Annotated in this window: 102 protein-coding genes, 2 tRNA genes, 1 pseudogene and 1 riboswitch (2 of these 106 cut by a window edge); of the genes and pseudogenes, 52 read left to right on the top strand and 53 right to left on the bottom strand. The window is 62.1% G+C overall.

The features are described from left to right. From QN224_RS02620 to QN224_RS02610, 3 genes are all read left to right on the top strand, one after another. Nucleotides 1–544, top strand: partial view of an SDR family oxidoreductase gene (locus QN224_RS02620; RefSeq protein ID WP_283975436.1) — the 3' portion only. It extends 260 nt beyond the left edge of the window; 544 of the gene's 804 nt are visible here — the last part of the coding sequence; the start codon falls outside the window, past its left edge; the stop codon is at nt 542–544. A 104-nt stretch (nt 545–648) separates the two neighbouring features. Next, nucleotides 649–2,241, top strand: coding sequence for an LTA synthase family protein (locus QN224_RS02615; RefSeq protein ID WP_283975435.1), 1,593 nt, complete (start codon nt 649–651; stop codon nt 2,239–2,241). A gap of 15 nt (nt 2,242–2,256) precedes the next feature. Continuing rightward, on the top strand, nt 2,257–3,570 hold the full coding sequence (locus tag QN224_RS02610) for a capsule biosynthesis protein (RefSeq protein ID WP_283975434.1): 1,314 nt from the start codon (nt 2,257–2,259) through the stop codon (nt 3,568–3,570). A 155-nt stretch (nt 3,571–3,725) separates the two neighbouring features. Here QN224_RS02610 and QN224_RS02605 read toward each other — a convergent pair whose 3' ends face one another. The 8 genes from QN224_RS02605 to QN224_RS02570 form a co-directional block, all read right to left on the bottom strand. Further along, nucleotides 3,726–4,736, bottom strand: coding sequence for an SIS domain-containing protein (locus tag QN224_RS02605; protein WP_269278445.1), 1,011 nt, complete (start codon nt 4,734–4,736; stop codon nt 3,726–3,728). 146 nt (nt 4,737–4,882) lie between these two features. Continuing rightward, nucleotides 4,883–5,338 carry an Rrf2 family transcriptional regulator gene (locus QN224_RS02600; RefSeq protein ID WP_173510957.1) on the bottom strand — a complete coding sequence of 152 codons (456 nt, stop codon included), beginning with the start codon at nt 5,336–5,338 and terminating at the stop codon, nt 4,883–4,885. Nucleotides 5,339–5,509: 171 nt separating this feature from the next. Continuing rightward, complete coding sequence (locus QN224_RS02595; protein WP_173510958.1) at nt 5,510–5,719, bottom strand: hypothetical protein; 210 nt, start codon at nt 5,717–5,719, stop codon at nt 5,510–5,512. Between the two features lie 507 nt (nt 5,720–6,226). Continuing rightward, complete coding sequence (gene secD, locus QN224_RS02590; protein WP_283975433.1) at nt 6,227–8,761, bottom strand: protein translocase subunit SecD; 2,535 nt, start codon at nt 8,759–8,761, stop codon at nt 6,227–6,229. A gap of 111 nt (nt 8,762–8,872) precedes the next feature. Next, nucleotides 8,873–9,286 carry a hypothetical protein gene (locus QN224_RS02585; protein WP_283975432.1) on the bottom strand — a complete coding sequence of 138 codons (414 nt, stop codon included), beginning with the start codon at nt 9,284–9,286 and terminating at the stop codon, nt 8,873–8,875. Between the two features lie 154 nt (nt 9,287–9,440). After that, nucleotides 9,441–11,051 carry a 5-guanidino-2-oxopentanoate decarboxylase gene (locus QN224_RS02580; RefSeq protein ID WP_283975431.1) on the bottom strand — a complete coding sequence of 537 codons (1,611 nt, stop codon included), beginning with the start codon at nt 11,049–11,051 and terminating at the stop codon, nt 9,441–9,443. Then, nucleotides 11,048–12,238 (bottom strand): pyridoxal phosphate-dependent aminotransferase, encoded by a 1,191-nt coding sequence (locus QN224_RS02575; protein ID WP_283975430.1) that lies wholly within the window; start codon nt 12,236–12,238, stop codon nt 11,048–11,050. The genes QN224_RS02580 and QN224_RS02575 overlap by 4 nt, the downstream gene beginning before the upstream one ends. Nucleotides 12,239–12,315: 77 nt before the next feature. Next, entirely contained in the window at nt 12,316–12,930 is a 615-nt protein-coding gene (locus QN224_RS02570) for a TetR family transcriptional regulator C-terminal domain-containing protein (RefSeq protein WP_283975429.1), read from the bottom strand. A gap of 272 nt (nt 12,931–13,202) precedes the next feature. Between QN224_RS02570 and QN224_RS02565 the strand changes: the two genes are divergently transcribed. From QN224_RS02565 to QN224_RS02530, 8 genes are all read left to right on the top strand, one after another. Continuing rightward, nucleotides 13,203–13,976 carry an ABC transporter ATP-binding protein gene (locus QN224_RS02565; RefSeq protein ID WP_269278467.1) on the top strand — a complete coding sequence of 258 codons (774 nt, stop codon included), beginning with the start codon at nt 13,203–13,205 and terminating at the stop codon, nt 13,974–13,976. Nucleotides 13,977–14,013: 37 nt separating this feature from the next. After that, on the top strand, nt 14,014–14,796 hold the full coding sequence (locus tag QN224_RS02560) for a transporter substrate-binding domain-containing protein (RefSeq protein ID WP_283975428.1): 783 nt from the start codon (nt 14,014–14,016) through the stop codon (nt 14,794–14,796). 136 nt (nt 14,797–14,932) lie between these two features. Further along, complete coding sequence (locus QN224_RS02555; protein ID WP_283975427.1) at nt 14,933–15,658, top strand: ABC transporter permease; 726 nt, start codon at nt 14,933–14,935, stop codon at nt 15,656–15,658. After that, the gene (locus QN224_RS02550) at nt 15,655–16,479 is read left to right on the top strand and encodes an ABC transporter permease (protein WP_283975426.1); all 825 of its coding nucleotides are present in this window, start codon (nt 15,655–15,657) and stop codon (nt 16,477–16,479) included. The genes QN224_RS02555 and QN224_RS02550 overlap by 4 nt, the downstream gene beginning before the upstream one ends. Nucleotide 16,480: 1 nt before the next feature. Further along, nucleotides 16,481–17,650 carry a M20 aminoacylase family protein gene (locus QN224_RS02545; protein ID WP_283975425.1) on the top strand — a complete coding sequence of 390 codons (1,170 nt, stop codon included), beginning with the start codon at nt 16,481–16,483 and terminating at the stop codon, nt 17,648–17,650. A gap of 276 nt (nt 17,651–17,926) precedes the next feature. Next, entirely contained in the window at nt 17,927–19,342 is a 1,416-nt protein-coding gene (locus tag QN224_RS02540) for a cytochrome ubiquinol oxidase subunit I (protein WP_283975424.1), read from the top strand. Then, nucleotides 19,332–20,336: a cytochrome d ubiquinol oxidase subunit II gene (gene cydB / locus QN224_RS02535; RefSeq protein WP_283975423.1), complete on the top strand. Its 1,005-nt coding sequence runs from the start codon at nt 19,332–19,334 to the stop codon at nt 20,334–20,336. The genes QN224_RS02540 and cydB overlap by 11 nt, the downstream gene beginning before the upstream one ends. A gap of 480 nt (nt 20,337–20,816) precedes the next feature. Continuing rightward, nucleotides 20,817–21,119 carry a chorismate mutase family protein gene (locus QN224_RS02530; protein ID WP_173510971.1) on the top strand — a complete coding sequence of 101 codons (303 nt, stop codon included), beginning with the start codon at nt 20,817–20,819 and terminating at the stop codon, nt 21,117–21,119. Between the two features lie 26 nt (nt 21,120–21,145). Here QN224_RS02530 and galE read toward each other — a convergent pair whose 3' ends face one another. Continuing rightward, nucleotides 21,146–22,150: a UDP-glucose 4-epimerase GalE gene (gene galE, locus QN224_RS02525; RefSeq protein WP_283975422.1), complete on the bottom strand. Its 1,005-nt coding sequence runs from the start codon at nt 22,148–22,150 to the stop codon at nt 21,146–21,148. 337 nt (nt 22,151–22,487) lie between these two features. Between galE and QN224_RS02520 the strand changes: the two genes are divergently transcribed. Beyond that, nucleotides 22,488–23,828, top strand: a complete 1,341-nt coding sequence (locus QN224_RS02520) for a pilus assembly protein TadG-related protein (protein WP_283975421.1) — start codon at nt 22,488–22,490, stop codon at nt 23,826–23,828. A gap of 46 nt (nt 23,829–23,874) precedes the next feature. Here QN224_RS02520 and QN224_RS02515 read toward each other — a convergent pair whose 3' ends face one another. Continuing rightward, a complete protein-coding gene (locus tag QN224_RS02515; RefSeq protein WP_283975420.1) occupies nt 23,875–25,041 on the bottom strand; it encodes a pyridoxal phosphate-dependent aminotransferase in 1,167 nt (388 codons plus the stop codon). Nucleotides 25,042–25,393: 352 nt separating this feature from the next. Next, on the bottom strand, nt 25,394–25,822 hold the full coding sequence (gene mscL, locus QN224_RS02510) for a large conductance mechanosensitive channel protein MscL (RefSeq protein ID WP_173510975.1): 429 nt from the start codon (nt 25,820–25,822) through the stop codon (nt 25,394–25,396). Between the two features lie 285 nt (nt 25,823–26,107). Between mscL and QN224_RS02505 the strand changes: the two genes are divergently transcribed. Continuing rightward, complete coding sequence (locus tag QN224_RS02505) at nt 26,108–29,614, top strand: PAS domain-containing hybrid sensor histidine kinase/response regulator (RefSeq protein ID WP_283975419.1); 3,507 nt, start codon at nt 26,108–26,110, stop codon at nt 29,612–29,614. Nucleotides 29,615–29,635: 21 nt separating this feature from the next. On the opposite strand, the gene QN224_RS02500 is transcribed toward QN224_RS02505, so the two are convergent. Together QN224_RS02500 and QN224_RS02495 are read right to left on the bottom strand one after the other, a co-directional pair. Beyond that, on the bottom strand, nt 29,636–30,283 hold the full coding sequence (locus QN224_RS02500) for a response regulator transcription factor (protein WP_173510977.1): 648 nt from the start codon (nt 30,281–30,283) through the stop codon (nt 29,636–29,638). Between the two features lie 89 nt (nt 30,284–30,372). Further along, entirely contained in the window at nt 30,373–30,807 is a 435-nt protein-coding gene (locus QN224_RS02495) for a hypothetical protein (protein ID WP_283975418.1), read from the bottom strand. Nucleotides 30,808–30,912: 105 nt separating this feature from the next. Between QN224_RS02495 and QN224_RS02490 the strand changes: the two genes are divergently transcribed. Continuing rightward, nucleotides 30,913–31,260 (top strand): DUF952 domain-containing protein, encoded by a 348-nt coding sequence (locus QN224_RS02490; protein WP_283975417.1) that lies wholly within the window; start codon nt 30,913–30,915, stop codon nt 31,258–31,260. Beyond that, on the top strand, nt 31,257–32,345 hold the full coding sequence (locus tag QN224_RS02485; protein ID WP_283975416.1) for a quinone-dependent dihydroorotate dehydrogenase: 1,089 nt from the start codon (nt 31,257–31,259) through the stop codon (nt 32,343–32,345). Before QN224_RS02490 ends, QN224_RS02485 begins: the two co-directional genes overlap by 4 nt. Here QN224_RS02485 and QN224_RS02480 read toward each other — a convergent pair. The 3 genes from QN224_RS02480 to QN224_RS02470 all read right to left on the bottom strand — a co-directional run bounded on the left by QN224_RS02480 (nt 32,321) and on the right by QN224_RS02470 (nt 34,612). Continuing rightward, complete coding sequence (locus QN224_RS02480; RefSeq protein ID WP_283975415.1) at nt 32,321–33,688, bottom strand: MATE family efflux transporter; 1,368 nt, start codon at nt 33,686–33,688, stop codon at nt 32,321–32,323. The genes QN224_RS02485 and QN224_RS02480 overlap by 25 nt on opposite strands. Nucleotides 33,689–33,839: 151 nt before the next feature. Then, on the bottom strand, nt 33,840–34,343 hold the full coding sequence (locus tag QN224_RS02475; protein ID WP_283975414.1) for a CAP domain-containing protein: 504 nt from the start codon (nt 34,341–34,343) through the stop codon (nt 33,840–33,842). A 2-nt stretch (nt 34,344–34,345) separates the two neighbouring features. After that, complete coding sequence (locus QN224_RS02470) at nt 34,346–34,612, bottom strand: DUF6460 domain-containing protein (RefSeq protein WP_173510983.1); 267 nt, start codon at nt 34,610–34,612, stop codon at nt 34,346–34,348. Nucleotides 34,613–34,764: 152 nt separating this feature from the next. On the opposite strand from QN224_RS02470, the gene QN224_RS02465 reads away from it, so the two are divergent. Together QN224_RS02465 and QN224_RS02460 are read left to right on the top strand one after the other, a co-directional pair. After that, nucleotides 34,765–35,703 (top strand): class I SAM-dependent methyltransferase, encoded by a 939-nt coding sequence (locus tag QN224_RS02465; RefSeq protein ID WP_283976082.1) that lies wholly within the window; start codon nt 34,765–34,767, stop codon nt 35,701–35,703. Between the two features lie 180 nt (nt 35,704–35,883). Beyond that, nucleotides 35,884–36,519: a YitT family protein gene (locus tag QN224_RS02460; RefSeq protein WP_283975413.1), complete on the top strand. Its 636-nt coding sequence runs from the start codon at nt 35,884–35,886 to the stop codon at nt 36,517–36,519. A 6-nt stretch (nt 36,520–36,525) separates the two neighbouring features. On the opposite strand, the gene QN224_RS02455 is transcribed toward QN224_RS02460, so the two are convergent. Continuing rightward, on the bottom strand, nt 36,526–36,987 hold the full coding sequence (locus QN224_RS02455; protein ID WP_283975412.1) for a carboxymuconolactone decarboxylase family protein: 462 nt from the start codon (nt 36,985–36,987) through the stop codon (nt 36,526–36,528). A 31-nt stretch (nt 36,988–37,018) separates the two neighbouring features. Continuing rightward, nucleotides 37,019–37,525, bottom strand: a complete 507-nt coding sequence (locus QN224_RS02450; protein ID WP_283975411.1) for an Rrf2 family transcriptional regulator — start codon at nt 37,523–37,525, stop codon at nt 37,019–37,021. Nucleotides 37,526–37,630: 105 nt separating this feature from the next. Between QN224_RS02450 and QN224_RS02445 the strand changes: the two genes are divergently transcribed. Beyond that, entirely contained in the window at nt 37,631–40,186 is a 2,556-nt protein-coding gene (locus QN224_RS02445; protein ID WP_283975410.1) for a ligase-associated DNA damage response DEXH box helicase, read from the top strand. A gap of 15 nt (nt 40,187–40,201) precedes the next feature. Continuing rightward, the gene (pdeM, locus tag QN224_RS02440; protein ID WP_283975409.1) at nt 40,202–40,927 is read left to right on the top strand and encodes a ligase-associated DNA damage response endonuclease PdeM; all 726 of its coding nucleotides are present in this window, start codon (nt 40,202–40,204) and stop codon (nt 40,925–40,927) included. Between the two features lie 142 nt (nt 40,928–41,069). Here pdeM and QN224_RS02435 read toward each other — a convergent pair whose 3' ends face one another. The 5 genes from QN224_RS02435 to QN224_RS02415 form a co-directional block, all read right to left on the bottom strand. Beyond that, nucleotides 41,070–41,627 (bottom strand): dihydrofolate reductase family protein, encoded by a 558-nt coding sequence (locus QN224_RS02435; RefSeq protein ID WP_283975408.1) that lies wholly within the window; start codon nt 41,625–41,627, stop codon nt 41,070–41,072. 158 nt (nt 41,628–41,785) lie between these two features. Next, entirely contained in the window at nt 41,786–42,022 is a 237-nt protein-coding gene (locus QN224_RS02430) for an Lrp/AsnC ligand binding domain-containing protein (RefSeq protein ID WP_173510990.1), read from the bottom strand. A 228-nt stretch (nt 42,023–42,250) separates the two neighbouring features. Further along, nucleotides 42,251–43,054, bottom strand: coding sequence for a TIGR02186 family protein (locus QN224_RS02425; RefSeq protein WP_269278539.1), 804 nt, complete (start codon nt 43,052–43,054; stop codon nt 42,251–42,253). Beyond that, complete coding sequence (locus QN224_RS02420; protein ID WP_173510992.1) at nt 43,054–43,980, bottom strand: sulfite exporter TauE/SafE family protein; 927 nt, start codon at nt 43,978–43,980, stop codon at nt 43,054–43,056. The genes QN224_RS02425 and QN224_RS02420 overlap by 1 nt, the downstream gene beginning before the upstream one ends. Nucleotides 43,981–44,501: 521 nt before the next feature. Next, nucleotides 44,502–48,176, bottom strand: a complete 3,675-nt coding sequence (locus tag QN224_RS02415) for a peptidoglycan-binding protein (RefSeq protein ID WP_283975407.1) — start codon at nt 48,174–48,176, stop codon at nt 44,502–44,504. A gap of 432 nt (nt 48,177–48,608) precedes the next feature. Between QN224_RS02415 and QN224_RS02410 the strand changes: the two genes are divergently transcribed. From QN224_RS02410 to QN224_RS02390, 5 genes are all read left to right on the top strand, one after another. After that, complete coding sequence (locus QN224_RS02410) at nt 48,609–50,405, top strand: acyl-CoA dehydrogenase C-terminal domain-containing protein (RefSeq protein ID WP_283975406.1); 1,797 nt, start codon at nt 48,609–48,611, stop codon at nt 50,403–50,405. Between the two features lie 153 nt (nt 50,406–50,558). Beyond that, entirely contained in the window at nt 50,559–51,767 is a 1,209-nt protein-coding gene (locus QN224_RS02405; RefSeq protein ID WP_283975405.1) for an acetyl-CoA C-acetyltransferase, read from the top strand. A 21-nt stretch (nt 51,768–51,788) separates the two neighbouring features. Then, a complete protein-coding gene (locus QN224_RS02400; protein ID WP_283975404.1) occupies nt 51,789–54,002 on the top strand; it encodes an FAD-dependent oxidoreductase in 2,214 nt (737 codons plus the stop codon). Between the two features lie 190 nt (nt 54,003–54,192). Next, the gene (locus QN224_RS02395; protein ID WP_283975403.1) at nt 54,193–54,489 is read left to right on the top strand and encodes a hypothetical protein; all 297 of its coding nucleotides are present in this window, start codon (nt 54,193–54,195) and stop codon (nt 54,487–54,489) included. 230 nt (nt 54,490–54,719) lie between these two features. Beyond that, nucleotides 54,720–55,205 (top strand): threonine transporter RhtB, encoded by a 486-nt coding sequence (locus QN224_RS02390; RefSeq protein ID WP_283975402.1) that lies wholly within the window; start codon nt 54,720–54,722, stop codon nt 55,203–55,205. Between the two features lie 24 nt (nt 55,206–55,229). On the opposite strand, the gene QN224_RS02385 is transcribed toward QN224_RS02390, so the two are convergent. Next, the gene (locus QN224_RS02385; RefSeq protein WP_283975401.1) at nt 55,230–55,703 is read right to left on the bottom strand and encodes an SRPBCC family protein; all 474 of its coding nucleotides are present in this window, start codon (nt 55,701–55,703) and stop codon (nt 55,230–55,232) included. 288 nt (nt 55,704–55,991) lie between these two features. On the opposite strand from QN224_RS02385, the gene QN224_RS02380 reads away from it, so the two are divergent. The 5 genes from QN224_RS02380 to QN224_RS02360 all read left to right on the top strand — a co-directional run bounded on the left by QN224_RS02380 (nt 55,992) and on the right by QN224_RS02360 (nt 59,615). Further along, entirely contained in the window at nt 55,992–56,507 is a 516-nt protein-coding gene (locus tag QN224_RS02380; protein WP_283975400.1) for a helix-turn-helix domain-containing protein, read from the top strand. A 117-nt stretch (nt 56,508–56,624) separates the two neighbouring features. Then, a complete protein-coding gene (locus tag QN224_RS02375) occupies nt 56,625–57,287 on the top strand; it encodes a helix-turn-helix transcriptional regulator (RefSeq protein ID WP_173511001.1) in 663 nt (220 codons plus the stop codon). A gap of 13 nt (nt 57,288–57,300) precedes the next feature. Further along, nucleotides 57,301–58,107, top strand: coding sequence for a thermonuclease family protein (locus QN224_RS02370; RefSeq protein WP_283975399.1), 807 nt, complete (start codon nt 57,301–57,303; stop codon nt 58,105–58,107). A 152-nt stretch (nt 58,108–58,259) separates the two neighbouring features. Beyond that, nucleotides 58,260–58,670 (top strand): tellurite resistance TerB family protein, encoded by a 411-nt coding sequence (locus QN224_RS02365; protein ID WP_173511003.1) that lies wholly within the window; start codon nt 58,260–58,262, stop codon nt 58,668–58,670. 132 nt (nt 58,671–58,802) lie between these two features. Then, nucleotides 58,803–59,615: a sterol desaturase family protein gene (locus QN224_RS02360; RefSeq protein ID WP_283975398.1), complete on the top strand. Its 813-nt coding sequence runs from the start codon at nt 58,803–58,805 to the stop codon at nt 59,613–59,615. A 20-nt stretch (nt 59,616–59,635) separates the two neighbouring features. Here the strand turns inward: QN224_RS02360 and QN224_RS02355 are convergent, their stop codons facing one another. The 3 genes from QN224_RS02355 to QN224_RS02345 form a co-directional block, all read right to left on the bottom strand. Continuing rightward, nucleotides 59,636–60,487 (bottom strand): transporter substrate-binding domain-containing protein, encoded by an 852-nt coding sequence (locus QN224_RS02355; protein WP_283975397.1) that lies wholly within the window; start codon nt 60,485–60,487, stop codon nt 59,636–59,638. A 163-nt stretch (nt 60,488–60,650) separates the two neighbouring features. Continuing rightward, nucleotides 60,651–60,725 (bottom strand) — tRNA-Gly (locus QN224_RS02350). Nucleotides 60,726–60,852: 127 nt separating this feature from the next. Further along, nucleotides 60,853–61,950, bottom strand: a complete 1,098-nt coding sequence (locus QN224_RS02345; RefSeq protein WP_283975396.1) for a 2'-deoxycytidine 5'-triphosphate deaminase — start codon at nt 61,948–61,950, stop codon at nt 60,853–60,855. 74 nt (nt 61,951–62,024) lie between these two features. Beyond that, nucleotides 62,025–62,103: riboswitch (SAM riboswitch) on the top strand. Between the two features lie 44 nt (nt 62,104–62,147). On the opposite strand from QN224_RS02345, the gene QN224_RS02340 reads away from it, so the two are divergent. After that, nucleotides 62,148–63,332: an O-succinylhomoserine sulfhydrylase gene (locus QN224_RS02340; protein WP_283975395.1), complete on the top strand. Its 1,185-nt coding sequence runs from the start codon at nt 62,148–62,150 to the stop codon at nt 63,330–63,332. A gap of 105 nt (nt 63,333–63,437) precedes the next feature. Here the strand turns inward: QN224_RS02340 and QN224_RS02335 are convergent, their stop codons facing one another. Continuing rightward, nucleotides 63,438–64,052, bottom strand: coding sequence for a CDP-alcohol phosphatidyltransferase family protein (locus tag QN224_RS02335; protein WP_283975394.1), 615 nt, complete (start codon nt 64,050–64,052; stop codon nt 63,438–63,440). 109 nt (nt 64,053–64,161) lie between these two features. Here QN224_RS02335 and apaG point away from each other — a divergent pair, with 109 nt between their 5' ends. Then, the gene (gene apaG, locus QN224_RS02330; RefSeq protein ID WP_173511009.1) at nt 64,162–64,554 is read left to right on the top strand and encodes a Co2+/Mg2+ efflux protein ApaG; all 393 of its coding nucleotides are present in this window, start codon (nt 64,162–64,164) and stop codon (nt 64,552–64,554) included. Between the two features lie 41 nt (nt 64,555–64,595). Here the strand turns inward: apaG and QN224_RS02325 are convergent, their stop codons facing one another. The 3 genes from QN224_RS02325 to QN224_RS02315 all read right to left on the bottom strand — a co-directional run bounded on the left by QN224_RS02325 (nt 64,596) and on the right by QN224_RS02315 (nt 68,104). Then, complete coding sequence (locus tag QN224_RS02325; RefSeq protein ID WP_173511010.1) at nt 64,596–65,594, bottom strand: Hsp33 family molecular chaperone; 999 nt, start codon at nt 65,592–65,594, stop codon at nt 64,596–64,598. A 359-nt stretch (nt 65,595–65,953) separates the two neighbouring features. After that, nucleotides 65,954–66,871 carry an ornithine carbamoyltransferase gene (argF, locus tag QN224_RS02320; protein WP_173511011.1) on the bottom strand — a complete coding sequence of 306 codons (918 nt, stop codon included), beginning with the start codon at nt 66,869–66,871 and terminating at the stop codon, nt 65,954–65,956. A 33-nt stretch (nt 66,872–66,904) separates the two neighbouring features. Then, nucleotides 66,905–68,104 (bottom strand): aspartate aminotransferase family protein, encoded by a 1,200-nt coding sequence (locus QN224_RS02315; protein ID WP_283975393.1) that lies wholly within the window; start codon nt 68,102–68,104, stop codon nt 66,905–66,907. A 415-nt stretch (nt 68,105–68,519) separates the two neighbouring features. Between QN224_RS02315 and QN224_RS02310 the strand changes: the two genes are divergently transcribed. Then, nucleotides 68,520–69,038 carry a GcrA family cell cycle regulator gene (locus tag QN224_RS02310; RefSeq protein ID WP_283975392.1) on the top strand — a complete coding sequence of 173 codons (519 nt, stop codon included), beginning with the start codon at nt 68,520–68,522 and terminating at the stop codon, nt 69,036–69,038. A gap of 77 nt (nt 69,039–69,115) precedes the next feature. Here the strand turns inward: QN224_RS02310 and phoB are convergent, their stop codons facing one another. The 7 genes from phoB to phoR form a co-directional block, all read right to left on the bottom strand. Further along, a complete protein-coding gene (gene phoB / locus QN224_RS02305) occupies nt 69,116–69,799 on the bottom strand; it encodes a phosphate regulon transcriptional regulator PhoB (protein WP_034797168.1) in 684 nt (227 codons plus the stop codon). 205 nt (nt 69,800–70,004) lie between these two features. Further along, nucleotides 70,005–70,718: a phosphate signaling complex protein PhoU gene (phoU, locus tag QN224_RS02300; RefSeq protein WP_173511014.1), complete on the bottom strand. Its 714-nt coding sequence runs from the start codon at nt 70,716–70,718 to the stop codon at nt 70,005–70,007. 67 nt (nt 70,719–70,785) lie between these two features. Continuing rightward, entirely contained in the window at nt 70,786–71,601 is an 816-nt protein-coding gene (pstB, locus tag QN224_RS02295; RefSeq protein ID WP_173511015.1) for a phosphate ABC transporter ATP-binding protein PstB, read from the bottom strand. Nucleotides 71,602–71,614: 13 nt separating this feature from the next. Beyond that, on the bottom strand, nt 71,615–72,919 hold the full coding sequence (gene pstA, locus QN224_RS02290; RefSeq protein WP_283975391.1) for a phosphate ABC transporter permease PstA: 1,305 nt from the start codon (nt 72,917–72,919) through the stop codon (nt 71,615–71,617). Next, the gene (gene pstC / locus QN224_RS02285) at nt 72,916–74,400 is read right to left on the bottom strand and encodes a phosphate ABC transporter permease subunit PstC (protein ID WP_173511017.1); all 1,485 of its coding nucleotides are present in this window, start codon (nt 74,398–74,400) and stop codon (nt 72,916–72,918) included. The genes pstA and pstC overlap by 4 nt, the downstream gene beginning before the upstream one ends. Nucleotides 74,401–74,498: 98 nt before the next feature. Next, entirely contained in the window at nt 74,499–75,533 is a 1,035-nt protein-coding gene (locus QN224_RS02280; RefSeq protein WP_269278614.1) for a substrate-binding domain-containing protein, read from the bottom strand. Nucleotides 75,534–75,727: 194 nt separating this feature from the next. Continuing rightward, complete coding sequence (gene phoR / locus QN224_RS02275) at nt 75,728–76,987, bottom strand: phosphate regulon sensor histidine kinase PhoR (protein WP_173511019.1); 1,260 nt, start codon at nt 76,985–76,987, stop codon at nt 75,728–75,730. A gap of 137 nt (nt 76,988–77,124) precedes the next feature. Between phoR and ppk2 the strand changes: the two genes are divergently transcribed. Beyond that, nucleotides 77,125–78,027: a polyphosphate kinase 2 gene (gene ppk2, locus QN224_RS02270; protein ID WP_283975390.1), complete on the top strand. Its 903-nt coding sequence runs from the start codon at nt 77,125–77,127 to the stop codon at nt 78,025–78,027. A gap of 21 nt (nt 78,028–78,048) precedes the next feature. Here ppk2 and QN224_RS02265 read toward each other — a convergent pair whose 3' ends face one another. After that, nucleotides 78,049–79,206: a biotin transporter BioY gene (locus QN224_RS02265; protein ID WP_283975389.1), complete on the bottom strand. Its 1,158-nt coding sequence runs from the start codon at nt 79,204–79,206 to the stop codon at nt 78,049–78,051. Nucleotides 79,207–79,596: 390 nt separating this feature from the next. On the opposite strand from QN224_RS02265, the gene QN224_RS02260 reads away from it, so the two are divergent. Both QN224_RS02260 and QN224_RS02255 read left to right on the top strand, forming a co-directional pair. Next, nucleotides 79,597–80,607: a nitronate monooxygenase family protein gene (locus tag QN224_RS02260; protein ID WP_283975388.1), complete on the top strand. Its 1,011-nt coding sequence runs from the start codon at nt 79,597–79,599 to the stop codon at nt 80,605–80,607. A 75-nt stretch (nt 80,608–80,682) separates the two neighbouring features. Further along, nucleotides 80,683–80,758 (top strand) — tRNA-Thr (locus QN224_RS02255). 131 nt (nt 80,759–80,889) lie between these two features. Here QN224_RS02255 and QN224_RS02250 read toward each other — a convergent pair. Together QN224_RS02250 and QN224_RS02245 are read right to left on the bottom strand one after the other, a co-directional pair. After that, on the bottom strand, nt 80,890–81,657 hold the full coding sequence (locus QN224_RS02250; RefSeq protein WP_283975387.1) for a hypothetical protein: 768 nt from the start codon (nt 81,655–81,657) through the stop codon (nt 80,890–80,892). Nucleotides 81,658–81,704: 47 nt separating this feature from the next. Next, a complete protein-coding gene (locus tag QN224_RS02245; protein WP_283975386.1) occupies nt 81,705–82,508 on the bottom strand; it encodes an aldo/keto reductase in 804 nt (267 codons plus the stop codon). A gap of 417 nt (nt 82,509–82,925) precedes the next feature. Here QN224_RS02245 and QN224_RS02240 point away from each other — a divergent pair, with 417 nt between their 5' ends. After that, a complete protein-coding gene (locus QN224_RS02240) occupies nt 82,926–83,585 on the top strand; it encodes a dienelactone hydrolase family protein (RefSeq protein WP_283975385.1) in 660 nt (219 codons plus the stop codon). A gap of 4 nt (nt 83,586–83,589) precedes the next feature. Beyond that, on the top strand, nt 83,590–84,255 hold the full coding sequence (locus tag QN224_RS02235) for a phosphoribosyltransferase (protein ID WP_283975384.1): 666 nt from the start codon (nt 83,590–83,592) through the stop codon (nt 84,253–84,255). Between the two features lie 176 nt (nt 84,256–84,431). Here QN224_RS02235 and QN224_RS02230 read toward each other — a convergent pair whose 3' ends face one another. Both QN224_RS02230 and QN224_RS02225 read right to left on the bottom strand, forming a co-directional pair. After that, nucleotides 84,432–85,610, bottom strand: coding sequence for an AI-2E family transporter (locus QN224_RS02230; RefSeq protein ID WP_283975383.1), 1,179 nt, complete (start codon nt 85,608–85,610; stop codon nt 84,432–84,434). A gap of 181 nt (nt 85,611–85,791) precedes the next feature. After that, nucleotides 85,792–86,994 carry an MFS transporter gene (locus QN224_RS02225; RefSeq protein ID WP_283975382.1) on the bottom strand — a complete coding sequence of 401 codons (1,203 nt, stop codon included), beginning with the start codon at nt 86,992–86,994 and terminating at the stop codon, nt 85,792–85,794. Nucleotides 86,995–87,343: 349 nt separating this feature from the next. Here QN224_RS02225 and QN224_RS02220 point away from each other — a divergent pair, with 349 nt between their 5' ends. Both QN224_RS02220 and pgi read left to right on the top strand, forming a co-directional pair. After that, nucleotides 87,344–89,044 carry a long-chain fatty acid--CoA ligase gene (locus QN224_RS02220; RefSeq protein ID WP_173511028.1) on the top strand — a complete coding sequence of 567 codons (1,701 nt, stop codon included), beginning with the start codon at nt 87,344–87,346 and terminating at the stop codon, nt 89,042–89,044. A gap of 301 nt (nt 89,045–89,345) precedes the next feature. After that, nucleotides 89,346–90,971: a glucose-6-phosphate isomerase gene (pgi, locus tag QN224_RS02215; protein WP_283975381.1), complete on the top strand. Its 1,626-nt coding sequence runs from the start codon at nt 89,346–89,348 to the stop codon at nt 90,969–90,971. Nucleotides 90,972–91,052: 81 nt separating this feature from the next. On the opposite strand, the gene QN224_RS02210 is transcribed toward pgi, so the two are convergent. The 7 genes from QN224_RS02210 to QN224_RS02180 form a co-directional block, all read right to left on the bottom strand. Further along, the gene (locus QN224_RS02210; RefSeq protein WP_283975380.1) at nt 91,053–91,979 is read right to left on the bottom strand and encodes a carbohydrate kinase; all 927 of its coding nucleotides are present in this window, start codon (nt 91,977–91,979) and stop codon (nt 91,053–91,055) included. An 81-nt stretch (nt 91,980–92,060) separates the two neighbouring features. Continuing rightward, a complete protein-coding gene (locus tag QN224_RS02205) occupies nt 92,061–92,759 on the bottom strand; it encodes an orotate phosphoribosyltransferase (protein ID WP_283975379.1) in 699 nt (232 codons plus the stop codon). A 78-nt stretch (nt 92,760–92,837) separates the two neighbouring features. Continuing rightward, nucleotides 92,838–93,875 carry a dihydroorotase gene (pyrC, locus tag QN224_RS02200; protein WP_283975378.1) on the bottom strand — a complete coding sequence of 346 codons (1,038 nt, stop codon included), beginning with the start codon at nt 93,873–93,875 and terminating at the stop codon, nt 92,838–92,840. 208 nt (nt 93,876–94,083) lie between these two features. Continuing rightward, nucleotides 94,084–94,704: a nucleoside triphosphate hydrolase gene (locus QN224_RS02195; protein ID WP_283975377.1), complete on the bottom strand. Its 621-nt coding sequence runs from the start codon at nt 94,702–94,704 to the stop codon at nt 94,084–94,086. Beyond that, complete coding sequence (locus QN224_RS02190) at nt 94,701–95,483, bottom strand: ATP-binding cassette domain-containing protein (protein WP_283975376.1); 783 nt, start codon at nt 95,481–95,483, stop codon at nt 94,701–94,703. Before QN224_RS02190 ends, QN224_RS02195 begins: the two co-directional genes overlap by 4 nt. After that, the gene (locus tag QN224_RS02185; RefSeq protein WP_173511035.1) at nt 95,483–96,565 is read right to left on the bottom strand and encodes an ABC transporter permease; all 1,083 of its coding nucleotides are present in this window, start codon (nt 96,563–96,565) and stop codon (nt 95,483–95,485) included. Before QN224_RS02185 ends, QN224_RS02190 begins: the two co-directional genes overlap by 1 nt. Before the next feature lie 197 nt (nt 96,566–96,762). Then, on the bottom strand, nt 96,763–97,788 hold the full coding sequence (locus QN224_RS02180) for a sugar ABC transporter substrate-binding protein (RefSeq protein ID WP_173511036.1): 1,026 nt from the start codon (nt 97,786–97,788) through the stop codon (nt 96,763–96,765). A 388-nt stretch (nt 97,789–98,176) separates the two neighbouring features. Here QN224_RS02180 and QN224_RS02175 point away from each other — a divergent pair, with 388 nt between their 5' ends. Then, a complete protein-coding gene (locus QN224_RS02175) occupies nt 98,177–99,409 on the top strand; it encodes an ROK family transcriptional regulator (protein WP_283975375.1) in 1,233 nt (410 codons plus the stop codon). Beyond that, a complete protein-coding gene (locus QN224_RS02170; RefSeq protein ID WP_173511038.1) occupies nt 99,409–99,837 on the top strand; it encodes an RbsD/FucU family protein in 429 nt (142 codons plus the stop codon). Before QN224_RS02175 ends, QN224_RS02170 begins: the two co-directional genes overlap by 1 nt. A 154-nt stretch (nt 99,838–99,991) precedes the next feature. Here QN224_RS02170 and QN224_RS02165 read toward each other — a convergent pair whose 3' ends face one another. Further along, complete coding sequence (locus QN224_RS02165) at nt 99,992–100,432, bottom strand: DoxX family protein (RefSeq protein ID WP_283975374.1); 441 nt, start codon at nt 100,430–100,432, stop codon at nt 99,992–99,994. A 262-nt stretch (nt 100,433–100,694) separates the two neighbouring features. Here QN224_RS02165 and QN224_RS02160 point away from each other — a divergent pair, with 262 nt between their 5' ends. After that, nucleotides 100,695–101,399: a Crp/Fnr family transcriptional regulator gene (locus QN224_RS02160; protein ID WP_173511040.1), complete on the top strand. Its 705-nt coding sequence runs from the start codon at nt 100,695–100,697 to the stop codon at nt 101,397–101,399. A gap of 5 nt (nt 101,400–101,404) precedes the next feature. Next, nucleotides 101,405–103,282, top strand: a complete 1,878-nt coding sequence (locus QN224_RS02155; RefSeq protein ID WP_283975373.1) for an adenylate/guanylate cyclase domain-containing protein — start codon at nt 101,405–101,407, stop codon at nt 103,280–103,282. A gap of 92 nt (nt 103,283–103,374) precedes the next feature. Here the strand turns inward: QN224_RS02155 and QN224_RS02150 are convergent, their stop codons facing one another. Further along, nucleotides 103,375–103,992 carry a FecR family protein gene (locus tag QN224_RS02150; RefSeq protein WP_283975372.1) on the bottom strand — a complete coding sequence of 206 codons (618 nt, stop codon included), beginning with the start codon at nt 103,990–103,992 and terminating at the stop codon, nt 103,375–103,377. Nucleotides 103,993–104,210: 218 nt separating this feature from the next. Between QN224_RS02150 and QN224_RS33830 the strand changes: the two are divergent. Beyond that, nucleotides 104,211–104,756: pseudogene (locus QN224_RS33830) on the top strand (sel1 repeat family protein); the annotation flags it as partial. Then, nucleotides 104,733–105,071: a tetratricopeptide repeat protein gene (locus QN224_RS33825; RefSeq protein WP_336621102.1), complete on the top strand. Its 339-nt coding sequence runs from the start codon at nt 104,733–104,735 to the stop codon at nt 105,069–105,071. The pseudogene QN224_RS33830 and the gene QN224_RS33825, both read left to right, overlap by 24 nt. A gap of 42 nt (nt 105,072–105,113) precedes the next feature. On the opposite strand, the gene QN224_RS02140 is transcribed toward QN224_RS33825, so the two are convergent. Then, nucleotides 105,114–106,148, bottom strand: a complete 1,035-nt coding sequence (locus QN224_RS02140) for a proline racemase family protein (RefSeq protein WP_283975370.1) — start codon at nt 106,146–106,148, stop codon at nt 105,114–105,116. A gap of 240 nt (nt 106,149–106,388) precedes the next feature. On the opposite strand from QN224_RS02140, the gene QN224_RS02135 reads away from it, so the two are divergent. From QN224_RS02135 to QN224_RS02105, 7 genes are all read left to right on the top strand, one after another. Continuing rightward, a complete protein-coding gene (locus QN224_RS02135) occupies nt 106,389–107,195 on the top strand; it encodes a phosphodiesterase (RefSeq protein WP_269278685.1) in 807 nt (268 codons plus the stop codon). A 40-nt stretch (nt 107,196–107,235) separates the two neighbouring features. Beyond that, nucleotides 107,236–107,550 carry a YkgJ family cysteine cluster protein gene (locus tag QN224_RS02130; RefSeq protein ID WP_269278687.1) on the top strand — a complete coding sequence of 105 codons (315 nt, stop codon included), beginning with the start codon at nt 107,236–107,238 and terminating at the stop codon, nt 107,548–107,550. A gap of 288 nt (nt 107,551–107,838) precedes the next feature. Then, a complete protein-coding gene (putA, locus tag QN224_RS02125) occupies nt 107,839–111,546 on the top strand; it encodes a trifunctional transcriptional regulator/proline dehydrogenase/L-glutamate gamma-semialdehyde dehydrogenase (RefSeq protein WP_283975369.1) in 3,708 nt (1,235 codons plus the stop codon). Between the two features lie 262 nt (nt 111,547–111,808). Continuing rightward, nucleotides 111,809–112,393 carry a YigZ family protein gene (locus QN224_RS02120; protein ID WP_283975368.1) on the top strand — a complete coding sequence of 195 codons (585 nt, stop codon included), beginning with the start codon at nt 111,809–111,811 and terminating at the stop codon, nt 112,391–112,393. Between the two features lie 66 nt (nt 112,394–112,459). After that, complete coding sequence (locus QN224_RS02115; protein ID WP_283975367.1) at nt 112,460–113,446, top strand: aldo/keto reductase; 987 nt, start codon at nt 112,460–112,462, stop codon at nt 113,444–113,446. 48 nt (nt 113,447–113,494) lie between these two features. Next, the gene (locus tag QN224_RS02110) at nt 113,495–113,923 is read left to right on the top strand and encodes a DUF1810 domain-containing protein (RefSeq protein ID WP_283975366.1); all 429 of its coding nucleotides are present in this window, start codon (nt 113,495–113,497) and stop codon (nt 113,921–113,923) included. 398 nt (nt 113,924–114,321) lie between these two features. Further along, nucleotides 114,322–114,650: the 5' end (the start) of an isoprenylcysteine carboxylmethyltransferase family protein gene (locus tag QN224_RS02105; protein ID WP_269278694.1), read on the top strand. 349 nt of this gene lie beyond the right edge of the window; 329 of the gene's 678 nt are visible here — the first part of the coding sequence; its start codon is at nt 114,322–114,324; its stop codon lies beyond the right edge, outside the window.

The raw sequence follows: 114,650 nt of genomic DNA, 5'->3' as shown, positions 1-114,650 counted from the left end.
GACCTCGGCCGGCATCGTCGAACCGGCTCCTTTCGAGGAACAGCAAAGCGCGGCCTTCCGCCGCCAGATGGAAACGAATTTTTCGGGCACGGTCCACACGGTGCGCGCCGTCTATGCGGACATGAAGCGACGGCGCAGGGGAAAGATCATGATGATCTCATCGGGCGCCGGCCTTATCGGCATTTATGGCTATTCCGCCTATTGCGCGTCGAAATTCGCGCTCCACGGTTTTGCCCAGGCGCTGCGCAGCGAGGCGCGAAGACACGATGTGCAGATATCGGTAAGCTTCCCGCCGGATACGGAAACGCCGCAGTTCGAGCGCGAGCTCTCCCTGCGTCCGCGCGAGGCGAATGTCATAATGGGGACCGTCCGGCCGTGGCCGGCCGATGCCGTCGCCCGCAAAATCGCCGCAGGCATCGACCAGCGGCGCTTCGAGGTTTACTTCGGCACAACCCTGTTTCTGCTCGGCCGGTTCGCCCCTGCCGTAAGGCCGCTTGTCAACTGGTGGCTCGATCGGGCGATCGCACGCGGTAGTGGACGGTGACGCCCCATATGCCGGACCGCGCTTGTGCCGGCCCGAGATAGGATTTAAGTGTCAGGCGATCGCCGTGCTGCCGAGGCGCGACCGAATGGCCTGAAGGTAACCGTTTGCCGCAACTTTCCTTTCATCTCCATGATTATCCGGCAGCGCTGACCCTCTTTTGCTACCTCCTGTCCTGCGGGGTAATTTTCTTCACGGATCGCTTCGCCCTGCCGGCGCGCGAGCGCAGGAGGAACAGGCCTCGCTATGGGCGTAATCAGGATATTATCGACGTCTTCGCGCGGCTGCCGGTCATAGCGCTCGTCTTTGCCGGCTTCTTCGCAATCTCCTGGCGCCCCCTCTATGCGGCTGCCGGGGTCATGAGCTTCTTCATCATTTTCACCGGCATTTCCCGCGCCAAGTTCAAGTTCATCCGTGAACCCTTGGTGTTCTCGGACATCGCCCTCGTTGCCGACGTCTTCAAATACAAGACGATCTTCTACGCGACTTCACTGAATATCCTGTTCTGGATCGTCGCTTTCCTCTACGTATTCGGCGTTTCCGCGCTCTACATGTATTTCGAGCCGACCATCTTGCCCGAGCAAGGCAAGTTGTTCTGGGTTCTGCTGATGATCCTCGTTGCCGCCGCGCCCTGGGGCTTGCTTTTCTACGGTCCGGTGAACCGGCCGACTGCAGCCCTCGTCCAGAAGCTCGTCAGAGCCATCAACGTCAAGATGAATACGGTGCGCTTCGGGACCTTCGCCTCGGTCGTCTTCCACTTCATCATATGGCTGGGCGTGAAGCGTGAAAAAATCGTCGCCGAACTCTCGGAGCGGCTTCGCGCCGCCGTGCAGGACCTTATCGGCCACGAGGAAGCCCCGCTGATCGTCGTCTGGCAATCAGAGTCCTTTATCGACATGCGCCACTTCGGCGTCGACACGATCAAGCTGCCGACGATCGACCGGCTGCGCAAACAGGCGGTGCAGTGGGGCCGCCTCAGCAACGTGTTCGAGGGCGGTTATACACTGCGTACCGAGTTCGCCGTGCTGAGCGGCCTCTTGCCGGACGATATCCACGTGGATGCCAGCTACCCCTATCTTCGCGCCTCGCATTACGCCGACGTCGTGTGGCCGGGGAAATTGAAACGCGCTGGCTGGCATACGCACTTCATTCATCCCTATGACCGGACGTTCTTCCTTCGGCACAAGGCGATGCCGCAGCTCGGCTTCGACAAGCTCACCATGCTGGACGCCTTCGATCACAAACCCGAGCGCGACGGGCTCTATGTTTCCGACGCGGCGCTGACGTCGCGGGTAATTGCCGAAGTGGAGAAGCTGCCGGAAGACGAAAGCGGCTTCTTCTTCGTCGCTTCCATGGCCAATCATGGCCCGTGGGAGCCCGGCCGCGTGGGCACGCTCACGAACCCGGTCGACATCTACATGGCAATTCTGCAGCAATCGGATGCCGCGCTCAAAGAACTGATCGACAAGCTCAACAAGCTCGAGCGTCCTGTCTGGCTGGTCTTCTACGGCGACCATGCGCCTCTTCTGAAGTCCTTCGCAGACCCGTTCCCGGACCCCCGCACGGACTACTTCATCGTGCCGCTCGCCAAGGCGCGCCCAGCTCAGCCCGGTGCGAAAGGTCCTCAGGACGAGGACCCGTGGAACCTGATACGGTCCCTGCTCCGATACGCAAACCTGCAAAAGGATGCGCTGCAATAGCGGCGGCGACTGGCAATGACAGCGGGCACGACAATCAATCGCTTAGCACCACGGACGTTCCTGTTTCTGCAAGGTCCCTCGTCGCCGATCTTTGCCAAGATCGCAGCCGGGCTCGAAGAATTGGGCCATACCTGCCTTCGCATCAATCTCAACGTCGGCGACCAGATCTTCTGGCGACGTCGCGGCGCCGATAATTATCGCGGCTCCATGTCCGCATGGCCGGCCTATGTCGAGGCCTTTATCCGTCGCCACGCCGTCAGCGACCTGGTGCTGCTTGGCGAAGAGCGCCCCTATCATAAAGCCGCGATCGCGGCTGCCCGCGAGAGAGGCGTTGCCGTCTTCATCGTCGAGATGGGCTATCTCAGGCCCGACTGGCTGACGCTGGAGCGTGGCGGCATGTCGTCCAACTCGCATTTCCCGGCTGAAGCAGACCGGATCCTGCGGGCGGCGGCCGACCTGCCGGAACCGGACTGGCGGCGGCTTTACGAACAGTCTTTCCTCGCCGAAGCGGTCTACGACCTGCTGTACAATCTTCCGAACGTCTTCCTCTGGTTTCTTTTCCCGGGTTACCGCCGGCACGCGATCTTTCATCCGCTAGCGGAATATGCGGGGTGGCTGTTGCGCTTGATCACGCAAGGGCGGCGGCAACGCGCGGCCGATGCCCTTATCGGCTCGCTGACCTCGGAAGGGACCGGTTATTTCGTCTATCCGCTGCAGTTGGAGACCGATTACCAACTGCGTGCGCACTCGCCGTTCAACAGCCAGAAGGAAGCGATCCGCGCGATCCTTGCCTCCTTCGCGCGCCACGCCCCCGCGGACAGCACACTGGCGATCAAGACCCACCCCCTCGACAACGGCCTCATCCGCTGGCGCAAGATCATCTTCGAAGAAGCAGCCAAGGCTGGAGTTGCAGACCGCGTCGCCTATCTCGACGGCGGCAACCTGGATGTTCTGGTACAGGGGAGCGCCGGTGTCGTTACGGTCAACTCGACCGCCGGGCTGCATGCCTTGAAACAGGGCAAGCCGGTAAAAGTACTCGGCAGCGCCGTATTCGACATTGCAGGCCTCACCGACCAGCAGCCGTTGGACTTGTTCTGGCAAGGGCCGCAAGCGCCGGATCCGGCCTTAAGCGTGGCCTTGTTCAGGTTGATGGCTGCCGCCATCCAGGTTCGTGGAAATTTCTATTCAAGCGCGGGCACGAGCGCCGGCGCGAAGGCGATCGTGGAGCGTTTGCATCAGGGCGTCGTCAATGAACCCGGGGCTTTCGTAAACCCTCCGCCTCGTCGAAAGCCGGCGAAGATCACACCGGCTGGCGCTGACCTTGCGTAACTGCGCGGATCCGGCGGAAACACACGTTTCCTGGGCGACGCGTCCTTTGCGTGTCTTATAGACACGCGCGCCGTAGCAATCCTGAACTTCCACAGCGCCGTGCGTCTTTTCAGAAGCAAAAAGGACGCCATGGCACTTTGAATTGCTGCGATCGATCACGCCACGCCGGCGCGCAAAAGGTCGTGGATGTGCAGGATGCCGACCGGAAGTCCGGCGTCGTCTATGAGGAACAGGACCGTAACCTTGTGTTCCTGCATGAACTCCATGGCGGCACTGGCAAGCACATCACCTTTGATGACCCTCGGATTGTGCGACATCACCGCCTCGACCGGCTGAAGGAGCAGGTCGCCCGCCATGTGGCGGCGCAGGTCGCCGTCGGTAATCACGCCGACCAGCGTGCCGCCGTCGTCGACGATACCGACGACGCCAAATCCCTTCGACGACATCTCGATAACGGCTTCGCTCATCGGCCGACCGACGGCGAGCAGCGGCACTTGCTCCGCCACATGCGCCAGCTCATGCACCAGGCGCAGCTGCGCGCCGAGCTTGCCGCCGGGATGGAATGTCTTGAAATCTTCAGCCGAGAAGCCGCGGCGCTCCAGGAGCGCAATCGCCAAGGCGTCTCCGATAGCGAGCTGCAGCATGGCCGACGTCGTGGGGGCGAGTCCATGCGGGCAGGCTTCCTGCACCTTCGGCAGCACCAGGGCAACCTCGGAGTTGCGGGCAAGAATGCTGTCGCGGTTGGCGCAGATCGAGATAATCGGCACCTTGAAGCGCTTGGCGTAGGTGAGCATGTTGCCGAGCTCGGCCGTCTCTCCCGACCAGGACAGCAGAATCAGGACATCCTGCGAGGTAACCATGCCGAGATCGCCGTGGCTCGCCTCCGTCGGATGAACGAAATAGGCTGAGGTGCCGGTGGACGCCATGGTCGCCGCGATCTTGCGGCCGATATGGCCGCTCTTGCCGACGCCGGAAACGACGACCCGGCCCTCGCTGTCGCCGATCAATTCGACCGCATCGACAAGGCTGCGCGCAAAGGCTTCATCCGTCGTCAGGTGATCAGCAAGAGCCTTGATCCCATTGGTTGCCTTCGTCAGCGTTCTGCCGATCGAATCCAGCATGGCGGAACGGGACTGCCCATCCGCTTTTACTTGTCTCAAGCCCATTGTCGATCCTAGTTCCCGCGACGAAATTGCCCGGCACCCCGCCGTTTCAGCGGTTAACGAAGCACGTAGAAGCCAGATAAGCGCTTTTTCTTGGCAAACCAAGTCTATTTGCGCCTGTTTGCACCAAAACAGACTTGTTCGATCCGTCAGCCGGCGCGTTTTTCCTCAAGAGCCTCCTGCGGCAGAACACCATCGCCGGCAAACTCCGCAAGCGTCATCGAATCGAGGATCGATGCCATCGCGTCGCGAACCGTCGTCATCGATATGCGCACACGACAGGTCTCGGGGTCGCTGCAATCTTCGCAGACCTCATAGGCGGTGCGACTGGCGCAACGGATCGGCGCAAGGGGGCCGTCAAGCGTGCGGATGACATGGCCGATGCGAATCTCCGACGCGGGGCGGGAAAGCGAATAGCCGCCACCAGGCCCCTTCTTGGAACGGAGCATGCCGGCGTTGCGCAATTCGAGCAGAATCGTGTCGAGAAATTTTTTGGGGATGTTGTTGCGCAGGGCGATTTCATTGATGAAGGCGGTTTCGCCGGGTTCGAGGCGCGCCAGATCGACGAGGGCCTTGAGGCCGTATTTTCCCTTCTTCGTCAGCATTCCGAGAAATTCTCCTCCCGGTCCCCGGATGCTGGGGACCGTTCGCAACGACACAACCTGTCTTGGCATAGCACAAGAAACGTGTCGCCAATACACAATTATGGTCGACAATCGGGGAGGACGAACTTCGGATTTGATCGATCTGTTGCTGACGTTGCGGCGGACGCGAGGTCACGCCGCCGCAATGCCAATCTGATGGTTTCGGGCGCCTTGGCCGGCGAGCAGGTTGCGGATGGCTGCACGCGCCTCGTCGGCCGAGCGGAAACGCTGAGCGTCCAGATCCCAGACATGATACTTCACGGCCAAAAACTTCAACCGGTCTTCGTCAGGGACAACGACGCCGACGGCTTCGCCGTCATATTCGATAACTTGCTTGCTCATGTAATAACGCTCCTCCACGCCTCGCGGCGCGGATCATTCGATTCTCGGCAAAAGGTGAATTCGGGAAGCTTGGACGGTCACATTCGGCGAAGCGCGCGAAGGTGACGTTTCACAGTTGCACGACAATAGGAACGCGAGCCGCAGAAAGCGGCGGTCGAGACGATTCCGGACATGTCACTCTCCTTTGGCTGGCCCGGCGCATCGCGCGCCGCGGCGGTCATGAACAATACGAGACGGATTCCCTCCGCCTCGCGATTTGCAAACTAGAATAATCTACCAAATTAGTCAATTCCAAAAGCAAACAGGAGAAAAATAATTCTCCATATTTCCGTCTTGAACCGCCCATGGCGACAATTCTGTTTGGTCGTCCCGGTGAGGACTCCCCCACCCATCTAGGTAGCGGCGAATCAACCTGCAAGGGACAGTTCACATAAAGACAGCACTTTCAGACGAAAAAGGGGCAGTCCGCCGGACTGCCCCTTTTGGTTTCCTCACTGGTGGCCCCGATCAGGCCGTTGGGGTGCCTGCCTGCGTTGCGCCGGAACGGCTGGCTTCGCGGTCCTTCCACCAGCGGCTCAGGAACAGAAGGATCGGGCCGCCGATATAGATCGACGAGGTCGTCGCGACGATGACGCCGAAGATCATCGGCCAGGCGAAGCTGCGTACCGCGTCACCACCCCAGATCGCCATCGGCACCAGCGAGAGAGCCGTTGCCATCGAGGTGAAGATGCATCGTGCGATCACCTGGTTGATGCTCATGTCGATCAGATCGGAGAAGGGCATCGACTTGTACTTGCGCAGGTTTTCGCGCATGCGGTCGTAGACCACCACCTTGTCGTTCACCGAGTAGCCGATCATCGTCAGCAACGCGGCGATCGCCGTCAGGTTGAAGTCGATCCCGGTCAAGGCAAAGAAGCCGATCGTCTTGGTGATGTCGAGCAGGAGCACCGCGATCGCGCCGACGGCGAAATGCCATTCGAAGCGGAACCAGATGTAAAGCAGGATCGCCATCATCGCGAGGCCGACGGCCAGGAAGCCCGACCGTGCCAGCTCGCTACTGATGGTCGGCCCGACGACCTCGGTGCGCTCCAGGCTCGCCCCCGGAACAGACGTCGTCACCGCATCCTTGATGCGGTTCAGCGCCGCCGTCTGCTCCTGCTCGCCACCCGGCTGGCGCTGGACGCGGATCAGGACCGATTGCCCGCCACCGAAGTCCTGGATTGCCACCTCACCGAGATTGAGCGATTCGAGCCCGTGGCGCAGCGTCGGCAGGTCTATCCTTTCCTTGGACGCCGCTTCGACCTGGATGCCGCCGACGAAGTCGATGCCGTAGTTCAGGCCCGGCGTGAAGAACAGGATGACCGAGCTTATCGACAGGAAGGCGGACATGCCGATCGCCTGGAAGCGACGCTTCATGAAGGAGAAGGTCGGCAGATGCGGCACGCGGCCGAAGAGCGACGGGATCTCGAGCTTCTTCATCTTGCGGCGAACGACGACTTCGCGCATCAGCAGACGCACGACCGTTACCGAGGTGAACATCGAGATGATGATGCCGAGCATCATGGTGACGGCGAAACCCTTGACCGGGCCGCTGCCGAACCAGAACAGGAGAATCGTCCCGGCGAGCGTCGTGACGTTGGAGTCGATGATGGTCGCGTAGGCCTTGTTGAAGCCGACATCCAGCGCCTTCATCGCGCCGGCGCCCGCCTCCGTTTCTTCGCGGATACGCGCATTGATGAGGATGTTGGCGTCAACGGCCATACCGATGCCGAGAATGATACCGGCAATACCAGGTAGCGTCAGCGTCGAACCGATCATGCCGAGCACACCGATCGTCATGATGGTGTGCAACAGCAGTCCGACGTTGGCGATGATGCCCCAGGCGCCGTAAAGGACGATCATGAGGGCCACGACGAGGCCGAAGCCGGCAAGGCCGGTGTAGAGCCCGATGCGGATCGAGTCGCTGCCGAGGTTGGGGCCAACCGAGCGCTCTTCGATGATCGTCAGCGGTGCCGGCAAGGCGCCGGAGCGCAAGAGAGCCGAGAGGACCGTCGCCTCCTGAGCGGTGAAATTACCGCTGATCTGACCGCGACCACCCAGGATCGGTTCATTGATCACCGGTGCCGTCAGCACCTTGCCGTCGAGAACGATCGCAAACGGGCGGCCGACGTTTTCGCGGGTGATTTCCGCAAACTGGCGGGCACCGAGCGAATCGAAGGTGAAGTCGACGACCGGCTGGTTGGTCCGCTGATCGAAGCCAACCTTCGCATCGTCGAGCCGCTCGCCTGAAATCGCGACCCGACTTTCTACGGGATACCGGTTGCCATCATTGGCGCCCGGAAGAATATCCACGCCGCGCGGCGGTGGCTGAGTCACATCCGCGGTCTGGTCGAGCATATGGAAGCTCATCTGCGCGGTCGAGCCGAGAAGTTCGCGAAGACGCGTCGGGTCCTGGAGACCTGGGAGCTGGACGAGGATGCGGTTCGAGCCGATGCGCTGGATAAGCGGCTCCGCGACGCCGACCTGGTCGACGCGATTGCGGATGATCTCCAGGCTCTGCTCGACCGCCTTTGTCATGCGATCGGCAAGACCCGCCTCGGTCATCGCGAGCGTGACGACATTGCCGTCGCTCGTGACATCGACTTCCGGAGCGGCACCGCCAAAGCCGATCGTGCTGACGGGGGCCGCCAGTTCCTGAAGCTTCGGCAGGACCTTCTCCCGGTCCGCAGCATCCTCGATGTTCACCATCACGGCGTTGCCGCTGATGCGCGCCGAAGAAGCCGAAACGCGTTCGCCGCGCAGAACGCGGCGGGTATCGTCGAGAAGCGTGTTGAGCCGCGCCTTCTGAAGGCCGGCACCGTCGACCTCGAGCACGAGATGCGAGCCGCCCTTGAGGTCAAGGCCGAGCGTGACGGGCTTGAAGGGCAGAACAGCCGCAAACTGTTCGCGCATGGCCGGCGTCAGAACGCTGGGAAGCGCCGCGAGGCATCCGAAGATAATGATCGCGACATAGGCGAGAACCGCCCATTTGGATGTACGCATGTGGAAATTCCATGAACGCCTGAACACGCCTGTCTGGCATCATCCGGGCTAGGTTTCATCAATGGGAACGGCGGGACGTAGAGCGCCGACCACTCGTATTCTCAAAGCCGATCACGCCGTGGGAGGCGCGCGGATTCGTTGGCCTTGTGCTATCGGGCCATGCACATGAGCGAGCCGCGAAATCGCGCCCCATTTACGGCTTCCCAGGTCGAAAAAGCGGACCAGCGCAACGAGAAGAGCCGGTGAAAGGTCTTGCCCACTCGTCGACTTCGCATCCTTGCGCTCGCCGGTAAAGCGGAGGTCGGGGTGTGGAACGGCCCTGGAGATCTGACGGGCGATCGAATGATCGGCAGAGCCGCTGTCGCGCGTCGACGCATCGCCAGCCTGCGTTCCCGCCGACGCACGCGCCGAGACACCTTGCCCGACCGCGACGATCTGCATGGCAAAGGACGCACAGAGCAGCCACACCGCGGCCAAGAGCCGACCGGCCTGTATGCTCTTGCTGCCACCACCCAACAGGTCCATTGAGGACACTATCCCTTTCTCTCGACGCGGGACGCGCCGGCGAGACGAAATTCAGCCCGATTGCCTGAGCCTAGCGAAAGAACATGGCCGGATTCGAGCTTGCGGCGCTCTTAACACCATTCCGAGCCGGAAAAGTCAAATCCGGCCTGCTTTGTCAGGCGGAGACGCCGGCGGTTTTTGCCTGATGGATTTCAATCAGCGAAGGACCAGATCGCCCAGCGGCTTGCGCCAACGCGCCCGGTAGATCCCGCACGTCCGCCAGCCGCTCCGCCGGTACGCCATAGGCTCTGGCGGTCATCGGGAAGTCCGGCGCCGAGGGCTTCACGCCTTCGGGTGTGATGCCGGAATCGACCATATAGGTTTCGATTTCCTGGTAACCGTCGTTGTTCCAGACGAGGAAGATCACCTGGGCCCCGGCATCGGCCGCCGAGCCGATCTCAGCCAACGAAAACTGGAAACCGCCATCACCGACGAGGCAGACGACAGGCTTGCCGCGATCAGCCACGGCGGCGCCAACCGCCGCCGGCGGCGCGTAGCCCAGCGCACCGTAACCGGTCGCGGAATTGAACCAGCTCCGTTGCCGAGGCGCGTCGCAATAGAGATTGCCGGCATAGACGGCCTGCGTAGAGTCTCCGACGATGGTACAATCCGGCAGCGCCTTGTAGATCATGTCGATCACGGCGATTTCGGCCTGCATCTTCGCCGACAGTTCCTTCAGTGCCGCTTTGCGGGCCGCTTCCGCGCGCTCTGCCCCGCCCTTTGCAGCCGCATGGCCGGGCAGGAAAGCCAGCATGCCCGCCGTCGCCGTCTTCGCGCTGGACAGGATCGACAGTGCCGCCTGCGGTCCGCGGGCGAGCTGTGCCGCATCGATGTCGGTGCGGATGAGATTGCGGAGCGCCGGAAAACCACCGTCGGCATAGAGGTCGTAGTCCGTCTGACCCATTTCCGTGCCGAGCGCCAGCACGAGATCCGCGTCGCGCAGCAAGGCGCGCACTGCCTTGAGACTCGGGCTTGCCGGCACTCTGAGAGGGCGGCCCGCGAGCATGCCCCGGGCGTTGACGGTCGTGACGACCGGCGCGCCGATCTGTTCGGCGAGCTGCCGTACTTCCGCCTCCGCCGTCAATGCGCCGCCCCCGCATATGATCACCGGCCGGGCGGCATCGGCGCACAGGATCGCCGCCTTCTGCAAGGTTTCGCTGTCGGAGCGCGGGCGGGTCGCCGCAGCGGGCCTGCCGGGCCGGCTCTCTATCGGCAAAGCCATGACATCGGTTGGAATCTCGATGTGAACCGGTCCGGGTCGGCCGGAAAGCAGGACTGCGAAAGCGCGATCTACCACAAGCGGCAAATCGATGGGGTTGAGCAGCGTCTGGGAATAGAGCGCCAATGTCTTCATCATGCCGTGCTGATCCGGCAGTTCATGCAGCAGACCCCGGCCATGGCCGAGCGAATCGCGGCGGTTGACACCGGAAATGACCAGCATCGGGATCGAATCCTGGCGAGCCTGCGCCATCGCCGTGATCGTATTTGTCAGGCCCGGGCCGGTGATGACGAGCGCAACGCCAGGCTTGCCGCTGACGCGCGCGTACCCGTCGGCCATGAACCCGGCGCCTTGCTCGTGCCGTGGCGTGACATGGCGGATCTTCGATGTCGCCAGCCCGCGATAGAGCTCGACCGTATGCACGCCGGGAATGCCGAACACGACTTCGACACCGTTTGCCTCGAGGAGATCGACGAGGACCTCGCCCACGGTTTTCATTTCGGTCATGCGCGGCGCTCCTTACGGGCGATCAGGCGTTCGGCAAGAGAACTGATGCGGCGGCATGCTTCGTCGATATCTGCGTCGGGGACCGTGAGGCTCACACGCAGGAAATTCTGCGCCTCCTCGCCGAAGGAAGAACCCGGCATCACCGCCACGCCCTCCTCTTCGAGAAGAGCCCAGGCGAAGGCCTCTCCGGAAAGGCCGGTACCGGAGACGTCGATCAGCGTGAACATCCCCGCTTCCGGCGGTAGAACAAGAACACCCGGTGCATAGGCAAGGCGATCGGCGATCCGACCAGCGCGCCGCTTGTAGGTTTCGCGCATCCGTTTCGCCGTCTCGATTTCGTGCGTCAGCGCATAGGCCGTCATGTCGGCGATGAAGGGCTGCACGCCGAAGAGCATGGTTTCGGAGATCGGCAGCAGACGATTCGTGAATTCGACAGGACCGACCGCCCAGCCGCTGCGAAAACCGGGGGCCGCATGCGACTTGGAAATGGACGAGACGACGACCGTGCGCTCTGCGAGATCGGGATTGTCGAAGGGCGACGCGAATTCGGCATCGAAAACGAGTTCTTCATAGACTTCGTCGCAGACGATCCAGAGGTCGTGACGACGGGCAACTTCGCCGATGGCGGCAATCTCCGCGGCGGTCAGCACGGCGCCGGTCGGATTGTGCGGCGTGTTCAAAAGCAGCACGCGGCATTCCGGCGTGATTGCCTTCTCCAAGTCCTCCGCCCGCATGTGAAAGCCGAATTCGGGCTTCAGCGGAACGAGGACCTGGTGGGCGCCGGTGGAACGAATGACGCCTTCGTACGTGGCATAGAGCGGGTCACCGACGAGCACCCCATCGCCGGCCTCTACAAGGCCGAGCATGGCGGCAAAGAGTGCCGTCTGAGTGCCCGGAAAACACAGGACGTTTTCCGCAGTCACATCGACCCGGCGACGCCGGTACTTTTCCGCAAGAGCAGCAACGACGGCCGGTTCGCCGCGACCATTCGAGTAGCGGTACCGCCCGGCATTCATGGCACGCTGGCATTCGTCCAGCAGCGAGCGGTCCGGCGGCAGGTCCGGCTCCCCGATCGTCAGCTCGATGATATCGGCTCCGCTTGCCTTCAATTGGCGCGCGCGGATGTGCAGCGTCCATTTCCCGGAACCGAGATCGGCGAGGCGTGAGGTGATCGACGCGTAGCGCAAATGTTTGCTCCCTTGTGGTTCTTTGTTTTATGCATGTCGTTATCCCAAAACCGCTGCACACTTTTGGGCGACATGCATTAGTTTTCTATCGGCAGGCCGATCAGCGCCTCGACAGAGGCCATGGCGATGCTGACCAACTCGCCGTCGCGAAAGAGGTCGCCGGCAAGGCAGCCTTCGACCCAAAGCCCGTCCACCAAACCGTTGATCGCAATCGCATGCCGGCGACATTCTTCGGCGCTTGCGGTTCTGCCCTTCGCTGCGAGAAATTCGCTCAGCAATTCCTGCAACGTGTTGCGGAAGGCGAGATAGCCTTCGCGGTGAATCTCGGCGAGCACCGGATCGACGCGCACCTGGCTGATGAAGGCCGCCCAGAGCGAGACGCTGCGGCTATCGGCAACAGGTTCGGTGAAGTTGACGGCGATGAATTCCTTGAGCCGTGTCGCAGGATCGCCTTCGACATTCTTCGCCTTCTCCGTAAGCGACGCGATGACGGCGCGGTAGGCTTCGGCGACCATCTGGTCCTTCGAGTCGAAATAGTGGCGGACGAGTCCCGCCGTGACGCCAGCCCGGATCGCTATCTGCCGGACCGTCGCGCCCTTCAGACCGAATTCCGAGATGCAATCGAGCGTGGCCTCGATCAACTCATGGCGGCGCTCCCCCTCGGGAGCGCGGTGAAACGTGCGACGGTTCACGGCAGCCTCCGGCATGCAGGGCGGCGGGACCAGATCGTCAGTGCCAGCGAACCGGATGGGCTCATGCGCTACTCCTGCAGGGATTTCGGTGATGCCACGCGGCCAAAAAACCGCGATGAAGCTATTATACGCTTGAATAATAGCGGCACAAGTGCAACATTCCCCCTCATGAAACAGCGTGACAAGCCGAAGATGCTGCACGAGAGAACGAACAGGGGAACTGTTTTCATGGCTTCAAAGAAAGCTCGTCGAGCCATCGGAGCGGCGCGTCGATGACGGGTACGGCCCAGGCAATCGCGGTCTCTGACCTGCACAAGCGTTTCGGGCCATTGGAAGTGCTGAAAGGTGTGTCGCTTACGGCTCGACAGGGCGACGTGATCGCGATCATCGGCGGCAGCGGCTCCGGCAAGTCCACTCTTCTTCGCTGCATCAACATGCTGGAATTGCCGTCGGCCGGACGCGTCAGCGTTCACGGCGAGGAGATCCGGATGAAGTCCGACGGGCATGGCGGGCTGATGCCTGCCGATCGCAAGCAGGTGCAGCGCATCCGCACCCAGCTCGGCATGGTCTTCCAGAGTTTCAATCTCTGGCAGCACATGACCATTCTTCAAAACGTCATCGAAGTGCCGGTGCATGTGCTCGGCAAATCCAAGGGCGAAGCGATCGAAACGGCCGAGACGCTGCTGCGCCGGGTCGGCCTCTACGAGAAACGCGACGCCTATCCGGCCTTCCTTTCCGGCGGCCAGCAGCAGCGGGCGGCGATCGCCCGGGCGTTGGCGATCCAGCCGCTGGTGATGCTCTTCGACGAACCGACTTCGGCGCTTGATCCGGAACTCGTCGGCGAAGTGCTCTCCGTCATCGGCGATCTTGCGCGCGAGAAGCGCACGATGATCCTCGTCACCCACGAGATGAAATTCGCCCGTGACGTCGCCAACCACATCGTCTTCCTGCACAACGGCGTCATCGAAGAACAGGGGCCGCCTGAGGCAATCTTCGGCGCGCCGAGATCCGAGAGGCTCAAGAAGTTCATCAGCTCCATTCACTGAATTCCGCAATGCTCAACAAACCAAAAAAGGGAACAGCATGAAGAAGACATTGAAAGTCCTGGCCGTCGCGGCCGCTTTGTCGATCACCGGCGCCGTCGCCGCACAGGCCGAGACGGTCAAGGTCGGTTTTGCCGCCGAGCCTTACCCGCCCTTCACCTCGCCTGACGCCAGCGGCAATTGGGAGGGCTGGGAAGTGGAATTCATGAAGGCGATCTGTGCCGAGGCGAAACTCGACTGCGTGATCACCCCGGTCGCCTGGGACGGCATCATCCCGGCGCTGACTTCGAAGAAGATCGACATGATCATCGGCTCGATGTCGATCACGGAAGAGCGCCTGAAGACGATCGATTTTTCCGACAAGTACTACAACACGCCGACCGGTATCATCGGCACCAAGGGCGTGGACATGAAGCCGACGCCGGAAGGCCTCTCCGGCAAGACGCTTGGCGTGCAGGTCTCGACCGTGCACCAGGCCTATGCAACCAAGCACTTCGCCCCGGCGGGTGTGGAGGTCAAGGAGTATCAGACGCAGGACGAGGCGAACCAGGATCTGGCCGCCGGCCGCGTCGACGCGGTGCAGGCGGATGCGATCGCGCTCGATGCCTTCCTGAAGAGCGACCAGGGCAAGGAGTGCTGCGATTACAAGGGCGACGTTGCCCAGGACCTCGCCATCCTCGGCCCGGGCGTCGGTGTCGGCCTGCGTAAGGGCGAAACGGAGCTCAAGGACAAGATCAACGCGGCGATCAAGGCGATCCGCGAGAACGGCACTTACGACACGTTCTCGAAGAAGTATTTCGACTTCGACATCTACGGCGGCTGAAGCGCCTCCGGCCGGCAGTCCTACAGCGCCCCCGCGTCTTACCAGACGCGCAAAGGACGCCGTAGCACTTTGAATTGCTGCATTTCCTCAGCTCGGTTCTGAGCTGGGGAATATGCAGAAGGAGCATGAAGTCGCCATGGCTGCGGATTCCATCATCAACTGGAGCCTGCTCTCGCTTTCGGCGCCCGGCTGGGGCGGCGTATTGCTGCAAGGCTTTCTCAATTCGATCCAGATCGCGGTCGGAGGGTACGCGCTTGGCCTGCTGCTCGGCGTCGGCGGCGCCTTCGGCAAGCTCTATGGCGGGCCGGTAACGCGCGATCTTCTCGAATGCTACACCACCATCGTTCGGGCTGTGCCCGAACTCGTCCTCATCCTTCTCCTCTACTATGCCGGGACCGACCTCTTGAACCAGCTTCTGGGCGCCGTCGGCCTCGGCACTGTCGATATCAGCGGCCTGATAGCAGGCATCTTCGTCATTGGAGTGGTCCAGGGTGCCTATTCGACGGAGGTGTTGCGCGGCGCGATCAAGGCGGTGCCCGCCGGACAGATCGAAGCGGCGCGTGCCTATGGCATGTCGCCGGGGAAAGTGCTGCGACGTGTCACGCTCCCGGCGATGCTGCCCTATGCCATTCCGGGTCTTGCCAATCTCTGGCTGATCGCAACCAAGGATACTGCCCTGCTCGCCGTCGTCGGCTTCAGCGAACTGACCCTGGTGACCCGCCAGGCGGCCGGCGCGACCAAGGCCTATCTGCTTTTCTTCTGTGCGGCCGGCACGCTCTACCTTGCGCTGACGCTCGTTTCCAACATTTTCATCGGCGCCTTGGAAAAGCATGCGAGACGCGGTTTCGTGGAGCAGCGATGACCGACGAAACGACCCATGCTCTCGCGTTCACGCCCGAGGACCTGCCGAATGGCAAGAGTTTCCTCAAGCCTCACCGCATCGCTCTCATCCTCATCGCCGTCGCAGTCATCGTCGCCGTCGCCGTCCTGATGCGTTGGGACTGGCTGCCGCGCTACCTGCCGAGGCTCGGCTGGGGCATCCTTGTCAGCATGGTGATGCTGTTCAGCACCTCGATCCTCGGATTCCTGTTTGCCGTGCCGCTGGGCCTCGTCCAGGTCACCGGCCCCTGGTACCTGAAGGGTCTTGCCCGGATCTTCTGCACGATCATTCGCGGGACGCCGCTGCTCCTGCAGCTCTGGCTGCTCTATTACGGGCTCGGCTCGCTGTTTCCGCAATTTCCGGCAATCCGCCAGTCGTTTCTCTGGCCCTATCTGCGCGAGGCCTGGCCCTATGGCGTGGCGGCGCTCACGATCTCCTTTGCGGCCTACGAGGGCGAGGTGATGCGCGGCGCCTTTGCGGGTGTTCCCGCCGGCGAGTTGGAGGCCGCCCGAGCCTATGGCATGAGCCGCTGGACGATGTTCCGGCGCATCTGGCTGCCGCGCGCGATCCACCGCGCTCTCCCGACGCTCAACGGCGAGACCGTATTGCAGCTCAAGTCGACGCCGCTGGTCGCGACGATCCCCGTCGTCGACGTCTATGCAGTCATTTCGAAGGTGCGGCAGGAAACCTTTCTCACCTACGAACCGCTCCTGCTGCTTGCGCTGATCTACATGTGCCTCACGGGCATTCTGGTCGTCGCTTTCCGCTATTTCGAAAACCGCATACCGACACGTGGTGCCTGACATGAAGCTCTCCGCGGCCATCGACAACGCCACGCCGGAATTGGTGGCTATCCGCCGCGATCTGCATGCACACCCGGAACTCGGTCTCGCGGAAACGCGAACGTCCGCCTTCATCGCGCGCCACCTGGAGGCGCTTGGCTATGCGGTGACAACCGGACTTGCGAAGACCGGTGTTGTCGGCACGCTCAGGGATGGCACCGGTTCGCGCTCGATCGGCATCCGCGCTGATATCGATGCCTTGCCGATCCACGAGGAGACCGGTCTCGACTATGCCAGCAGGACGCCCGGCCTGATGCATGCCTGCGGGCATGACGGCCACACGGCGATGCTGCTCGGTGCCGCCCGCGCACTTGCCGAACGGAGGAACTTCGACGGTACCATCCACCTCATATTCCAGCCGGCGGAAGAGAATTTCGGCGGCGCGAAGATCATGGTGGATGAGGGCCTGTTCGACAGATTTCCATGCGACGCGGTGTTCGCACTCCACAATGAGCCGAACCTCCCCTTCGGCCAGTTCGCCTTGCGCGAAGGCCCGATCATGGCGGCCGTCGACGAAGCACGGATCACCGTCCACGGCCGTGGCGGCCATGGCGCCGAACCGCAGGAGACCGCCGACCCGATCGTCTGTGGCGCCAGCATCGTCATGGCGCTGCAGACGATCGTGTCGCGCAATATCCATCCCATGGACCCGGCCGTCGTCACGGTCGGCGCCTTCCACGCCGGCTCCGCGAGCAACATCATCCCGGAGCGGGCCGAGATCGTCGTCGGCATCCGCTCCTTCGATTCCGCCGTTCGTGACGCGTTGGAGCGCCGCATCCGCATGATCGCGGAAGCGCAGGCAGCAAGCTTCGGCATGCGTGTCACGGTCGACTACGAGCGAAGCTACGACGCGACGATCAACCACCAGGCCGAGACCGATTTCGTGCGCGACCTTGCGATCCGCTTCGCCGGTGCCGACAAGGTCGTCGATCTTGCCCGTCCGTTCATGGGCAGTGAAGATTTTGCCTACATGTTGAAAGAGCGACCCGGCAGCTATTTCTTCCTCGGATCGAGGGCGACAGGCGACGAAAAGCCGCTCCACCATCCGGGCTATAACTTCAACGACGATCTGCTGCCGATCGGCGCTGCCTTCTGGACTGAACTGGCAGAGGCCTATCTCGCGCGAAGCTAGAGCAGCGGACCTGCAAAATGCCGCAGGCGAAACATTGCCGCAGTGTGACAACGTGGCGATCCGCCTGTCATTGACCTTTGCCAATTTTGCGTCAGATTCAATCACACGATGAAATGACGGCTCCGGCTGACAGGCGGGCGCCTGGCTCTCGCTACTGTATGTTTTCCTAAATCGAGGCGATTTGAGGAGAAGGACATGCAGCAACTCAAAGTGTTACTGCGTCCCGTGTGCAGCTGAAACGACGCACGGCGCTGTAGTGCCCAAGAGGATCACGTCGTGTTTGAATCCTTCGACGCAACCATGCTTGCCCGCATGCAGTTTGCCTTTACCGTCTCGTTCCACATCATCTTTCCGGCCTTCTCTATCGGCCTGGCCAGCTACCTCGCCGTCCTCGAAGCCCTCTGGCTCTGGAAGAAGGATGAGGTCTACCTGGAGCTCTTCAACTTCTGGAAGACGATTTTTGCGGTCGCCTTCGGCATGGGCGTCGTTTCCGGGATCGTGATGTCCTATCAGTTCGGCACCAACTGGAGCGTGTTCTCCGACAAGGCCGGGCCGATCATCGGTCCGTTGATGGGCTATGAGGTGCTGACGGCTTTCTTCCTGGAAGCCGGCTTTCTCGGCGTGATGCTTTTCGGCCTGAACCGTGTGGGTCCAAGATTGCATTTTCTCGCAACCGCAATGGTCGCCATCGGCACGCTGATTTCGGCCACCTGGATCCTGTCCGCCAACTCCTGGATGCAGACCCCGGCAGGTTTTGCCGTGAACGAAGCCGGACAGTTCATTCCGGTCGACTGGTGGGCGATCATCTTCAATCCCTCATTCCCCTATCGTCTGGTCCACATGGTGCTTGCCGCCTATCTGACGACGGCGCTCGTCGTCGGCGCCTGCGGCGCCTGGCATCTCTTGCGAAAGACGGCGCCACGCCGCGCCCGCACCATGTTCTCGATGGCGATGTGGATGGCGGCCATCGTCGCCCCGATCCAGATCTTCGCCGGCGATCAGCACGGGCTGAATACACTTGAGCACCAGCCGGCGAAGGTGATGGCGATGGAGGGCCACTTCGAAAGCCATCCCGACGGTGCTCCGCTGGTGCTCTTCGGCATTCCCAATCCGGCCGAGAAGCGCATCGACTACGCGATCGAGGTGCCAAAACTGGGGAGCCTCATCCTGAAGCACCATCTCGATGCGCCGCTTGCCGGCCTCGACACGATCCCGGAGGAACTGCATCCGCCGGTCGCTGTGATCTTCTGGTCGTTCCGCGTCATGGTCGGCATCGGCCTGGCCATGCTCGGCATCGGCCTGTGGTCGCTCTGGTGTCGGTACCGCGGCACGCTCGACAGCGATCCCTGGCTCCACCGCGCCGCCGTGCTGATGGGCCCTGCCGGCTTCGTCGCGGTTCTGGCCGGATGGATAACCACGGAAGTCGGCCGCCAGCCTTACACGGTCTACGGCCACCTGTTGACGGCCGACTCGGTCGCGCCGATCGAAGCTCCCGCCGTTTCCGCCTCGCTTCTGGCATTCATCATCGTCTACTTCTTCGTTTTCGGCGCGGGGACCTTCTACATCCTGCGGCTGATGGCGCGGCTGCCGCGCGATACCATGCCGGAACTCGACGAGGGACCGATCCGGACAGCCGGTGTCGCGCCAGGCCCGGCAAGCCCCAAATCTCATGGAGCGCATCATGGACTTTGATCTGCCACTGATCTGGGCGGCCATCATTGCCTTCGCCGTCCTGGCCTATGTCGTTCTCGACGGCTTCGATCTCGGCGTTGGCATTCTTTTCCCGCTCTTCCCCGAAAAGCACGATCGCGACGTGATGATGAACTCGGTTGCCCCCGTCTGGGACGGCAACGAGACCTGGCTCGTGCTCGGCGGCGGTGGTCTGATGGCCGTCTTTCCGCTTGCCTATGCGACGGTCATGCCGGCGCTCTACGCCCCGATCATCGCAATGCTGATCGGCCTTATCTTCCGGGGCGTCGCGTTCGAATATCGCTGGCGCACGAAGCGCGCCGAATACCTGTGGAACTGGGCATTTGCCGGCGGCTCGATGCTGGCGGCCTTCGCGCAAGGAATCGCGCTTGGCGCGCTGGTCCAGGGGATACCGGTCGAAAACCGCGCCTATGCGGGCAGCTGGTGGGACTGGCTGACGCCCTTTTCCATCGTGACGGGCATTGCGATCGTCGTCGGCTACGCCTTGCTAGGAGCGACCTGGCTCGTCATGAAGACGCATAGCGATCTCGCCGACCGGGCACGCGCAATCGCGCTCAAATGCTGCTTTGCGACCATCGGGTCGATGGCTGTCGTCAGCCTCTGGACGCCGTTTCTCGAGCCGGTCTATCTGCAACGCTGGTTCGGCTGGCCGACGGCGATCTTCAGCGTGATCGTGCCCCTGCTCGTTCTCGGTTGCCTTTATCTGCTCATCAAGGGCATTCGCGACCGGCATGATGTGCAGCCGTTCATTGCGGCGCTCGGCCTTTTCGTCCTCGGCTACATCGGCATCGGCATCAGTTTCTATCCCTACATGGTGCCGCCGTCGCTTACCATCTGGGAAGCGGCGGCACCGGAGGAAAGCCTTGCCTTCCTGCTTGCCGGCGCGCTCGTCCTCGTACCGATCATTCTTGCCTACACCGGCTACGCCTATTGGGTTTTCCGCGGCAAGGTCGATCCGGAGGAGGGCTACCATTGATGAGCGCGGATGGCACGGGCCGGAAGCTCCTCTGGTTTGTCGCGCTCTGGCTCGCAGGGGTTGCCGCCGTCAGCATTGTCGGTCTCGCGATCAAGCTTGTGCTCGGCACGTAGAGCAATTCCGGGAAGAGTACTTAACGGTTTTCCGCCCGGAATTGCGTCATTTCAAAGGGTTAGATCATTACACTGTTTCGATGAAACAGTGTAATGCTCCAGGCACAACGTGACGATAAAGCCTCGCTCAAGTCTTAAGGGCTAACGTCCTCACACACATCGGCAGGCGATCGCCGACGGAGACAGGACCGCACCCTGCTCCCCGGCGATCGCCTGCCGAGGTGACCACTCCGGAAAGCTGCGGCCGAGGTCGCTGCGGCGGTTTTACCCCTTCTCAGCCACGCTCCCGTTTGCTAGCAGTTCGGCCCGACGAACCCCGGGGGCGCGTTCCGCCTCCCCGGAACTGGACAAGCGATCTGGACAAGCGATGCAGAAGACACCCGCAGAATGCACGACAATGTCGGATGTGCGTGCCGAAATCGATCGGCTCGACAACGCCCTGATGAGGTTGCTTGCGGAGCGCTGGGGCTACATTGATCGTGCGGCCGAAATAAAGCGCCCGCTGAAGCTGAAAGCGGATATCCCGGCGCGCGTGGCCGAAGTGCGGGAAAACGCGCGCAGGCAAGCAAGCGAACTCGGCCTCGATCCCGATTTCTACGAGGGCATCTGGGCCCAGCTGATCGATCATGCCATCGCTCACGAGCGCAAGCTGCTCGGAGAGGACGAGTAGGCCGAACACCAGCCCCGGTTTGCTCCTTAACTCGCCTTGTCGTAGCTGTTCTTGCGGCTGAGATAGCCCTCCCAGTCGAAGGCGCTCTGGACGATGTCTTCAAGGCTTGCATGGGTTGGTACCCAGTCGAGCTTCAGCCGTGCAAGCGAGGAGTCCGCGACGACCTGCGCGGCATCGCCGGGACGCCGTGGTGCATAGTCTATGCGGAAATCACGTCCCGAGATCCGCCGCACCGCATCGAGAACCTGCAGCACCGAGAAGCCTTTGCCGTAGCCGCAATTGGTCGTCAGCGGCTCACCGCCGGCCCTCAGATAGCGTAGCGCGTCCTTGTGTGCCGCAACCAGATCGGCAACGTGGATATAGTCCCGAATGCCGGTGCCGTCAGCGGTCGGATAGTCTTTCCCGTAAACGTCGACCTTGCGGCGTCTGCCGAGCGCGGCCTCGCATGCAACCTTGATGAGATGGGTGGCGCCAGCCGTCGATTGCCCGGCACGGCCGAGCGGATCGGCTCCGGCGACGTTGAAATAGCGCAGCACCACATAGCGGAGATCATGAGCGGCGGCAGCATCCTGCAGCATCATTTCAGACATCAGTTTGGAGCGACCATAGGGGCTCTCGGGACGCAACGTGGCCGTTTCCTTGACCGGATCGACGGTATCCTGTGTGCCATAGACCGCCGCCGTCGATGAAAAGACGAGGTGGCGAACACCGGCCTCAATCGTCGCGGCGATCAGCGTGCACGTGCTCGCCGTGTTGTTCTCGTAATAAGCAAGCGGATCGGCGACGGATTCCGGAACGACCGCCGATCCCGCAAAATGGATGACAGAGTCGATCTCGTTTTCGGCAAAGATCCTGGCAAGCAGCGTTTTGTTGGCGACGTCCCCGAAATAGAACTTTGCCTCCGGCGCAATCGCCCAACGGAAGCCCGTCGACAACCTGTCGAGCACGACGACAGATTCGCCGGCATCGAGCAGCGACCATACCATGTGGCTGCCGATATAACCCGCTCCACCCGTCACCAATATCGCCATCGCCCGATTTCCCATCCGCTCAAAGATGGACACAGGAAAGACGAGATGAGCTTTCTGAATTGGTAAACTCGGGGCGCGCCAGCGGCCATCGCCACGATATTCTCGTGGCTGTGGTTAAGCCCCAATCTGTAGCTTATCAAGAATTTTATGCATCTGTACCAAATGCATACCTCCGCCCGCCGCAGGATCGGCGTGACGAGTGTTCACGTTCGCTTTTGTCGCCTGAGATCCGCAAGATCTTCAATTTTACTAAAATGCACAGACACCTAATAACGGTTTCTGAAGCGGGCATGCATTAGCCTTTCGAAATACTGGCTTTTCCAGGGGGAAACCACGAATGAGACGTGCGAAGCTCCATGCCCAATTGAGAGGATTGGCCCGCGACAAGGATGGAAATTTTGCCATTCTTGGAGCAATCGCCATCGTCCCCATCATCGCCGCTGTCGGCGTGACGCTCGACTTCGTCGGCGCCTATCTGGAAGCCGAGAAAATTCAAGCCGCGCTGGATGCCGCCGCGCTCGGTTCCGTGCGAGCCTATGGCGAAGGCGCGGATGAGACCGAAGCCTCCGAAGCGGCAAAGAAGTTCTTCTGGAGCAACTACGCGATGCCGCAAGAAAGCGTCCTCGTCGAGGGAGGCAATCTCGCGGACACGCCGACACAGGGCGCTTTGTCCGTTGCGTTCACGCGGAACACCATTGAAGACGTCGCGGCAGCGGAATTCAGCTTCGACTATAAACCGATCTTCCTGGAACGACTGCCGTTGGCAATTCGACGCCAAAGCGTCGCAGCGCGGGCAGCCAACGCGGAAGCCTGCATTCTGGCATTGCATCAAACCGCCGACCGGGCCTTTGACGTCAGCGGCAGCGCAGCGGTCGATCTAACCGGATGCACGGTCATCTCCAATTCCAACGACGATCAATCGATCTACGTCGGCGGCAGCGGCAAGCTCAAGGCGGAATGTCTTTACGCCGCCGGCGCCATTTATGGCGCGGCACAATCGGTCGAACTTGCTTGCGACAAGGCGGTGGAAGGCGCTTCGCGCGTGCCCGACCCGTTCAAGAACAAGGTACTGCCAAAGGCAGCGGCATGGGTCGATCTCTCCGGCTGCGGGCAGGATTTCATCAGCGGCGGCGGCGGCAATGGTGATTGCAACGGCACCGGCAAGACGCCAAAGACGAACAACGAAGGCTACGTCGTCACGCTGAAGCCTGGAACCTACCAAAACCTGGACGTCAAGCGCGCCGTGAATCTCTTGCCCGGCAACTACATCATTGACGGCGGGCGTCTGGAATTCGGCGCCCAAGCCACCGTGACCGGCGAGCGCGTGACTTTCTTTCTCGTCAATGGCGCCGAGATCAGCATCAATGGCGGTGCCACGTTCAACATTTCGCCATCACTCGAAGGCGATTGGGCCGGGTTCTCGATCGTCGCCGAGCATGGAAATGTGGAGACCGCGATCATCAACGGAAACAGTCAGTCGTCCTTGACCGGCATCGTCTATCTCCCCGACGTCGCGGAACTGCAATATGCGGGCAATGGCGCAACGAGCGGCGAATGCATCCGGCTGATCGCCCAGGAAATCACCCTGACCGGCAACAGCACATTCAAGATGGATTGCACGACGGAACTTGCCGACAAGGGAATCTACTACCCGGGCGCAATCCGGCTCGTGCGCTAGGCGCTTTCTCTATCCGGCCGCCATCCCTTGGCCGCGGAGCGAAGCTCTACCGGCTCAATATGTGGCGGCGCAGGCGCTCCGCCGCCTCCGCCACCTGAGCCGGATCGCGCAGAAAGCAGGCGCGCATGAAAAGCGACCCGCCCTCGCCGAACGCGGTTCCGGGCGCCAGCCCGACACCGGTCCTGTCGACGATGTCGATCGCCGCTTGCCGTGAGTCGGTGACACCGTCGATCTTCAGGAAGGCATAGAGCGCGCCATTCGGCTTAAGGGTTTCGACGCGATTGGTCGCGATCAGTGCATCGCAAAGCAGATCTCGGCTGCGTGCCGCCTTGGCGATGTTCTCGTCGACAAAGGCGTCTCCCTGATCGAGGGCCGCGACCGCGCCGCGTTGCATGAATTGCGCGACGCCGGATGTCGAATACTGGATCAGGTTTTCCAACACCTGCCCCATCGCCGCCGGTGCAACGATCCAGCCGACGCGCCAACCGGTCATCGACCAGTTCTTGGAGAAGGAATTGACGAACAGAATCCGGTCGTCATCGTCCATGATGTCCAGGAACGATGGCGCCCGTCCGCCGGCATAGTAGTAAAGCGCATAGATCTCATCGGCGATGATCCAGAGACCGTGTTTGCGCGCCAGCGTCAGAATCGCTCTGAGATCATCCGGCGTCGCGGTCCAGCCCGTCGGATTGGAAGGCGTGTTGATGAACAGCGCCCGCGTCTTCTCGCCGACCGCGGCCTCGAGCCGATTCATGTCGAGCTGCCATTTGCCATGCTCGAAACGCAGCGGCACCGAAACCGGCCGCGCCCCGGAGATCTCGGCGGCAGCAGCGAAATTCGGCCAGGCGGGCGTCAGCAGCACCATCTCGTCGCCGGGCGACGTCACCGCCTCGATTGCAAGCTTGATCGCCTGCATCCCCGATCCCGTGACGTAAAAATTGTCCGGGGACAGCGTCTTCTGGAACCGGCGCTGATAGTAACGCGCCAGCGCTTCGCGAAGCGGCGGGATGCCGCGCTGCCAGGTGTAGAAGGTCTCGCCGGCCACGAGCGCCTCGGCGGCGGCCCGGCTGATGAAGTCCGGCGTCGCAAGGTCTCCCTCGCCCACCCAGAGCGGGATCACGCCTTCCCGCCCACGCGCGTAGTTCACAACCTCAACGATGCCGCTTTCGGGGGCCGAAAGAGAACGAGGGCTGAGGCTGTTCATGATCGTCACGGGCGGCTCCTGGGATCACGATGATCTTGGGTCCAATCGACCCAAAATCGTAAACAATGATCAATTCTAATAGGTTAGAGCGACATACGCGCGGAAAACCGTAGGTTTCCTCGTCCCGCTCCAGACTGCGCACGCTTCTAGACGCTTTTGCGCGGACGATCACGCGACATTATCTGACCGGTTTATTGATTTTTGTGATGTTTCGCGGCTCCTACAGCGCCGTGCAGTCTTTTCAGATGCACAAAGGACGCTGCAGCACTTTGATTTGCTGCATGCATGTTTCCTTAAATCGGCTACGATTTACGGAAACATGCAGGAGCGAAATCGGAAGCCGCAATGCCCTTCGAGGCAATCAGGCGCGCTGTTTCAACAGATCGCGAATCTCGGAAAGAAGCAGGATATCCTGCGGCGGCGGGGCGGCAGGCTCCGCTTCCTTTTTCGTTTCGATCGAAGCACGCATCCGGTTCACGGCCTTGATCATCAGGAAGATGATCCAGGCGAGGATCAGGAAATTGATGAACACGGTAATGAAGTTACCGTACGCAAAGACGGCGCCCTGCTCGCGAGCGGCTGCAAGGGAGGGTGCGGTGACGTTTGCGGAAAGCGGAATGAAATAATTGGAGAAGTCGAAACCGCCGCCAGTAATGGCGCCGACAATCGGCATCACGAGGTCGTTGACGACCGAGTCGACGATCTTACTGAAGGCGGCGCCAATGATCACACCGACCGCAAGATCCATTACGTTGCCGCGGGCGATAAACTCCTTGAATTCGTTCAGCATACGTCTCTCCGTAAAGTCCCCGTTCAAGACAGGCACCGCATCCGTCCCGCGCGGCAACCGTCGGTTCGGAATCTAGACCAAAGCTCGCGCTGTGGGAACTGTTCTTTGCGTTTGAGCAATTCGCATACAACCAGGCGTGTCTTGCAGGGCGTTTGTCCCGGCCAGCCCGAAAGGATTGTGCTTCTGCTCAAGAAAACGCTGGCTGCTCTCTTGGACTTAAGACGCATAGACGGGCAATTCTCAACCCGCTGGACTTGCCCTATGCTGCTTTCGGAGGAGTGAGGCATGCTTTCGGGTTCTGTCATTTTTGCCTCGGCCTTCGCCTATCTGCTGCTGCTGTTCGCAGTCGCAAGCTACGGCGACCGGCGAGCCAGGAGAAACAGCGCTGCCAGCAAGGGCAGACCGCTGGTCTATGCGCTCAGTCTCGCGATTTACTGCACTTCCTGGACCTATTTCGGCGGTGTGGGGCTGGCGGCCGAACGCGGGCTCGAGTTCACGGGCATCTATATCGGTCCGATCCTGATGTTCACGCTTGGCATGCCGCTGGTCCGCCGCATTATCCAGCTCGCCAAGACCGAGAAGCTGACATCCGTCGCCGATTTCATGGCGGCACGTTACGGCAAGAACCCGGCGGTGGCGGCAATCGTGGCGCTGATTTCGCTGGTCGGGGCCATTCCCTATATCGCCCTGCAGCTCAAGGCCGTTTCGAGTTCGGTCGCCGCGATGATCGACACGAGCGACTACGGCATTGGCGCCGGGCAGACCTTCATCGACCTGCCCCTGCTCGTGACGCTCTTCCTCGCCTGTTTCGCGATCGTCTTCGGCACGCGCCACACGGACGCGACCGAGCATCAGGACGGCCTGATCCTCGCGATCTCCATGGAATCGGTCGTGAAGCTCGTGGCGATGCTCACGATCGGCGTCTACGTCGTCTTCGTCCTGTTCGACGGGCCCGCAAACCTGTGGGCGCAAGCCCAGCAAAGTCCCGCGGTTCTCTCCGCCCTCGAATACCGCACGCCGCCGGCGCGATGGATCCTGCTGATCGTGCTCTCTGCCTTTGCGATCATCATGCTGCCGCGGCAATTCCATGTGACCGTGGTCGAAAACCGCACCGAAAGCGAGTTGCGCACTGCCGGGGTTCTCTTTCCGCTGTATCTCATCGCGATCAACCTCTTCGTGCTGCCTATCGCTATCGCTGGTATTCTGACTTTCTCGGGCTCCGGCGACGCAGACCTCTACTTGCTGAAGCTGCCGCTCGCCGGTGAAGTCCCCTTGCTGTCCCTGACGACGTTCATCGGCGGCTTTTCCGCCGCAACAGCCATGGTCATCGTCGCGTCGGTGGCGCTGTCGATCATGATTTCCAACGATATCGTGATGCCGATCTTTCTGCGGCGCAATCTCAGCCAGCGCGGCGGCATGCAGGAGAATGTCGCAGGCACGCTGCTCAATATCCGCCGCACCGCGATCTTCGTCGTCCTGCTGCTCGGCTATGGCTACTATCGCGCGGCCGATATCAGTGCGGGCCTTGCATCGCTGGGGTTGCTCTCCTTCGTCGCCGTATCGCAGATGGCCCCCGCGCTTCTCGGTGGCCTCGTCTGGCGTCAGGCCAATGCCCGCGGGGCAATCACCGGGATGGTCTGCGGCTTTCTCGTTTGGGCCTATCTCCTGTTCCTGCCGAGCCTAGGCGGCCCCGACAACTCCCATGTCGCGACGACGGTACTGAGTTTCCTTCTGCCGTTCACGGATCTCTTTTCGGGGCCGAACGCCGATCCTCTGGTCAATGCGACGGCATTGAGCCTTTTCGTCAACACGACGGCCTACGTGCTCGCGTCGCTGACCCGGACGCCGAAACCCCTGGAGCGCTTCCAGGCCGGCGTGTTCATCACCCGCCGTTCGCGCACGGAAGGAACGTTCCGCGGGCGCAAGACCAAGGTGACCGTACGCGACCTAAAGACCACGATCGCCCGCTATATGGGCGAAGAGCGGATGCAGCGCTCTTTCCATACCTACGAGCAGCAATCCGGCCGCTGGCTCGACGAAAATGCGTCCGCCGACATGGCGCTCGTTCATTTCTCGGAACAATTGCTCGGCAGCGCCATCGGTTCATCCTCGGCCCGTCTCGTGCTTTCGCTCGTGCTGCAGCGGATGGACGACGCCTCCTCTGACACCGCCTGGCTGCTCGACCAGGCGAGCGAGGCCCTGCAATACAATCAGGATATGTTGCAAACGGCACTCTCGCAGATGGATCAGGGCATCGCCGTCTTCGACAATGCCAACAACCTGATCATCTGGAACCGCCGCTTCAGACAATTGCTCGACCTACCCGAAGCCGCAGGCCAGGTCGGCTTTCCGCTCGCCGATATCGTCGAGATCCTTACGAGGCGTGGCGACATCCGCAAGGATCAGGAGAAGGCACTGGTCGCCAACTTCCTGACGCTCGACAAGCCCTTCCTGCTCGAACTCGCCAACGGCGAACGCATCATCGAAGTCAGAACCAATGCCATGCCGGACAAGGGCATCGTCACGACCTATACCGACATCACGCAGCGCGTGGCAGCCGATATGGCGCTGAAACAAGCCAACGAGACGCTGGAACTGCGCGTAACCGAACGGACGGGAGAACTGACACGGGTCAACCGCGAGCTCGCCGAAGCGAGGGCGGCAGCCGAGGAAGCCAATATCGGCAAGACCCGCTTCTTCGCCGCCGCCGGACATGACATCCTGCAGCCATTGAATGCGGCGCGACTTTATTCGTCGTCGCTCGTCGAGCGCCTCGGCGATTCCGACAACAGCACGCTCGTCCAGAACATCGATTCCTCACTGGAATCGGTGGAAGCCATTCTCGGCGCGGTGCTTGATATTTCCCGGCTCGACACCGGCGCGATGAAGCCGCGCCTGCAATCCGTGCCGCTCAACGAATTGCTCCGGCGTATCGAGACGGATTTCGCTCCGATGGCGCGGGCAAACGGTCTCGAACTCATCGTCATGCCGACATCACTCGTCGTGCGCAGCGATCCGAACCTGCTGCGGCGGGTGGTCCAGAATCTCGTGTCGAACGCCATCAAATACACCCTGAAGGGCAAGGTGCTCGTCGGGGTGCGCCGGCGCGGCCGGGCCGCCACGATCGAGGTGCTCGATTCCGGCATCGGTATTCCACCCTCGAAATTCCGCACGGTCTTCAAGGAGTTCGCACGCCTCGACGAGGGCGCGCGTACGGCGTCAGGGCTCGGGCTCGGGCTCTCGATCGTCGACCGCATCTCGCGCGTCCTCAACCATCCCGTCAACCTTCAGTCGAAGCACGGCAAGGGCACCGGCTTCAAGGTCACGGTGCCGCTCGAGGCAGGCGTCGGCGAACGCGCGAAACCCAAAGATGTTGCGACCGCGAAGACGAGTGACGCCCTGGCCGGCCTGAGCATCATCTGCATCGATAACGAGCCGAAGATTCTCGACGGAATGGCGCTGCTGCTTGGCGGCTGGGGCTGCACGGTCACCACGGTGGAATCGCTTTCCGGCTGTTCGGCTATGGGACCCGACAGTCAGGCGAAGAGGCCCGATGCGATCATCGCCGATTATCATCTCGGTGACGGCACCGGCATCGAAGCGATCGCCCGCATTCGCGCGCTTTGGGGGGACAGCATTCCGGCCTTGCTGGTGACGGCCGACCGTTCGCCGGAGGTGCGCGGGGCCGCCGAACGCGATGGCGTCGCTCTGCAAAACAAGCCCGTGCGGCCGGCGGCCATGCGCGCGTGGTTGACCCAGCTCTCGATTGCGGGAAAGGCGGCTGCGGAATAGTCAGGGGCACGGATCGCCGGCTCAGGCCGCTGCGACCGTGCCAATCTTGGAAAGCTGGATGACTGCCTGCGTACGGCTGTCGACGTTCAGCTTCAGCAAAATCGCTGAAACATGGGCCTTGATCGTCGCCTCCGAGACGCCGAGCTCGTAGGCAATCTGCTTGTTGAGCAGGCCCTCGGCAAGCATGCTGAGCACCCGCGACTGCTGCGGCGTCAGCGTCTGCAGGCGATGCAGGAGATCGGCCACTTCGGGCTCGTACTCCTGGTTCTGGTCGTAGCCCGCCGGCACGAAAACTTCGCCGGCGATCACTTTCGTGATGCCCTCGCGAATTTCGTCGATACCAGCAGACTTCGAGAGGAAACCGGCCGCACCAAGATCGATCGCACGATGAACAGTCGCGTGATCGTCGTGGGCCGAGACGATCATCACCGGGAGACTCGGAAACTCCGCCCGCAATGCAATGAGACCCGAAAGACCGCTGACCCCGGGCATGGTGAGGTCCAACAGCATCAGGTCGGCATCCGGATACTCGGCCGCGGCTTTGCGTGCGGCCGCGAAATCACCGGCTTCGACTATGCCCGGAGCATCGGCCATGCCGCTCAGCGCCTGGCGCATTGCACCACGAAAAAGCGGGTGGTCATCGGCGATGATGATGGTCATTTCCGGCATTGGATGCTCCCTCCCAAGAGCCTCAGCCCCGGACCCCGCGCATCCTCCAACGCGCCGGATCGCGTCTCAATGGCTCGTGCCGGTGCCCGTCAGGTCTTTTGCGGCACCTCGGTACCATCGCTGGAACCGCCTCCGCTCCCTTCGAGATCCTTCACGATCTCCATGAACTTGCGCATCATTCTTTCCATGATGCTCATCGTCCGGTCAATCTCTTCGTCGCTCGGAAGAGCCGGTTTCATCGCAGTTTCACCGCTTTTGACGGCCTTTTCCAGTGCTTCGACGCGCTTGGTCAAAAGATCGATCTCCCGCTCGAAGGCCGCCCGCTCATCGGCCGCCATCCGGCAGACGAGCTCGCCGTCCTTTTCCCGGCACAGCGTAACATCGCCCGTCTCAGTGTCGAGGCGCGCGATGCCGGTGTCCGATTTCTGCATGCTGTAGCGTCCCGGGGAAACCTCCTGCGTGTAGGCCGACGCGCCCCAGCCGAGCGTCAAGCCCATCGCCAGTGCCACAACTACCTTCCTCATGACAGCCACTCCATTGGATGCTGCGGAAATCCGCCTTCCGTGGTGGACAAGCGCCAATATTTGCGGCAAGGCCACGATTGGGTTTCACGACGGACAAGCGGGCACATGAACGCCATTATATACAAGATCGTTCCGGCACTTCTATGGCAGGAGGCGCGGCGGGCAGGACAGTTCACGGGGGCGCCCGTCGACCTCGCCGATGGCTTCATCCATTTCTCGACCGGGGACCAGGTCGCCGAAACGGCCGCGAGGCACTTCGAAGGTCAGTACGGCCTACTGCTCATCGCCGTCGACGGCGCCGCCCTTGGCGACAAGCTTGTCTACGAACCTTCGCGCGGCGGCGCGCTGTTTCCGCATCTCTACGGGCCGCTCCCGCTCGGTGCGGTGATCTGGGAGAAGCCCTTGCCATTGGGTGCCGACGGCCTCCACGTCTTTCCCGAGCTCGCACCATGATCCACGCACTGAAATTCCTCTCGCGCAGCGGCCTGTTTCTTCTCGATCCGGAAACCGCGCATGCTGTGTCTGTCAAGGCACTCAAGAGCGGGCTCGTGCCAAGTTGCGCGGCGCCGGCCGATCCGCGCCTCAGTCAAGAAATCGCCGGCCTCACCTTCCCGAACCCGATCGGCATGGCGGCCGGATACGACAAGAATGCCGAGGTGCCGGAGGCTCTCCTGAAGATTGGCTTCGGCTTCACCGAGATCGGCACGGTCACGCCGCGACCACAGCGCGGCAACGACAAGCCTCGCATGTTCCGGCTCGTCGAAGATAACGCGGTCATCAACCGGCTCGGGTTCAACAATGAAGGTCATGGTGCCGCGCTTGCGCGCCTTCAAGGCTGTTCGCGTCAGGCACTGATCGGCGTCAATATCGGCGCCAACAAGGATAGTGCAGATCGCATCGCCGACTATGTTACCGGGATCCGCACCTTTTACCCGGTCGCGCGCTACTTCACCGCCAACATCTCCTCGCCGAACACGCCCGGTCTTCGCGACCTCCAGGCGCGCGAAAGCCTGGCAGCACTGCTTTCGGCCGTGCTTGCGTCCCGCGACGAGGAAGCGAAGAAGAGCGCGAAACGGATCCCCGTGTTCCTGAAAATCGCGCCCGACCTCACCGAAGAAGGGATGGACGACATCGCGGCGGAGGTGCTGGCGCACGGTCTCGACGGCCTGATCGTTTCCAACACCACGCTGGCCCGCGACGGCCTGAAGGATCGGCGACAGGCTCAAGAAGCGGGCGGGCTTTCCGGCAAGCCGCTATTCGAGAAATCGACGGCAGTGCTCGCGCGGATGCGCAAGCGCGTCGGCCCTGCCTTGCCGATCATCGGCGTCGGCGGCGTGCACTCGGCGGAAACCGCAGCAGAGAAAATCCGCGCCGGCGCCGATCTCGTCCAACTCTATTCCTGCATGGTCTATGAGGGACCGGGGCTGCCGGGCCGGATCGTGCGAGGCCTATCCGAGCTCTGCGATCGCGAGGAGCTTGCATCGATCCGCGAAATCCGCGACAGCCGGCTGGACTACTGGGCCGCGCGAAACGCCTGAGCGGCCCGGCGCGGCACCAGGATCAACAGGAAAACGCCGCGCATCAGCAGGAAAAGGTTGAGTCCGGCCCAGAGCCCATGATTGCCGAAGACCGGGATCAGAACGGCAAGCGCGATTGCATAAGCGATGAAGGCCGCCAGCATCATGTTGCGCATGTCGCGCGACCAGGTGGCGCCGATAAAGACGCCATCCATCAGAAACGCGAGCGCGCCGGTCAGCGCCGTCAGCGCCGCCCACGGCATGTACTGGTAAGCCACGGCACGCACATCCGGCGCCGTCGTCAGAACGTCGACAAGGTCATCGCCGAAGAGCAGAAAGGCAAGCGTCGTCAGTGCGGCGAGCCCCAGCGACCAAAGCGCGGTCATCCGCAAGGCTCGATCGAAGGCCGGACGGTATCCGGCGCCAATCGATCGCCCGGTAAGCTGCTCGGCGGCATTGGCGAGGCCGTCGAGGTAGTATCCGGCGACCAGGAAGATCGTCATCAGCACGGCGTTGGCGGCAAGCGTCACGGGCCCGAACGACGTGCCGATCCGGGTCATCAGCGTGAAGGCGGCGAGCAATACGAAGGAGCGGATCATGATGTCGCGGTTCAGACCGAACATCGGCTTCAGCCGCTCGCGGGCGAAGATCGCAGCCCAGTCCGGTGCATCGCGCCGGTCAAATCGCCCATAGACGATCGCGAAGCCCGCGAGTGCGCCGATGACTTCGCCGGTCACGGTCGCCAACGCCACGCCCGCCACCCCCCAGCCGAGGATGAGACCGAGCACGATGGAAAGCACGATGTTGATGCCGTTGATAAGCGTCTGCAGCAGGAGACCGATGGAGCCCTCGCCGCGCCCGAGCACGAAGCCAAGGATTGCATAATTGGCGAGCGCCGCCGGCCCGGACAGGATTCGATAGAAGAAATAGGTGCGCGTGACGGCTTCGACCTCGGCGCCCGGCGCCATCAGCCACAGACCGGCGGAAAACAGCAAAGGCGAGAGCACGACGACGGCGACGCCGGAGAAAAGCGCGATTACCAGCGAACGCCAGAAGACCGCCTGTTGCTCCCGCCGGTCCCCTCGGCCATAGGCCTGGGCGACGAGGCCCGTGGTCGCAGCCCGGAGGAAGTTGAAGGTCGTGAAGATCAGATCGAACATCACGGCGCCGACCGCGAGCCCGGCGAGCAGGTCCGCCCGCCCGAGGCGGCCGACCACGGCGGTGTCGACAAGCCCAAGCAGCGGTGTCGTCAGAAACCCCAACGTCATCGGCAGGGCGATCGAGAAGATCAGCCGATTGGTAACGTGAAACGGACCGGCTTCGCCAGCATGCGCGTCGCGTTCGAGGGTTTCGGTCGCAGCCATCTCCAAATTCCTTATGGGCGGCTTCCGAACCGCCCACTACAGCGCCGCGCGTCTAATCAGACGCGCAAAGGACGCTGTAGCACTTTGAAGTGCTGCATGTTTTTATCCTTAATCGGCTACGATTTAAGGAAACATACAGTAGGGAATCAGGTCAGCCGGAAAGCACCATGGCCCAATAAGGGCGGTTTCCGGAAGCGGAATTCTGCGCCACGGCAACGCCGAGGCCACGGTAGCTGCCGAGCATGTTTTCGAGATGCTTCGGAGAATGATACCAGGCGTTATACGCACTCTCCGCATCGTCCTGACCCATCGCGATGTTTTCCGCGGCCGGAAGCGTGACGCCCTGCTGTTTCATCCGGTCGTAGAAACTGTCGCGCCAGCCGATGTTGTGCTGCATCTTGCCGACTCGCGCCATGCGCGCTGCCTGACTCAACGCGGCAACCGACGCAACGGGGTCGTGAACAAGCGACGTCATCCCGCGATCCTTCCGCAGCTTGTTGACGTAGCCAAGTGTCGCTGTCGTCTGGTCGCTTCCGCTACCTTCGCCGGTAGAGAGGAGGTTTGATGTCGTGCAACCGCCAAGCACGCCGAGTGAGAGGAAACCGCCAGCCCGCAACAGGGCGCGCCTGCGGATGAAGAACTGCTGATGCTGCATGCTTACCGTCGATAGCTCAAAACACGAAGGATGAGAAAGGCGGGAATGACGATTGCCGCCCCGAGCAACAGATAGTCGCCGACCCTTCCGAGGGCTGCGAATCCTGTGCGCCAAAGGTCGAGCAGGAAATTGCGGATGCCGAAAAAGATGTCGACCGGATACCAATCGAACACGGTCATGACGAAACCGACAAGAATCGACACGACGACGAGCTTGACCAGCACGCGCAGCGGCGTGTCACCCAGAAACTTGTTAATTCCGTCCGACATCGGCGAATATTCTCCTGTTTCCCTTCACATAAGCCGCCGTCATCGGGGCCGCAAGGCGCAAGAGAAAGCGAGCTGCGCCGTCTTTCAGATTCCGCTTGTATTTTGCCGTGTCCGGCGTCAGAAGCGTCCATCGCAACCACGCCGTCATGTCGATGACCCTCAACCAGCTCTCCTCCGGCGATCTGATCGCCGATCGCCGCGCCGACTACGCAAAAATGCTCGCCGAGGCCGGTGAGCCGCAAAGCGCGGCGGAACTGATGGCCCAGGCTCTCGAACGCGCGCCCGACTGGGCCGCAGGCTGGTTTCGGTTGGCGGACTATGAAGAAAAATCTGGCCGAAAAGAGGCGGCGATCGACGCGCTGCGCAACACGCTCCGCCTCAATCCCGATGACGTTTTCGGCGCCAGCCTCAAGCTCGCGCTTCTTGGAGCGACCGAGACGCCCGAACAGCCGCCGAGCGTTTACGTCGAACGCCTTTTCGACGACTATGCGGAACGCTTCGACAAGGCCCTCGTCGAAAAACTCGACTACAGCGTGCCCGAAAAGCTCGCAGCGTTGATCGACAGGGCGACCGACGGGCGCCATTTCCACTACGTCACCGATCTCGGCTGCGGCACCGGCCTCTTCGGCGAGCGCATCCGCCATCGCTGCAACTATCTCGAAGGCTTCGACCTCTCCGCCAACATGCTGGCCAAGGCGGAGGCAAAGGCCATCTACGATCGTCTGGCACAGGCGGACCTGTCGCTTGCGCCCGAAAACTCGGGAGCGTTCGGCGAATTGCCGACCGCAAGGGCAGATCTCGTCAGCGCGGCTGACGTGCTGATGTATCTCGGCAATCTCGAAAGCGTCTTCGTGATCGCGGACCGGCTGCTCGTACCCGGCGGCCTCTTTGCTTTTTCGGTCGAGGACGCGGCAACGAACGAGGGATACATGCTCCGGCCATCGCTCCGCTACGCGCATTCCGAAGCCTACATCGCCGATGCTTGCGCCGGACGCGGATTTTCGCTGATCGGATCGGAGTGCACGGTCATTCGCATGGATGCCGGAAGGCCGGTCGCGGGAGTTCTGTTTCTTGCGCGGAAGCCTGCATAGGACGCAATGCTGCCGCGCAAAAATAGGTCAGCATTGCTTACATATTTTTCTTGATTGTTTTGTGCGTTGCAGCAATGCTGATGACCTGCAGCGCCGCGCGTCAATCCTACGCGCTAAGGTCACTGTAGCACTTTGAAATGCTGCATGATTTTAGCCTGCAGTATCAATCGAGGTTTCGACATGGCACAGATCAGCAGCGTCTTCGGTCTCTGGAACACCACCCCTACCCGGCACACGCCTGTCGAGGACTTGCAAGGCATCTTTTCCGGCAGCCTCGTCGCCGCGCTCGGGCTCTATTTCCTCGCGAGTGCCGGGTTGCTGACCGGCAGCACCGCCGGCATCGCCTTCCTGCTGCACTATGCAACCGGGGTGAACTTCGGCCTTGCCTTCTTTCTTCTCAATCTGCCGTTCTTCTATCTCTCGCTGAAGCGGCTCGGCCCGGCTTTCACAATCAAGACCTTCATTGCAATCGCGCTCACCTCGTTTCTGACCGACATGCAGTCGCGCCTGTTTCAGATCGGCGGGATCGATCCCGCATGGGCTGCCCTTCTCGGCGGTCTGCTGCTCGGATATGGGCTGCTGGCGCTCTACCGCCACCGCGCCAGCCTTGGCGGCGTCGGCATATTGGGCATCTACCTGCAGGAGCGTTTCGGCGTTCGTGCCGGACTCGTGCAGCTTGCGATTGACATGGTCGTTCTCGCCGTCGCCTTTGCCGTGACAACGCCATCGGTCGTCGTCTGGTCGGTGCTCGGCGCGGTCGTCCTCAACCTGTTCGTGGCAATCAACCACCGCGCCGATCGTTACATCGCACTTTGATGATGCTTATGCGGCCTCCGCCGGCGCATCGACCGGAGGAAGTGCTCGGAAGCCGACGCAGAGCCGATTCCATACGTTGATGGTGCCGATCGCAACGGTGATTTTGGTCATTTCCTCTTCCGTGAAATGCGCCTTCAAAGCTTCATAGGCGTCGTCGGGCGCTCGGGTCGCGGCCACGTTCGTCAGCGCCTCGGTCCAGCCGAGCACAGCGCGCTCTCGCTCGTCGAAGTGCGGCGATTCGCGCCAGACGCAGACGAGATTGATCCATTGCTCGCCAAGACCGCTGTGACGGGCCTCCTTGGTATGCATGTCGACGCAGAAGGCGCAACCGTTGATCTGCGACGCACGCAGCTTGATCAGGTGGATCAGGCGAAGCTCTATCCCCGAACCTTTGACATAGCTGTCGAGCGCCGCGACGGCTTTGTAGGCGTCCGGCGCGGCTTTGGCGAAGTTGAAACGCGGCTGCATGCTCTTCTCCTTGGTTTGCGAGGCTGATCCGTCAGGCACTCACGCCTGACTTTCGCTCGTGCGTGGCAAGAAAACGGTTCGTCCGGGCCGCGATGGCGCCATCGCGGTCGATCGAATTTAGGTCCGCCATGATGTCGGCGATCGTCACCCGGCGCAGTTCGGCGCGATAGGCCTGCTCGGCCCTGAGCATCGCCACATTGATCGTGCAGGGCGCAGTCGGTTTGCACTGATAGGGATCAGGACCGCGCAACCGGATTTCGTTGCAGCGGAAGGCCGGATCCGGCCCCTCGACGGCAAGCACGATATCGAGCAGCGTTATCTTTTCCGGGGCGCGGGCAAGCCTGTAGCCGCCCTTCGGGCCCGGCACCGCCTCGAGCAGGCCCGCTCCCGACATCGCCTGGAGATGTTTCAGGAGATAGCTGGTCGATACGCCGTGAAATTCGGCGAGTGCCGCAGCCGAAAGCGTGCTGCCTGGCTGAAGACAGCTCAGCATCGTCACGCTGTGAATGGCCTGTTCGACGCCGTCTCCAAGTTTCATCGCGCTCTCCTATCATGGATATTTCTTATCCATGATTATCCCGGAGTCAAGTTGTTGCCGCCGATGCCACACTCAGGCTTCTCTTTTGCCGAACATGATCTACTTTTGTTCCCCGTGAACAGGATCGATTCCCCATTGCCGGATAGCGACGCTCTGACGTTGCCGACGCCGTTTCTCCGGTGGTTCGCCGAGAAGGGCTGGCGACCCCGCGCCCATCAGCTCGAACTGCTGTCGCGCGCAGAAGCGGGGGAAAGCACGCTTCTGATCGCGCCGACCGGCGCGGGCAAGACTCTTGCCGGATTTCTGCCGTCGCTCGTCGATATCACCCGGCGCGGCAAAATTCCGGCCGGCTCGCCCTTTGTCGGCATCCACACGCTCTACATATCGCCGCTGAAGGCACTTGCGGTCGATATCGAGCGCAACCTGATGAAGCCGGTGGCGGAGATGGGCCTGCCGGTCCGGATCGAGAACCGCACGGGCGACACGCCGCAGGCCAAGCGCCAGCGCCAGAGGTTCAATCCACCCGACATCCTGCTGACCACGCCCGAACAACTGGCCCTGCTCATCGCCAACGGGGAGGCGGAACGCTTCTTCAAGGACCTGCGCTACGTCGTGCTAGACGAGTTGCACTCGCTGGTCACCTCCAAGCGCGGACACCTGCTGTCGCTCGGTCTTGCGCGCCTGCGCCGACTCGCGCCCGACCTCCAGACGATCGGTCTTTCGGCGACGGTCGCCGAGCCGATGGAGTTGCAACGCTGGCTCGTGGCCCAGACCGAGGAACAAGAAAACCACGCGGGGCTGATCACCGTTTCCGGCGGTGCCAAGCCGGAAATTTCGATCCTGCGGACCGAGGAGCACGTGCCTTGGGCAGGGCATTCGGCCCGCTATGCGATCGCCGACGTCTATGCCGCGATCAAGGATCACGGCACGACGCTGCTCTTCGTCAACACTCGCAGCCAGGCGGAGATGCTGTTCCAGGAACTCTGGACGATCAACGACGACAACCTGCCGATCGCGCTCCATCACGGTTCACTCGATGTCGCGCAGCGCCGCAAGGTCGAGGCCGCCATGTCGGAAAACCGGCTGCGCGCCGTCGTCGCCACATCCACCCTCGATCTCGGCATCGACTGGGGCGATGTCGATCTTGTCGTCCATGTCGGCGCGCCGAAAGGGGCGAGCCGCCTTGCCCAACGCATCGGTCGCGCAAACCATCGCATGGACGAGCCGAGCCGCGCGATCCTCGTGCCCGCCAACCGCTTCGAAGTGATGGAATGCCAGGCAGCACTCGACGCGAACTACATCGGAGCGCAGGATACGCCGCCGGTCGGCCAGGGCGCACTCGACGTGCTCGCTCAGCATGTGCTCGGGATCGCTTGCGCCCAGCCCTTCGATGCCGTTGATCTTCATCGGGAGATCACCAGCGCCGCTCCCTATGGGCATCTCTCCTGGGAGACTTTCGAGCGCATCGTCGATTTCGTCGCCACGGGCGGCTATGCGCTTCGCACCTACGAGCGCTATGCCCGGATCCGCAAGACGAAGGACGGGCTCTGGCGGGTGTCGAACTCGATGGTGGCTCAGCAATACCGCCTCAACGTCGGCACCATCGTCGAATCGCCGATGCTGAACGTGCGCATGGTCAAGCGTAACGCGCGCGGCTCGCTCGGCCGCGGCGGCATGACGCTCGGCAAGGTGGAGGAATATTTCCTGGAAATGCTGTCGCCGGGCGACACCTTTGTCTTTTCCGGCAAGGTCGTGCGCTTCGAAGGCATCCGCGAGAACGAATGCCTCGTCTCCCAGGCCTTCTCTTTCGACCCCAAGGTGCCGACCTATGCCGGCGGCAAGTTTCCGCTTTCCACCTATCTCGCCGCGCAGGTGCGCAAGATGCTTGCCGATCCGGCGCGCCGCGCTTCATTGCCGGACCAGGTGCGCGACTGGCTGGCGCTGCAGAAAGACATCTCCATGCTGCCGCGCGAGGACGAGCTGCTGATCGAGACCTTCCCGCGCGGCAGTCGCCATTATATGGTGATCTACGCCTTCGAGGGGCGGCTTGCGCACCAGACGCTCGGCATGCTCTTGACCCGACGCCTGGACCGCGCCGGCCTGAAACCGCTCGGCTTCGTCGCCACCGACTACTCTCTCGCGGTCTGGGGGCTCGATGATCTGGGCAACGCTTTTCGTGCCCGCCGGCCATCACTGGCGCAACTCTTCGATGAGGACATGCTCGGCGACGACCTCGAAGCCTGGCTGAACGAGTCCTTCCTCCTGAAACGTACCTTCCGCAACTGCGCCGTCATCGCCGGGCTCATCGATCAGCGCCACCCGGGCAAGGAGAAGACCGGACGGCAGATTACCGTTTCCGCCGATCTCATTTACGACGTATTGCGAGCGCACGAGCCGGACCACATTCTGCTGGAGGCAACACGCAGCGACGCCGCGACTGGACTTTTGGACATCGGTCGGCTCGGATCTATGCTGAAGCGAATCAAGGGGCACATCACCCACCGCCGACTCGATCATATCTCGCCGCTTGCGGTCCCGGTCATGCTGGAGATCGGACGCGAAGCGGTCCAGGGAGAGGCGCACGACTTCCTGCTTTCGGAAGCCGCCGACGATTTGATCAACGAAGCGATGGGCGGCGAGCCCGATATTATGATCCGGTGAAGAGACACGGAAAGAATGCATCGCCTCGTTCATGCGATATCTCCCTCATCCGGGACGGCGCTCCTGCAGGCCCGCACGGCGATCAATGGCGTCGCCGGGATCTGCGATCCCTTGGGCGGGCTCTATTTGCCGGAAACCAGAACGCTCGTCGTTTCCGATCTTCATCTCGAGAAAGGTTCCGCCTTCGCGCGACGCGGCATGATGCTGCCGCCCTACGACACGCTTGCGACGCTGCGCGTGCTCGAAGCGGTCATCGTTCGCCACAATCCGAATACCGTGATCAGCCTGGGAGACAATTTCCACGACCGTGTCGGATCGGGAGCAATGCCCGAGACGTTCCGCCACATGGTCGCGACCATGGCACGCGGACGCGAGTGGATCTGGATCAACGGCAATCACGACCCTGACGGCACCTCGGGGCTGCCGGGAGCCTCCATGGACGAGCTTCGCCACGCCGGTCTCACCTTCCGCCACGAACCATCGAAAGGCGACGGCATCGGCGAAATCGCCGGACACCTGCATCCGGCGGCCACGGTTAGGCGTCGGGAAAAATCGGTCCGGCGCGCGTGTTTCGCGACGGATGGAAAGCGCCTCGTGATGCCGGCCTTCGGCGTTACGACCGGCGGGCTCGATCTGCGCCACCGGGCGATGAGCGGCCTGTTCGATCGCGGCAAGCTGGTTGCTCATATGCTTGGGCGCGATCGCATCTACTCGGTTCGTTACGACAATCTCATCGGCTGAGGCGGCTCAACGGCCCGCACCTACAGCGCCGCGCGTCTTGCCAGACGCGCAAAGCACGCTGCAGCACTTTGAATTGGTGCATGTATTTATCCTTAAATCGGCTGCGATTTAGGGAAACATGCAGTAGTCGTCGGCAGGCGGGTCAGGCCGCTTCCGGGGCGTAGCGCAGAATGACGCTGCCGTTGGATAGCGGACGTGCTTCCAGCAGACTGAACGGCCTCGCCTCCTTGGCCTTCTTGAAGAACGGTGTGCCGTCGCCGAGCTGCACGGGAACGAGGCAAAGCATGATCTCGTCGACGACGTTCGCCGGTAGCAGCGATGCGACGAGGTCGGCGCTCCCGAAGATGTAGAGGTTCTTCTCGCTCTCGCCCTTCAGTCGCCGCAATTCGGCGGCGGCGTCCCGAACGACGCGGCTGTTGTTCCAATCCGCCTTTTCCATAGTGCGCGAGGCAACGATTTTCGGAAGAGCATTCATATAGGTCTTCACCCGCCCCTCTCCTTCCGCCGTCGGCCAGTAGGCCGCCATGCCCTCGTAGGTGACCCTACCGAAGACAAGCGCCTGCGCCTTGGCTCCGAATTCCAGGCTGAGCGCTTCAAGTTCCGGCCCCCAGGCGCGGTTATGAAAGTCGAGGTCCCATTTCCTGGTGCCTTCGAAGTACCCGTCGAGCGTGACCAAATTCCAGACGATGACCTTGCCCATGACTCCATCCTCCATAAAACTGCTTGCATAAGTGAAGCAGTTTCATCATAGCGAACCACTTTCAAATTGCAACCAGTACATTCGAGACGTGCGCAGGACCGCCTCCCCGAAGAAGGGAGGCGTCCGCCAGGGCGAAACAAGCGGCGCCGGAAGCGACCTCAGAAAGCGTTGAAGGTCAGGGTCGTCAACGAGCGCGAAATACCCGACACCGAAGCGATATTGTCGTTGATGAACTTGCCGATATCCTCGCCCTCCTGAATGTAGATCTTCAGAAGCAAATCGTAGTCGCCGCTCGTCGAATACATCTCCGAGACGATCTCCTTCCGGTAGATCTCGTCGGCCACCTCGTAGGTCTTGCCGGGAGCGCATTGCAGCTGGACAAAAATCGGTTTCATGGAACTTCCTCTGCTTCCCGGAGCACTGCGCCATCGTCAAGGCGCGCTCCGACGTAAAATACCTTTCCCTCCTTAGACCGCCACCACGCAAAAGGGAATGTGAGAAGGCCTGCTGCATGTTTCCTTCAATCGTAGCCGATTTAAGGATAAAAACATGCGGCAATTCAAAGTGCTACAGCGTCCTTGCGCGCCCGATGGCACGCGCGGCGCTGCAGTCGACAAGAAAAGCTATTCCTTGCGGAAGAGCAGGCTCGCTCCCCAACCCGTGATGACGGCCAGAAGCACCGCAACGAGACCGTAGATCACGGGCTGGTCATGCGCCGCGCGGGTGATCGCCTGTTCGAGGCCGGTTTTGACGACTCTCAGCGGCAGCGCCTTCGCGGCAACGAAGACGCCGTCCCGGAAAAGATAGGCCCGCACGATATGGACGCCATTCGGTACGTTGGCGGGAAGGCGCACGGATGCCTTGAAAAGACTCGAACTGATGAACTGCACGCCGCCCGGGTCGCGCTGATAGACACCGCTCGTCTCCCTGATCTGGCGGAAAGCGTTGCGGAACTCGCCCAAATTGCTGCCATCGCCGACGAAACCCAAAGGTACGAGGCGCATGTGGTCGACGCCAATGCCCATGTTGCCCATCTCGCCTGGCGGCGCGATCGTCTCGATGTCACGCGTGCTCGACAGCGAATAGGATTCCGGCACCAGCTCGAAGGTCATCGAACTGGTGTTCACCCAGATGCCGAAGACGCGCTGCTTCTTGCGCACCGTTGCGTTTTCCTTGGGTCCTTCGAGGGTGACGATGATGTTGTACTTGCCCTGGGCAAGGAGGTTCCCGTCGAATCCGTCGATGGCGCCGAAGATCGTCAAATCTGCGCCGCGGAAGTCGGAAGTGATGGAGATCTCGTCCGTCGAGATGCCGATCTCGAGCTTTTCGGTGAAATCCGAGGCGTCCTCATCCTGAAGCTGCGCAGCGGCCGGTGCAGCCAGGGCAAGGACCAGGGAAACGAAACCTATGCGCGCGAGGTCGAACATCAGAAGCCGAACCCCGCTGAAACAACCGAATAGATGTCCTTCGGCGGAATGATGAGTTCGATCGCCAGTCGGATACCGACGGCCAGAACGAGAAGAGCGAGCAGCGCCCGCAACTGCTCGCCGCGTAGCCGCTGGCCGACGCGAACGCCATATTGCGCCCCGATGACGCCAGCGATCATCAGCACGAAGGCGAGCACGATATCGACGGTATAGTTGGTCGACGCCTGGACGATCACGGTATAGGCGGAGACAAAGACGATCTGAAAGAGCGAGGTGCCGACGACGACGCTCGTCGGAATGCGCAAAAGATAGATCATGGCCGGCACCATGATGAAACCACCGCCGACGCCCATGACCGAGGTCAGGATGCCGATGCAGAAGCCGAGCGTGGCAACCGGGATGACGCTCAGATAGATCTTTGACTTCTTGAACCGCATCTTGAGCGGCAGGCCATGGATCCAGTTGTGCTGCCCGGGCCGGCGGAGCGGTGTCGACTGGTTTTTCGCCGCCTTGCGCATGGCGCCGATGCTCTCCCAGAGCATCAGCCCGCCGACCGAACCGAGCAGAACGACGTAAAGCAGCGAAATCACGAGATCGAGCTGCCCCACTCGGCGCAGCAGCGAGAACAGCCAGACACCCAGTGTCGCGCCTACGAGACCGCCGCAAAGCAACACCGTGCCGAGCTTGATATCGATCGTGCCACGACGAAAATGCGTGATGGCGCCAGAGATCGACGAGGCGACCACCTGGTTTGCGCCCGTCGCCACCGCCACGACAGGCGGAATATTGTAGAAGATCAGGAGCGGCGTGATCAGAAAACCGCCGCCAACGCCGAACATGCCGGACAGAAAACCGACGGCCGCGCCCATGCCGAGAATGATGAGTATGTTCACCGACAACTCTGCAATGGGCAGATAGACCGTCACGGCCGAACCTCGATACGACAAAGGCCCGCGATGCGGGCGGAATTGCAACTCCACAAGTCCTAACCGGAATCGATTTAGGAATTGTGCAATGCCTGCTGCATGATTCCTTAAATCGGAATCGATCTAAGGAATCACGCAGCATTTCAAAGTGCTACAGCGACTTTAGCGCGTCCGATTGGACGCGCGGCGCTGTAGAATTATTCGCGTCCCTGCGCATATCCGGAGAGACGCGCGGCGCGACGCTTCAAGGTGGCAAGTGATTCACCACGAGCAGGGGATGTATGGCGGACCGCCCCTCGACAACGAGGAACAGCGGAATTTTCCTCATGCGCCCCCGGGCCGGAGCTGTCAACCTTTTCAGGCACATGGCCCACAGCCTCCGAACCCTGTCGCGCCGATCTGCGGCTTTATTGCGGCGGTATGGATGGCTGAAGGCAGAGCGTCCCTCAAGTGACGCCCGAGATCATTTCATTGTTTCGTTGGGCCAGTAAATTTGACCCAGCTCTTTTCCTGAAGTTGTTCTAGGAATTCCGCTTCAACAGTTCCTTGACGAGTTCGTCGGTGATCTCTCCGGTCGGTTCCTGGCCAACGGATTTCTGAAAGGCCTTGATGGCGGCAATCGTTTTCTTGCCCAAGTGCCCATCCGGTTTGCCGGCATCGAAGCCGTTGTTGTTGAGAATGGCCTGGATATTGCGCACGGCCTTGGTCATATCGACCGTGGCCGTCTTGGTCGGCGGACCGACCCATGCGTCGGGGATATCCACGGTGTTCGCCTTGGCGTCGACCGGCTGCGCCTTCCATGCGTCGACCTTGGCCTTGGCGCTGGTCAGTTGCTCGGGCTTCATCGCCTTGGCGATCTCGTCGCGCTTCTCGCCGGCGTCCTTGTCGCCGTCGCGAGCCGCGATCGCGAACCACTTGTAGGACTCTTCCAGATCCTGCTTGACGCCGTTGCCGCGAGCATAAAGCACCGCGAGATTGAACTGGCTGTCGCGAACGCCGAGGCTCGCCGCCTTCTCGAACCATTTGGCGGCCTCGACGAAATCCGGAGCCCCATCGCGACCGCTGGCGAGCATCACCGCAAGGTTGTGGATCGCGCTGGCATTGCCCGCGGCGGCGGCCTTGAGATAAAGCGTTTTCGCCTTGACCGCGTCACGCACGACGCCCGACCCCTTCTCGTAAAGACTGGCAAGCCGGTATTCAGCCGGAATCACACCCGCGTCAGCCGCGCGCTGATACCATTTGATGGCTTCCGCGAGATCTTCCTTGACGCCGCGCCCTTCGGTGAAGCGTGCGCCGATCTCGTAGAAGGCATAGGGGTCGCCGCCTTTGGCGGCCGTAACAAGAGCGGCGGGGCCAAAGCCTTCCGGAAGAATTATATCGCCCGGCTTGATGACCGGCTCGAACGTTCCAGCTTTGGCAGTCTCGGCAGGAACCTGAAACGTCGAGGCAGCGCCCGCCTGTGCCGGTGCCGGCTGCAGCAAAGGCGCCTGGCCGCTGGCGACGATTACAGCCTCAGGCTCGGCCTTGGGCTCTTCCGCCGGAGCGGTCTCTGCCATGGCAGGCGCCTCAACCGTCTCGGGTGACGCTTCTGGCGCCTTCGGTTCTGCCTGCGGCGCCTTGGCAACAACGGCGGGAGCCGTTTCCTCGAGGCGGTCGTCGGCGGCCTTCAGTTGGACCGCCTCGGAAACCGCCTTCTGCTCGATCACCGCTGCCGGCTGGATATCGGGCACGTCCTTCCCCTTGAGCACAGTGCTGACGAGCGGATAGGACATGATCGCGAGGAGCACCGCGCCGACCGCCATCAGGATCGGGCGGCGATGACGGGCGAAGGCGCCAACGCCGGAGGGGCCGTTGCCGTTCTTCGCGCCGTTCAGCGTATCGGCTTCCTCGACTGCCAATTGCGCTGCGCGACGCGCCGCAGCGATGAAATCGGCCTTGTCGCCTTCGAAGGCTTGCTGACCGCCGCGGCTCATCTGACCTGCGCGAACGCGCTCGAGGATCTTCTTGACGTCAGGCACGCCGGAACCGGGCTCGAGCAATTGATTGGCGTCTTCCGGGGCGAGCATTTCAGACGGGTCGATCGACGGAGCGGGCTCGACGACCTGCCGCACCCGTTCAGGCAACGGCGCGGTTCGTTTCGCACTGAAGCGACGCGTCAATCCGGCAAGCAATCCCGTCCTGGCGGCTGGCGCCGGGTCTCGCGTTTCGCCGCTTTCGACTGTCGAAACCGCCTCGGCGACGACCAGATCACCGGCTGCGGCAGACGCAGGCGCGGCCGCCTCGTCTTCCGCCTGCAGCACGCGAACTTTCCGCTGAAGATCGCCGTCGCGGTCATCGAGATCGGCATTTCCGAAGGGATCACCGAATTCCGGTTGCGCAGCCTTCGGCATTGCTGCTTCCGACTGCATGGCGACAGCCACGGGCGCCCGTTCTTCGAGCCGCTCCAACTTCTCGGCAATGTGAACGAGCGTTTCATGCAGGGCTTCGAAAGTCCGCGCCGTGCGTTCGTCGCTCGAACGGCTGAGGTCCTCAAGCGTCCTCAGATCCTCGGCAAGTGCCGAGATTGCGGCCATGTCGCCGCTGGCATGCATTTGGGCCGAGCCATTCTTGGCATAGGCCTCCATGACGGCTTCTGCCGCTTGCCGCGCTGCTTCGATGATGTACTCGTCGCTGGTTGCCAGATAGTCTTCGAGCGCGTTCATGCGGCCTTCGAAATCCGCTGGAATCGCACCGGCTTCGATGCGCGGCTGGCTGACCAGGGTCGAAAGGTTTGCGATCTGAGCCTCGAGGTTTCGCAGCGCATCGCGGTCGTCGAAGGGGGCGGCATGCGTCTCTTCCAGGCGCTGCGCAATGCCCGCGAGGCGGTCTTCCAGACGCTCGAAGCGCGAGTCCGCCGCTGGCCGATCAGCCTGCATGCCCAAATCGTCGATCCGACGGGCGAGATAGTCGAGACGCTCCGCCAAGGCGTCGTTGACGCTGCCTTGGTCCAGGGCCTCGATCTTCCGCGAAATGTCGGTGAGATAGCCGGTCAGTTCCGGCTGTGCGTTTTTCTGGCTGCGTTCGAGCAGCATCGAGAGTTCATCGAGGCGCTCCTCAAGCCGCGCAGCGGCCTTCTCGCCCGCCATTTCTTCGACACGCGCCGTCAGTGCTTCGAGCCGCGCGCCAAGGCCGACATCGGCCGGATGGACGATGTCGTCGATCTGACGCGAGAGCTCGCCGAACCGGCTTTCGAGACGGTCGACGAAGGCGCTGTCGAGCCCTGCGGCACTGCGGCTGTTGACCGCAATCGCCCGGCTGATTTCGTCGAGCCGTGCATCAAGATCGGCAAACTGCGAGACGAGGCGCCTGTCATCCGGCTGTATCTGGCGCCCGAGCATCTCGATTGCCTGGGCGACCGCGACGAGCTTGTCTTCCAATACCTCGATAGCCGACCCTTTGTTCAGGGCGCCGATCTGCGACTTGATTTCATCGAGCCTGTAGGCGAGCGCCACCAGTTCGTCATCGCGGTTCTGGTCGAATGCGTTCAGGCGGTCCTCGACACTGTTCCAGCGGCTTTCCAGACGGCGCATGCCGTCGTCCCGTGCGAGGCCGTCGATCATCGCCCTGAGGTCGTCGAATTCGACGCGCAGTGCGTCCGCCTGAGCGGGAGATGCCTGCAGGCCGAGCTGATGAATGCTGTCTGCCAGCCGCTGCAGGTCTGCCCGGATGTCCTCGGCGAAGCGATGATCCTGTGCCTCGGTCTTGATGCCTCGGATTTCCGATCGGAGGGCGTTCAGCTCACGACCGAGTCCATCGCTTATGTCGCGCTTCAACTCCTGCCTCAGTCCTACCAGAGCTTCGGCTATGTCGGCCGCAGCCGACGCGGGCCGCGGCGGCGCGACGTGCGGCCGAGCGTCTTCCTGGACGCGGCCGGGAGCAAACCGGTCAGCCTCCCGCGCGGCGATGCGTTCGCGCAGCGAAGGCCGCTCGCGGCCTGCGCTCAACGCGCGCTGGCGCTGCAGAATTTCGGAGACGGCGTCGCTGGTGGTCGCCGCGCGCTCGGTTTGCCGATGCGGCGGCTCGCGTCCCGCCCCGCTCATCAAGCCTTCGATGCGCGCCTCCAGCCCCTCGATCGTACGGTTCAGGGCATCAAGCGACGGCCTGTCGCCATAGGACGGGCTGCCCGTGCGCTGAGGATTGGATCGCGATCCGTTCATTGTCTCTTCGCCCCTGTCGTTGACCACCATCGAAAGCCGCGAGCGAAAAGAGCCAGGCTTTCCGGGCCTGCGGCATGATCGATGCGATCAAAGCAACAACAACGCGAGGACCGGACCCGTTGCAGCTTTGACCATCTCACCGACCACAATTCATTAAACGTGGTAAACAAGCCGTTAATCGACCTGTGTTTTTTAACGATGTGTCAGGATCGCGGCCGCTGCGCCGGGGTTGCTCCACGGATTTTCCATTCGCTGGAGCCGAGCCGCGAAACTTTTCATACGCGTCCATTTTTGACGTTTACGCAAACGTCAAAGTTTTGTAGCATCCTGCCGAAGATGCGTGGCCGCAGCCAGCGGTGTACGCTCTAAAGCAATGGGAATCGGGCGGCGGCAACCCGGCGCGAGCCCGAAGGGAATAAAGGCGAGGAAAGAATGCCCATCTACAAGGCTCCGGTCGACGACACCCTGTTTATCCTCAACGACGTGCTCGGCATCGAGCGCTACCACAACCTGCCGGGCTTTGCGGATGCGAGCCCGGACACCGTGGCGGCGATCGCCGGCGAGGCCGCGAAGCTCGCGGAAGAGGTTCTCTTCCCGATCAATCTTTCCGGCGACCAGGAAGGCTGCAAGCGCCATGACGACGGCTCGGTCACGGTGCCGAAGGGTTTCAAGCAGGCCTTCGGCCTCTATCGCGAAGGCGGCTGGCTCGGCCTTGCGGCGCCGGAAGAATTCGGCGGCCAGGGCCTGCCCTATACGCTGCACACGGCCGTCGGCGAATTCATGTCCGCCGCAAACATGTCGCTGATGATGTATCCGGGCCTGACGCAGGGGGCGATCGCCGCCATCCTCGTGCATGGTTCCGAGGAACAGAAGCGGACCTATCTGCCGAAGATGGTCGACGGCACCTGGACCGGGACGATGAACCTGACGGAGCCGCATTGCGGCACCGACCTCGGGCTCTTGCGCAGCAAGGCCGTGCCGAACGGCGACGGCTCCTACAGGATCTCCGGCCAGAAGATCTTCATTTCCGCCGGCGAACACGACATGGCTGAGAACATCATCCATCTGGTGCTGGCCCGCATCGAGGGAGCCCCGGAAGGCGTCAAGGGCATCTCGCTCTTCATCGTGCCGAAGTACAAGCTCGACGACAGCGGCGAACCCGGCGAGCGCAACGGCGTTTCCTGCGGCGCGATCGAACACAAGATGGGCATTCACGGCAATTCGACTTGCGTGATGAACTATGACGAGGCGACCGGCTACCTGATCGGCGCGGAGAACAAGGGCCTCAGCGCCATGTTCGTGATGATGAACGAGGCCCGCCTTGCCGTCGGCATGCAGGGGCTTGCGATCGCGGAAATCGCCTACCAGAATGCCGCCAACTACGCTCGCGAGCGCATCCAGGGCCGTTCGCTTTCCGGCCCGAAGGCACCGGACAAGAAGGCCGATCCGATCATCGTCCATCCGGATGTGCGCCGCACGCTGATGACAATCAAGGCCTTCAACGAGGCCGGCCGCGCCTTTACGCTCTGGACCGCGCTGAAATCCGACATCGCGCACCGCTCCGACAGCGAAGAGGAACGCCAGGCGGCAGACGATATTCTTGGCCTGATGACGCCGATCCTCAAGGGCGTCATGACCGACAAGGGCTTCGACCATGCGGTCATGGCGCAGCAGGTCTTCGGCGGCCACGGCTATATCGAAGAGCACGGCATGAGCCAGTATGTCCGCGACGCTCGCATCGCGATGATCTACGAGGGGGCCAACGGCATCCAGGCGCTCGACCTCGTCGGTCGGAAGTTGGCGATGAACGGCGGCCGCGCGGTCATGGCGCTCTTCAAGGAGATCGGCGACTTCTGCGAGGAGAACCGCAACGACGAGAAGCTGTCGGGCTATACCAAAGCGCTGAAGAAAGGGCTGAACGACCTGCAGGCGGCGACCATGTGGTTCATGCAGAACGCCATGGCGAAACCCGACAATGCGGGTGCCGGCTCGACCGATTACATGCACCTCTTCGGGCTCGTCGTGCTCGGCTACATGTGGGCGAGGATGGCCAAAACGGCTGAGGAGAAGCTTGCCGCTGGCGAAACCGCGCGCGCGGACTATCTGAACAACAAGCTGATCACAGCAAAGTTCTTCATGGAGCGGATCATGCCGGAAACGGCGCTCCGGAAAGCCCGCATAGAAACCGGAGCCGACACGCTGATGGCGTTGGACGCGGCTGCGTTCTGAGGCAGCTTGTGCAAGCGGCCTCCTCCCCTTGTGGGGAGGGTTGCGCCGAGACGGCCGCAATGTTCCAGACGGGCCGCTGCGAATGATTGCGAAGCGCCTTGCGCTTCTGATGACGTTAGAAGGCACCACGATGCCTAAATGGGAGATCAAGAGATGACGAAAGTCTTCGTTTACGACCACGTGCGCACGCCGCGCGGCCGTGGCAAGAAGGACGGATCGCTGCACGAGGTGCCCTCGGTTCGCCTCGCGGCCAAGACGCTGGAGGCGGTGCGCGACCGCAACGGTCTCGATACGTCGACCGTCGACGACATCATCATGGGCTGCGTCGATCCGGTGATGGATGCGGGCTCGGTCATCCCCAAGGCAGCCGCCTTCGAGGCAGGGTACTCCACGCGCGCGCCGGGCATGCAGATCTCCCGCTTCTGCGCCTCCGGCCTTGATGCCGTCAATTTCGGTGCGGCCAAAATTGCCCAGGGCGCGGACGATATCGTGATCGCCGGCGGCGTCGAATCCATGTCGCGTGTCGGTCTCGGCATGTCGGGCGGCTCCTGGTTCATGGACCCTTCCGTCAATCTGCCGGCCTATTTCATGCCCCAGGGCGTTTCCGCCGATCTCATCGCTACCAAATACGGTTTTTCGCGCGACGACGTCGATGCCTATGCGGTTGAAAGCCAGAAGCGCGCGGCCAATGCCTGGGAAAAGGGCTACTTCAAGAACTCGGTCATACCGGTCAAGGATCAGAACGGGCTCACCGTTCTCGACCGTGACGAGCACATGCGGCCCACCACCGACATGCAGGCGCTCGCCTCGCTCAACCCGTCCTTCCAGATGCCCGGCGAGATGGGCGGCTTCGAAGCCGTCGCCATCCAGGCGCATCCGGAGATCGAGAAGATCAACTATGTGCACCACGCCGGCAACTCCTCCGGCATCGTCGACGGCGCGGCCGCCGTTCTCCTCGGCTCCAAGGCCGGCGGCGAATCCATGGGTCTGAAGCCTCGCGCGCGTATCCACGCCTTCGCCAATATCGGCTCCGACCCGGCGCTGATGCTGACCGGTCCGGTCGATGTGACCGAAAAGCTCCTGAAGCGCGCCGATATGAAGCTCTCGGACATCGACCTCTTCGAGCTCAACGAGGCCTTTGCCGCCGTCGTGCTCCGCTATATGCAGGCCTTCGACATTCCGCACGACCAGATCAACGTCAATGGCGGCGCGATTGCGATGGGCCATCCGCTAGGCGCCACCGGCGCGATGATCCTCGGCACGGTGCTCGATGAACTGGAGCGCCGCGATCTCAACACCGCGCTCGTCACGCTCTGCATCGGCGCCGGCATGGGGACCGCCACCATCATCGAACGCGTCTGATCCGATCCTGGGAGAGAGAAAATGTCTTACACGAATTTCAAGATCGAAACCGACGCCGACGGCATCGCCCTCGTCACCTGGGACATGCCCGAGAAATCGATGAACGTCTTCACCCAGGAGGTGATGGAGGAGCTGAACGCGATCGTCGACCAGACGACGGCGGATGCGGCCGTCAAGGGCGTCGTCTTCACCTCCGGAAAGTCGTCCTTCTCGGGTGGCGCCGATCTCTCGATGATCAAGTCGATGTTCACCTTTCAGGCGGAGGAAAAGAAAAAGGACCCGGCCAACGCCGCCCAGAAGCTCTTCGACCTCGTCGGTCGCATGACCGGGCTTTTCCGCAAGCTCGAGACTTCGGGCAAGCCATGGGTTTCGGCGATCAACGGCACCTGCATGGGCGGCGCTTTCGAGCTATCGCTCGCCTGCCACGGCCGTGTCGCCTCCAATTCGAAAGCGGTCAAGATCGCGCTGCCCGAGGTCAAGGTCGGCATCTTCCCGGGTGCCGGCGGCACCCAGCGCGTACCGCGGCTTACCAATGCGCAGGACGCGCTGCAGATGATGACGACCGGTTCGTCGCTGACGGCGGCCCGTGCCAAGGCGATGGGCCTCGTCCACGAAGTGGTCGATCCGGACAAGCTGATCGATGCCGCCAAGGCGATGATCAGGAACGGCCTGAAGCCGGTTCAGCCTTGGGACGAAAAGGGCTTCAAGGTTCCGGGGGGCGGCATCTGGACGCCGGCTTCGGCCCAGCTCTGGCCGGCCGCCTCAGGGATTCTTCGCCGCGAGACCTATGGCAACTATCCGGGTGCCATCGCCATCCTGAAATGCGTCTACGAAGGCCTGCAGGTGCCCTTCGACATGGGGCTCAAGATCGAGCAGCGCTACTTCACCGAAATCCTGCAGACGACGGAAGCCTTCTCGATGATCCGGTCGCTGTTCATTTCGATGCAGGAGCTCGGCAAGGGTGCGCGTCGCCCCGCGGGCGTTCCGAGATCGGAATTTAAAAAGGTCGGCGTCGTCGGCGCCGGGTTCATGGGTGCTTCGATCGCCTATGTCACCGCCGCCGCCGGTATTCCGGTGACGCTCATCGACCGCGACATGGAAGCGGCCGAAAAGGGCAAGACGCATTCCGAGGGGCTGGTGAAGGATGCGATCGGCAAGGGCCGGCTGACAAAGGAAGAGGGCGAAGCGCTGCTTGCCCGCATCACGCCTTCGGCCGACTACGGCGACCTCAAGGATGCCGGCCTCGTCGTCGAGGCGGTCTTCGAGGACCGGCAGGTCAAGAAGGACGTGATCGAAAAGGTGGAAGCGGTGATCGCGCCGGATGCCATCTTCGCCTCCAACACCTCGACGCTGCCGATCACCGGTCTTGCCAAGAATTCGAAGCGGCCGGAACAATTCATCGGCATCCACTTCTTCTCACCGGTCGAGAAGATGATGCTGACGGAAGTGATCCTCGGCAAGGAGACGGGCGACCGCGCGCTTGCGAGCGCACTCGACTTTGTCGCGGCGATCAAGAAAACGCCGATCGTCGTCAACGACACCCGCGGCTTCTATGTCAACCGCTGCGTCTTCCGCTACATCCATGAAGCCTACGACATGCTGATCGAAGGCGTGCCGCCGGCGATGATCGAAAATGCCGCCAAGATGGCGGGCATGCCTGTCGGTCCGCTGTCGCTCAACGACGAGGTGGCGATCGACCTCAGCCAGAAGATCCTGAAGGCGACCGTCGCCGATCTCGGCGAGAAGGCCGTCGACCCGCGCCACATGGCGCTGATCAACAAAATGGTCGACGAACTCGATCGCCGCGGCCGCAAAAACGGCAAGGGTTTTTACGAATATCCGGCGAGACCCGCCAAGAAGTACCTGTGGCCGGAACTGAAGACGCTCTATCCGCAGCAGGATACCGACAAGATCGAGGTCGAGGTGCTGAAGCAACGCTTCCTCGCCACCATTGCACTAGAGGCCGCCCGCACCATCGAGGAAGGCATCGTTACCGACCCGCGCGAAGCCGATGTCGGCTCCATCCTCGGCTTCGGCTTCGCCCCCTATACCGGCGGCACGCTCTCCTACATCGACGGTATGGGTGCGAAGGCTTTCGTCGCGCTGTGCGAGAAGCTCGCCAAGAATTATGGCGACCACTTTAAGCCGACGCCGCTGTTGAAGGAAATGGCTGATAAGGGCGAGACCTTCTACGGTCGCTTCGATCCTTATGGAGAGTCAAAGAAGGCAGCGTAGGCCGCCTTTCCAGGCAAGAATCCGGGGCCGTGCCGAAGGGTGCGGCCCTATTTTTGCGAGATGCGCGCGGGCCTCTTCGTCGGTTGACCCCGGAATGAAGGAAATCACCTTGGCAAACGGCTGACCCGGCAATGTTCTGTCGGCTCGTGCCTGTCCAAATCGTCCTCTGATCATGACAGGAGGAGCTCCCATGGCCAAACCAAACAGGATCATCGTCGAGAACATCATCCGCCCCGGCAAGACCAATTCGGTCGACGCGGAAAGATACGCAGCAATGAAGGCCGCCCTGCTGACGGTCATCCCGGCCGAAGTGCCCGGCCTCACGCTTGCGGAGATCCGTGAGCGAATTTTCGCGCATTTATCGGACGAGAAGTTTCCAGATGGCAAAGGGGTAAGCTGGTGGTCGAAGACCGTGCAACTCGATCTGGAGGCGAAGGGCGTGATCGCGCGGGAAAAGACGAGTCCGATCCGCCTGCACAAGGTCTGACGAGAGTTTCCGGGCCCCGATCAGAACCGTGCGCGGGCAGAGATCGATTTGGCCGGCTGTTGACCATGATCAAGCCGCTCGGCTTGTCTTCCGGCTAAAAGGCAGCAATATCCAGGCAAGCCAGAACGGAACTTCATGCAGCCGCTTCAATTCACACTCGGCATCTTGCTTCTGCTCGCAACGCCGGGCCGACAAACACGCTGCTTTGCCTTTCCGGCGCGGCGGCGGGGTTGCGCCGCTCCGCACCGCTGCTCCTTGCCGAACTCAGTGGTTATCTCTGCGTCATCATGCCGGTTGCCGGCTTCGCCGCGCCGCTACTCGCTGCGCATCCGCAAATAAGCCTCGCCCTGAAACTGACCGCTGCCGGTTGGATCCTGTTCATGGCTCACACGCTCTGGGCAGCCCGCGGGCTTCAAACGGACGACCAGGCGATCTCGTTCAGGCAGGTGTTCGTGACCACGCTGCTGAACCCGAAAGCGCTGATCGTCGCTCTGGTGATGATGCCGCAGGTGGAGCTTGGCGCGATGATGCCTTGGGTAGCGGGATTCTCGTTGCTGGTCGTTTTCGCCGGTTCGGCTTGGATGCTCGCCGGCGCCACGCTCGGGCGGCTGTCGAAGACGCCGGCGGCGGCAGGACTGCCGCGCCGAGTGGCGGCTGTCTGCCTGATGATCTTCTCGTTCGGCATGGCGAGCAGTGCGCTTGCGTCCATGGCCTGATGGCGCAAGCTGCGTTTCTCAGGCTCAGGCTGCTTCAGCCGTCTCACCGAGTTCAGCGGCGAGAAAGCCGATCAACTGCTCCCAGCCTTCTCGGCGATACTCGACCTTGTCCAGGCCGTCGAGAAAGGCTGCCTGTTCGGTGAACACGACGCGGGTGCCCTTGCCCTCGGACAGCAGGTCGACGGTGGCGATGGAGGCGGAAATCCGGCGATCGTCCTTCGCCATGGTGTAGGCCGAGATGATCCGTCTGTTTTCGACGATGTCGAGATAGACTGTCTCGTTGACATAGAAGGTCTTGCCGTCCTGACTGAAACGACCGCTTTCACGGCCGCCAACGCGGAAGTCGTGCCGGTATTCCGCCACCGGCCAATTGTCCGCCTTGACGAACCATCGGTCGTGCGCCGCAGGATCGGCAAAGGCGCGAAAGACCCGCTCGGGCGGTGCCTTGAAGACGCGTTCGATGGTGAAGCTTGCATGCTCTGCGGATGGGCTGGTCATGATTTTCTCCTCTTCGGTGGCCGTACCCGGCGCTCCTCCACCGGCAAACTCTGTCAGGACTAACGTCTTTGTTCGCCGCCTGGCGACTATGTCATCCGGTGTGAAACTGCTCTCGAAATGAAAGCAGTTGCACTTTAACTTCACTGATGCGATAATGCAAGCGGTTTAGCCCGATGTGGAAAGCTGCAAGCGGTTTTTGCCAGCATCCCGCATCTCAACTTGCCAGAATCGTTCGCGTTCATGATCTTGGGTCCAGTCGCAAGATCATCGTGAACCATAGGGACCAGCATGACAGACGACCATCGCTCGGCTTGCCCGATCAATCTCTCGCTCGAAGTCTTCGGTGACAAATGGAGCCTGCTGATCATCCGCGACATGATTTTCGGCGGTAAGCGGCATTTCCGCGAACTCTTGCGCTCGCAGGAGGGCATCTCTTCCAACATTCTCGCCGATCGGCTGAAGACGCTGGTGGAAATGGGCATGCTGACGAAGAGCGACGATCCCAGCCACAAGCAGAAGGCGATCTATAGCTTGACCGAGATGACGATCGCACTGGTGCCGATCATGGCGCATCTCGGAGCCTGGGGCCGGCGCTATCTGCCGGTCAGCGAGGAATTGAGCATCCGCGCCCAACTGATGGAGGAAGGCGGCCCGGAACTCTGGGAGCGGTTCATGGATGAACTGCGGGTCGAACATCTCGGCGCCTCACCTTCGGTTCCGGACGGGCCCACGGTGCGACAGACGCTGCAGGCGGCCTACGAGCAGGTCGTGGCCAGGAAGGCACCGGAGCGTGAGCTCGTGTGACCGCAACCGACCCGAAAAGGACTATTTTCCTTCGCATTCTTTACGGCCATTGCCTGCTTCGCTAATGTAGGGGCGGCAGAAGGAATGGCGGTCCCTCGCCCTTCCGGAGTGGATCGAATGCTTTCACACGACAGCATCTGGCGCGCCATCGACGCGCTGGCCGAACGTCATCGGCTGTCGCCGTCCGGCTTGGCGCGCCGTGCCGGCCTTGATCCCACTTCCTTCAACAAGTCGAAGCGCCAATCTGCCGATGGTCGGGACCGGTGGCCCTCGACGGAATCGATCTCGAAAATCCTGGAAGCGACCGGCTCATCCCTCGACCAGTTCATGGCCCTCATGCGCCCTGCAACGGAAAGCAGGGTGCCGGCGGACGAGCGGGGGCAATCGGCGGCGGACATCCCGCTTATCGGTTTCGCCCAGGCTGGCGCCGGAGGTTTCTTCGACGACGGCGGCTTTCCGGTCGGCCACGGATGGGATGTTGTCGAATTTCCGACCGCGTTTGGCCGCCGCTCCGGTATCTACGCGCTGGAGATCCAGGGCGACAGCATGCTGCCGCTCTATCGCGACGGCGATGTCCTGATTGTCGACCCGACCGCGCAAGTGCGGCGCGGCGATCGCGTCGTCGTCAAGACCTGCGAGGGCGAGGTGATGGCGAAGGTACTGTCTCGGCAGACGCCGCGCGGCATCGAACTCCTGTCGCTCAACCCGGACCACCCGAACCGCAATTTCGAAATGTCAGACGTGGAGTGGATCGCCCGGATCATCTGGGCCAGCCAATAGGATATTCTTCCTGATGCGGCAGCAGTTGTTCACCTTCGCCGGCGGGCTTGCCGCCCTCATGCTGTACGCCGGCATTCTCTGGGGCGGTGCTGCCGCGATCCGCAGCCAGGAACGCGCTATAGCGGATTTCCCCCTGGAAGCGCCGGATGTGGCAGCAGTCGAAGCCCCGGATCCGCCGGAAGATGTGCCCGCCGAAGTAAGTCCGACATTGCCCGAGCAGAAGGCCAAAAGCGGAAAGGTCGGCCGGCTCCCGGTACGGAAAATCGAGCCGCAGCTTTTCGCCTTGCCGGAGGACGGTATCGCGCAGCCGCTCGAGCGCATTGCGCCGAGACCGCCGCTCTCCGAACCGAAAGAGAAGCCGGCGGCGGCCACAGTTGTGTTCCAACGCCCGGTCGCGCTTGCGGCCGGATTGATCCGGTCGGGCGACACGACCGTGCAGCTCAAGGATATCGAGCCGGAAAGCGCCGAAAAGACCTGCGAAGGCAACGGCCGAAGCTGGCCCTGCGGCATAGTCGCGCGCACGGCCTTTAGCAATTACCTGAGAGCGCGCGCCCTCGTCTGCGATCAGCCCGAGGACCGTTCCGGGGGAACCGTTACCGCGGCCTGCAAGGTCGGAACCGAAAATCCGGCGGAATGGCTGGTCAGCAACGGCTGGGCGACGCCGCTGCCTGGCACTCCCCTCGAAGCCAAGGCAGAAGCCGCCCGAAGCGCCAAGCGCGGCTTCTATGGAGATGACCCGCGCGATCTGGGCCGTGCGCCGCTCGTCATCGATGACCCGACGGCGGGCATGGTCCCCGACAACGCGGTACCGGACTTGTAAGCCCAACCCGAAACTCCTAGATCACTTCACTGTTTCATTGAAACGGTGAAATGATCTAACTCTTTGAAACTACGCAATTCCGGACGGAAAACCGTCGCACGCTTCTCCTGGAATTGCTCTAACTGCACTCGGTCACAGGAGTCCGGAAGACGATGCCGCCAAACCTCAGCCAGCACGAAGCCTTCATTTATGTCATGGTGATGATGTCGGCCGTCGACAGGAACATGGCCGACGATGAGTTCGCCGGCATCGGCAGGCTCGTCCAGTTCCTGCCCGCCTTCGACGGTTTCGACGAGCATCGACTGATCGAGATCGGCCGCGAATGCGCGAACCAGCTCTCCGCGCCGGAGGGCCTCGACGTCATTCTTGAAATGATCCGCGAAGCCTTGCCGCAACGTTTTTATGACACGGCCTATGCGCTCGCCGTCGAGCTTGCGGCCGCCGATCAGCGCATCCGCAACGAGGAAATCCGGCTGTTGCAATTGCTGCGCGACCGGCTGGGCCTCGACAAGCTGACCTGCGCCGCAATCGAACGCGGCGCCATTGCGCGCTTCCGGAAATAACCGGCGACCGCGGCCATGCCAGCGTGTCTTGCGCCCTCGATTCTCGTAGGCCGAGACACAAGAATGCGGGATGCAAGGCTGCCCGACGGTCGGCGCAACTGGAGCGCAACCTCGTCGATGAGATCCTGACAGATGCTGTTTTTCGGTATTGCGGAACCCCTCTGGCGGCTGGTCGCCTTTGCCGCCGCCTTCACCCTGCTCGCGCTTTTTGAACTTTCTCATCCGCGCCTCGAGCGACCGGAACTCATGAAAGCGCTGAAGGCCCGCCGCTGGGCGACGAATCTCTCGATCCTCCTTCTTTCCTCGCTGTTGCTGCGTGTAGCCTTTCCGGCTGCGGCCACAGGTGTTGCGCTATGGGCTGACTCACGCGGATATGGTGCACTGCCCGCACTCGGCGTCCCGCCTCTCCTTGCCGGCCTCATCGCCTTCGTGGCGCTGGATTTTGCTGTCTGGCTGGAGCACGTCGCGTCGCACAAGCTGCCGATCCTGTGGCGCATCCATCGCGTCCACCATGCCGATCCGGGCGTCGACCTGACGACGGCGCTCCGCTTCCATCCATTGGAAATTCTTCTCTCGATGGTCTGGAAGGCTGCGGTCATCATCGCGCTCGGCGCCCCGGCGCTATCCGTGCTGCTGTTCGAAATCGTCCTCAACGCCGGCGCCATGTTCAACCATGCCAATCTGCGCCTGCCCCATCGGGCCGACAGCATATTGCGGCGCTTCATCGTCACGCCCGATATGCATCGCATCCATCACTCCGTCGAGAGAATTGAAACGGATTCGAACTACGGCTTCAACTTTTCCATCTGGGACCGGCTGTTCTCGACCTATGTCGCGCAACCTGCGAGCGGCGACGATGCGATCGAGACCGGCCTCAAGGCCTACGGACGCACGGAGCCGACCAAGCTCGTCTGGTCGCTCATGCTGCCGTTCCGGCGTAATTAGGCTGAGACGGGCGGCTCTGCTCAGTAGATACCGTTCGGGAAATAGCGCAGATAAATCTCCTCGAGCCTGCCGTTGCGCGACAGCGCCAGCAGCGCGTGATCGATCGCCTGCGTCAAGGCCGGCTCGGCCTTGCGGTTCATGATCGTCAACCCTTCCCCAAGGAAGTGCTGCGAGAAATAGGCGCCGTCGAGCAAGGCGCAGCATCCGCCGGCAATGCTGCCCGAAACCCAGAACGAGAGTTGCATGCCGTCGGAAAAGACCGCCGCAACCCCGCCTTGTTGCAACGCGGAGAGCATTGCGTTCCGCTCAGGAAAGGTCTTGGGCTCGATTTTCGGAAAGAAGGCCTTGAGCATCGCCTCATGCGTTGTACCGGACACGACACCGACGGGCTTGCCTTCCAGCTCGGCCGCGCTTGCCACGGGCTCTTCGGCCTTCGTGTTGACGGCAAAGCGGGCCGGCAACTGCATGAAAGCCCTGGAGAAAGCGAAACGCTGGCGCAGCTCCGGGCTAACCGCAATGCCAGCCGCGACAGCCTCCCCCTGGCCCTGCTCAAGCGCCGGGATGAGCTCAGCGTAGGTCACGGCCTGGATCTGGCACTTGTCCTCGATCAGCAGTTCCCGGCAGATTTCGCGCGCGAGGTCGACGTGGAAACCGGAAAGCTTGCCCGATTGGTCAATGAAGTTGAACGGCGGGAAATCGACCGTGGTCAGAAAACGAAGCCGCGCAAGCCCGGTGAGGTCCGGTCGGGCAATACGTTCGCGGGCGTCGAAAAGCAGCGGCAGATCCCGTGGTTGCGCAAGCACCGGTTTGACGACGAGCAGGGCGCAAAGCGCCAATGTTACGCAAATTCGTAGACTCAGAGCACGCGTCATTGCGATCCGATTCTTGGAGCCGCGGCCCGGGAACACGCGGATTCGGTTTGATTTTTCGAAAGATTATCGAGATGTTGCCCGACTGGCTACAGGAACCTCCACGAGACGGGCACGCGCCACGAAGGCGGTTCGATCAGTATTGTCGGAAAACCACAGGGAAAAGTGGAGCGGGTGATCGGGATCGAACCGACGACATCAAGCTTGGGAAGCTGGCGTTCTACCACTGAACTACACCCGCGATAGAAGCGGAAATTTCATCAACGGCCGCGATCTGTCAAGCGCTTACAGCGCCGCGCGTCTTATCAGACGCGCATTGCCGCATGTTTTTCTTCAATCGGCCCTGTTCAAGGGAACATGCCGTGGGCTCACTCGGCGCGAAAATGCTTGGAAAGCTTCAGGCCCTGCGCCTGATAGTTCGAGCCGAGGTCGAGGCCATAGAGACCTTCCGGCCGCTCCATCATGTGCTCGTAGACGAGGCGACCGACGATCTGGCCATGCTCGAGAATGAACGGCACTTCGTGGCTGCGCACCTCGAGCACCGCCCGGCTGCCGCTGCCGCCGGCGGAAGCGTGGCCGAAGCCCGGATCGAAGAAGCCGGCATAGTGAACGCGGAATTCGCCGACGAGCGGATCGAAGGGCGTCATCTCGGCTGCGTAGAGCGGCGGAACGTGAACGGCTTCGCGGGAGACGAGAATGTAGAATTCGTCCGGATCGAGGATCAGGTCGTCACGGCCTCGGCTGTAAAGCGGCTCCCAGAAGTCGAAGACCGGGTGCTCGGCCTTCTTGTCGACATCGACCACCGAGGTGTGGTGCTTGCCGCGATAGCCGATCAGGCCGTCCGGGCCGGTGCCCTTGAGATCGATCGAGAGCGCGATGCCGCCGCCGGTGACGTTGGGCCGCTCGCTCGCGACGAGCACATCGCTTTCGTGCAGCGCCTGCAACTCCTGTTCGGAGAGCATCGACTGGCCGACGCGGAAGCGGATCTGCGACAGGCGTGAACCGCGCCTGACGACGATCGGAAAGGTGCGTGGGCTGATTTCCAGATAGAGCGGGCCACTATAGCCCGCCGGGATCTTGTCGAATTCCTGCGCCCTGTCGGTGATGACGCGGGTGAAGATATCGAGGCGGCCGGTCGAGCTCTTCGGATTGGCGGAGGCCGACATGTTCTCCGGCAGGGCGAGGCTCTCCATGAGCGGCACGATATAGACGCAGCCGGTTTCGAGCACCGCGCCCTCGCTGAGGTCGATGACATGCAGTTTCAGGCGGTCAAGCTTGTCGGCAACGAGATGGGCGGGACCGGGCATGAAGCTTGCCCTGACCCGAAACGCCTTGGCGCCGAGGCGCAGGTCGAGGCTTGCCGGCTGGATCTGATCTTCATCCAGCGGTCTTTCGCTTTTCAAGCGCCTCGTGGCGAACAGCGCGGCGATTGCGCGGTCGGCCAAAATTCCTGTCTCGCGAGCCATTCCGATCCTCACTCCAGTTGCCAGACAAAACCAAACTCCGGGAATTGACGCAAGCACGCCCAGGCAGTATTGGAGCTTTATCCCGTGGTGATTTGGCCGGTCGGCTTGCAGCCACGTTAAACAAGTAGCTAAAAAGGCCGGGTGTCAAACCGGCCCGTTTTCGCGGCCGGTTTTTTTGTTTTGAAAGTGATTGTCGCATGAGCAAGACCTGGCGCCCGGCAACCCAACTCGTCCACGGTGGGACCCTCCGCTCGCAGTACGGCGAGACCTCCGAAGCGATCTTTCTGACACAGGGTTTCGTCTACGAAACCTCCGAAGCGGCGGAAGCCCGTTTCAAGGGCGAGACCGACGGCTTCATCTACGCACGCTACGGCAGTCCGACCAACGACATGTTCGAAAAGCGCATGTGCATGCTCGAAGGGGCCGAAGACGCCCGCGCCACCGCGTCGGGCATGGCGGCTGTTTCCGCGGCGATCCTCTGCCAGGTAAAGGCCGGCGACCATATCGTGGCCGCGCGCGCACTGTTCGGCTCCTGCCGGTGGGTCGTGGAAACGCTCGCCCCCAAATACGGCGTCGAGTGCACGCTGGTGGACGGCCGCGATCTCGCAAACTGGGAGAAGGCGGTTCGCCCCAACACCAAGGTCTTCTTCCTCGAAAGCCCGACCAACCCGACGCTCGAAGTGATCGACATCGCCGGCGTCGCGAAGCTTGCCGATCAAATCGGCGCCAAGCTGGTCGTGGACAACGTGTTCGCCACGCCTCTCTTCCAGAAGCCGCTGGAACTCGGCGCCCACGTGGTCGTCTACTCCGCCACCAAACACATTGACGGCCAAGGCCGTTGCCTCGGCGGCGTCGTGCTTTCCAGCAAGGAATGGATCGACGAGAACCTGCACGACTATTTCCGCCATACCGGCCCTGCGATGTCACCGTTCAATGCCTGGACCCTGCTCAAGGGCGTCGAGACGCTTCCTCTGCGCGTGAAGCAGCAGACCGAGAGCGCCCGCCGGCTTGCCGATTTCCTGGCGGAACAGCCGCAAGTCGAGCGCGTCATCTATCCCGGCCGCAAGGACCATCCGCAGGCGGACATCATCGCCAAGCAGATGAGCGGCGGCTCGACGCTGGTCGCCTTCGAACTCAAGGGTGGCAAGGACGCGGCCTTCGCTCTCCAGAACGCGTTGGAGATCACCCGCATTTCCAACAATCTCGGCGATGCCAAGAGCCTGATCACCCACCCGGCGACGACCACGCACAAGAACCTGACGGACGAGGCACGCGCCGAACTCGGCATCTCCGCCGGCACCGTGCGCTTCTCCGCCGGCATCGAGGACAGCGAGGATCTCATCGAGGATTTCGCCCGTGCTTTGAAAGGCGTGAAGGCCTGATCAAGCCGCATCCAACTCTTTGAAACGACGCAATTCCGGACGGAAACCGCTATACGCGCTTCCTGGAACTCCTCCGAAACCGCCCGCGCACGCACGGGCGGTTTTTTATCGCGGCTCGGGGAAACTGAGGCGGGCAAGAACGATGCGCGACACGGCCGTGTAAAGACAGACGATCGCGAACAAGGATGCGAGCAGCGGGAACCAGCCGGGAAACAGGCAGAAGGCCAGGAAGACGATAATGGTTTCGGTCGCTTCGGCGAGGCCGGTCGTGAAATAGAGCGACTTTGCCCCGCGCACGCTGGTCGTCATTGCTCGCTTCTCGGCGATGGTGGCATAGGCGAGAAAGGTCGATCCGTTGACATAAAAAGAGAAAAGCAGAAACGCGCCAGCAAGGCCGTTCACGACCGGATCCGCAACGATGAAGGCGAGCGGTATCGCGCCGTAGAATGCAAAGTCGAGGACGATATCGAGAAAACCGCCGAAATCCGTGCTGCGGCTGGCGCGTGCGATCGCCCCGTCGAGACCGTCGCACAACCGGCTGAGCAGGATCATGACGGCGCCGGCGAGATAGAACCCTTGTCCGATGAGGCCGGCCGCCAGTAGTCCGAGGCCGAGGCCGAAAATCGTGATAGTGTCGGCTTTTACGCCCCGCTTCACGAGAGCGACGCCCAATCCGTCAAGGAGTGGATCAAGCCGCCTGCGCACCGCACCGTCCAGCATGGATTTCGGCTCCGTCTAATTTGAATGGGACTTGTGCAATCTTGCTGTTATTCTTGCCGAAACCATATTGCAGTAAAATACCCGAATAGATTTGGCATAGGGTGTGCACATGTATCGTGCCCTGACTCGCGACATCGAGGTCACGGTTGAACCGTATTATCTGGAAGAACAGTCGGATCCGGACGATAGCCGCTATGTCTGGGGTTACCGCATCGTGATATCGAACCACTCCGACATCTCGGTTCGCCTGATGACCCGTTACTGGCACATTACTGACGAGAACGGCCAGGTGGACGAAGTGAGCGGCCCCGGCGTGATCGGCGAGCAGCCTCTGCTCAACCCCGGCGACACTTACGAATATTCCTCCGGTTGCCCACTGGATACCCCCTCCGGCGTCATGTTCGGCCACTACAGCATGGAGGCCGAAGACGGGGAGACATTCAATGTGGCGATCCCCGCCTTCTCGCTTGATTCGCCCGGGCTCGTCCGCACCCTCAACTGAGGGTGCGGCCCCGGTAGCCAAAACGCATCAGCTAAGGCACATCACTGGGGACGCACCTCGCTCGCCTCGAAACGATAGGTGGTGGAGCAGAACTCGCACGTCACCTTGATCACGCCGTCTTCGATGCTGCTTTCGATGTCATCGCTGTCGAGCCCCGCCAACACCCCGCGGATCTTCTCGCGCGAGCAGCTGCAGCGATCATAGACAGCTTGCGGCTGATAGACACGGACCCCGCGTTCGTGGAACAGCCGATAGAGCAGCCTTTCCGTTCCGACGGTCGGGTCGGTCAGCTCGTCGGTGTCGATCGTCTCGACCATCACCTTCGCCTCCGACCAGAGATCATCTTCCTCAAAGAGGTGGAACGTCTCCTCCCCCTCGTCGCCGTCGCCCCCCGGAAGGTCCGGCTGGCGCATGCGTTCAGGGGCGTCCGGCAGGAACTGGGCAACCATGCCGCCGGCGCGCCAGCGGTGCCGCGGCTTGCCGTTTTCGTCGCGATCGAGAAGCTCGGCGACACCAAGGCGCACCTTGGTCGGGATCTGCTCCGACTGGCGGAAATAGACACCGGCGATTTCCTCGAGCGTTGCACCGTCGAGTTCGACAATACCCTGGTAGCGCTGCATGTGGGCGCCCTGGTCGATGGTGAAGGCAAGAACGCCCCTGCCAAGGAGTTCGTGGGGCTGCGTGCGCCCCCCCTCCTCCGCGGCGGCCAGGGCCTCCTGGCTGTAACGGGCGTAGGCCCGGACCCGGTCCGGCGTGGAAAAGTCCGCCACGACGAGATCGACCGGACCGTCGCCCTGAGTCTGAACGATCAGCTTGCCCTCGAACTTCAGCGACGTGCCGAGCAGCACCGTCAGCACCACCGTCTCTGCGACCAGCCGCGCCACCGGCAGCGGATAACTGTGCCGCTCCAGGATGGCATCGAGCATAGGGCCGAGCTGCACGGCGCGCCCGCGCACGTCGAGCCCCTCGACCTGGAAGGGCACGACATGGTCGTCGCCGGCAAAATCGAACTCGCCAAGCCCCCGCGCTGTTTCTGTCATATCTTGCTCCTTGCATCGCGGGCGAGGCGCGTGGGGACATAGATACCCCGGCGCAGTCTGCCCGTTATTTCATTTGACCCTGTCGCGATCGGATTTGTCCAGAAGGCACGTGCATTCCGACGGTGCGCGGCACGCGCTCACAATGCACAATGACTGATTGGCGGCCACTATCCGGCAGCATGACCGGAGCCGGCCTCATGCCGCCTAAATTGTGTTTCAGCGCGGAAAATTCAATAGGCACCCCGGTTCCACGGGCTTCCGGTCTCCGACGGTCCCGAACCGGCCATTCCAGGACCACCCCAAACGACCGGGTCTTCGGATCAGGGCGGAATGCCGTCAAAAGACCGGTACCGCGCTCGTCAGACGACGCCCATGCACCAGGCAAGGATCGATTTCTGTGCATGCAACCGGTTCTCCGCCTCGTCGAAAACAACCGATTGTGGGCCGTCGATGACCTCGTCCGTCACCTCTTCGCCACGGTGCGCCGGCAGGCAGTGCATGAACAGTGCGTCCGGCGCGGCGTGCTTCATCAATGCCCCATTGACCTGGTAGGGTTGGAAAACATTGTGGCCGCGGGCGCGGTGCTCCTGGTTCATCGATACCCAGGTGTCGGTGACGACGCAATTGGCTCCCGCGACGGCCTCCTCGGCCTCATGGCAAAGCAGGATCTCACCGCCATTGCTGCGCGCCCAGTTGAGGAACTTGTCCTGCGGCTCGGAACCGAGCGGCACCGCCATGTTCATGCGATATCCGAAACGCGCCGAGCCTTCGACCAGCGAATGGAGCACGTTGTTGCCATCACCCGCCCAGGCGATCGTCTTGCCCTTGACGGGCCCGCGATGCTCCTCGAACGTCATGATGTCTGCCATGATCTGGCAGGGATGCGTATCATCGGTCAATCCATTGATAACCGGCACCGTGGCGTGTTCGGCGAGTTCCAACAGCCGGCGATGATTTGTCGTGCGGATCATGATGGCGTCGACATAGCGCGAAAGAACCTTTGCCGTATCGCCGATCGTCTCGGCCCGGCCAAGCTGCATTTCGGTTCCGGAAAGAAACAGCGTCTCGCCACCGAGCTGGCGCATGCCGACGTCAAAGGAGATGCGCGTGCGGGTGGAGGGCTTCTCGAAAATCATCGCGAGCACCTTGCCGGCAAGCGGCCGTTCAGCGGTGCCCGCTTTGGTCGCCGTCTTGCGAACGCGGGCGTCGTCAATGATCGTCCTCAAGTCGGCAGCCGTCATCGCCGAAAGATCGAGAAAGTGTCTGGTACCGGTCATCACTCAAAATTCCTGTCGTGAAAGTCAGGCCGTTCAGGCCGCCGCATTGCCGCTGTTGCTTCTGACCGCTTCGGCGGCACGCTCAAGCCTTGCGAGCCCTTCTCGGGCTTCGGCGGCAGTGGTGATCAACGGCGGCAACAGGCGCAGCACGTTTTCGCCGGCCGGAACTACAAGCAGCTTCTCCGCGCGGATTGCCTTCAACAGATCGGCCGAGGGCACCTTTGCCTTGATCCCGAGCATCAGTCCGTCCCCGCGGATTTCCTCGATCACATCCGGAAAACGGTCCTTGAGCGACGCGAGCCCCTGCCGGAAAACGAGAGTGACGTCGCGCACCTGGTCCAGGAAGCCGTCGGCGAGAACAACGTCGAGCACCGCGTTGCCGACCGCCATTGCCAGCGGATTGCCGCCATAGGTCGATCCGTGCGTCCCCGTGACCATGCCAGCGGCCGCTTCTTCGGTCGAAAGGCACGCGCCCAGAGGAAAGCCGCCGCCGATGCCCTTCGCGACAGCCATGATGTCGGGCCGGATGCCGGCCCACTCATGGGCGAAGAGCTTGCCAGTCCGCCCGACGCCGCACTGAACCTCGTCGAGGATCAGCAGCAGGCCGAACTCGTCGCAAAGCGCCCGCAACTCCTGCAGAAACTCCTTGCTGGCCAGGCGAATGCCGCCCTCGCCCTGGATCGGTTCGATCAGGATCGCCGCCGTCTCGTCATTGATCGCATCCTTGACCGCAGCGAGGTCGCCGAAAGGAACCTGATAGAAGCCTGGCGCCTTTGGCCCGAAACCCTCGATGTACTTCTGTTGGCCGCCGGCCGCGATCGTCGCGATCGTGCGGCCATGGAAGGCGCCTTCGAAGGTGATGATATGGAACTTTTCCGAATGCCCTTTGGCGAAATGATAGCGACGCGCAGTCTTGATCGCGCATTCGAGCGCTTCCGCACCCGAATTGGTGAAGAACACGCGGTCCGCGAAGGTCACGGCGGTCAGCCGGCGGGCCAGGCTTTCCTGCCCGGGAACCTCGTAGAGGTTGGAAAGATGCCAGACCTTGTCCGCCTGCGCCTTCAGCGCCTCGACGAGGTGCGGATGTGCATGGCCAAGCGAGTTCACGGCAACGCCTGCGGCAAAATCGAGATAGCGCGAGCCGTCTTCGGCGATAAGCCAGACGCCCTCGCCTCGCTCGAAACGCAACGGCGCGCGCATATAGGTGTCGTAGAGCGGCGTTGTTGCGGCCATGGCGAACTTCTCCTTCCGTCCTGTTGGCATCGATATCGGCTGATCGCGTCCGATAAAAATCAAAAATGCCGCCTTTCGGCGGCGCAGGCACTATTCCTATTTCGCACTGCAATGTCAACAAAACCAAGGCTTGCAACGGCCCTGAAGGCTTAGATTCCGACGTGCGAAAAAACGTCCGGCGAGGGCTTGCAAAAATGCAACGGCCAGCGAGCAAGTTGGGGAAAACCCCGAAATCGATTCGGCGCGATTCCCGCGACTCTTGCCACGGAGTCACCCTGCCAGTAGGTTAATATTCAATTACTAGACGCATGCGGCGGACCTAGTCACCAAAAGAGTTATCGCGTTGCAGCTCCGGAGTTTTTCCGGAGCATGGTGATGGATTCTGCCATCCAACGCCGAGAACGGAGAGTGCAGAATGAACTGGACTGACGAGCGGGTGGAGAAACTGAAGAAGCTGTGGTCGGAAGGCCTGAGCGCCAGCCAGATCGCGGCACAACTGGGTGGCGTCAGCCGTAATGCCGTCATCGGCAAGGTTCACCGGCTGAGCCTGCCGGGGCGGGCCAAGGCCGGCGGCGCGACCACTGCCGCACGCCCGAAGCGCACCACTTCCGCTCCCCGCGCGCCGAATTACGCCGCGCGTGTCACAACCCGCACCGTCACCCGCACCGCTGGTGCCACCGTGCTCAAGGAAGAGATCGAAGTCGATCTCGTCGCGGATCAGGACCTCGAACACGCACCCAATGTCGTCGTTCCGATGTCCCGCCGCCTCGGCCTGACGGAGCTCAGCGAGCGCACCTGCAAGTGGCCGATCGGCGATCCTTTGAAGGAAGAGTTCCATTTCTGCGGCAATGACTCGCCGGAATCGTCGCCTTATTGCAGCTATCACACGCGGCTCGCCTATCAGCCTTCCGGCGAGCGCCGGCGGATGCGCTGATCGGTCTTGCGAACGCAAATGAAAAGGGGCCTAAAGGCCCCTTTTTTATGCATGCAGAAACCGGACAACAGCGGCCTTCAGCTTTCAAGTGAATAGCCGGCACCGCGCACGGTGCGAATGACATCGGGCATGTTCGAAAAGTTCAGCGCCTTGCGCAGACGACCGACATGCACGTCCACTGTGCGTTCGTCGACATAAATGTCATGACCCCACACGCCGTCGAGAAGCTGTGAACGGGAGAAGACGCGCCCCGGCGAGGACATCAGGAACTCCAGCAGCCGGAACTCCGTCGGTCCGAGCCGAACCTCGCGGCTGCGCCTGTGGACCCGGTGCGTCTCGCGATCGAGCTCGATGTCGCCGCAGCGCAAGAGCGTCGAAAGTACCTCGGGCTTGGCGCGCCGCAGCATCGCCTTCACCCTTGCCATCAGTTCCGGCGTAGAGAACGGCTTGACGACATAGTCGTCCGCGCCGGTGGCGAGACCACGAACCCGCTCGCTTTCCTCGCCGCGCGCAGTCAGCATGATAATCGGCAGGCGCTCCGTTTCCGGCCTCTGCCGCAGCCGGCGGCAAAGTTCGATGCCGGACACTCCGGGCAGCATCCAGTCGAGGATCAACAGATCGGGCAACCGCTCCTGAAGGCGGATTTCAGCCTCGTCTCCACGCAGGATCGTATCGACGTCGAATCCTTCGGCCTCGAGATTGTAGCGCAGGAGGACGCTCAGCGCCTCCTCGTCCTCGACAACAGCGATCTTCGGCAACATTCGGTCATGCTCCTTCCCACGCGCGGGTGCCGTCATGCCACCGCGGCACAATACGGGCGCGAATACTCGCGACCGGGACAAGATTAACGCATGCACCTGCGCATGCGGGTATCGGGCGCCCTAGATCGTTTCATTGAAACAGTGAAACGACCTAAATCTCTGAACGACGCAACTCCGGACGAAAAACCGTTGTCCTGGAATTGCTCTAGTCCGTCACGGAGCCCAGCGACGACGTCGTGTCGTCCTTCGGCCGTTCGCCTTGCGGCTGAGCACCCGTCGCCATGTAATAGATCGTTTCGGCGATGTTGGTCGCATGGTCGCCGATACGCTCGATGTTCTTGGCGCAGAAGAGAAGATGCGTGCACGGCGTGATGTTGCGCGGATCTTCCATCATATAGGTCAGCAACTCGCGGAAAAGCGACGTGTAGATCGCGTCGATCTCTTCATCGCGCTCGCGGATGCTGTTCGCCTTTTCCGGCGAACGGGAGGCATAGACGTCGAGCACTTCCTTGAGCTGGACCAGGGCCAGCTCCGCAAGATGCTCCAGGCCACGCGCGAGCTTGCGCGGAATGCCGGATCCGGCGACCGCGATCACGCGTTTGGCGGTATTCTTGCCGAGGTCGCCGACACGCTCCAAATCGGCGGCGATCCGGATCGACCCCATGATCTCGCGGAGATCCGACGCCATTGGCTGACGCTTGGCGATGGTGACGATCGCCTTCTCGCCGATCTGACGCTCGGCGTCGTCGAGGATCGCGTCGTCCGAAATCACCTTCTGCGCCAAGGCCAGATCCGAGTTCACCAGCGCCCGGACAGAGTCCGCCACCATCTGCTCGGCAAGCCCGCCCATCTCGGAGATCCGGCGCGTGAGATATTTCAACTCCTCGTCGAAGGCGGACATTATGTGTGCATGAGTCATTTTCGTTTCCTCAAGGCGCGCGCTGTTCTGGACGGACCTTCATCGATCGTAAGGGTTGGAAACCGCTTTAGCCGAACCGACCCATAATATAGTCCTGCGTGCGCTGATCATCCGGATTGGTGAACATCTTGTCGGTGTCGTTCTCCTCGACGAGATTGCCGAGGTGGAACATGGCGGTGCGTTGCGACACACGCGCGGCCTGCTGCATCGAATGGGTCACGATCACGATCGTGAAATTCGCACGCAGCTCGTGAATGAGCTCCTCGACCTTCGCGGTGGCGATCGGATCGAGCGCCGAGCAGGGCTCGTCCATCAGGATCACTTCGGGGCTGACCGCAACGGCGCGCGCGATACAGAGGCGCTGCTGCTGACCGCCGGAGAGGCCGGTGCCCGGCTCTTGCAGCCGATCTTTGACCTCATTGAAAAGGCCCGCCTTTTGCAGGCTCGTTTCGACGACCTCATCGAATTCCGCTTTCGTGCGGGCGAGACCATGAATACGAGGACCGTAGGCGACGTTCTCGTAGATAGATTTCGGGAACGGGTTCGGCTTCTGGAACACCATGCCGACACGGGCGCGCAGTTCCACGACATCGATGCTCGGATCGTAAATATCGTCCTCGTCGAGCGTGATCTTGCCGGTCACCCGGCAGTTCTCGATCGTATCGTTCATGCGGTTCAGCGTGCGCAGGAACGTCGACTTGCCGCAGCCCGATGGACCGATCAGGGCTGTCACGGTGTTTTCACGGATGTTGAGATTGACGTCGAAGAGCGCGCGCTTCTCGCCGTAATAGACCGACACATCCTTGCCGATCATCTTGTAGGGCACCGTGTTCATTTTCAGGTCCAGAGCCTTTTCCACTGCAGCTTCCGACATCATGTTCATAGTCCTTACCCCACTACCAGCGGCGCTCAAAGCGACGCCGCAAGAGAATTGCGCCCAGGTTCATGAAGACCAGGAAGATCAAGAGAATGATGATCGCCCCGGACGTCCGCTCGACAAAGGCGCGCTCCGCCTCGTTCGCCCACATATAGATCTGCACCGGGAGGGCCGTGGACGGCTCCAGCGGCGATCCCGGAAAATCAACCACGAAGGCGACCATGCCGATCAACAGCAACGGCGCGGTTTCGCCGAGGGCGTGCGCAAGGCCGATGATCGTTCCGGTCAGGATGCCAGGCATGGCAAGCGGCAACACGTGATGGAAAATCGTTTGCATCTTCGATGCGCCGAGACCGAGCGCGGCGGAACGGATCGACGGTGGAACGGCCTTCAGAGCCGCCCGCGTGGCGATGATGATCGTCGGCACGAAACCGCCGACGAGCGCGGCCGAACGCGGCAAGCCGGCGAAATTTATAAAGACGGCGAGGCCGAGAAGGCCGTAGACAATTGACGGTACGGCCGCGAGGTTGTTGATGTTGACTTCGATCAGGTCGGTAAGCCGGTTCTTTGGTGCGAACTCCTCGAGATAGATCGAGGCGGCCACGCCGATCGGCAGCGACAGAACCAGAACGATCAGCATCATGTAGAGAGAGCCGATCAGGGCAACGCCAACGCCCGCCGCTTCCGGACGGCTCGATGCGCCGAATGTGAAGATACCCGTGTTGAAGCTCGTCTTGAGTATGCCGGCATCGGCGAGCTCGTTCATCCAGGCAACCTGCTGGTCCTTGACCTTGCGATTGGTTTCAGCGACCGACAGGTCGATCTGGCCCTTGAAAGCGGAATCGATGTTCGCTTCGGCAAGCAGCGTCACCGGCACCGTTTTGCCGATGATCGACGGATCCGCGACGACGATGTTGCGCAGCTGCGTGCGTGCGCTGGCGGAGATCATATCCGTCGCCTGCTTGACCAGAGGCCGCTTCGTCGCGTCGAGCCCGAGTTGCTTAACGAGCGCATCGCGAACGAGCAACGGATAGTTGGCCGTCATCAGCTGCTTGGCGTCGGTCGCGCGCTCGTTTTTAGGATCGATGACCTTTTCCGAAAACTCGATCGGCAGCGTGATCGTCGTCTGCAGGAATGCAGTGTAGCCCTTCGAAACGACCGTCGTGACGAGGACCGCGAGGAAGAACAGACCGAGGACGATGGCGCTGATGCCATAGGCCCGGAAACGGCGCTCGGCAGCATAGCGGCGCTTGATACCGATATCGCGGCGGGTTTCGGCAGGACGGGTCGAGACCCTTACCGTCGGGGAAGCAAGGTCGGTCATTCGTACTGTTCCCGATATTTGCGCACGATATAGAGCGCGTATATGTTGAGGCAGAGCGTGATGACGAAGAGCGTGATGCCGAGCGCGAACGCGACCAACGTCTGTGGCGACGTGAATTCCAGGTCACCCGTCAGCTGGTGAACGATCTTCACCGTCACCGTCGTCATCGGCTCGAAAGGCGTCAGTTGCATGCGCGCCGCCACGCCCGCTGCAAGCACGACGATCATCGTCTCGCCAACCGCGCGTGACGCCGTCAGAAGCAGCGCACCGACAATGCCGGGCAGTGCGGCCGGCAGGATGACCTTCTTCACCGTCTCTGAACGCGTTGCCCCAAGTCCGAGCGAGCCGTCGCGCAATGCACGCGGAACCTGCGTGATGATGTCATCGGAGAGCGACGATACGAAGGGGATCAGCATGATGCCCATGACGATGCCAGCAGTCAGTACGCTCTGCGCCTGGATGAAGTTCTGGTAGTTGCCGGTGAGGAGGCCGTTCAGTTGCGTCGAGATATCGCGCAGGAACGGTCCGACCGTGACGAGCGCAAAGAAGCCGTAGACGATCGTCGGGATGCCGGCGAGCACTTCGAGGAGCGGCTTCGCCGTCGAACGCAGCCGCGGGCTTGCGTATTCTGCCATGTATATCGCCGCGAAGAGACCAATGGGCACTGCAAACAGCATGGCGACTAAGGCGATATAGAGTGTGCCTCCGAGAAGCGGCAGGAGGCCGAACTGGCCCGATGCGCCGCCGCTGCCGGCGGCCGCGAAACGGGGGTCCCACACCGTGCCGAAGAAGAACTCGGCGGGCGATACCATGCTGAAGAACCGGCCCGCCTCCGACAACATCGAAGCGACGATACCGATGGTGGTGAGAATGGCGATCGAGGACGCAACGATCAGCGAAGCGAGCATTACGCGCTCCACCCGATTGCGGGCGCGGAAGCGGGTGCTGATGTTGCGGATGGCATACACACCGCCAGCAACGGCAACGAACAGCACGACCGCGCTCATCAGCCAGCGACTGTAGGTCCGCATGGCGTTGAACTGCTGCGCTGCCCCAATCATGTACGGTTCGCCTTCTCCCGCCAGCGCTACGCCCTTGGCGGCAAGCGTTTCGCGCAGGTTGGCCGAACCATTTTCAAGCGCGGCGAGTTCAGACGCGTCCAGGCGAACGAGGCCGCCGGCAACCGACTTCACCTGACCGAGTGCGAGCTGAACCGTTGCAGCGCCCTGGCTCTTTACCGCCTCGGGAAGAGCAGAACGGACACTGGAATCGATGTAAAGCGGCGATGCGATCAGCCAGGTGGCCAGCACAAGTGCCGCCGGCAGCATCGCCCAGATGGCGACATAGCTGCCATGATAGCCGGGCAAGGAGTGCAGGTCCGCGAATTTACCGCCGGACTGCGCGAGCGAGCGCGCACGACCGGCAAAATAGGCAATGAAACCAATCAAAACTATGATCAAAAGAAGGAGCGAAGTACTCATCAGCACGTCTCCCCGGCAAAGACCGCCATGGCCGCCGGCAAAATCAAAATGAACGCATGCCCCGACGCGACACCAGGTCGCGCCGGGGCGTGTCTTAATTAGAGCATGTTGCCGGCTTCGAAAGCCTTGCGGATTTCTTCACGCTCTGCGTCCGGAGCAGAAACGAGGCCGTATTCGGCGAGCGGGCTGTCAGGGCCGATCATCTGGTCGTCGATGAAGAATTCGACGTATTCCTTGAGGCCGGGAACAACGCCCATATGGGCCTTCTTGACGTAGAAGAACAGCGGACGGGAAACCGGGTATTCGCCCGAAGCGATCGTTTCCGTCGAGGGAACGACGCCGTTGACGGTAGCGACCTTCAGCTTGTCGGCGTTGTTCTCGTAAAACGAAAGGCCGAACACGCCGATGCCGCTCTTGTTGGAAGCGATACGGGCGAGCGTTTCGGTGTAGTCGCCGTCGATGTCGACAGCCATGCCGTCCTTGCGGACAGCGACGCACTTGGCGAGCTGTTCCTTGGCATCGCTGACGGCTGCCTTGATGACGTCCTGGGCACCGGCTTCCTTGCAGCCTTCAGCGAGGATCTTCTCCTCGAAGACTTCGCGCGTGCCGTGCTTCTGGCCTGGGATGAAGGCAGCGATTTCGGCGTCCGGAAGCGAAGCGTCGACTTCCGACCACTTCTTGTACGGGTTGGCAACGAGCTTGCCGTCGACGACGACTTCAGCTGCGAGCGCCTTGTAGAGATGCTCCGGCTTCAGGGCGAGGTCGGCGTTGCCAGCATCGGTCGCGAAGACGATGCCGTCATAACCGATCTTGACTTCCTGGATCTCGGTCACGCCGGCAGCCTTGCAGGCTTCGATTTCGCTGTCCTTGATCTTGCGCGAGGAGTTGGCGATATCGATCGTGTCTTCGCCGACGCCCTTGCAGAATTCCTTGAGGCCGGCAGACGAGCCGCCGGACTCGACAACCGGCGTCTTGAAGTCGGGGAAGGTCTCACCGAAGGTTTCGGCGACGATCTTTGCGTAGGGAAGAACGGTCGACGAGCCAGCGACCTGAACCTGGTCGCGAGCCGCTGCGGTGCCCGCGAACGCGGCGGAGGCGACCAGCGCCGCTACAGTGAGTTTAAGAGCTTTCATAGATGTTCTCCCGGAATGGGCTTGTGTTGGTGCGCTTCAGTTCCAGCGCTCTCTTCGCCGTATGATCGGCCGCCCCTAGTTAGCCGCCGATGGTCACACCTTTTATGTCAATTCGGTGAAACATTTATGACAGTCTATGTCATTGAAGAAGCTTCGTAATTTCGACATCCGCGATGAACCGGCGACGTTTTGTGTCAGAAGCGGACCGTGAAGATCGTACCCTTCCCGACCTCCGAATGAATTAGGAGACGGGCACGGTGGCGCGTGAGGATATGCTTGACGATGGCAAGCCCCAGGCCGGTGCCTTTTTTCGAGCGGCTCGCCTCCACGTTAACGCGATAAAAACGTTCGGTAATTCGCGGTACGTGCTCGGCCGGAATGCCTCGCCCGTAATCCTCGACGGTGACCTCGGCCTGCTTGCCCTCGTCTCCGGTCAGCCGGACGTCCACCTTCTTGCCTTCCTGTCCGTACTTGCACGCGTTCTCGATCAGGTTCTCGAAGACCTCGATCAATTCGTCGCGATCTCCTGGGACAAAAACCGGCGCATCAGGAACATCGAGCGAGATCGTGACGTCAAGCTCGGTTGCGAGCGGCAGCAGGCTGTCGCGCACATGCCCGAGCAGCGGCGCCAGGTCGACCATGTCCTCGGGGGCAAGATGTGACTTCAGTTCGAGCCTGGAGAGCGACAAGAGGTCGTCGACGAGGCGGCTCATGCGGGTGACCTGCTCGTGCATGATGCCGAAGAATCTCTCCTGTGCCTTCAGGTCGTTGCGCGCCGGACCCTGCAGCGTTTCGATGAAGCCGCGCAGCGAGGCGAGTGGCGTGCGCAGTTCATGGCTGGCATTGGCGACGAAATCGGAGCGCATCCGGTCGATGCGGCGCACTTGCGAAATGTCGCGATAGGTCAGCAGGAAGATGCGCCGGCTCGAAGCATCGGCTTCAATCTCGGCGGGTGCGACCCTGACGACATAGACAGCATCCGACGGCAGCCTCTCGGTGTGTTCGATCTGATTGATCTTACCGGTGGCGATGGTCTCGCGAACCATATCGAGAATGCCGGGCGAACGGACGCGTGCGGAAAGGTCGCTATTCGGGGGAATCGTGCCGAACGCCTTTTCGGCAGCAATGTTCTGAAAGAGCACGGTTTCATCCGCCGCGACGACGAGCACGGGCATGTCGAGCGCGTTCAACGCCGGGACCAGCGGGTCCCTTCCCTTTTCGGTCGCAACGGCGCTTACCGGAGCCGGCTGCACGGACGGCACGCTGCGATTGAGCAGCGCCGCGGCAAGCACGATCCAGAACGGCAGTACGGCAAGGATATGAATACCGGCGAGCGTAGCGAGAACGGCCAGCAAGACCGAGAGGCCGAGAACCCACCGTTCCGCCTTCAGCTTCGGCAGCAGGGTCCGCCAGAGCACCCTTGCATTGTCCAACACAACATCCTCATGACTCAATTGCGCCCTCCTGATCATGCGCCGGGAAGGCAGAGAGATAGCGCTGCTTCATGACATGATTTTCACGACATGCTTGAATCCGCAACGCAATTATGGCCTCTTTCAAAGAAATCGAGCGTCAGCGGGAGGCAGAACAGATGGCGGCAGAAACGGCGGCAGCCCAGTCCAAACCGGAGACCCGGGCGGTCGAATTGCGGATCGGCGGCAAGTCCCGCATCTTCGATATCGACAATCCTGAACTGCCAAAATGGATCGACGACGAGGCCTTCTCTTCCGACGACTACCCCTACAAGAAGAAGCTCGACGAGGACGAGTACGAAGAAACGTTGACGAAACTTCAGATCGAGCTCGTCAAGGTCCAGTTCTGGATGCAGGCTACCGGCAAGCGCGTGATGGCCGTTTTCGAAGGGCGCGACGCGGCCGGCAAGGGCGGCGCCATCCACGCGACAATGGCCTATATGAACCCTCGTTCCGCCCGCATCGTCGCGCTTACCAAGCCGACCGAGACCGAACGCGGGCAATGGTATTTCCAGCGTTACGTGGCGACTTTTCCGACCGCCGGCGAATTTGTACTCTTCGATCGCTCCTGGTACAACCGCGCCGGCGTGGAACCGGTCATGGGTTTCTGCACGTCCGAGCAGTACGAGCATTTTCTCAAGCAGGCGCCCCGCTTCGAGAAGATGATCGCCGACGAGGGCATCCAGCTCTTCAAGTTCTGGCTCAATATCGGCCGGGAGATGCAATTGAAGCGTTTCCACGACCGCCGGCATGATCCGCTGAAGATCTGGAAGCTGTCGCCGATGGACATCGCGGCACTGAACAAGTGGGATGACTATACCGAAAAGCGCGACCGGATGCTCAAGGAGACGCACACGGACCATGCACCCTGGACTGTCATCCGCGGCAACGACAAGCGCCGAGCCCGGATCAACCTAATCCGCCACATACTCAAGAATCTGGATTACGACGGCAAGGACAAGGCGGCTATCGGCGAGATCGACGACAAGATCGTCGGTTCCGGACCGGGGTTCCTGAAATGACCCGCGAAGCGGTTGACCGCGTCACTGACCCGGCAGCACGCGGATCGCAAAAATATCCAGGCTGTTGCCCGCTCCGCTAACGTCGCTGTTGAGCACGAGCCTGCCCGGACTGCTTGGCGCAGGGCTCTGCTCGAACGAAACCTTGAAAAGCATGTCGAGGCGTTCGTCATGAACGGTGAACCGGTGGCGGCCGCAGGCGCCGAGCGAAGAAAAGTCGCATTCGACGGAAAATTCTGCCGTCTTGCCGGGCGCGGCCTGGACCGTGAGCGCCAGTGTCGATGATTTGCCCGAGAGGTGCTCAAGGATATCCGCGGGAATTTCGAAGACGAGATCTCCATCCTTGTCGGCGACCGCCGACGTCACGCGTACGCGCTCTCCGCCCTCGTCGTTCAAAGGCTCGACGGTGGCGCGCGCGCCCGGCTTGATCGCGGCGGCGTTCGCCGCGGTGAAAACCTCGACCCAATCGCCGGAGAAGCCTTCCTGTGCGCCGAGGTTCTGAAGCCGTGCGGCGCCTTCGAAATCTTCCGATTCCACCGTGGCAGGCGGATTGGCGACGTTGGTGTCGCGCTCGGCCGGAGATTTCAGCAGGTCGTTGGTCTGGATCCACCAGACAGCAGCGCCGGCTGCCGCCGCGAGCGTTGCCAGGACCATGGCGAAGGAAAGCAAGCGCCCGCGCCGGCGCTTGCGGGGGCGCTTGTCGGCAGCGCCCAAATCAGGTGCAGCGGGCGCAGTCTTGCCGCCTGGCGGCGGAGATGCGGGTGTAGCGACGGACCGCCCCGAGGCGAGCGAGTCGTCGCGATCAGCGCGCAGGGCGCCGAGGTCGCTTTCGCCTTGCGCCGCACGTCCTTGTCCGCCGGGAGCCGGCTCGCGGCGGGCAGACACGGAAAGGTCGGCAGCCGCCGTCTTCGGCGCCGCCCGCTCGCCTGCATCACCGAGGCTGACGACCGGTGGTGCAGCGGCACGCCGCAACGCAGCGCGTTCTTCGGTCTCGATCGCATGAATGACCGCTTCGAGCCGGTGGCGTTGTTTCGCAATCAAATCCGGGTCTTCGATCTGCTGCTTCTTCAGTCCGTTTTCCAGCGCCTGACGGGCCGACTGATAGATGCGTGCGCGGATTTCCGCATTGGTCCGGTCGGAACGTTCCAGTGCATTCCTGATCGCAGTTTCGAGTCCGCTCACATCAAATCCTTCTGCACAACGAAGCCCTGCTGCATGTTTCCCAACCGATTTAAGGAAACATGCAGCAATTCAAAGCACCACAGCGACCTTTTGCGCGTCTAACGAGACGCGACGCTGTAGCGGCACGGCGTGGCCAAGCGGGCATTCCCATCCTTGGGAGGAGAGGATGGTTTCCTTCCCGATCCACGACATTGGTTTTATTAACGATTGGGTAACCGTTGCTTTCGGAATCTGCAAGTCCGGCCGTAAGACCACCAGGGACTTCCGCGGGGAAAATCGAACGAGGACCTGATCGACGGGTAAAATGCGTCTCTTTGCAAGTCCATCGGTTTGCTGTTATCTATTTTGACGTTTACGCAAACGTCAAACAATGAGGGATGGAGAAGCCTGATGCCTTTGCCGCCAATTCTTTCCGGAACAACGAGACTGCCGGTGGTCGGCGCGCCGCTCTTCATCGTCTCGCATCCCCGGCTGACGATCGCGCAGTGCAAAGCCGGCGTCATCGGTTCCTTTCCCGCCCTCAATGCTCGTCCACAATCGCAACTGGACGAGTGGCTTGCGGAGATCACCGAGACGCTCGCCGATCACAAGGCCAGGCATCCCGACCGGCCGGCAGCGCCATTCGCGGTCAACCAGATCGTCCACAAGTCGAATGCCAGGCTCGAGCAGGACCTGATGCTCTGCGTCAAATACAAGGTGCCGATCGTCATCTCGTCGCTCGGTGCGGTGCCGGAAGTGAACGCAGCGATCCATTCCTATGGCGGCATCGTGCTCCATGACGTCATCAACAACCGCCACGCCAATTCGGCAATCCGCAAGGGTGCCGACGGCCTGATCGCGGTGGCGGCCGGGGCCGGCGGCCATGCCGGAACGCTCTCGCCTTTCGCGCTCATTCAGGAGATCCGCGCATGGTTCGACGGACCGCTCCTGCTTTCCGGCGCAATCGCCACCGGCGGCGCCATCCTCGCCGCGCAGGCAATGGGCGCGGACATGGCCTATATCGGCTCCTCCTTCATCGCCACCGAAGAGGCGCGCGCCAGTGATGCCTACAAGCAGATGATCGTCGACAGCAGCGCCGCCGACATCGTTTATTCCAACTATTTCACCGGCATTCACGGCAACTATCTCAAGCCCTCGATCAGCGCAGCCGGCATGGATCCAGACAAGCTGCCGGAAGCGGACCCGTCGAAGATGGACTTCGGCAGCGCCGCCGAAGGCGCCAAGGCCTGGAAGGACATCTGGGGCTGCGGCCAAGGCATCGGCGCCGTCCGCGAGATCGGCACGGTGGCTGAGCTCGTCGACCGGCTGGAACGGGAATATGACGCGGCACGAACCCGGCTCGGGCTCGGTGCCCGTCGCGATGTTCATCCGGCCAAGGAATTTTCAAGTTCTCGAAACTGATGGCTTGAAATCTTGGCGCTTTGCGTTTATCAGCGCCTCACACTTCGTTCCGCGGCCAACCGCGGAGCCATCAGGGCCGCTTTAGCTCAGTCGGTAGAGCACATCATTCGTAATGATGGGGTCACGTGTTCGAGTCACGTAAGCGGCACCATTAATTCCAAGCATTTAGCATGAGATGCCCTCGACTGCGTCGAGCAAGCAAGCGCGCGCCCGTTGCCGACTCGTGAGCCACACCGACGATGATCCGACGCGGAATCGGCAGGCAAGGAGCATGCCGACCGCTCAGGCCCAGCCGCCCTCAAGCAATGGCTTGACCGGATGGCGGGACTTGACCATGCGCAGCCGGCGGATGGTTTCCGCGTGCTCATAGTTCTCGTGCTCTGCGCCGAGATCGAGGCCATATTCGGACTCGGGATTTGAACGTGCCCCGATCAGGATGAACTCCGCGCCCTCGAAATCGAGGAGGCGAACGTCCTCGCGCGCAAAACGCCGGCCTCTGAATTCCTCCTGCAGCTTCTCCGGATAGTCGGCCTCATCCTCCTCGCGCAGCCCGGCATTGACGGGCTTGCCCTTCTCCGGATTCTTGATCGATAGCGCGTAGCTCGCCTCGGGGGCGATCTTGAAGGCTTTCTGCACCTGGCCGGGTTTTTCGGGAAGCTCGAGCGCGTATGAGAGATGCATCTGTCCGTCTTCGAGCGTGATTGCGTACACGCCTTCCCCGGCGGGACGCGCGGCCGGCTGCCGACGCTCGGCCCGTGTGCCCGTGTCATAGCGTCGCTCGCGAAGCTCTTTCTCAACGTCCTTGGCCGAATGCCTGGTCGCCTCCACAAAACCCCAGTGGCGTTCGTGCCGCTCGGCTTCGGGCAGTCGCTTTCGCCCGACAACCAGGAGCCGGACCTTCTCGCCGCCGTGCGGACGGAGCACCATCTCGAACCGTTGCACGTCACCGATACTCGAGGGATGCTCTTCCTCCACCCGGGGTCGATACAGAAAGAAGATATTGCCCTCTTCCAGAACGACCGTTTCGCGCTCCTGCCCGGGTTCAGCCATCGATTGTTGCTCCTGATGCTCTGTCCTTCGCCAAGCGGACTTGATGCTCAGCTATAGGGAAGCGTCCCCAGCGACGAGTAGCGCTCGTTCAGGCCATCAAGGGTTTTCAGGTCGCCTTCGCCGAGATCGAAATCAAACACATCGATGTTCTCTTCCAGATGTTGCCGCTGGTTGGCTTTGGGAATGGGAACTGTCCCGCGCTGCAGGTTCCATCGGACCAGCACTTGCGTCGGCGATTTGCCGTATTTCGCGGCAATCTTCGTGAGAGTCTCGTCCCGCAGCCGTTTCGTGCGCGTGAGGGGGCTGTATGCCTGGATGACGATCTGCTTTTCCTTCGCATAACGCAGCATGTCATCGCTGTGCCCGAACGGGCTCCACTCGATCTGATTGACCGTTGGCACCTCGCCCGTCGCATCTATCAACGCATCCATGAGGTCGATCGAGTAGTTGCTGACGCCGATGTCTTTCGCAAGACCCTCCTCTTTCGCCCGGATCAGGCCTCGCCACAGATCTTCCCCCGCTCCTGTTCGCGGCGGACGGTGTATGAGCATGAGATCGGCATAGTCCAGCTGCAATTCGTCGAGATTTTTGCGCGTCGCTTGATAGGCGTCGTCCACTTCCTCGACTTTCGTGACCAGGTAGAAGTCGGCGCGTTCGATGCCGCTCCTGTTGATTCCGTCTGCGATGCCGGGCTGGGTCCCGTAATCTCCGGACGTGTCGATCATTCGATAGCCCAGCTTCAAGGCAGTTGCGATCGTCTCGGCCGTGTCGTCCGTCAGTTGCCATGTGCCGAGCCCCAGAACAGGCATCTTGTTTCCGGTGTGCAGCATTATCTCGGTCTTCTGGTCCATGATTTGCGCCTTTGTCCATCACGCCGCCGCGCCGCGCTCACACGCCAAACACCTGCTCAGGAAAAGTGTTCCGGGCGGTCGTCTCCGGACCGGCGCGGTTCGGCAGAGGCGGCAAGCGCCAGCCTGCCGTTCATGGGACGGTTATCAGGATCGAAGTGGGGAACAATCGACCTCTGCGGAGATTGGAGCACAAGACCGCGGGCGATTGGAAAGGCGCGGGATTCGACGAGGGGACGTGCGTCAACTCCTGAGAGAGGCCGGAACGATGCCCCGAGAGCGCCGTGCGTTCAAATGAATGCACAAAGGACGCTCCAGCATACGGGATGCTCCGGCAGGGGACACCGGATCGGGTTGGCCGAACAGGATCTAGCGACGAAACGACACCAGAACGCGTGCTGCGGCTGTGAGAGTGAGCAAATGGCCTTCTCGACACCTGATGATGTACAATCCGTAAGAATCGAGCCCCCGGGGATCGAGGCTTTTCTCGGCGTCCCTTCCGGCGCGAGTGGCCTCGTGATCTTTGCCCATGGCAGTGGAAGCGGGCGCTTCAGCCCTCGCAACAATCGCGTCGCGGCGGCACTGCGGGAAGCGGGGTTGGCGACACTTCTCGTTGATCTCCTGCGACCGGACGAAGAACAGGACCGGCGCAACGTCTTCGACATCGATCTCCTCGCTGATCGGCTCGTCGCCGCAAGGCGTTGGGTCTCCGAGGTTTCCGAGGCTTCGCATCTGGCGGTCGGCTACTTCGGCGCGAGCACGGGAGCCGGCGCGGCGCTGCAGGCAGCCTACGCCGAGCCGGACGTAGGCGCGGTCGTATCACGCGGTGGCCGCCCCGATCTTGCCATGCAGGTTCTGCCGGAGGTTCGCGCCCCCACCCTCCTCCTCGTCGGAAGCCTCGACGGGCCGGTGATCGACGTGAACGAACGCGCCTTCGACGCGCTCGCCTGCGAGAAGCGGCTCATCATCATCGATGGCGCGGGCCATCTGTTCGAGGAGCCCGGCACGATGGATCAGGTGATCCGGCATGCGACAGACTGGTTCCTGATCCATCTCGGCAGCACTCCAGGAAGGACATGAGATCATGGATTATCCCCCGCGGAAATTTGTAGATCGCCGGGATGCGGGACGGCAACTCGCGGACGTTCTGGCGAAACATGCCCAATCGGAGCCGTTGATCCTGGCATTGCCGCGCGGCGGCGTGCCCGTGGCTTTCGAGATAGCCAAAGCCTTGCACGCACCGCTCGAATTGGTTCTGGTGCGCAAAATCGGCGCGCCTGGACACTCCGAATACGGCATCGGCGCTGTGGTGGACGGCAATGATCCGCAATTCGTCTACAACGAGGAGGCGATGCGCATCGTCAGTCCTTCGGCTGCCTACATTGAGGCCGAAAGCCGCCGCCAACTCGCCGAGATCGAGCGGCGGCGCGAGATCTATCAAGGAAATCGACCTCCGACACCAACCGCGGGCCGCACGGTGATCGTCGTGGACGATGGTGTCGCGACGGGCGGCACTGTCAAGGTCGCATTGAAGGCGTTGCGCAAAGCGGGAACCGGCAAGATCATTCTTGCTGTTCCGGTCGCAGCCGGCGAGGCCCTCGAGCAACTCGAAGCGGAGGCCGACGAAGTCATCTGTCTGCAAACACCGGATCCGTTCCGGGCTGTCGGCATCCACTATATCGACTTCGACCAGACATCGGACGAAGAGGTCATTCGGCTGCTCGAAGAGGCTCGCGAAGGCGAGGCTTGAGCAAGTAGCAACGGCCGATCGTCACGCCCGCGCCGAAGGCGTCATCGCTGCGGTCCCTCAGCCCTTGGCGACCCGGCCGGGCGCTCCGACAACGCACTGCGTAGACGAGGGCGACTATCGGTATTTCGCTCGGCTGATTGCCGATCGTTCGTCTAAGTCGCGACCTGCGGCAACGGTCACTTCACCGACACATCGCCCCGCGAGATTTGGTTGACGGCCGGCGGCTCGGGCTGCGTGGTCACTTCGTGCAACCATTCCCGCCAGATGGCGACGAGCAGCGCCATAAGCACGGGGCCGACGAACAGACCGAGGAAGCCCATTGTCTTCACGCCGCCGATCAGGCCGAAGAAGGTCGGCAGGAAAGGCAACTTGATCGGTCCGCCGACAAGTTTCGGCCTGAGCGTCTTGTCGACGATGAACAGCTCTGTCGTGCCCCAGGTAAAGAGCGCGACTCCCTGCACCGGCGAACCGCTCGCCACGAGATAGATTGACACCAGCGTGAAGCAGAGAGGTGCGCCGCCTGGCACCATTGCCATGATACCGGTGATGATGCCGAGCGTCACCGGCGACGGGACACCGGCCAGCCAGTAAGCGACGCCGAGAACGATGCCTTCGCCGATTGCAATGATGCCCATGCCGGTCACCGTCGAACTGATGGTCAGCGGCACCACTCGGGACAGACGCTCCCAGCGCATCGGAAAAATCCGCTCGCCGAGATGGTCGAGCTGCTTCGAAAAGGACTGGCCGTCGCGATAGACGAAGAACAGCGTGATCAGCATGAAGAGCAGCGTCAGGAAGGACTGGAAGGCGGACGCGCCGATCACCAGCACGCCGCGATAGATATTGCCGATGTTGGAGCCGCTGACGAGCTGCACCAGTTCGCCCAGCGCACCGGGATGGCCGACATATTTAACCCATTGCTCTCCGAGCCAACTGCCGGCCGCCGGTATGGTCGTCAGCCAGGCGGGAACCGGCGCCCCGTTGGCATTGGTTTCGACCGCCCAGACGAGCCAATCGCGCACTTCGTCCACCGCATAGACCGCGGTGATCGAAATCGGCACCACGATGAAGGCGACCACGGCGACGATGGCGATCGTTGCCGCCAGCGTGCGGTTGCCATCGACCGCCTGGAGCAGCCGACGGTAAATCGGCCAGCTCGCGAAGCCTATGACGACGGCGGCGAGCACCGGCACCACGAAGCCATGGAAGAAATAGACGCCTGCCACCAGAACGAGGACGAGCAGCCAGCGGGCAGCCGAGATCGGCAGGACAAGGGCAGAGCGTGAATGGGCCGGCTGCCCGAAGAGCCTCGGCTCCGCGGGAAGGTTTTCTCGCTCACGATTGCCCAATTGCACCTGTCATCCTCCGTCTTTTAGAAACCTTACATGAAACCCCGGACCTTGCCAGCCCATCTGCTGCGTTGACACTCAGTTTCCGATGGATAGGGGATGGTCGCGGACGTTAGCGGCGGGACATGACAGAAAAATTTAGGCGTACTCAAGATCGTCGCGCGAAAATTCGGGTCTCTTCGCAAACTTATGCTGCCTGCCGCCCTCTGCGGTCGACAAGAACCGAGACGAAGAAGATGGCAAAACCGGCAAGACCGAGAACAGCACCGACCAGCCCCGTCGAGGTCCAGCCGTAGCCTGCTGCGATCGACACACCGCCGAGCCAGGCGCCGAGCGCGTTGGCGAGGTTGAAGGCGGAGTGGCTGAGGGCTGCGGCTAGCGTCTGCGCCTTGCCCGCCACGTCCAGCAGACGCGTCTGCACGCCGGGCACGACGGCGAAACCGCCGCCGATGAACAGCACGTTGACGATCGCCATCCACGGGTTCGTCATGGTGAAATAGAACAGGATGTAGGCGAAGATGTTGAAGGCGATCGCAATGCCGATCGTCGGCAGCAACGACCAGTCGGCGAGCCGCGAGCCGACGATGTTGCCGAGTATCATGCCGGCCCCGAAAACGGACAGCATGATCGGCACGTTCCCAAGGGGGACGCCTGCGACGTCCGTCAGCGCCGGGGTGATGTAGCTGAAGACCGCGAACATGCCGCCGCAGCCGATGGCGCAAATGCCGAGCAGCAGCCAGACCTGCAACTTTCCGAGCGCGCCGAGTTCCCGAAGCGGCGTTGCCTCAGGGTCACCCTTGTCCCGCGGCACGTAGAGGCAGCTCAGGACCATGGTCAGCAGGCTGATGCCGCCGACGAGGGCAAAGGCGGCCCTCCAGCCAAGCGCCTGGCCAAACCACGCGGCGAGCGGTGTGCCGAAAAGCGTGGCTATCGTCAGCCCCATCATCACCCGGCCGATCGCCCGCGCCCGCTGGTTGGGCGCGGCGAGGCCGGCAGCGACGAGCGCCGCAACACCGAAATAGGCGCCGTGCGGCAGCCCGGCGAGGAACCGCGCCGCGATCAGCGTGTGGAAATCCGGGGCCGCGGCGCTTGCAAAGTTGCCAAGAGCGAACAGTGCCATCAGGACGAGAAGAACGTGAAAGCGGGCAAAGCGCGCGGCAAGAACGGCAATCAACGGCGCACCGACCACCACACCCAACGCATAGGCGCTGATCACGGCGCCGGCTTTCGGCACCGAAACGACGACATCTTCGGCGACCTGAGGCAGCAGACCCATGATCGCAAATTCACCGGTACCGATACCGAACCCGCCGACTGCGAGCGCGATTTCTGCCGCCGACACCCTGCTGCGTGGCATGACAGCTGTGGAGGGGAGGACGTCGTCGGACATGGAACAGCCTTGCTGCGGCACTTCAACCGCTGCTCGAAAATCGATATCTGGAAATGCCGCGAACGGCGTCGGCACCGAGGATGCCGCAGGGAGGTGTGTATTGCGGTGCAATATAAATTGTTAGCCAACTGCCGCAAGGATTTATGCTGCGGCGCATATCAAAATCTCGTGCGTTCTGCCGGTGCACCAAGGCGCCGCGATTGTTGACGTTTACGTCAAAGTCATATAAGCGGATTCACGGCTTGAAGAGACGCTGTAAAAGCTTCATCTTCGACGGAGAGGAAGATCGGGAGGGATTTTTCTTCGCCGTGAGCACGGCCGGTCACTGGCGACCAGAGGGAGAGAGATCATGGCGGAAGCAAGCGCGCAGCAGGCGGGTTCCAATACAGGGAAAATCTGGCTCAAGTCCTATCCGCCAGGCGTGCCGGCCGAAATCGGCCCGTTGCCCTACCGCTCGATCGGCGAGTTCTTCGATCATGCGGTGGCGCAATATTCCTGGCGCCCGGCCTTCACCTGCATGGGCAAGTCGCTCACCTTCGCCGCTCTCAACACGCATTCGGCCGCGATCGGCGCATGGCTGCAATCGCTCGGCCTGGCCAAGGGTGATCGCGTCGCAGTGATGCTGCCGAACATCCTGCAGAATCCGGTCATCGTCTACGGCATCCTTCGTGCGGGCCTGACGGTGGTCAACGTCAATCCGCTTTATACGCCGCGCGAGCTCGAGCACCAGCTCGTCGATGCCGGCGCCAAGGCGATCTTCGTGCTCGAGAACTTCGCGCACACGGTCGAGCAGGTCGTCGCCCGTACGGCCGTCAAACACGTGGTGGTCGCCAGCATGGGCGACATGCTCGGCGTCAAGGGAGCAATCGTCAATCTCGTCGTGCGGCGCGTCAAGAAACTCGTGCCCGACTGGTCGATTCCGGGACATATCTCCTTCAAGACCGCACTTGCCAAGGGTGCGAAACTGAGCCTCACGAAACCCCATCTGGCGCCGTCCGATGTCGCCTTCCTGCAATATACCGGCGGCACCACCGGCGTCTCCAAGGGCGCCACCCTCACCCATTCCAACCTTTTGTCCAACATGGCGCAGATGGAGCTGTGGCTGGAAACCGCCTTCCGGCGCAAGGCGCGCCCGGAAAACCTCACCTTCATGTGCGCGCTGCCGCTCTATCATATCTTCGCGCTCACGGTGAATTCGCTGATGGGCCTCTCGACGGGCGGCAACAACATTCTCATCCCCAACCCGCGCGACATTCCCGCCTTCGTCAAGGAACTCGGCAAGTACCGGACGAATATCTTCCCTGGGCTCAACACGCTGTTCAACGCGCTGATGAACAACGCCGAATTCAAGAAGCTCGACTTTTCGTCGCTCGTGCTGACCTTTGGTGGCGGCATGGCCGTGCAGCGGCCGGTCGCCGAGCGTTGGCTGGCGATGACCGGCTGCCCGATCCATGAAGGCTACGGGCTTTCCGAGACCTCTCCGGTCGCCACCGCCAACCGGCTCGATACAGGCGATTTCACCGGCACGATCGGCATGCCGCTCCCCTCCACCGAGGTCGAGATTCGGGACGAGGACGGCAACACGCTGCCCGTCGGCGACATCGGCGAAATCTGCATCCGTGGCCCGCAGGTCATGGCCGGTTACTGGCAACGGCCGGACGAGACGGCCAGGGCGATCTCGCCGGACGGCTTTTTCCGCACCGGCGACATCGGTTTCATGAACTCCGAGGGGCTGACGAAAATCGTCGACCGCAAGAAGGACATGATTCTCGTTTCCGGCTTCAACGTCTTCCCGAACGAGATCGAGGAAGTCGCGATAACCCACCCGGGCATCCTCGAATGTGCCGCCATCGGCATCCCCGATCCGCATTCGGGCGAGGCCGTGAAGCTCTTCGTGGTGCGCAAGGATCCCGATCTCACCGAGGCGGAGGTCAAGCGCCACTGCGCCGCCAACCTCACCAACTACAAGCGGCCGAGACACGTGGAATTTCGCACCGAGTTGCCGAAGTCGAATGTCGGCAAGATTCTGCGCAAGGATTTGCGCGGGTAGACCGCGTTCGCCCCCCAAAAGCCGGGGAAAGCCCCTCATCCGGCCTGCCGGCCACCTTCTTCCCGCAGGCGGGGCGAAGGAGACTCGCGGCGCCGCCTTAGTCCCCTCTCCCCGCCCGCGGGGAGAGGGCTAGGGTGAGGGGCAATCCACGCTAGCTAGAAACCGCTGCGCGCTTCATGGCTGACGCTGCGAAGGCGGGCCCGCCGGTTGGCTTTTTTCGCTGCAGCGCACACATGCCCTTGATTTACCGCAAACAAACCGACTAGCTATCGCAGCCAATTTCCGATGCAAGGAGCCTGCGATGAAAGCGCTTGTCGAACACCTGAAAGCCACTGCACGCGAGACCAATGCAACCGACATTCGCGCCGCCTTCGCGGCCGATCCGAACCGCTTCTCCCGCTTCAGCACCACGCTCGACGACCTACTCTTCGACTATTCGAAATGCTCGATGAACGACCGAATTCTGGACGGGCTCGAAGCGCTCGCCAAGGCGGCGAAGGTCGAAGAGAAGCGGGACGCCATGTTCCGCGGCGACGTCATCAACATGACCGAGGGCCGCGCCGTGCTGCACACGGCGCTCAGGAACCGCAGCAACCGACCGGTCCTCGCTGACGGCAAGGACGTGATGCCCGACGTCAACGCGGTACTCGACGCGATGGGTGCCTTTGCCGACGGCGTCCGTTCGGGTGCTTTGAAGGGCGCCACCGGCAAGGAGATCACCGACGTCATCAATATCGGCATCGGCGGCTCCGACCTCGGCCCAGTGATGGCGACGCTGGCGCTCAGCCCCTTCCACGACGGTCCACGGCTGCATTTCGTTTCCAACATCGATGGCGCGCATATCGCCGACACGTTGAAGCTCGTCGATCCGGAAACCGCGCTCTTCATCGTTGCCTCGAAGACCTTCACCACAATCGAGACGATGACCAATGCGGCAACTGCCCGCGCCTTCATCGCCGACAAGCTCGGCGAAGCGGCGGTCGGGCATCACTTCGCGGCGGTGTCCACTGCACTCGACAAGGTCGCGGCCTTCGGCATCGACCAGGCCCGCGTCTTCGGCTTCTGGGACTGGGTTGGCGGACGCTACTCGATCTGGTCGGCAATCGGCCTGCCGCTGATGATTGCGATCGGCAAGGAAAATTTCGGCCGCTTCCTCGACGGCGGCCACGCGATCGATGAGCATTTTCGCACAGCGCCGCTGCGTCAGAACATTCCGATGCTGCTCGGCCTGATCGGCTTCTATCATCGCAACGTGCTCGGCTATCCGTCGCGCGCGATCCTGCCCTACGACCAGCGCCTTGCGCGCTTCCCGGCCTATCTGCAGCAACTCGACATGGAATCGAACGGCAAGGGCGTCACGATGGACAGCACACCGGTCGAATTCTCGACCGGTCCGGTCGTTTGGGGCGAACCGGGCACCAACGGCCAGCACGCCTTCTACCAGCTGATACACCAGGGCACCGACATCATCCCGGCCGAATTCATGATCGCTGCCAATGGCCACGAAAAGGACCTGCGTCACCAGCACCAGCTGCTGATGGCAAACTGCCTGGCGCAGTCGGAAGCCTTGATGAAGGGCCGCACGCTTGCCGAAGCCAAGGCGCAGCTCACGTCGAAGGGAATGGATGACGCCAAGGCCGACAAGATCGCCCCGCACCGGGTCTTCACCGGAAACCGGCCGTCTCTCACCTTCGTCTACGACCAGCTCGATCCCTTCGCGCTCGGTCGCCTGATCGCCCTCTACGAACATCGCGTGTTCGTCGAAGGTGCGCTCTTCAACATCAATTCCTTCGACCAATGGGGCGTCGAGCTCGGTAAGGAATTGGCCACCGGATTGCTGCCGGTGGTCGAAGGCAAGGAAAGCGCCGAGGGCCACGATTCCTCGACCGCCGGCCTTGTTGCAGCCTTGCTGAAGGCCGCGCGTTGACCAAATAAAAGGGCGCCAGCGATGGCGCGCCCCTTCAGCTTTCAGGAATCCGCGCCGAGAGGCGGGACGCCCCGGAAAAGCTCACAGTCCGATTTCGTATTGCCACGGCGGATTTGCGCCGGCGCGCGAGACGGTAACGGCCGCGGCCTTGGCGCCCAGCGCCAGAGCCTGACGGACTGCCGCGTCGCTGAGATTTGCCACGTTGTTCTTGGTCAGCAGGTTGTTGAGCTTCAACGACGCCAGCACGCCGGCATCAAAAGTATCTCCGGCACCGACCGTATCGACGACCGTCACCCGTTCACCGGCGACTTCGACCTTGTGGTTCCTGGTATAGCCAACCGCGCCGTCGGCACCCTTGGTGATCAGCACCAGCTTGGGGCCGCGCTTCAGCCATTCGGCAGCAAGCTCGTCATGACTGCCTTCCATGCCGAACCAGGCGAGGTCCTCATCGGAAAACTTGATGATGTCCGACATTGCCGCCATGCGGTTCATGCGGCCGAGATGCGCCTCGCGATCCTTGATGAAGCCGGGACGGATGTTCGGGTCGAAGGAGATCACACGCTTTTCGTGCTCGCGCATCATCAAGGCTTCGTAAGTCGAGCCGCACGGTTCGGGAATGAGGCTGATCGCGCCGAAATGCAGAGCCTCGCAGAAATCGCCGAGCGCCGGTAGGTGGTCCTTGGTGATCATCCGTCCGGCGGTGTTCTCGTCGAAGAAGGCGTAGCTCGCGTGACCATTGACGAGCTTCACGAAGGCAAGCGTCGTGTGGAGCGGCAGGATCGCGCAAGGGCCGAAATCGACATTCGCGGCCTTGAGCGTAGCGCGCAGGATATCGCCGAACATGTCGTCGGAAAGGCCGGTGAAGAAGCCGGTCGGGATGCCGAGCCGCCCGAGCGCAATGGCGGTATTGAAGATCGCTCCGCCGGCATAGGGCGCAAAGGCGCTCTCCCCGGCCGCCGTGTCGCGCGGCAGCATGTCGATCAAGGCTTCCCCGCAGCAAACGATCATCCGCATTTCCTCCCTTAACGACCATTCTTTCGATTATTCAATCGATTTAAATCAGTTCTCTCGCCAAAGCCAGCGGAAAGCTCACTGGGCCGCGAGCGCGCTGACGCCGCCGTTGCGACCGGACCAGGCGAGCGGGGCGTTGAGGAAGGCTTCGACCTCGTTCAGCGTCTTGTCGTCGAACAGCGCCTGCTTGCGGGCAACCGCCAATACGTTGCGCCAGGTGGCGATGAAGTGCAGGTCGACGCCCTTGGATTTCATATTGCCGCGCGCTTCCGGGAAGATGTCGTAGTAGAAGAGCGCGATGCCGTGGTCGACCACACCGCCGGCCGCGCGGATCGCATCGATGAACTTGAACATCGAACCGCCGGCGGTCGTCAGGTCCTCGATGACCAATACACGCGCGCCTTCCGGCATATGACCTTCGATCTGTGCATTGCGGCCATGGCCCTTCGGCGCCTTGCGCACATAGATCATCGGCAGGCCGAGGCGCTCGGCAAGCATGGCGGCGAAGGGGATGCCGGCCGTCTCGCCGCCGGCGACCACGTCGAACTGCTCGAAACCGGCCTCGCGGAGGATCGTCGCGGCGGCGAAATCCATCACGGCAGAGCGGATGCGCGGATAGGAGATCAGCTTACGGCAGTCGATATAGACAGGGCTCGCCATGCCGGAGGAAAGCTTGTAAGGCTCGTCGGCACGAAAATGCACCGCCTTGATCTCCCAGAGCATTTTCGCGACCAGTTCAGCCATCACCGCCTTGTCGGTGAACGCGTTGGAAAACATCAATCTCTCCTTCCTGGCGTGACCCCGAAAAGCGGGGCCGGTTTTCGGATTCAGTCACGCGGCAAAACAACCCACCAATCAGACGACGGCCCAATAAAGCGGGAACATCGGATCGAAAACGGTGACCGTGCCGGCCTCGGTCTCAACCTTGGCCGGATAGCGGACCGGCTGTTCCTGCTTGCGCAGCGTGATCCTTTCCTCGTTCACCGGCAGGCCGTACCAGGAGGGACCATTCAACGATGCGAAGGCCTCCAGACGATCAAGCGCCCCCTCCTCTTCGAAGACATGGGCAAGGCAGCTCATGGTATTGATCGAAGTATAGATGCCGGCGCAACCGCAGGCGCACTCCTTCAGCGGATCGACATGGGGCGCGGAATCGGTGCCCAGGAAGAAGCGTGCATCCCCGGACGTCGCCGCTGCGCGCAGCGCCAGGCGATGCTTCTCGCGCTTGGCGACCGGCAGGCAGTAGTAATGCGGCTTGATACCTCCGACGAGGATGGCATTGCGATTGATGATCAGGTGGTGGGTCGTGATCGAGCCGGCGAGATTGGCTTTGGACCCGTTGATGTAGTCGACACCATCCTTGGTCGTTACGTGCTCCATCGTGATCCGAAGCTCGGGCAGGCGCCGGCGGAGCGGGTCGAGCACGGTTTCGATGAACACCGCTTCGCGGTCGAAGATATCGACATCGGCGGTCGTCACCTCGCCGTGGACGCAGAGCGGCAAACCGATTTCGGCCATGCGCTCCAGCACCGGCATGGCTTTCTCGATGTCGCGAACGCCGCTGTGCGAGTTGGTCGTCGCTCCTGCCGGATAGAGCTTGACCGCCTTGACGAGGCCACGCCTGTGGCCGGCCTCGACGTCGTCCGGGTCGGTGCCTTCGGTCAGATAGAGCGTCATCAACGGCTCGAACCGATCCTCCGTGGGAACGGCGGCGAGAATGCGCTCGCGATAGGCGGTAGCATCGGCGGTGGTCACGACCGGCGGCACCAGGTTGGGCATGATGATGGCGCGGGCAAAGTGGCGGCTCGTGTCCGCGATCACGCCGCGCAGCATGCCGCCGTCGCGCAGGTGAAGGTGCCAATCGTCCGGGCGGCGGATAACGAGGTCTTGCATGGTCAGCGTTCTCCCGATGCTCGCGTCCGATCGGCGCGAGCGGCGCGCTGGCCGGTCGATGCGCTCGATGAACGGGACTTCATGTGGTGAAACCGCGCCTCGATATCATCATTGCGCCGCAAAACACAATGGTGATTCGAAAAGTGCAGAGCGGGATGCGTGCGGAAAACTGCGCACACTTTTCCTCATCCCGCTCCGAGCCCACCCCTCAGAAATCCCGAATGACGAGGCTGGCCGGCCGGCGGCTGCCTATAACGCGCCGGGCATTCGGGATATCGTTGCCGAACGCCTTCACCCTCGCGGTCTCGTCGTCATAGCCGTGATCGTACCAGCGTTTCAGCAATCGCTGCTCGACCATATCGAGGCCGGGATCGATGAAAATCGAAAGGTCGAAGGCCCCTTCTAGTCTGTTCCACGGCGCTTCGTCGAGCATCAGATAGTTGCCTTCGACGACAACGATGCGCGTTTCCGGCGCGATCACTCGCGCAGAGGCGATTGCCAGCTCGCGCGAGCGGTCGAAGATCGGCACGAGGACTTCGCCGTCGTTGGCGCGAACGGCAGTGAGCGTCGAAAGAAACGACCTGAAGTCGAAGGTTTCGGGCGCGCCCTTGCGGGCAAGCAGTCCTTTTTCTTCGAGAACGGCATTGTCCATGTGGAAGCCGTCCATCGGCAGTACCGCCGCCTTCTCGCCGACTTCCGCTAGAGCCTCGGCAAGCGCTTCAGCGAGCGTCGATTTGCCGGCGCCCGGTGGACCGGCTATGGCAACGATGAAACGGGCGGCGCCGACCGCCCGCTGGAGGATCTCATCCCTCAGGGCATGCAGATTCATGCGGCAAGGGCCTCGCCAGGCGGCGCCTTGGCACCGGTCATGAAGGCCACCGCATCCGACATGGTATAGTCCTTCGGATTGATGACGCAGAGCCGCCGGCCGAGGCGGTGGATGTGGATCCGGTCCGCCACCTCGAAGACGTGCGGCATGTTGTGCGAGATCAACACGATCGGCAGACCGCGGCGGCGAACGTCGAGGATCAGTTCCAGCACCCGCCGGCTTTCCTTGACGCCGAGCGCCGCCGTCGGTTCGTCCATGATCACCACCTTGGAACCGAAGGCGGCGGCGCGGGCGACGGCGACCCCCTGGCGCTGGCCACCCGACAGGGTCTCCACCGCCTGGTTGATGTTCTGGATCGTCATCAGGCCGAGTTCGGAGAGCTTTGCCCGCGCTTGTTTTTCCATGGCCGCACGATCCAGCGAGCGGAACCACTTGCCCATGATGCCGGGCTTGCGGATCTCTCGGCCGAGGAACATGTTGTCGGCGATCGATAGCGCCGGAGACAGGGCGAGATTCTGATAGACCGTCTCGATACCGGCCTTCCTGGCTTCCATCGGCGAGCGGAAATGGATCGGCTGGCCCTCGAGCCGGATCTCGCCCTCGTCAGGGGTGATGGCGCCGGAGATCGCCTTGATCATCGTGGATTTGCCGGCGCCGTTGTCGCCGATCACGGCCAGGATTTCGCCCGGGTAGAGATCGAAATCGGCGTGGTCGAGAGCGGTCACGCGACCGTAGCGCTTGACGAGACCGCGGGCGGTGAGAATGGGTTCCTGTGCCATCAGGCTGCTACCTTTCTGATCCACTGGTCGATTGCAACGGCGAGGATGATCAGCAAGCCGATCAAGAGATAGGTCCATTGCGGATCCGTGCCCATGAGGCGAAGTCCGAGCGAGAAGACGCCGACGATCAATGCGCCGAAGAGCATGCCGAGAATGGAGCCGCGACCGCCGAAGAGCGAGATGCCGCCGATCACCACGGCGGTAATCGATTCGATATTCGCGAACTGGCCTGCCGTCGGCGAGACCGATCCGATACGGCCGATCAGGGCCCAGCCGGCAAGCGCGCAGATGAGACCCGAGAGCGTGTAGATGGTGACGAGCATACCCTTGACATTGACGCCAGCGAGCTTGGCCGCCTCGGGGTCGTCGCCGACCGCGTAGACATAGCGCCCCCAGGCGGTGCGGTTGAGCACATACCAGAGCAGGGCCACGAGAAGCACCATGGCGACGACGCCGTAGGTGAAGACGGCATTGCCGATACGGAAATTCTGACCGAAGAACTGCAGGATCGGCGCGTTGTTGGAAATATCCTGGGCGCGGATCGTCTCGTTGGCGGAATAGAGGAAGTTGGAGGCGAGCACGATCTGCCACATGCCGAGCGTGACGATGAAGGGCGGCAGCTTCATGCGCGCAACGAGCGTGCCATTGATGAAGCCGCAGAGCGCCCCGATGCCGAGACCGCAGAGAACGGATAGTGTTGGTGGCAGGCCGTAGCGGAAGGTGAACTGCCCCATGATCACCGATGACAGCACCATCATGGCGCCGACCGAAAGATCGATGCCCGCCGTCAAGATGACGAGCGTCTGCGCGGCACCTACGATGCCGACGATCGCCACCTGCTGCAGGATGAGCGTCATCGTGAAGGCGGAAAAGAACTTGCCGCCGAGGATGGCGCCGAAGGCGATCAGCGACAGAACCAGCACGATCAACGGTACGGCGGCCGGACTTGAATGAAGGAAATGCTGCAGCTTCTGAAGCGGCGTCTTGTCGTGCGTATCGAAGGACGCCACCTCCGTCGAACTGTTGACCAGGACCTTTTCGAATTCCTGGGATGATTGTGCGGCTGTGTTTGGCTCGCCCATGGAGACTCCTCCCGTGAACCCCACTCCCAAGGGGGGTGCATTGCTGCCGGATGCGGCCCCGCCGATGATTTCGGCGAGTTTCAGCAATCTCTAAAAACTGCGCAGGTTTTCCGCGCCATGTCAAAGATCTCGGCGCTTATGCGAAGGGCGGCCGGGGCCGCCCTTCCCTGTACATGGTCACCGGATCGCCGAGGTAATCAACCCCAGCACTTATCCGTGCCGACCTTGGTGTCGATCGACTCGACGCCTGAAACCGGCTTGTCGGTGACGAGCGAAACGCCGGTGTCGACGAAGTCCTTGCCCTCGGTCGGCTTCGGCTTTTCGCCGGTGTCTGCGAATTTCTTGATCGCCTCGATGCCGAGCGCGGCCATCATCAGCGGATATTGCTGCGACGTCGCGCCGATGACGCCGTCGGCGACGTTCTTGACGCCCGGGCAGCCACCATCGACGGAAACGATCAGCACGTCCTTTTCGCGGCCGACGGCTTTCAGCGCCTCATAGGCACCAGCGGCGGCCGGCTCGTTGATCGTATGCACGACGTTGATGGTCGGATCCTTCTGGAGGAGGTTCTCCATAGCGGTGCGGCCACCCTCTTCGTTGCCGTTGGTGACGTCGTGGCCAACGATGCGCGGGTCGTCCTCGTCACCGATCTTGTTCGGGTCCTTCGGGTCGATGCCGAAACCGATCATGAAGCCCTGGTCGCGCAACACGTCCACGGTCGGCTGCGAAGGTGTCAGGTCGAGGAAGGCGACCTTGGCATCCTTGGCGGCGTCGCCCAGCGTCGCGGCCGCCCACTGGCCGATCAGCTTGCCGGCGAGCAGGTTGTCCGTTGCGAAGGTCGCGTCAGCGGCATCGAGTGGCTCAAGAGGGGTGTCGAGCGCGATGACAAGCAAGCCGGCCTCACGAGCCTTCTGCACCTGCGGCACGATGCCCTTGGTGTCGGACGCCGTCAGCAGGATGCCCTTGGCACCATCGGCAATGCAGGTCTCGATTGCCGCGACCTGGCTTTCGGAATCACCGTCGATCTTGCCTGCGTAGGACTTCAGCGTCATGCCGAGTTCCTGGGCCTTGGCGGTGGCGCCTTCCTTCATCTTCACGAAAAAGGGATTGGTGTCGGTCTTGGTAATGAGGCAGGCCGAAACGTCGGCGGCCTGCGACGGCGAAGCGAAGGCAACTCCGAGCGCCAGTGCCGCAAAGGCAGCGGAAAGAACAGTTTTCTTCATGTAATCCTCCCAAGGATTGAAAAACGTGCCGGCATCCCGGCTTCGGGCTTCGTCGCCGCAGCATTCTCCTCCTGCGGACGGCGCTTCCGAAGGTAAGTCAAACACCAAACTTTCTGGGTGTCAATAAATAAATCAAATTGAATTATTATTCCGTTGTGGCATTCTTAGGCACGGGACGAGCTTGGAGGAACCCCGGACCGTCCGGCAAATTGACAGATCGACCTGAAGTGGAAACAACAGATTCGCGCCAAGCGAGCATCTACAGCGCCTCGCTCCGATCAGACGCGCAAGGACCGCTGTAGAACTTTGAATTTGCAGCGTGATTTTCCCTCAAATCGGTTCCCGATTTAAGGAATCATGCAATGTGCCAACGGGAGGAGACGGTGGCATGTCGATAACACACGATTCCCGCGGGGGATCGACGCAACCGGATGTGGTCGACCCAAGCGGCGGAGCGAACCAGACCCGCGTGCGCGCCTATAACGAACGGCTCGTCATGTCGCTGGTCCGCCGCCACGGCAGCCTCTCGAAGGCGGATATCGCCCGACGCTCCGGCCTTTCTGCGCAGACCGTCTCAGTCATCATGCGCGCGCTCGAGCGCGATGGCCTCTTGATCCGCGGCGCCCCGGTACGTGGCCGCGTCGGCCAGCCCTCGATCCCGATGCGCCTCAATCCGGATGCGGTCTACTCGTTCGGCGTCAAGATCGGCCGCCGCAGCGCCGACCTGGTGCTGATGGATTTCGTCGGCAATATCCGGCTGCATCTGCATCAGATCCACACCTATCCGCTGCCCCAGGATCTCGTCACCTTCATCGTCGGCGGCATCGAAAAGCTCGAGCGGCAACTCGCGCCCGAGCAGCGCGCGCGCATCGCCGGCGTCGGCATTGCGACCCCCTTCGAACTCTGGAACTGGGCCGAGGAAGTCGGCGCGCCGCGGGAGGAGATGGATCGGTGGCGTGATACGAACCTGCAGGCGGCCGTGGCCGCGCGGATACCCCATGCGGTTTTTCTCCAGAACGACGGAACGAGCGCCTGCGGAGCGGAACTCGCCTTTGGCGTCGGCTCCAGCTATCCCGATTTCGTCTATTTCTACATCGGCTCGTTCATCGGCGGCGGCATCGTTCTCAACTCCGCCCTCTTTTCCGGGCGGACCGGGACCGCCGGAGCCGTCGGCCCGTTGCCGGTCTCGGGCAAGGATGGCAAATCCACACAATTGCTGAAGATCGCTTCGGTCTTCGTGCTTGAAAACCTGCTGCGCGAGCGCGGTATCGATCCGCAGCCGCTCTGGTATTCCGCCGATGACTGGATCGACTTCGGCGAACCGCTGGAAATCTGGATCCAGGACACGGCCGCGGCCCTTGCCCAAGCCGTGGTCTCCGCCGCCTCGATCATCGATTTCTCGGCGGCAGTCATCGATGGTGGTTTCCCGCCCTGGGTTCGGGCACGCATCCTTGCGGCGACGCGCCGGGCGCTGCAAACGCTCGACCTGCAGGGCGTGACGGTTCCGGATCTCGTGGAAGGCGCCGTCGGAAGCCACGCCCGCGCGATCGGCGGGGCAAGCCTCCCGCTGTTTTCCCGCTATCTCTTGGACACCAATGTCCTTTTCAAGGAGCTTAGTTGATGCTGAAAGGAATAAACCCACTGCTCGGCCCGGAACTTCTCTCGGCGTTGAGAGCAATGGGGCACGGTGACGAGATCGCGCTCGTCGACGGCAATTATCCGGGCGAGGAACACGCGCGTCGCCTGGTTCGCCTCGACGGACATGGCCTCATCCCGGTGCTCGATGCGATCCTGAGTGTTTTGCCGATCGACGATTTCGTACCCGAGGCGATCTTCCGCGCCACTGTCAAACAGGACAAACATGCGCTCGACCCGGTGCATCGTGAAATCATCGAATGCTGCGGCAAGCATGAGCCGACACGCAACGTCGTGCCGCTGTTGGGCGCCGATTTCTATCCACGTGTAAAGGCGGCACACACGGTGGTGCAGACCAGCGAGCCGCGCCTCTACGGCAACGTCATTCTGCGCAAGGGCGTCATTTACCCCTAGGTTCATTTCATCGTTTCATTGAAACGACACAATTCCGGACGGAAAGCCGTTACGCACTTTTTCTGGAATTGCTCTAACAACACGCCACAATGCAAAAACCCGCCGGAGCGGCCGGCGGGTTTCTTCGCGTTTTTCGGAAACTTTCCCTCACGCCTTATGCGGTGGCGAGGACCTTTCCAGTGCGGGCGTCGACCGAAAGGGCGCCCGGACCGAAGGCGGCGAGCACGAGGAAAGCACCGGCGATCGTGATGTTCTTCATCATCATGATCTGGTTGAAGACGGTCAGCAGGCCGTTGGCAGCCGGCGGAAAGTCCGGAACGTTGATGGGGCCGCCATGGAAGACGAAAGCGGTGACCAGGCAGAATGCGGCGAGCAGATAGGACGCGATGCGCGTCTGAAAGCCGACGAGGATTGCGAGACCGGCAACGAGTTCAAACAGGCCGGCGAGATAGGCGAGCGCGGTTGCGGCCGGCCATCCAGCGCCGGTGATCATGCCGGCGGTTGCCGTCGGATCGGTCAGCTTGCCGAAACCCGACATGATGAAGATGATCGAAAGGAGAATGCGCCCAATAAGGACGATGACATTCTGAGACATGCGCGAGGCTCCTGATTGGAAATTTGTTAGAGGGAGAAATATCAGCATTTTCAAAAACATCTAGCCGCACAACCGGCGACAGATCGTTCACAATCGGGAGACAGATACGATTTATCGTCAACCGATGCTTTGAAACCACGCCCGTGCCGACCGCTTCCCACGGCCGCCAGCGCCTTCCATACAGTCTTTTTATGTTGCAACGACGGAAGGACTGGGCGAAGAATTTCGACGCGTTGCAAGGGGACGCGTACGGGGAGATCTCATGACCGAAGTCAACAGGAGTCCCGCCTTCTGGCGATCCTTTCCGATTTTCGAGGAGTTCGACAAGGAGACGCTGACGGAACTCGCCGGCATCGCCACGTACCGAAAATGGCCCGCGGGCACCGTCATCTTCCAGCGCGGCGACGACGGCAACTACATGGTCGTCGTGGTTTCCGGCCGCATCAAGCTTTCGCTGTTCACGCCGCAGGGCCGCGAACTGATGCTGCGCCAGCACGAGGCAGGTTCGCTCTTCGGAGAAATGGCCTTGCTCGACGGACAGCCGCGGTCGGCCGATGCGACGGCGGTCACCGCAGCCGAAGGCTACGTGATCGGCAAGAAGGCCTTTCTCGATCTCATTACCCATAGGCCACAGATCGCCGAAGCGGTGATCCGCTTTCTCTGCGCGCAGCTCCGCGATACGACGGAGCGGCTGGAAACGATTGCGCTCTATGACCTCCATGCCCGCGTTGCCCGCTTCTTTCTTGCAACGCTCAAACAGATCCACGGCCAAGAGCTTCCGAGCAGCGCCAATCTGCGCCTGACCTTAAGCCAGACCGATATCGCCGCCATTCTCGGTGCGAGCCGGCCAAAGGTGAATCGCGCCATTCTGTCGCTCGAGGAATGCGGTGCGCTGAAGCGCGCGGACGGCATCATTTGCTGTAATGTAGATAAACTGCTGAGCGTCGCCGATCCCGAGGAGGGCTAGGTCGGTTGAGCGCGCAACGCCGCCACTATCGCGTCACCCCGCTCCTCGGCGGGATCATCGCAAGCCTGGCGGTGGCGCTGCTTCTCTATCTCTACGGCGAAACCGTTTTCAAAACCCCACGCGAACTTTTCTTCGACAATCTCACGCAGTGGGTGACCTCGCCGCGGTCGCCGGACATCACCGTGGTCGATATCGACCGCAAGGCCCATGAAGCGCTCGGCTCCGGAAACTGGGACCGGGCGGCCACGGCCGCGCTGATATCGCGGCTCTCCACGGCGGGAGCAAAGGCGATTGCGGTCGACTTCGTCTTCAGTACCGAATGCGAGCCCGACTCCGCCGGCAACATCGCGCTTGCTTCCGCGATTGCAAATGCACCCGTCGTTCTGGGCTTTCTCGCCGCCGACCGTGCCTTGGAGCATCCGCGCCCCGTTCCTCCGCTCGCCCTGCGACGCAGGCTTGCCGTTCCCGACCTGTGGTTCATCGCGGGGGCAGAAACATCCTGCCCGCAATTCATGGACCGGTCCAAGGCGGCCACTGCCGGCTTTCTCGTCGGCGACGAGGACGCTCGCGTGCGGCGCGCGCAGGCTTTTGCGATCCTCGGCAACGACGCCTATCCGGCGCTCGGGATTGAAGCGGGAAGGCTCGCGGCCGGGAGCAGCACCCCGGTGCTCGGCGGCGAACCTGCCTGGCTACGGCTCGATCATGCAATCATCCCCCTCGACACGGCGGGCAACCTGCGTTTCGTGGCAAGCTCGGACGGTGCGATTGCCGCGCGGACGCTCTCGGCCGCCGACATCATGGCAAACACGGTCGACAGAAGCCGTCTCGCGGGCAAACTGGTCTTTATCGGCAGCAGCATGCCGAGTCTCGGCGGGCTGAGACCCAGCGCCTCGATGCCGCTCGAGCCTTCGGTACAGATCCACGCCGACATCGCCAATGCCGTCATGACCGGCTTCGTTCCCTATCGGCATGACGGGCTGCCATTCGCCGAAGCCTTGTTCAGCCTTGCAGCCGGCACGATCGCAGCCTTTGGCGCCATCCGACTTCGGCCGCACGCGACACTCGCCCTCGGCCTCCTCGCGCTGCTCTTTGTCGTTGTCAGCGCCGGCGCGATTTACGCGGCAACAGGCTGGCTCGTCGATGCAGTCGGTATCGGGGCAGCGCTGGTTTCAGTGCTCGTCGTAACGAGTGCGCTGCAACTTGCCCACGTACGCCGTGCGGAGGCGATCGCCCGGCAGAAATTTTCGCAATATCTGCCCCAGTCCGTGGTGGCGCGCTACATAGACGAGCCGAATGCCGGACGCGTGGCCGGCGAGGAGCGCATCGTCACCGCGCTCTTCACCGATATCGAGGGGTTCTCGACGCTCGCCCACAAGCTCGGCCCTCGCGAACTCGTGGCTTTGCTCGACATCTATTTCGCGGAAGTGAACGCGCTGGTCTCCCGCCATGGCGGCATGGTCGACAAGGTGGTCGGCGACGCGGTGCATGCGCTTTTCAACGCTCCGGAGGACCTCGACGATCACGTCAACAAGGCGATCGAATGCGCCGTGGCGATCCACGCATTGACCGAAGAGATGCGTCAGCGGCCGCAATTTGCGAAAAACGGTTTCGGCAGGACCCGGATCGGCGTCGAAACCGGCCCCGCGATCCTCGGCGAGGTGGGCGCAGGAGGCAAGCTCGACTACACCGCGCATGGCAACGCGGTTAACCTGGCCGCCAGGCTTCAGGACGCGAACAAATTCCTTGGAACGGCAATCTGCATCGGACCGGCGGCCGCGGCGCAAACGGGCACGCCGCTTCGGGCGCTTGGACGCCACGATATCCGCGGCTTCGGGCCGATGGAACTTTTCACGGTCGCTGACCGGCCATCCCAGGCGGAATGAGAGCGGGGCCGTTAGAGGATTTCATAGCATCCTTGAACCAGTGAAATCCTCTAACTCCTTGAAACCACGCAATTCCGGACGAAACCGTTCCTTTACGGCAACCCGACGCTCGCATAGGCTTGCCGGATGCGGGCCTGCCCCCAATTCGTCGGTTCCGAGGGTGCGGCACCGGGCCGGTCGAAGTCGACGCCCTGGCCGGCCGTAACCGTGCGCGTCACACCACCACCCTCGACGGACACGGCCCCGCGCTCCACGAAGACGGCAAAGGCCGCCCGGCTCGGGCCGCAGAAGAACTTCGTGCCGCGCACGCCGATCATCCCGAAAGCCGTGCGCACCGCCACGTCCACCTTGGAAAGCCCTTCCGGCCGGTCGAAAACCATCCGGCCGAGACCGAGCTCGAGCGTGCCGCCCTGCTCGGCGATGAAACTGTCGATCAGGAGTTCCGTCTGCGGGCCGAGCAGGATGCGCGTCTCGCTGAGCGCGAGATCGGCAAAGCTGTTGGTGCTCGTCAGGACATAGTCGTTGTCGAGAACCGAGCCGCCGACGGCCAACCGCGCCTCGTCCTCTCCCTGCCGACGGCGAACGTTGCCGCGAATCTTCTCGGCCTTGCCGACCACCGAATTGGTGGCCGCATTCCCCAATCGGCTGGCCATGGCTGCCAGCATCAGGCCGCCGACAAAAATTCGCCTTTTCACATGTATCTGCCGCATCGGCCTTGCCCGCTGCCCTCTCGCAACGCTCCCTGTTCGAGCCTCCGGCGCCTCCGAAGATAGCCGCACGCATCGGCGATGCAAGACGCATCTCGTCTTTGGCCGGCGCCGATGCTCAGCCAGACACTCGCCGTCCAACCCGGATCATTGCTGTTTCCCGAGGAACAGGTGTCGCATCGCGACGGCCCTACGTTCAAGGTAGTACGAGGGAGACCATGATGGACAACCGGATCAATCAGAGCGTTCGCATCGCCAATGTTTTTCAGCTGGCGGTCATCACGCTCCTTTCATTTGCTACGATCGCGCTTCCCGCGGCGCGTGCCGCCGATCTGACTGCCGCCGAACAATGCGACCGGGAAGCGGGGAGCGAATTCGACCTGGAACGAAACAGATCGTTCCCGGCAGTCGACACGGAGGACATCCGGATCGGCATCGCGCTTTCTGCTTGCCGCGAGGCCTATAACCAGAATGGCAACGCGCGGGTGCAGTTCCAGCTCGCGCGCGTTCTCGACAGGGCTGGGCAGAAAATACAGTCGCGCCGAATTCTGGAGGAAGCCGCGCACAATGGCCATGCGCTGGCCAGGGTGAATTACGGTGCCCTGCTCGCCGAGGCCGGCGAAGTGGAGACGGCATTCAACCTCTACCAGCAGGCGGCGGCAGCCGGGAACATCCTCGCCGCCTACAATCTCGGTGTCGCCTATCGCGACGGCGTCGGCACCATCGCCGACGGCGCGCTGGCAATCCGCTGGTTCGAACGGGCGTCGCTGGCAGGCGACGATGTCGCCGCGTTCAACCTGGCGGTAATGCTGGATGAAGGCACGGCCGTGCCGGAAGACAATCTCGGGGCGGCAAAATTCTACGGTCTCGCCGCCCGGCGCGGCAATGTCGATGCGATGGTCAATCTGGGCTTGATGTTCGAAAGCGGTGAAGGCGTGCGGCGCAATCCCGCCGCCGCACAGGACCTGTTCAGGCAGGCGGCCGACCGCGGCGATCCGCTTGGCCAGCAAAAGCTCGACCCGATCGCCACGGGCAGCGTCCTTCAAGCTGCCATGGTGGCAAAGATGGACCGGCGCAAATGACGAAACCATTTAGGCGCGGTTACAGCGCCGCGGGATCGGGTCTCACCGGATCTCGCCCGCCTGCGGCCCCCAGGTATCGGTCAGCGCAAAACCTTCGGCGAGCGGATCGAACGGATCGAGCGCCACCTGATGGAGGCCGAAGGTCCAGCCCCGGCCGGAGATGGTCGGAATGATTGCCGGCCTGCCGGCGACCGTCGTAACGCCTTCGAGCCCCACCTCGAACTCCGAGCCGATGATCGATCGGGATTTCAGGATGTCGCCGGGCTTCACTTGGCCGCGCGCATGCAGCGTTGCGAGGTTTGCCGAACTGCCGGTGCCGCAAGGAGAGCGATCGACACGGCCCGGCCACATCGTCGTGCAGGTTCGGACCGTTCCATCCGCCTCGGTGTCCCGGAACATCACGTAGGCGACGCCGCTGATTTCGGGGATCTCGGGATGGACGACCGGGATCGTGCGGTTGACGAGGTCCTTGAGCAGCATGCCGGCTTCGACGATCCGCCGCGCGTTCGCCTTTTCGATCGTCGTGCCGATCTGGCGGACGTCGACCAGCGCGTAAAAAACGCCGCCAAAACAGAGATCCAGCTTGATGCGGCCCCATTCCGGCGTCTCGATCTCGACGTCCAACTCCTGCACGAAGGAGGGCACCATGGTGAGCTTCACCCTTTCGCACCGTCCGTCGCGGCAGGTGGCGGTCGCCTTGACGAGACCAGCTGCGGTGTCGAGAATCACGACGGTTTCCGGCTCCTTCATCTCTATCATGCCGGATTCGAGTAGCGCGGTCGTCACGCAGATCGAATTGGATCCGGACATGGCATGGGCCTGATCCGCCTGGAGGATGATGAAGCCGGCATCCGCTTCCGGCCGTTTCGGCGGCACGAGCAGGTTGACCGAGCCGATCGATCCGGAACGCGGCTCAAGGCAGAGGAACCGGCGCAGCCTGTCGTCGACCGTATTGATGTGGTTCAGCTGTTCGGCGACCGTGTTTCCCGGGATCTTCGGCACGCCGCCGATCGCCACCTTACCGATCTCGCCCTCGCAATGAACATCCAGCAACTGGATCGTGCGCTTCCATCTCATGAAGTATCTCCGGATATCGCGTCTGCCGCCGTTTACCGCATTCAATCCGGTGCCGGCGCTCGTCTGATATATCAGACCCGGTAACGATGCATACAGCCTCCGCGTTTCGACCGCAAGACGGGCGACGACGTAGCCGGATTGCAGCCCCGCGTCGCCTACTGTTCATTCACCCAAAGATGCCGCTTGACGGCCGCGCGCCAGCGCGGGAGCGTGAAAAGCGGGAGCATCACTGGAACGCGCATGACGAAGTTCATCATCTTCACCGACCTGCACATGGTTCCCGAAGGCATGACGATTATCGGGCTCGATCCCTATCGGCGGCTTGCCAACGGGATCGCTCACGTCAACCGCTATCATGCCGATACGGACTGCGTGATTTTTGCCGGGGACCTTACGCACCGGGCCGACCGCCCGTCCTACGAACGGCTGAAGGCGCTCGTTGGCGAACTCGTCCCGCCGGCGGCGATGATGATTGGCAATCACGACCGGCGCGAGGTTTTCCTGGATGTTTTTTCCGACGCAACAACTGACGAGAACGGCTTCGTCCAGCAGGCGATCGATTTCGCCGATTGCCGCGCCGTTCTGCTCGACACGCTGTTTGCGCCGCCCTACGACTACCCCGTGAGCCATGCTGGCCACCTTTGCGAACGACGCCTTGCGTGGCTCGATCGGCAACTCGGCGAGGCGGGCGACCGGCCGGTGCTGATCTTCATGCACCATCCTCCGCATGTGACCGGCTTCACCGGCATCGACATGATCCGCCTGATCAACGGGCAGGAATTCTATGCCCTCGCGGAGCGCCACGGCAATGTGCGCCACATCATCGCCGGCCATGTTCATCGCACGATCAGCGGCTCGAGCCGCGGCATTCCGTTCTCGATCTTCAAGAGCCCGGTTCATCAGCAGCCCATGCCCTTCGATACGCCGGACGCTTCGCTCTCCGTCGACGAACCGGCGGCCTATGGCATCGTTCTGGTCACGGATGACGGCGTCCTCGTCCACACGGAAGACTACGAAATTGCCCGGCGCGATGCGGCGATGGCGTAACAGCCATTTCGACGCCACCGCCTTCATGTTAGGCTGGGCCATGAGCCATTCCGTTTCATCCAGCCAGGATTTCGATTGCCAGAGTTGCGGCGCCTGTTGTGCCTATTCGGCCGATTGGCCGCGCTTTTCGCTGGAAACCGACGAAGAGCTCGATCGCATTCCGGCGGAGTATGTCGCTGCCGACCTCGGCGGCATGCGTTGCGAGAACGACCGCTGCACGGCGCTTGACGGCACGCTTGGACGTTTCGTCGCTTGCAAGATCTACGCGGTGCGACCGATCGTGTGCCGAACCTGCATGCCGGGCGACGACGAATGCCTGATGGCGCGTGCACGGCATTTCGGCGCTGCCGCCTGACTACAGCGCCGCGCGTCTTATCAGACGCGCAAAGGACGCTGTAGCACTTTGAATTGCTGCGTGTTTTTATCCTTAAATCGGCTACGATTAGGATAACGTGCAGTAGGGATCATCCGGCACTCGCTGCGACACTCCGCATGTTCCTCCGTTTGCGGCCGACGGGGTAGCGAAACATTCCGAGAATGCCGAAATTTGCCGGATGGATGTTCGGCTGCGTTAGGCGTATTTTCTGCCCACGAAATCAGAGGCGCCAGACGCCTGTTACCGCTCCGTGGAGGACCGCGTTCGATGAGCCAGACCAAGCTTCAAAAATCCCCCCCAGCTACGGACGCAGCGCCTGCGCCTTTTGCCGACTTCGCGTCGCCGATCCGGCCGCAAAGCACGCTTCGTCAGGCTATCACGGCCGCATACCGCCGCCCGGAACCGGAATGCCTGCCGGCGCTCATTGAGGCGGCGACGCTGCCCAAGGAAACCCGCGACGCCGCCGCCAAAACCGCCCGCAAGCTGATCGAGGCACTCCGCGCCAAGCACAAAGGCTCGGGCGTGGAAGGGCTCGTGCACGAATATTCGCTGTCGAGCCAGGAGGGCGTTGCGCTGATGTGCCTTGCGGAAGCGCTGCTGCGCATTCCAGATACGGCGACCCGCGACGCGCTGATCCGCGACAAGATCTCCGACGGCGACTGGAAGTCGCATCTGGGCGGCGGCCGTTCGCTCTTCGTCAACGCCGCGACCTGGGGTCTCGTCGTCACCGGCAAGCTGACCTCGACCGTCAACGACCGCAGCCTTGCCGCGGCGCTGACGCGGCTCATCGCCCGTTGCGGCGAACCGGTGATCCGCCGCGGCGTCGACATGGCGATGCGGATGATGGGCGAGCAGTTCGTCACCGGCGAGACGATCGACGAGGCGCTGCGCCGCTCGCGCGCGCTCGAACAGAAGGGCTTTCGCTATTCCTACGACATGCTTGGCGAGGCGGCGACGACGGCCGCCGACGCGGAACGCTATTACAAGGACTATGAAGCCGCGATCCATGCGATCGGCAGGGCTTCCGCGGGGCGCGGCATCTATGAAGGCCCTGGCATTTCGATCAAGCTGTCGGCACTCCATCCGCGCTATTCGCGCGCCCAGGCCGCGCGGGTCATGGGCGAACTGTTGCCAAAGGTGAAGGCGCTCGCGCTCATCGCCAAGAAATATGACATCGGCCTCAACATCGACGCCGAGGAAGCCGACCGCCTGGAGCTGTCGCTCGATCTCCTCGAAGAGCTTTGCCTCGACTCCGAGCTCTCCGGCTGGAACGGCATGGGCTTCGTCGTGCAGGCCTATGGCAAGCGCTGCCCCTTCGTCCTGGATTTCATCATCGACCTGGCACGCCGCTCGGGCCGACGCATCATGGTTCGATTGGTCAAGGGCGCCTATTGGGACGCCGAAATCAAGCGCGCGCAGCTCGACGGGCTTGAGGATTTCCCTGTCTTCACCCGCAAGATCCACACCGACGTTTCCTATGTCGCCTGCGCCCGCAAGCTGCTTTCGGCAACCGACGTGATCTTTCCGCAGTTTGCCACCCACAACGCACAGACGCTCGCCACCATCTACCACATGGCCGGCAAGGATTTTCAGGTTGGTAAATATGAGTTCCAGTGCCTGCACGGCATGGGCGAGCCGCTCTACGACGAGGTCGTCGGCCGCAACAATCTCGACCGCCCGTGCCGCATCTATGCGCCGGTCGGCACGCATGAAACGCTGCTTGCCTATCTCGTCCGCCGCCTGCTCGAGAACGGCGCAAACTCCTCCTTCGTCAACCGCATCGCCGATCCGAAGGTCTCCGTCGACGAGCTCATTGCCGATCCGGTCGAGATCGTCCGTTCCATGCCGGTCATGGGCGCGAAGCACGATCAGATCGCGTTGCCGGCCAAGCTCTTCGGAGAGGCTCGCACCAATTCCGCCGGCGTCGATCTCTCAAATGAGGCCAATCTCGCATCGCTGACCGAGGCATTGAAGGCGAGCGCCGCAACCGCCTGGACCTCCGTGCCGCAGCTCGCGACCGGCGCAGCCTCGGGCGAAACGCGCCCCGTCGTCAACCCCGGCGACCATCGCGACATCGTCGGTTCGGTGACGGAAACGTCGGACGAGGATGCCAAGCGCGCGGCCCGTCTCGCTCGCGAGGCCGCCGAAGCGTGGGCCGCCGTTCCCCCAACCGAAAGGGCCGCCTGCCTTGACCGCGCAGCCGATCTGATGCAAGCGCGCATGCAGACGCTGCTTGGGCTGATCGCCCGCGAAGCCGGCAAGTCGCTGCCGAATTCGATCGCCGAGGTGCGCGAGGCAATCGATTTCCTGCGCTACTACGCTGAGCAGACCCGCCGCACGCTCGGCCCGGCCCACAGACCGCTGGGCCCGATCGTCTGCATCAGTCCATGGAATTTCCCGCTGGCGATCTTCACCGGTCAGATCGCCGCCGCACTCGTCGCGGGCAATCCGGTGCTTGCCAAGCCGGCGGAGGAAACGCCGTTGATCGCGGCCGAAGGCGTGCGCCTTCTGCATGAAGCGGGCATTCCGGCAAATGTGCTGCAGTTCCTGCCCGGTGACGGCCGTGTCGGCGCGGCGCTGGTCGCCGCACCGGAGATTGCAGGGGTGATGTTCACGGGCTCGACCGAAGTTGCACGGCTCATTCAGGCGCAACTCGCCGACCGGCTTTCGCCTGCCGGACAGCCGATCCCGCTGATCGCCGAGACCGGCGGCCAGAACGCGATGATCGTCGACTCGTCCGCCCTTGCCGAGCAGGTCGTCGCAGACGTGATCGCATCGGCCTTCGACAGCGCCGGACAGCGCTGCTCGGCGCTGCGTGTGCTCTGCCTCCAGGAGGACATTGCCGATCGCACCCTGATGATGCTGAAGGGTGCCCTGCACGAACTGAACATCGGCCGCACTGACCGTCTTGCCGTCGACGTCGGCCCGGTTATCACCGCCGAGGCGAAAGGCATCATCGAAAAGCACATCGACGCGATGCGCGGGCTTGGCCGCAAGGTGGAGCAGATCGGTCTTGCGAGCGAGACGGATCTGGGCACCTTCGTGCCGCCGACGATCATCGAGCTTCAGAAACTCTCCGATCTCAAGCGTGAGGTCTTCGGACCGGTGCTGCACGTCATCCGTTACCACCGTGACGATCTCGATCGGCTGGTCGACGACGTCAACGCCACCGGTTACGGCCTGACCTTCGGGCTTCATACCCGTCTCGACGAGACGATCGCGCATGTGACGAGTCGCGTGAAGGCGGGCAACCTCTACGTCAACCGCAACATCATCGGTGCCGTCGTCGGCGTGCAACCCTTCGGCGGGCGCGGCCTTTCCGGCACCGGCCCGAAGGCGGGCGGTCCGCTCTATCTCGGCCGGCTGGTGACGACCGCACCGGTGCCGCCGCAGCACAGCTCGGTGCACACGGACCCTGCCCTCCTCGACTTCGCCAAGTGGCTCGACGGCCGCGGCGTGAGAGCCGAAGCAGAAGCGGCACGCAACGCCGGCAGCAGTTCAGCCCTCGGGCTGGAGCTGGAGCTGCCAGGTCCGGTCGGCGAGCGCAATCTTTACGCGCTGCACCCACGCGGTCGGATCCTGCTCGTGCCGCAGACCGAGGCGGGTCTCTACCATCAGCTCGCCGCGGCGCTCGCGACCGGCAACTGCGTCGTCATCGACGCCGCCTCGGGGCTGCAGCCCTCGCTTAAGGGCCTTCCGCAGAGTGTCTCCCTCCGCGTCTCCTGGTCGAAGGACTGGGCGGCCGACGGCCCCTTTGCCGGCGCTCTTGTCGAGGGCGACGCCGAGCGCATCCGCGACGTCAACAAGGCCATCGCCGCGCTCCCGGGTCCGCTGGTGCTCGTCCAGGCCGCGTCGAGCGAGGAGGTCGCCCGCAATCCCGACGCCTATTGCCTGAACTGGCTGCTCGAAGAGGTTTCGACCTCGATCAACACTGCGGCCGCTGGCGGCAACGCCAGCCTTATGGCGATCGGGTGAGCGCAACGTCGGCGTTCTGGATCTGCACCTGATTTGCCCCTCACCCTAGCCCTCTCCCCGCACGCGGGGAGAGGGGATGTGCCGCACGCCGAGGCATCACTCGCAGCGACTTTGGGGACGAGGCGGTGCCCCGGATCCCTTCTCCCCGCCTGCGGGGAGAAGGTCGCGGCAGCGGGATGAGGGGCGGCCACACCCGTCGCTTTGCCCGCTGGCGCACCCTTCCCCAATCCGCTATCTGCATTCCAAAGAACGGAAGCAGCGGATGTTCACCCTCCAGCGCATCGAGACCTCGACACAGGACATCAAGAAAAGCCGGTTCCTCGCGATCGCCGGTCCGATCGAGGACGAGCAATCGGCAAAGGCCTTTCTCGCGGCGCATTCCGACCCGACCGCCAATCACAATTGCTGGGCCTGGCGCAGCGGCCAGACCTATCGGTTCAGTGACGATGGCGAGCCGAGCGGCACGGCGGGCAAGCCGATCCTCGCGGCGATCGACGGCCAGTCACTCGACCGCGTCGCGGTCGTCGTCATCCGCTGGTTCGGCGGCGTCCTGCTTGGAAGCGGCAGGCTGATCCGCGCTTATGGCGGCACCGCGGCACTCTGCCTTCGGTCTGCTGAAAAAGTCGAACTCGTCGACACGCAGCGCGCCACGATTGCCTGCGACTTTGCGGATCTTGCTTTGATCAAGGCACGGCTGACGGCGCGCGGCGTAGCGCTCGCCGGAGAAACATTCACGGATACAGGGGCGGTCCTGACGGCCGAGATGCGGCGGGACATCGCGGCGGAGGTCCTCGCACTCGTCACCGATCTCAGTCGCGGCAAGGCGATCGTCTCGCTCGAAGACTGAACTTCCATGCGGAACACAACCAGCATAGAACTCACGCCGACGAAGAGCGATGACGAGGATATCGAAATGAAGACGAGAGTTTTGGGACGAACAGGTGCAACGATCTCGGAAATCGGCTTTGGCGCCTGGCAGATCGGCGGCGCCTGGGGCGACATCAGCGAAGAGGACGGCAAGCGCGCGCTTCACGCCGCGCTCGACAGCGGCGTCACCTTCGTCGACACGGCCGACGTCTATGGCGACGGGCGTTCGGAAAAGATCATCGCGGCGGTGCTGAAGGAGCGCGGTGGCGAAAAGCCCTTCGTTGCCACGAAGGCCGGCCGCCGGCTCAATCCCCATGTCGCTGACGGCTATACGGCCGCCAATATCGAGGCCTTCATCGACCGCAGCCTGAAGAATCTCGGCGCCGATACGCTCGATCTCGTGCAGTTGCATTGTCCACCGACGGATGTCTACTACCGTCCCGACGTCTTCGGCGCCCTCGACCAGTTGGTGGCCAAGGGCAAGGTCCGCCACTACGGCGTCTCTGTCGAAAAGGTCGAGGAGGCGCTGAAGGCGATCGAATATCCGGGCGTCGCCACGGTTCAGATCATCTACAACATCTTCCGGCAGCGTCCGCAGGAACTCTTCTTCGCCGAGGCGCGAAAGAAGAATGTCGGCGTCATCGTGCGCGTTCCCCTCGCTTCCGGCCTGCTTTCAGGCAAGATCGGAAGGGACACGGTTTTCGCGGCTGACGACCACCGCAATTTCAACCGCCACGGAGAAGCCTTCGATGTCGGAGAAACCTTCGCCGGCGTGCCTTTCGACGTCGCGCTCGAAGCGGTGGATGAACTGCGCGCGCTGGTGCAGGAAAATGTGCCGATGGCCCAGTTTGCCCTTCGCTGGATTCTGGAGCAGCCGGCTGTTTCCGTCGTCATTCCCGGTGCCCGCAACGAGGCGCAGGCGCAGTCGAACGCCGCGGCGAGCGCGCTGCCAGCGCTTGACGACAAGACCATGGCGGCGATCGCCGCGCTTTACGAGCGGCTGATCAAGGTTCATGTTCATCACAGATGGTAGGAAACTGACGCTCCGCAGAAGACGCGGGGCCTCGGAAGGAAGCCACCGATGCAAGAGGCCTTCGATCTGGAGCGCTTCGTGAAAGCGCAGGAAAGCACGTACCGTAGCGCACTGGCGGAACTCGCCGCCGGCGCCAAGCGAACCCACTGGATGTGGTTCATCTTTCCGCAGATCGCAGGCCTCGGCCAATCGCCGACGGCGCAATACTATGCCCTTGCCAATCTCGATGAGGCGCGCGCCTATCTGCGGCACCCGCTGCTTGGTCACCGCATTCTCGAATGCACGGAAGCGGTGAACTCTCTTCAAGGGCGATCCGCACTCGAGATTTTCGGCCGACCGGACGATCTCAAGTTTCGCTCGTCCATGACGCTCTTCGAGAGAGCCGCCCCGACGGTCGGCGCCTTCGCACGGGCGCTCGATCGCTATTTTGACGGCCTGAGAGATCCGAGGACGCTCGAAATCCTCAACCGGGACTGAATTCCTGATCCGTCACTACGGAGACGTGACCGGCATCTGGGAAAGAACAAACAGGAGCAATGTCGCGAAGGCCGCCAGCCCGACAATGATCAGCATCAGTTCCTTCATCATATAGCGATACATAAAATCCTCCCACGGATGACGTCGGGAAGCACACAACTTCATATGGGATCCGGATCACCGGACTTGAAGGCGCGCCCGCACACAACACCGTGAAATGCGGTGACGCCTGCGTGTCTTCCAAGGTCGACAAATGGTCACGCTGCCAAGCTAAACGCGCGAAGACGAGCTTCGATCGCTTGCACAATCAGAAAAACGCGCAGCGACGGAGAGGTTGCGATCGGTGGTGGAATTACTATCTGTATAATTATCCTCGTCAGATCGTGTGGAGCTTGCCCATGATCGCCAGGCTGACCCTGCAGACCCTCATTTGGTTTGCAATCATTGGAGTGGTGCTCTTTGCCTCCGCCGGAACGCTTGAGTGGCCGGCCGCGTGGGTGTTCCTCGCGGCGATGCTGGCGCTCTCCCTGATCGCCGGACTGTCGCTCGCCCGGCATGATCCCGCACTGCTCAAGGAAAGGCTGTCGGCACCTATTCAGAAAGGGCAACCTTTCGCGGACAAGGTGCTGACCACCGTCATCCTTCTGTTCCTGCTCGGCGCGTTTGCGTTCATGGCACTCGACGCCGTGCGGTTCGGCTGGTCGTCGGTTCCCGAGTGGGTACAGGT

Origin of the sequence: Sinorhizobium sp. 7-81 (assembly GCF_030124405.1) — a bacterium.
Lineage (GTDB): Bacteria > Pseudomonadota > Alphaproteobacteria > Rhizobiales > Rhizobiaceae > Sinorhizobium > Sinorhizobium psoraleae.
The sequence above is the reverse complement of the archived record's forward strand: the minus strand, read 5'-3'. Positions and strand labels throughout refer to the sequence as shown.

Excerpts from the sequence above, each read along its gene's own strand:
- QN224_RS02365 (WP_173511003.1), top strand. The coding sequence starts at position 58,260 with ATGCCGCCAAACCTCAGCCAGCACGAAGCCTTCATTTATGTCATGGTG.
- QN224_RS02580 (WP_283975431.1), bottom strand. The coding sequence starts at position 11,051 with ATGACCGAAATGAAAACCGTGGGCGAGGTCCTCGTCGATCTCCTCGAG.
- QN224_RS02150 (WP_283975372.1), bottom strand. The coding sequence starts at position 103,992 with ATGCGGCAGATACATGTGAAAAGGCGAATTTTTGTCGGCGGCCTGATG.
- QN224_RS02480 (WP_283975415.1), bottom strand. The coding sequence starts at position 33,688 with ATGGCTGCGACCGAAACCCTCGAACGCGACGCGCATGCTGGCGAAGCC.
- QN224_RS02140 (WP_283975370.1), bottom strand. The coding sequence starts at position 106,148 with ATGAGATGGAAGCGCACGATCCAGTTGCTGGATGTTCATTGCGAGGGC.
- putA (WP_283975369.1), top strand. The coding sequence starts at position 107,839 with ATGAGCCAGACCAAGCTTCAAAAATCCCCCCCAGCTACGGACGCAGCG.
- QN224_RS02345 (WP_283975396.1), bottom strand. The coding sequence starts at position 61,950 with ATGGCTCGCGAGACAGGAATTTTGGCCGACCGCGCAATCGCCGCGCTG.
- pstC (WP_173511017.1), bottom strand. The coding sequence starts at position 74,400 with ATGAGTACTTCGCTCCTTCTTTTGATCATAGTTTTGATTGGTTTCATT.
- QN224_RS02135 (WP_269278685.1), top strand. The coding sequence starts at position 106,389 with ATGACGAAGTTCATCATCTTCACCGACCTGCACATGGTTCCCGAAGGC.
- QN224_RS02220 (WP_173511028.1), top strand. The coding sequence starts at position 87,344 with ATGGCGGAAGCAAGCGCGCAGCAGGCGGGTTCCAATACAGGGAAAATC.
- QN224_RS02490 (WP_283975417.1), top strand. The coding sequence starts at position 30,913 with ATGAACGCCATTATATACAAGATCGTTCCGGCACTTCTATGGCAGGAG.
- QN224_RS02545 (WP_283975425.1), top strand. The coding sequence starts at position 16,481 with ATGAAGCTCTCCGCGGCCATCGACAACGCCACGCCGGAATTGGTGGCT.
- pstB (WP_173511015.1), bottom strand. The coding sequence starts at position 71,601 with ATGAACATGATGTCGGAAGCTGCAGTGGAAAAGGCTCTGGACCTGAAA.
- galE (WP_283975422.1), bottom strand. The coding sequence starts at position 22,150 with ATGGCGATATTGGTGACGGGTGGAGCGGGTTATATCGGCAGCCACATG.
- QN224_RS02505 (WP_283975419.1), top strand. The coding sequence starts at position 26,108 with ATGCTTTCGGGTTCTGTCATTTTTGCCTCGGCCTTCGCCTATCTGCTG.
- pdeM (WP_283975409.1), top strand. The coding sequence starts at position 40,202 with ATGCATCGCCTCGTTCATGCGATATCTCCCTCATCCGGGACGGCGCTC.
- QN224_RS02500 (WP_173510977.1), bottom strand. The coding sequence starts at position 30,283 with ATGCCGGAAATGACCATCATCATCGCCGATGACCACCCGCTTTTTCGT.
- QN224_RS02165 (WP_283975374.1), bottom strand. The coding sequence starts at position 100,432 with ATGTCTCAGAATGTCATCGTCCTTATTGGGCGCATTCTCCTTTCGATC.
- QN224_RS02565 (WP_269278467.1), top strand. The coding sequence starts at position 13,203 with ATGACGGGTACGGCCCAGGCAATCGCGGTCTCTGACCTGCACAAGCGT.
- QN224_RS02185 (WP_173511035.1), bottom strand. The coding sequence starts at position 96,565 with ATGGGCGAGCCAAACACAGCCGCACAATCATCCCAGGAATTCGAAAAG.
- apaG (WP_173511009.1), top strand. The coding sequence starts at position 64,162 with ATGTATCGTGCCCTGACTCGCGACATCGAGGTCACGGTTGAACCGTAT.
- QN224_RS02485 (WP_283975416.1), top strand. The coding sequence starts at position 31,257 with ATGATCCACGCACTGAAATTCCTCTCGCGCAGCGGCCTGTTTCTTCTC.
- QN224_RS02310 (WP_283975392.1), top strand. The coding sequence starts at position 68,520 with ATGAACTGGACTGACGAGCGGGTGGAGAAACTGAAGAAGCTGTGGTCG.
- QN224_RS02520 (WP_283975421.1), top strand. The coding sequence starts at position 22,488 with ATGAGACGTGCGAAGCTCCATGCCCAATTGAGAGGATTGGCCCGCGAC.
- QN224_RS02370 (WP_283975399.1), top strand. The coding sequence starts at position 57,301 with ATGCGGCAGCAGTTGTTCACCTTCGCCGGCGGGCTTGCCGCCCTCATG.
- QN224_RS02235 (WP_283975384.1), top strand. The coding sequence starts at position 83,590 with ATGGATTATCCCCCGCGGAAATTTGTAGATCGCCGGGATGCGGGACGG.
- QN224_RS02465 (WP_283976082.1), top strand. The coding sequence starts at position 34,765 with ATGACCCTCAACCAGCTCTCCTCCGGCGATCTGATCGCCGATCGCCGC.
- QN224_RS02315 (WP_283975393.1), bottom strand. The coding sequence starts at position 68,104 with ATGGCCGCAACAACGCCGCTCTACGACACCTATATGCGCGCGCCGTTG.
- pstA (WP_283975391.1), bottom strand. The coding sequence starts at position 72,919 with ATGACCGACCTTGCTTCCCCGACGGTAAGGGTCTCGACCCGTCCTGCC.
- QN224_RS02245 (WP_283975386.1), bottom strand. The coding sequence starts at position 82,508 with ATGGACCAGAAGACCGAGATAATGCTGCACACCGGAAACAAGATGCCT.
- mscL (WP_173510975.1), bottom strand. The coding sequence starts at position 25,822 with ATGCTGAACGAATTCAAGGAGTTTATCGCCCGCGGCAACGTAATGGAT.
- QN224_RS02240 (WP_283975385.1), top strand. The coding sequence starts at position 82,926 with ATGGCCTTCTCGACACCTGATGATGTACAATCCGTAAGAATCGAGCCC.
- QN224_RS02340 (WP_283975395.1), top strand. The coding sequence starts at position 62,148 with ATGAGCAAGACCTGGCGCCCGGCAACCCAACTCGTCCACGGTGGGACC.
- QN224_RS02375 (WP_173511001.1), top strand. The coding sequence starts at position 56,625 with ATGCTTTCACACGACAGCATCTGGCGCGCCATCGACGCGCTGGCCGAA.
- QN224_RS02475 (WP_283975414.1), bottom strand. The coding sequence starts at position 34,343 with ATGCAGCATCAGCAGTTCTTCATCCGCAGGCGCGCCCTGTTGCGGGCT.
- QN224_RS02435 (WP_283975408.1), bottom strand. The coding sequence starts at position 41,627 with ATGGGCAAGGTCATCGTCTGGAATTTGGTCACGCTCGACGGGTACTTC.
- QN224_RS02470 (WP_173510983.1), bottom strand. The coding sequence starts at position 34,612 with ATGTCGGACGGAATTAACAAGTTTCTGGGTGACACGCCGCTGCGCGTG.
- QN224_RS02530 (WP_173510971.1), top strand. The coding sequence starts at position 20,817 with ATGCAGAAGACACCCGCAGAATGCACGACAATGTCGGATGTGCGTGCC.
- QN224_RS02205 (WP_283975379.1), bottom strand. The coding sequence starts at position 92,759 with ATGTTTTCCAACGCGTTCACCGACAAGGCGGTGATGGCTGAACTGGTC.
- QN224_RS02600 (WP_173510957.1), bottom strand. The coding sequence starts at position 5,338 with ATGCTGACGAAGAAGGGAAAATACGGCCTCAAGGCCCTCGTCGATCTG.
- QN224_RS02605 (WP_269278445.1), bottom strand. The coding sequence starts at position 4,736 with ATGGGCTTGAGACAAGTAAAAGCGGATGGGCAGTCCCGTTCCGCCATG.
- QN224_RS02415 (WP_283975407.1), bottom strand. The coding sequence starts at position 48,176 with ATGAACGGATCGCGATCCAATCCTCAGCGCACGGGCAGCCCGTCCTAT.
- secD (WP_283975433.1), bottom strand. The coding sequence starts at position 8,761 with ATGCGTACATCCAAATGGGCGGTTCTCGCCTATGTCGCGATCATTATC.
- QN224_RS02560 (WP_283975428.1), top strand. The coding sequence starts at position 14,014 with ATGAAGAAGACATTGAAAGTCCTGGCCGTCGCGGCCGCTTTGTCGATC.
- QN224_RS02130 (WP_269278687.1), top strand. The coding sequence starts at position 107,236 with ATGAGCCATTCCGTTTCATCCAGCCAGGATTTCGATTGCCAGAGTTGC.
- QN224_RS02210 (WP_283975380.1), bottom strand. The coding sequence starts at position 91,979 with ATGATCGTTTGCTGCGGGGAAGCCTTGATCGACATGCTGCCGCGCGAC.
- QN224_RS02595 (WP_173510958.1), bottom strand. The coding sequence starts at position 5,719 with ATGAGCAAGCAAGTTATCGAATATGACGGCGAAGCCGTCGGCGTCGTT.
- QN224_RS02610 (WP_283975434.1), top strand. The coding sequence starts at position 2,257 with ATGACAGCGGGCACGACAATCAATCGCTTAGCACCACGGACGTTCCTG.
- QN224_RS02180 (WP_173511036.1), bottom strand. The coding sequence starts at position 97,788 with ATGAAGAAAACTGTTCTTTCCGCTGCCTTTGCGGCACTGGCGCTCGGA.
- pgi (WP_283975381.1), top strand. The coding sequence starts at position 89,346 with ATGAAAGCGCTTGTCGAACACCTGAAAGCCACTGCACGCGAGACCAAT.
- QN224_RS02495 (WP_283975418.1), bottom strand. The coding sequence starts at position 30,807 with ATGAGGAAGGTAGTTGTGGCACTGGCGATGGGCTTGACGCTCGGCTGG.
- QN224_RS02250 (WP_283975387.1), bottom strand. The coding sequence starts at position 81,657 with ATGGCTGAACCCGGGCAGGAGCGCGAAACGGTCGTTCTGGAAGAGGGC.
- QN224_RS02120 (WP_283975368.1), top strand. The coding sequence starts at position 111,809 with ATGTTCACCCTCCAGCGCATCGAGACCTCGACACAGGACATCAAGAAA.
- QN224_RS02555 (WP_283975427.1), top strand. The coding sequence starts at position 14,933 with ATGGCTGCGGATTCCATCATCAACTGGAGCCTGCTCTCGCTTTCGGCG.
- QN224_RS02225 (WP_283975382.1), bottom strand. The coding sequence starts at position 86,994 with ATGTCCGACGACGTCCTCCCCTCCACAGCTGTCATGCCACGCAGCAGG.
- QN224_RS02175 (WP_283975375.1), top strand. The coding sequence starts at position 98,177 with ATGTCGATAACACACGATTCCCGCGGGGGATCGACGCAACCGGATGTG.
- ppk2 (WP_283975390.1), top strand. The coding sequence starts at position 77,125 with ATGGCGGCAGAAACGGCGGCAGCCCAGTCCAAACCGGAGACCCGGGCG.
- QN224_RS02110 (WP_283975366.1), top strand. The coding sequence starts at position 113,495 with ATGCAAGAGGCCTTCGATCTGGAGCGCTTCGTGAAAGCGCAGGAAAGC.
- QN224_RS02380 (WP_283975400.1), top strand. The coding sequence starts at position 55,992 with ATGACAGACGACCATCGCTCGGCTTGCCCGATCAATCTCTCGCTCGAA.
- QN224_RS02115 (WP_283975367.1), top strand. The coding sequence starts at position 112,460 with ATGAAGACGAGAGTTTTGGGACGAACAGGTGCAACGATCTCGGAAATC.
- QN224_RS02550 (WP_283975426.1), top strand. The coding sequence starts at position 15,655 with ATGACCGACGAAACGACCCATGCTCTCGCGTTCACGCCCGAGGACCTG.
- QN224_RS02160 (WP_173511040.1), top strand. The coding sequence starts at position 100,695 with ATGACCGAAGTCAACAGGAGTCCCGCCTTCTGGCGATCCTTTCCGATT.
- QN224_RS02170 (WP_173511038.1), top strand. The coding sequence starts at position 99,409 with ATGCTGAAAGGAATAAACCCACTGCTCGGCCCGGAACTTCTCTCGGCG.
- QN224_RS02450 (WP_283975411.1), bottom strand. The coding sequence starts at position 37,525 with ATGAAACTTGGAGACGGCGTCGAACAGGCCATTCACAGCGTGACGATG.
- QN224_RS02405 (WP_283975405.1), top strand. The coding sequence starts at position 50,559 with ATGACGAAAGTCTTCGTTTACGACCACGTGCGCACGCCGCGCGGCCGT.
- phoB (WP_034797168.1), bottom strand. The coding sequence starts at position 69,799 with ATGTTGCCGAAGATCGCTGTTGTCGAGGACGAGGAGGCGCTGAGCGTC.
- QN224_RS02280 (WP_269278614.1), bottom strand. The coding sequence starts at position 75,533 with ATGAAAGCTCTTAAACTCACTGTAGCGGCGCTGGTCGCCTCCGCCGCG.
- QN224_RS02400 (WP_283975404.1), top strand. The coding sequence starts at position 51,789 with ATGTCTTACACGAATTTCAAGATCGAAACCGACGCCGACGGCATCGCC.
- QN224_RS02410 (WP_283975406.1), top strand. The coding sequence starts at position 48,609 with ATGCCCATCTACAAGGCTCCGGTCGACGACACCCTGTTTATCCTCAAC.
- QN224_RS02395 (WP_283975403.1), top strand. The coding sequence starts at position 54,193 with ATGGCCAAACCAAACAGGATCATCGTCGAGAACATCATCCGCCCCGGC.
- phoU (WP_173511014.1), bottom strand. The coding sequence starts at position 70,718 with ATGACTCATGCACACATAATGTCCGCCTTCGACGAGGAGTTGAAATAT.
- QN224_RS02460 (WP_283975413.1), top strand. The coding sequence starts at position 35,884 with ATGGCACAGATCAGCAGCGTCTTCGGTCTCTGGAACACCACCCCTACC.
- QN224_RS02325 (WP_173511010.1), bottom strand. The coding sequence starts at position 65,594 with ATGACAGAAACAGCGCGGGGGCTTGGCGAGTTCGATTTTGCCGGCGAC.
- QN224_RS02190 (WP_283975376.1), bottom strand. The coding sequence starts at position 95,483 with ATGGCACAGGAACCCATTCTCACCGCCCGCGGTCTCGTCAAGCGCTAC.
- pyrC (WP_283975378.1), bottom strand. The coding sequence starts at position 93,875 with ATGCAAGACCTCGTTATCCGCCGCCCGGACGATTGGCACCTTCACCTG.
- QN224_RS02385 (WP_283975401.1), bottom strand. The coding sequence starts at position 55,703 with ATGACCAGCCCATCCGCAGAGCATGCAAGCTTCACCATCGAACGCGTC.
- QN224_RS02195 (WP_283975377.1), bottom strand. The coding sequence starts at position 94,704 with ATGAATCTGCATGCCCTGAGGGATGAGATCCTCCAGCGGGCGGTCGGC.
- QN224_RS02335 (WP_283975394.1), bottom strand. The coding sequence starts at position 64,052 with ATGCTGGACGGTGCGGTGCGCAGGCGGCTTGATCCACTCCTTGACGGA.
- QN224_RS02260 (WP_283975388.1), top strand. The coding sequence starts at position 79,597 with ATGCCTTTGCCGCCAATTCTTTCCGGAACAACGAGACTGCCGGTGGTC.
- QN224_RS02425 (WP_269278539.1), bottom strand. The coding sequence starts at position 43,054 with ATGTTCGACCTCGCGCGCATAGGTTTCGTTTCCCTGGTCCTTGCCCTG.
- QN224_RS02355 (WP_283975397.1), bottom strand. The coding sequence starts at position 60,487 with ATGACGCGTGCTCTGAGTCTACGAATTTGCGTAACATTGGCGCTTTGC.
- QN224_RS02430 (WP_173510990.1), bottom strand. The coding sequence starts at position 42,022 with ATGAAACCGATTTTTGTCCAGCTGCAATGCGCTCCCGGCAAGACCTAC.
- QN224_RS02455 (WP_283975412.1), bottom strand. The coding sequence starts at position 36,987 with ATGCAGCCGCGTTTCAACTTCGCCAAAGCCGCGCCGGACGCCTACAAA.
- argF (WP_173511011.1), bottom strand. The coding sequence starts at position 66,871 with ATGACCGGTACCAGACACTTTCTCGATCTTTCGGCGATGACGGCTGCC.
- QN224_RS02360 (WP_283975398.1), top strand. The coding sequence starts at position 58,803 with ATGCTGTTTTTCGGTATTGCGGAACCCCTCTGGCGGCTGGTCGCCTTT.
- QN224_RS02585 (WP_283975432.1), bottom strand. The coding sequence starts at position 9,286 with ATGGACCTGTTGGGTGGTGGCAGCAAGAGCATACAGGCCGGTCGGCTC.
- cydB (WP_283975423.1), top strand. The coding sequence starts at position 19,332 with ATGGACTTTGATCTGCCACTGATCTGGGCGGCCATCATTGCCTTCGCC.